This window comes from Ruminococcus sp. (assembly GCF_024691275.1).
Classification (GTDB): domain Bacteria; phylum Bacillota; class Clostridia; order Oscillospirales; family Ruminococcaceae; genus Ruminococcus.
Genome location: NZ_JAILNU010000023.1, coordinates 1 through 82457 on the forward strand (window position 1 = coordinate 1; position 82457 = coordinate 82457).

At 45.5% G+C, this 82457-nt stretch carries 59 protein-coding genes, 1 other RNA gene, 1 pseudogene, 1 CRISPR repeat array and 1 riboswitch; of the genes and pseudogenes, 34 read left to right on the forward strand and 27 right to left on the reverse strand.

The window, feature by feature from the left end; genetic code table 11:
* The 3 genes from ssrA to smpB all read right to left on the reverse strand — a co-directional run.
* Positions 1 to 170, reverse strand: a transfer-messenger RNA (tmRNA) gene (gene ssrA / locus K6G33_RS02510); the annotation flags it as partial.
* A 174-nt stretch (positions 171 to 344) separates the two neighbouring features.
* Entirely contained in the window at positions 345 to 791 is a 447-nt protein-coding gene (locus K6G33_RS02515; RefSeq protein WP_296775887.1) for a GNAT family N-acetyltransferase, read from the reverse strand.
* Positions 792 to 801: 10 nt separating this feature from the next.
* Positions 802 to 1266 (reverse strand): SsrA-binding protein SmpB, encoded by a 465-nt coding sequence (gene smpB, locus K6G33_RS02520; RefSeq protein ID WP_173449191.1) that lies wholly within the window; start codon positions 1264 to 1266, stop codon positions 802 to 804.
* A gap of 170 nt (positions 1267 to 1436) precedes the next feature.
* Here smpB and K6G33_RS02525 point away from each other — a divergent pair, with 170 nt between their 5' ends.
* Positions 1437 to 1736, forward strand: coding sequence for a hypothetical protein (locus K6G33_RS02525; protein ID WP_296775892.1), 300 nt, complete (start codon positions 1437 to 1439; stop codon positions 1734 to 1736).
* A 35-nt stretch (positions 1737 to 1771) separates the two neighbouring features.
* On the opposite strand, the gene K6G33_RS02530 is transcribed toward K6G33_RS02525, so the two are convergent.
* Both K6G33_RS02530 and K6G33_RS02535 read right to left on the reverse strand, forming a co-directional pair.
* Positions 1772 to 2983: a cell wall metabolism sensor histidine kinase WalK gene (locus K6G33_RS02530; protein WP_296775894.1), complete on the reverse strand. Its 1212-nt coding sequence runs from the start codon at positions 2981 to 2983 to the stop codon at positions 1772 to 1774.
* Between the two features lie 2 nt (positions 2984 to 2985).
* Entirely contained in the window at positions 2986 to 3654 is a 669-nt protein-coding gene (locus tag K6G33_RS02535; protein WP_296775897.1) for a response regulator transcription factor, read from the reverse strand.
* Between the two features lie 245 nt (positions 3655 to 3899).
* Here K6G33_RS02535 and K6G33_RS02540 point away from each other — a divergent pair, with 245 nt between their 5' ends.
* The 3 genes from K6G33_RS02540 to K6G33_RS02550 are packed head-to-tail and all read left to right on the forward strand — an operon-like array spanning position 3900 to position 7597.
* Complete coding sequence (locus K6G33_RS02540) at positions 3900 to 4568, forward strand: polyphosphate polymerase domain-containing protein (protein ID WP_296775899.1); 669 nt, start codon at positions 3900 to 3902, stop codon at positions 4566 to 4568.
* A gap of 20 nt (positions 4569 to 4588) precedes the next feature.
* A complete protein-coding gene (locus K6G33_RS02545; protein WP_173449186.1) occupies positions 4589 to 5260 on the forward strand; it encodes a DUF4956 domain-containing protein in 672 nt (223 codons plus the stop codon).
* A 12-nt stretch (positions 5261 to 5272) separates the two neighbouring features.
* Positions 5273 to 7597, forward strand: a complete 2325-nt coding sequence (locus K6G33_RS02550) for a CotH kinase family protein (protein ID WP_296775902.1) — start codon at positions 5273 to 5275, stop codon at positions 7595 to 7597.
* Between the two features lie 68 nt (positions 7598 to 7665).
* On the opposite strand, the gene K6G33_RS02555 is transcribed toward K6G33_RS02550, so the two are convergent.
* Complete coding sequence (locus K6G33_RS02555; RefSeq protein ID WP_296775904.1) at positions 7666 to 9936, reverse strand: hypothetical protein; 2271 nt, start codon at positions 9934 to 9936, stop codon at positions 7666 to 7668.
* 408 nt (positions 9937 to 10344) lie between these two features.
* Between K6G33_RS02555 and K6G33_RS02560 the strand changes: the two genes are divergently transcribed.
* Positions 10345 to 13593 (forward strand): family 43 glycosylhydrolase, encoded by a 3249-nt coding sequence (locus K6G33_RS02560; RefSeq protein WP_296775906.1) that lies wholly within the window; start codon positions 10345 to 10347, stop codon positions 13591 to 13593.
* A gap of 87 nt (positions 13594 to 13680) precedes the next feature.
* Here the strand turns inward: K6G33_RS02560 and K6G33_RS02565 are convergent, their stop codons facing one another.
* Positions 13681 to 15078, reverse strand: coding sequence for an MATE family efflux transporter (locus K6G33_RS02565; protein ID WP_296775908.1), 1398 nt, complete (start codon positions 15076 to 15078; stop codon positions 13681 to 13683).
* Between the two features lie 256 nt (positions 15079 to 15334).
* Between K6G33_RS02565 and K6G33_RS02570 the strand changes: the two genes are divergently transcribed.
* The 6 genes from K6G33_RS02570 (at position 15335) to K6G33_RS02595 (ending at position 25296) form a co-directional block, all read left to right on the forward strand.
* Positions 15335 to 18181, forward strand: coding sequence for a carbohydrate-binding protein (locus tag K6G33_RS02570; RefSeq protein ID WP_296775911.1), 2847 nt, complete (start codon positions 15335 to 15337; stop codon positions 18179 to 18181).
* A gap of 126 nt (positions 18182 to 18307) precedes the next feature.
* The gene (locus K6G33_RS02575; RefSeq protein WP_296775914.1) at positions 18308 to 18763 is read left to right on the forward strand and encodes a GNAT family N-acetyltransferase; all 456 of its coding nucleotides are present in this window, start codon (positions 18308 to 18310) and stop codon (positions 18761 to 18763) included.
* Positions 18760 to 19872, forward strand: a complete 1113-nt coding sequence (locus tag K6G33_RS02580) for an SLC13 family permease (protein WP_296775917.1) — start codon at positions 18760 to 18762, stop codon at positions 19870 to 19872. Before K6G33_RS02575 ends, K6G33_RS02580 begins: the two co-directional genes overlap by 4 nt.
* 239 nt (positions 19873 to 20111) lie before the next feature.
* Positions 20112 to 22127 (forward strand): M13 family metallopeptidase, encoded by a 2016-nt coding sequence (locus tag K6G33_RS02585; RefSeq protein WP_296775920.1) that lies wholly within the window; start codon positions 20112 to 20114, stop codon positions 22125 to 22127.
* A 3-nt stretch (positions 22128 to 22130) separates the two neighbouring features.
* Complete coding sequence (locus K6G33_RS02590) at positions 22131 to 24593, forward strand: FtsX-like permease family protein (RefSeq protein ID WP_296775922.1); 2463 nt, start codon at positions 22131 to 22133, stop codon at positions 24591 to 24593.
* Positions 24594 to 24606: 13 nt separating this feature from the next.
* Positions 24607 to 25296, forward strand: coding sequence for an ABC transporter ATP-binding protein (locus K6G33_RS02595; RefSeq protein WP_296775924.1), 690 nt, complete (start codon positions 24607 to 24609; stop codon positions 25294 to 25296).
* A 62-nt stretch (positions 25297 to 25358) separates the two neighbouring features.
* Here K6G33_RS02595 and K6G33_RS02600 read toward each other — a convergent pair whose 3' ends face one another.
* Positions 25359 to 25922 (reverse strand): TetR/AcrR family transcriptional regulator, encoded by a 564-nt coding sequence (locus K6G33_RS02600; protein ID WP_296776017.1) that lies wholly within the window; start codon positions 25920 to 25922, stop codon positions 25359 to 25361.
* Between the two features lie 128 nt (positions 25923 to 26050).
* Here K6G33_RS02600 and K6G33_RS02605 point away from each other — a divergent pair, with 128 nt between their 5' ends.
* On the forward strand, positions 26051 to 26251 hold the full coding sequence (locus K6G33_RS02605; RefSeq protein WP_109725356.1) for a DUF1858 domain-containing protein: 201 nt from the start codon (positions 26051 to 26053) through the stop codon (positions 26249 to 26251).
* Between the two features lie 72 nt (positions 26252 to 26323).
* On the opposite strand, the gene K6G33_RS02610 is transcribed toward K6G33_RS02605, so the two are convergent.
* From K6G33_RS02610 to thiD, 5 genes are all read right to left on the reverse strand, one after another.
* Positions 26324 to 28237, reverse strand: coding sequence for a hypothetical protein (locus K6G33_RS02610; protein WP_296775926.1), 1914 nt, complete (start codon positions 28235 to 28237; stop codon positions 26324 to 26326).
* 49 nt (positions 28238 to 28286) lie between these two features.
* Positions 28287 to 28769, reverse strand: a complete 483-nt coding sequence (locus K6G33_RS02615; protein ID WP_296775928.1) for a GtrA family protein — start codon at positions 28767 to 28769, stop codon at positions 28287 to 28289.
* Entirely contained in the window at positions 28769 to 30328 is a 1560-nt protein-coding gene (locus K6G33_RS02620; RefSeq protein WP_296775929.1) for an NAD(P)/FAD-dependent oxidoreductase, read from the reverse strand. The genes K6G33_RS02615 and K6G33_RS02620 overlap by 1 nt, the downstream gene beginning before the upstream one ends.
* A 507-nt stretch (positions 30329 to 30835) precedes the next feature.
* Complete coding sequence (gene thiC / locus K6G33_RS02625; protein WP_173450093.1) at positions 30836 to 32149, reverse strand: phosphomethylpyrimidine synthase ThiC; 1314 nt, start codon at positions 32147 to 32149, stop codon at positions 30836 to 30838.
* A 49-nt stretch (positions 32150 to 32198) separates the two neighbouring features.
* Complete coding sequence (thiD, locus tag K6G33_RS02630) at positions 32199 to 33005, reverse strand: bifunctional hydroxymethylpyrimidine kinase/phosphomethylpyrimidine kinase (protein ID WP_296775934.1); 807 nt, start codon at positions 33003 to 33005, stop codon at positions 32199 to 32201.
* Positions 33006 to 33265: 260 nt separating this feature from the next.
* Positions 33266 to 33369: riboswitch (TPP riboswitch) on the reverse strand.
* A gap of 190 nt (positions 33370 to 33559) precedes the next feature.
* Between thiD and K6G33_RS02635 the strand changes: the two genes are divergently transcribed.
* The 4 genes from K6G33_RS02635 to K6G33_RS02650 all read left to right on the forward strand — a co-directional run bounded on the left by K6G33_RS02635 (position 33560) and on the right by K6G33_RS02650 (position 36972).
* Entirely contained in the window at positions 33560 to 33949 is a 390-nt protein-coding gene (locus tag K6G33_RS02635; RefSeq protein WP_296775936.1) for a DUF3592 domain-containing protein, read from the forward strand.
* 124 nt (positions 33950 to 34073) lie between these two features.
* Positions 34074 to 35405, forward strand: a complete 1332-nt coding sequence (rbr, locus tag K6G33_RS02640; RefSeq protein WP_296775938.1) for a rubrerythrin — start codon at positions 34074 to 34076, stop codon at positions 35403 to 35405.
* 53 nt (positions 35406 to 35458) lie between these two features.
* Positions 35459 to 36211, forward strand: a complete 753-nt coding sequence (locus K6G33_RS02645; protein ID WP_296775941.1) for an EFR1 family ferrodoxin — start codon at positions 35459 to 35461, stop codon at positions 36209 to 36211.
* Positions 36208 to 36972, forward strand: coding sequence for a TraX family protein (locus K6G33_RS02650; RefSeq protein ID WP_296775943.1), 765 nt, complete (start codon positions 36208 to 36210; stop codon positions 36970 to 36972). Before K6G33_RS02645 ends, K6G33_RS02650 begins: the two co-directional genes overlap by 4 nt.
* Before the next feature lie 201 nt (positions 36973 to 37173).
* Here K6G33_RS02650 and K6G33_RS02655 read toward each other — a convergent pair whose 3' ends face one another.
* On the reverse strand, positions 37174 to 39768 hold the full coding sequence (locus K6G33_RS02655) for a discoidin domain-containing protein (RefSeq protein ID WP_296775945.1): 2595 nt from the start codon (positions 39766 to 39768) through the stop codon (positions 37174 to 37176).
* A gap of 241 nt (positions 39769 to 40009) precedes the next feature.
* On the opposite strand from K6G33_RS02655, the gene K6G33_RS02660 reads away from it, so the two are divergent.
* From K6G33_RS02660 to K6G33_RS02670, 3 genes are all read left to right on the forward strand, one after another.
* Positions 40010 to 40714, forward strand: coding sequence for an ABC transporter ATP-binding protein (locus tag K6G33_RS02660; protein ID WP_173450099.1), 705 nt, complete (start codon positions 40010 to 40012; stop codon positions 40712 to 40714).
* Between the two features lie 4 nt (positions 40715 to 40718).
* Entirely contained in the window at positions 40719 to 43448 is a 2730-nt protein-coding gene (locus K6G33_RS02665) for an FtsX-like permease family protein (protein ID WP_296775948.1), read from the forward strand.
* Positions 43449 to 43714: 266 nt separating this feature from the next.
* Positions 43715 to 44173, forward strand: a complete 459-nt coding sequence (locus K6G33_RS02670) for a leucine-rich repeat domain-containing protein (protein WP_296775950.1) — start codon at positions 43715 to 43717, stop codon at positions 44171 to 44173.
* A 92-nt stretch (positions 44174 to 44265) separates the two neighbouring features.
* Here K6G33_RS02670 and nadE read toward each other — a convergent pair whose 3' ends face one another.
* Positions 44266 to 45015 (reverse strand): NAD(+) synthase, encoded by a 750-nt coding sequence (gene nadE, locus K6G33_RS02675; protein ID WP_296775952.1) that lies wholly within the window; start codon positions 45013 to 45015, stop codon positions 44266 to 44268.
* A 40-nt stretch (positions 45016 to 45055) separates the two neighbouring features.
* Complete coding sequence (gene thrH, locus K6G33_RS02680; protein WP_296775954.1) at positions 45056 to 45661, reverse strand: bifunctional phosphoserine phosphatase/homoserine phosphotransferase ThrH; 606 nt, start codon at positions 45659 to 45661, stop codon at positions 45056 to 45058.
* A gap of 256 nt (positions 45662 to 45917) precedes the next feature.
* On the opposite strand from thrH, the gene K6G33_RS02685 reads away from it, so the two are divergent.
* The 7 genes from K6G33_RS02685 to K6G33_RS02715 all read left to right on the forward strand — a co-directional run bounded on the left by K6G33_RS02685 (position 45918) and on the right by K6G33_RS02715 (position 51445).
* Positions 45918 to 47366 (forward strand): penicillin-binding transpeptidase domain-containing protein, encoded by a 1449-nt coding sequence (locus K6G33_RS02685; RefSeq protein ID WP_296775957.1) that lies wholly within the window; start codon positions 45918 to 45920, stop codon positions 47364 to 47366.
* 180 nt (positions 47367 to 47546) lie between these two features.
* Positions 47547 to 49028, forward strand: a complete 1482-nt coding sequence (locus tag K6G33_RS02690; protein ID WP_296775960.1) for a penicillin-binding transpeptidase domain-containing protein — start codon at positions 47547 to 47549, stop codon at positions 49026 to 49028.
* Between the two features lie 160 nt (positions 49029 to 49188).
* A complete protein-coding gene (locus K6G33_RS02695) occupies positions 49189 to 49662 on the forward strand; it encodes a small multi-drug export protein (protein ID WP_296775963.1) in 474 nt (157 codons plus the stop codon).
* A 24-nt stretch (positions 49663 to 49686) separates the two neighbouring features.
* Entirely contained in the window at positions 49687 to 50208 is a 522-nt protein-coding gene (locus K6G33_RS02700) for a hypothetical protein (RefSeq protein WP_296775966.1), read from the forward strand.
* A 122-nt stretch (positions 50209 to 50330) separates the two neighbouring features.
* Positions 50331 to 50582: a spore coat associated protein CotJA gene (locus K6G33_RS02705; protein WP_296775968.1), complete on the forward strand. Its 252-nt coding sequence runs from the start codon at positions 50331 to 50333 to the stop codon at positions 50580 to 50582.
* A complete protein-coding gene (locus tag K6G33_RS02710) occupies positions 50579 to 50827 on the forward strand; it encodes a spore coat protein CotJB (protein WP_296775970.1) in 249 nt (82 codons plus the stop codon). Before K6G33_RS02705 ends, K6G33_RS02710 begins: the two co-directional genes overlap by 4 nt.
* Before the next feature lie 3 nt (positions 50828 to 50830).
* Positions 50831 to 51445: a manganese catalase family protein gene (locus K6G33_RS02715; protein WP_296775972.1), complete on the forward strand. Its 615-nt coding sequence runs from the start codon at positions 50831 to 50833 to the stop codon at positions 51443 to 51445.
* 642 nt (positions 51446 to 52087) lie between these two features.
* Here the strand turns inward: K6G33_RS02715 and K6G33_RS02720 are convergent.
* The 8 genes from K6G33_RS02720 to cas3 all read right to left on the reverse strand — a co-directional run bounded on the left by K6G33_RS02720 (position 52088) and on the right by cas3 (position 65394).
* Entirely contained in the window at positions 52088 to 53242 is a 1155-nt protein-coding gene (locus tag K6G33_RS02720) for a leucine-rich repeat protein (RefSeq protein ID WP_296775973.1), read from the reverse strand.
* 240 nt (positions 53243 to 53482) lie between these two features.
* A CRISPR array of direct repeats spans positions 53483 to 57223; the repeat unit is 33 nt; unit sequence ATTTCAATCCACGCTCCCAATGAAGGGAGCGAC.
* A gap of 161 nt (positions 57224 to 57384) precedes the next feature.
* Entirely contained in the window at positions 57385 to 57675 is a 291-nt protein-coding gene (cas2, locus tag K6G33_RS02725; protein ID WP_296775976.1) for a CRISPR-associated endonuclease Cas2, read from the reverse strand.
* A gap of 4 nt (positions 57676 to 57679) precedes the next feature.
* Positions 57680 to 58711, reverse strand: coding sequence for a type I-C CRISPR-associated endonuclease Cas1c (cas1c, locus tag K6G33_RS02730; RefSeq protein ID WP_296775978.1), 1032 nt, complete (start codon positions 58709 to 58711; stop codon positions 57680 to 57682).
* Position 58712: 1 nt separating this feature from the next.
* The gene (gene cas4 / locus K6G33_RS02735) at positions 58713 to 59369 is read right to left on the reverse strand and encodes a CRISPR-associated protein Cas4 (RefSeq protein WP_296775981.1); all 657 of its coding nucleotides are present in this window, start codon (positions 59367 to 59369) and stop codon (positions 58713 to 58715) included.
* Between the two features lies 1 nt (position 59370).
* Entirely contained in the window at positions 59371 to 60228 is an 858-nt protein-coding gene (gene cas7c, locus K6G33_RS02740) for a type I-C CRISPR-associated protein Cas7/Csd2 (protein ID WP_296775984.1), read from the reverse strand.
* 3 nt (positions 60229 to 60231) lie between these two features.
* Positions 60232 to 62076, reverse strand: a complete 1845-nt coding sequence (gene cas8c, locus K6G33_RS02745; protein ID WP_296775985.1) for a type I-C CRISPR-associated protein Cas8c/Csd1 — start codon at positions 62074 to 62076, stop codon at positions 60232 to 60234.
* Positions 62060 to 62809, reverse strand: coding sequence for a type I-C CRISPR-associated protein Cas5c (cas5c, locus tag K6G33_RS02750; protein ID WP_296775988.1), 750 nt, complete (start codon positions 62807 to 62809; stop codon positions 62060 to 62062). The genes cas8c and cas5c overlap by 17 nt, the downstream gene beginning before the upstream one ends.
* Before the next feature lie 254 nt (positions 62810 to 63063).
* Positions 63064 to 65394: a CRISPR-associated helicase Cas3' gene (gene cas3, locus K6G33_RS02755; RefSeq protein ID WP_296775990.1), complete on the reverse strand. Its 2331-nt coding sequence runs from the start codon at positions 65392 to 65394 to the stop codon at positions 63064 to 63066.
* Between the two features lie 283 nt (positions 65395 to 65677).
* Here cas3 and K6G33_RS02760 point away from each other — a divergent pair, with 283 nt between their 5' ends.
* Entirely contained in the window at positions 65678 to 67042 is a 1365-nt protein-coding gene (locus K6G33_RS02760; RefSeq protein ID WP_296775993.1) for an O-antigen ligase family protein, read from the forward strand.
* 39 nt (positions 67043 to 67081) lie between these two features.
* Here K6G33_RS02760 and K6G33_RS02765 read toward each other — a convergent pair whose 3' ends face one another.
* Genes K6G33_RS02765 through K6G33_RS02775 form a run of 3 tightly spaced genes read right to left on the reverse strand, consistent with a single transcriptional unit; the run spans position 67082 to position 68728 of the window.
* The gene (locus tag K6G33_RS02765) at positions 67082 to 67957 is read right to left on the reverse strand and encodes a class C sortase (RefSeq protein ID WP_296775995.1); all 876 of its coding nucleotides are present in this window, start codon (positions 67955 to 67957) and stop codon (positions 67082 to 67084) included.
* A complete protein-coding gene (lepB, locus tag K6G33_RS02770; RefSeq protein WP_296775997.1) occupies positions 67954 to 68547 on the reverse strand; it encodes a signal peptidase I in 594 nt (197 codons plus the stop codon). Before lepB (K6G33_RS02770) ends, K6G33_RS02765 begins: the two co-directional genes overlap by 4 nt.
* Positions 68540 to 68728 carry a hypothetical protein gene (locus K6G33_RS02775; RefSeq protein WP_296775999.1) on the reverse strand — a complete coding sequence of 63 codons (189 nt, stop codon included), beginning with the start codon at positions 68726 to 68728 and terminating at the stop codon, positions 68540 to 68542. The genes lepB (K6G33_RS02770) and K6G33_RS02775 overlap by 8 nt, the downstream gene beginning before the upstream one ends.
* 536 nt (positions 68729 to 69264) lie before the next feature.
* Between K6G33_RS02775 and K6G33_RS02780 the strand changes: the two genes are divergently transcribed.
* The 7 genes and pseudogenes from K6G33_RS02780 to K6G33_RS02810 form a co-directional block, all read left to right on the forward strand.
* Positions 69265 to 69609, forward strand: coding sequence for a hypothetical protein (locus tag K6G33_RS02780; protein ID WP_296776001.1), 345 nt, complete (start codon positions 69265 to 69267; stop codon positions 69607 to 69609).
* 27 nt (positions 69610 to 69636) lie between these two features.
* On the forward strand, positions 69637 to 70182 hold the full coding sequence (gene lepB, locus K6G33_RS02785) for a signal peptidase I (protein ID WP_296776004.1): 546 nt from the start codon (positions 69637 to 69639) through the stop codon (positions 70180 to 70182).
* A gap of 291 nt (positions 70183 to 70473) precedes the next feature.
* Entirely contained in the window at positions 70474 to 70689 is a 216-nt protein-coding gene (locus K6G33_RS02790) for a hypothetical protein (RefSeq protein ID WP_296776006.1), read from the forward strand.
* 40 nt (positions 70690 to 70729) lie between these two features.
* Positions 70730 to 71341 carry a signal peptidase I gene (gene lepB / locus K6G33_RS02795; protein ID WP_296776009.1) on the forward strand — a complete coding sequence of 204 codons (612 nt, stop codon included), beginning with the start codon at positions 70730 to 70732 and terminating at the stop codon, positions 71339 to 71341.
* A gap of 66 nt (positions 71342 to 71407) precedes the next feature.
* Positions 71408 to 80083 carry a Cna B-type domain-containing protein gene (locus K6G33_RS02800; RefSeq protein ID WP_296776012.1) on the forward strand — a complete coding sequence of 2892 codons (8676 nt, stop codon included), beginning with the start codon at positions 71408 to 71410 and terminating at the stop codon, positions 80081 to 80083.
* A 127-nt stretch (positions 80084 to 80210) separates the two neighbouring features.
* Positions 80211 to 82022 (forward strand): isopeptide-forming domain-containing fimbrial protein, encoded by a 1812-nt coding sequence (locus K6G33_RS02805; protein ID WP_296776014.1) that lies wholly within the window; start codon positions 80211 to 80213, stop codon positions 82020 to 82022.
* A gap of 120 nt (positions 82023 to 82142) precedes the next feature.
* Positions 82143 to 82457: pseudogene (locus tag K6G33_RS02810) on the forward strand (class C sortase); the annotation flags it as partial.

The following is an 82457-nucleotide window of genomic DNA, read 5'->3' on the forward strand; positions in this document are numbered from 1 at the left end:
CTCCCGGTGGACAGAAGCTGACTTAAGCAGCTACCAGTACTCTATCGTTTGTAGATACTGTAATGTTATTTCTTGCGTTTATATTTAAACGTGGCGCAGGTTATGGAGATCACGCCATTCTCCGCTCGCTTATCACACTTCAAGACCCCCGTCGAAACCTTTACGCCCCCAAAATTATGAGGGGACAGGTTAGGGAGCTTTAAGTGCTCCGAATAATATTATACAATGTTTCTGAGAATTTGTCAACAGCAAACATTGTCACAAGCTGACGTTTTAAACAAAAGCTGTCGAAAACTTTGCGGAGCGCCGAAGGCGGCGTTCCTTGATATGGTGCGATACAGCATTTAATGAATGTCGATGAGCCACTGAACAAAACCTTTTTTGTCATTCGGATCATAGCCTGCTTTTTCGTACATATCAAGTGTTGATTTTTCTTTAGAGCCTGTCATCAGCATCAATCTTGTACAGTTCTCACTTAGAGCAATATCCTTTGCGAAGTTGAGACAAGCTGTAGCAAGGCCCTTGCCGCGGAAGTCAGGGTGAGTGACTACATTTTCCACAAGGGCAAAGGGACGCTGACCGCGTGTGAGGTTTGGAATTATCAAGCACACGCAGGTAGAGACTATCATTCCGTCCTCTTCTGCGACGATTATGTGGTGGTTTTTGTCATTAATAATGCTTTCCCATACTCCCTGTATACGGCAGTCGAGCTCGGGGAACGGGTTATCGTGCAGGTACATATACAGTTTGAGCAGACCGCAGAGGTCGTTTTCATTTATTTCTCTTATCATAGCGGACATCTTACCGATTCCTTATTTTCATATTGCGGTCGATCTCGCGGTTAGCGTCACGTTTAGCGATATCGGCACGTTTGTCGTAGAGCTTCTTACCTTTGCAGAGTCCCACCTGCATTTTAACTCTTGAGTCCTTAAAATAGAGGCTAAGAGGGATAAGTGACAGACCCTCCTGCTTGAGAGTTCCGTAGAGTTTATTTATCTCTCGTTTATGCATGAGGAGTTTTCTCACTCTCATGGGGTCGCGGTTAAAGATGTTGCCTTTTTCATATGGAGATATGTGCATACCGCGGACGAAGAGTTCACCCTTATCAATAGAGCACCATGAATCTTTAAGGTTTACACCGCCCTGACGGATAGATTTGACCTCTGTTCCGACGAGCTCGATGCCTGCTTCATATGATTCAAGTACGAAATAGTCATGCCTTGCCTTGCGGTTTTCGGCAATGGTCTTAGTGCCTTTTGAGCGCATAATATCATCTCCTGTTCATGTTAAAATTATACACTATGCCGTCGGAATTGTCAACAGTCTGCTGTGGGACAAAATAAAGAAAAATATTGCATTTCCGTGAAAAATGTGATATAATGTTATTACAGATCAAAGGGTGGTCTGAGTGGTATAGTAAACGAAAGGGGTATACTATGAGAGGAAATTACGGATTATTGGATCTCCTTCTTAGGGGAGTGAATGCAACTGCAAAATATATCGCCGACGAAAGGCGTGAAGCACGGGGCGAGCGGCAGCAGAATAATGAATATCTCGGAGATATAAGCGGAACAAGGGGGCTTGAGTTCGCAGAGCTGCTTCGCAGGGACATGGAAAATGAAAAAGCAATGCGCGAGCAGACCGAGAATCAGCAGCGTGAGAAGTACAACTTCAGTGACAGAAATGCTGGTATGGACGATCTGTATTCAATAGACAGCGACAAAGATAACAGATAATAAAACGGGACGGTATAAGCCGTCCCGTTTATATTTTATACGGGAAGTGAAACGAAGAAGGTATTGAGACCGTTCTCACTTTCAGCCCATATCCTGCCGTTGTGTTCATTTATGATGCTCATTGCAATGGAAAGTCCGAGCCCGTAGCTCTGACCGTCATTTCTGGACTTATCCATCCGATAGAACCTTTTGAATATATTGATGCGGTCTTCTTTTGTGAGGGGCGCTCCTGCACCCGATACGGAAAGGAGACAGTTTGAAGTCTGATGTTTCAGTGAAACGCAGACCTTTTCGGCAGGTTCGCAGTATTTCAGAGCATTGTCCAGCAGAATGCTTACGACCTGTCCCAATTTTTCCTTGTCACCTCTGACGGTAATATTATCCTCGATATCGGCTGCGAGGATAAGACCGCTCTCGAAGAAAAGAGGCTCAAATGGCAGTATACTATTATTTATGAGCTTGCTCAGATCAACGCTGTCAAACTGCATCAGCGACCTGTTATTATCGAGCCTTGCAAGCTCCAGAAGGCTTTCGACCAATCCTCTCATGCGCTTAGACGTTGAGAGGATATTTTTTGTGAAGGCGGCTCTGTCATTTTCCGTGTAGCTTTTGTCTGTCATCATTTCTGCATTTGTCATTATGACAGTCAGCGGCGTTTTCAGTTCGTGTGAAGCATCTGCAATGAACTGCTTTTGCTCGTTCCATGTCTTTTCCACAGGCTTTGTGACCCATTTTGCGAGGATAAGGCTTATGGCGAACAATATGATGTATGCCATAAGACCAATGATGGCAGAATTGCGTATAAGACCGTTTATCATGGCTTTTTCGCTGGAGATATCTGCAAATACGATAGCTTTCATGCGCCCGTTGTCATTTTTCAGGTAACGCAGGTCGTATTCAGGCAGTATCCCCGTTTCCTTTGAACTTGCGTCAGCAGCGTTCACGAGCTTCTGAAGCAGCTCCTTATCGGTCAGATCAAAATAATCGCCGCCGAAAGCCGTGAGCTCTCCGTCGCTGCCGATTGTCACGGTGAAGAATGGCAGTCTTATGTTGTCGGGCATATTATCGGGTTTATGCATAGTTGAAGATGCAGGCGGACGAAATGCCATCGTGCGCAGCATCTGAACGCTTTCACGTTCGATATTCCGCTTTGTGAGGTGCATAACAAGTCCGAAAATTGCTATGAACAGTACAGTTACGATAGACATTATGACAAGGACGAATTTCAGCCTCAGACGTTTCAGCATTATTATTCACACTCCAGATGATAGCCTAATCTGCGCACAGCCTCGATACGAACGTCGGAACCGATGCTGACCAGTTTTTTTCTCAGGAATCCCACGTACACCTCCACATGGTTCTCGACTGCATTGGAATCGAACCCCCAAACTTTTGTGAGCAGTGTCTCCTTGGAAACGTGGTTGGTTCCCGATGCCATGAGTATGCGCATGACCTCGTATTCTCTTGCTGAGAGCCTTACGCTGTTCTCATCGCATACAAGCGAAGCCGATTCCATATCAAGGCGGGTATTGCCGAATACAAGCTCGTTGACCTGTGAGCCCTGACGGCGCAGAAGAGCATTCACACAAGCGAGAAGCTCCCTTGCGTCGAAGGGCTTGGTCAGGTAGTAGTCCGCACCTGAGTTCAGCCCCTGCACCTTGTCTTCGATATCCGACTTTGCAGTGAGCATGAGTATGGGAGTGGAATTGCGCTTTTCGCGGATATCCTTTGCCACTTTATAGCCGTTCTGCTTGGGCAGCATGATGTCAAGGATAATGAGATCATAGATATTAAGCATTGCGTACTGCTCACCGCTCTCGCCGTCGTATACAGCATCAGCCTCGAAGCCCTTTGATGCCAGCATGAGCTTCAGTGAATCTGCAAGTACCTTTTCGTCCTCGATTATGAGTATCTTCATGTACATTCCCCCTTAAATGTTTTATATTATTATAATACATTATGTAACTGAATTCAACCTGAAAAAACAGTATCCTGTAATTGTTTCACATAACTTTCACCTTTGTTTTACTTTGTCTTCACCCGCTTTCAGCGTCAATTCAGCGACCTAATGTATAATAACATCATAGGCAGAAACACACACGGACTTCTGTCCCGCTAATTTGGTCTGTGTGTGTGCCTATAACAAAGAAAAGAGGTGATACTATGGATTTCAGACATGAGATCAAGCATGAGATCAATTATTCCGATATGATGACCATAAGGCACAGACTCAGTACAGTCGCTTATTCAGATCCCCATACCATAGACGGAAAGTACTATATCCGAAGCCTTTACTTCGATAACCTTGCGGATAAGGCACTTATGGAGAAGGTCAACGGTATGAGCCGAAGGGAGAAATTCCGTATCCGTTACTATAACGGTGATACTTCAGTGATACACCTTGAAAAGAAAAGCAAGATAGATCATCTTGGCAACAAGCAGAGTGCTCCGCTGACAGCTCAGCAGGCACAGAGTATCGTGGACGGCGATGTACAGTGGATGCTTGGTTCGGAATATCCGCTTGTCAGGGAGCTTTACTCAAAGATGCAGACGCAGGGGATAGCTCCTAAGACCATCGTGGACTACACAAGAGAGCCTTTTATATATCCTGCAGGCAATGTGCGCATAACGCTGGACTATAATATCAGGAGCGGAATGAGATGCACGGATTTCCTTGACACCGACTGCGTGACCGTACCTGTTTCGGATTCCATAATACTTGAGGTGAAATGGGACGGATTCCTGCCCGATATCATCAGAGATGCGGTAGCCCTTGCAGACAGGCGCGAGGGAGCTTTTTCAAAATATGCAGCCTGTCGAATTTACGGCTAAAGCCAAAAGGAGTAATTACAATGAGTTTCAATGATATTTTTAAATCCAATTTCCTTGAGAACGTGACAAGCGTCAGTATTCTTGATATGTTGATAGCGCTTGTACTTGCATTTGGTCTGGGAATCTTCATCTTCCTTGTTTACAAGAAGACATATTCGGGAGTTATGTACTCGTCGAGCTTTGGTACTACTCTCGTAGCACTTACAATGATAACCACAGTAGTTATCCTCGCAGTCACAAGTAACGTAGTTCTTTCACTCGGCATGGTTGGCGCACTTTCTATCGTCCGTTTCCGTACAGCCATAAAGGAACCTCTCGATATCGCGTTCCTGTTCTGGTCGATAGCAGTAGGTATCGTACTTGCAGCAGGCATGATACCGCTTGCAGTAGTCGGCAGCATCGTTATCGGAGTTATCCTGCTGGTATTCGTTAACCGCAAGGCACACAAGAATCCGTATATCGTTGTTATCCGCTGCGACGGCCACGACAGCGAGACAAAGGCAAAGTCCTTCCTCGAAGGCAAGACAGAGAGATGCGTTGTCAAGAGCAAGACTGCTCAGAAGGGCTTTGTTGAGCTGAATATGGAGATACGCCTGAAGGACGACAACACCGACTTCGTAAACACTCTTGCAGATATGGAAGGTGTTCAGAGCGCAGTTCTTGTCAGCTACAACGGTGATTATATGGGATAAGGATGTGATACGATGTCAGCACATAAGAGGATAGATAAAATATGCGTATCTATCGTTGCATTGACCGTAGCGATAGCAATGATCTTCTGCTGCGGAAGATACTTCGGCATTGAGACCACAGCCCGCGCGATCGGATATGAAAACAGGATATTCGACCGTTCAAAGGTGCATACCTTTGACATTGTTATCGACGATTGGGACGCTTTCCTTGAGACCTGCGAAAGTGAAGTCTATACTAACTGCAATGTTATCATCGACGGCGAAGCAGTAAGGAATGTAGGAATACGCGGCAAGGGCAATACCTCCCTCAGCTCGGTAAAAAATATGGACAGCAGCCGTTACAGCTTCAAAATAGAATTCGACCAGTATGACAGCACCAAAAGCTACCATGGACTCGATAAGCTCTGCCTGAACAATATCATTCAGGATAATACCTACATGAAGGATTATCTCGCTTATACCCTTATGTACGACTTCGGTGTTGACGCTCCTCTTTGCAGTTTCGTGTATATCACGGTCAACGGCGAGGACTGGGGACTGTATCTTGCTGTAGAGGCTATAGAGGAATCCTTCCTTGAGCGCAATTACGGAAGCAATTTCGGTGACCTCTATAAACCTGACAGTATGAGCTTTGGCGGCGGCGGTCCGGGCAAGGGCAAAGACTTCAGTATGGGGAATTTTTTTAATAAAGACAATACAGATAAAGAAGAAGGAAATGCTGCTCCGCCGAACGGTTTCGGAGGCGAAATGCCTGATTTTGGCGGAGAAATGCCCGATTTTAGCGGAGAGATGCCTGAAGGCTTCGACCCCAACAACTTTGACCCATCTGAGATGTTCGGCGAAAACAGCGGAAAGATGCCTGATTTCGGCGGCAAGGGCGGCGGATTCGGCATGGGCAGCGATGATGTCAAGCTGAATTACACAGACGACGATATCGACAGCTACTCAAATATTTTCAATAACGCAAAGACCAATGTTAATACTGCTGATAAAAAGCGTCTTATCAGATCTCTGAAAGCGCTGAAGGAGCAGTCTGATATTGAAAATACAGTAGATGTTGATGAGGTTATACGCTACTTTGTAGTTCATGATTTTCTTGTCAACGGCGACAGCTACACAGGTCAGATGATACATAATTACTACCTTTACGAGAAGGACGGACAGCTCTCCATGATACCGTGGGACTATAATCTTGCTTACGGCTCGTTCATGGGCGGTCAGGCTTCTTCTTCCGTAAATGCAGCTATCGACACACCTGTATCAAACGGCATGAGCGATCGTCCGATGGTATCATGGATATTCGATAATGAAGAATATACCGAGAAATACCATGAGCTTTTCGGTGAGTTTTTAAGCTCAGTCGATTTTGAAGAGCTTGTTTCGGAAACAGCAGCTCTCATTGATGAGTACGTTGAAAAAGATCCCACTAAATTCTGTACATATGAGGAATTTCACAAGGGCGTTGAGGCAATAAGCCGTTTCTGTACACTTCGCGCCGAAAGCGTTATCGGCCAGCTCGACGGCACTATCCCATCGACGACAGAAGGTCAGAAGGCTGACAGTTCTTCACTTGTTGATACAGACGACCTTAACATTTCTGATATGGGCAGCATGGCAAGCGGCGGCGGATTTGGCGGCGGCGAAAAGAAGGGCGGTTTAAGCAAGTCTGACAGATCTGAAAAGTCTGATACTTCAAAGCAGTTTGGCGGTGAAGTAAAGCAGACCTCTGATACTTCCGATTTTTCGGTAACTATGCTTAGCAATATCAAGCTGTTGACAAACGAGAAAAGCTTTGCTTCCGACGACAAGAAATCGAAGCGCAGCAGCGGTGACAAGTCAGGTTTCGGCGGACAGCCTCCGCAGGGCTTTGGCGGTAACTTTGACCCGAACAATATGCCCGAGGGATTTGACCCTGATAATATGCCTGATTTCGGCGGCGGAATGTCCGGCGACTTTGATCCCGACAATATGCCTGAAGGCTTTGATCCTGAAAATATGCCCGATGACTTCGACCCGAGCAATATGCCTGACGGTTTCTCAGGCGGCAGATCAAAGTCTGACAGCAGCGAGACAGAGGAAAAAACTTCCGACAGCAAGTCAGAAACAGATGACGAGCAGAAAGAAGCTCCCGATGAAAGAGCAAAGTCAGGCGATGAACAGGAAAAAGCTCCTTCCGATAAACCTGACAGATCAGGTGAGGGAAGACCTCAGATGGGCAGCTTCTCACCTATGGACGGCGGCGGAGACAAAGATAATACAGTTCCGTATGTTTTGCTTGGAGTATCAGCAATAGTGCTTCTTGCAGGTCTGGTATTCGCTGTAAAGTTCAAAAGATAAAACGTGATCCCATAAAAATAACAGGCAGATGCTTCTGATGTGAAGTATCTGCCTGTTTTGTTATAAGCTTACCATTCCGGATCATTTTCAGTTGAAGACAGTGAGTAGTAACGAAGTATCCTTGAAGCGTCGGAGCTGTCTATCTTGCAGCCATCGCCTATGCACATATTGACAGTTTCGGTGTCGATATCCGCTGCGAGGTAGGAAAGACGTTCGTCAAGCTCATCGCCGCTGTTCGTGAATGACCAGCTCTCACCTACAGAGAGCTTCGCATAGCAAGCGAGAACGATGCTTGCATCGACGGAATCGACTTTGCCGTCCATATTTACGTCGCCTTTCAGTACAGATGCGACAGCAGGAGAAGCCAGCAGTTCGCTGCCTAAGTAAATATTTATAAGGCAGGTGAAGGTCTTTCCATCGCTTACGAATTCGAGCTGTGGAATATCTGAATCGCCGAAGCTGAGCTCTTCGGGAGATACGGCAGCTCCGTCCTTTGATGCCGCAGATATTATATCTTTCGGAGTAATACCCTTTCGATACATCAGTTTACGTGCATCTTCTTTCAGGGAGACTGCGCAGGAGGTTGAAGATGGCGGTATAACAGAAGTTGCCGCAGTTGTAGTCGTGGTAGTGGTAGAAGTAGTCGTGGTAGTGGTGGAAGTAGTCGTGGTAGTGGTGGAAGTAGTCGTGGTGGTAGAAGTAGTCGTGGTGGTAGAAGTAGTCGTGGTAGTGGTAGAAGTAGTCGTGGTGGTGGTAGAAGTGGTCGTATTGACATCACGAACCAACTCGTCAGCAAACGGAATGACTACATATGTATTGTACAATGCACAGCCGTAGATGGGATTTACGCTGTTTTTCTGGTTGTCAAAAATGTGATCTCCGAGGGTAGGACCTGACTGCCACCACTGATCGGTGTAGCCGTTTCCAGTGTAAATACCGATATGATGAAAATCCGAGAGCAGCCGCAGACCATTCAGACCTGTTCCGCAGTTTCTGTCAACGCACCAGATTATATCGCCTTTTCGCAGAGCTCCCGAGCCGAGCATTTCGGCTTTTGTGGAAAATTCGTAGTATCTTATGTTATAAGTTTCGAGATAATCGAGCCAGCCGCTGTAAGTACCGCTCCACGACTGCCTCGTGAACATATAGTTGAAGTCGTCATTGAACGGGACATATCGACTGACTGCCGCGATGGAAGTCCCGTTATTTACGGCAAGTCCGTTAGAGATAGCGTGCCATACGAAAGCCATACAGTTAAGACCGCCGTCAGTAGGAGAGCCGCCGGAGTTGATGATGGTGTCCTTGCAGCCTTCATAGTACTGCCACAGGTCACCGCGGGGACATGAAGCGTAGAGCCACTCGGAGTAGGGAGTGCCTATATAATAATCATTGGAAGTATACTGGTCGATGAAGCTCTGCCACTGAGAGAGCGACATTGATATACTGCCGCCGCTGGCAGCGGTAAAGGCGTGATTGAAGTAGTAGCCTTCGGGATTTTTCAGTCCATAAGTGACAGTTCTTGTGCTGTGCTCATAGCCCGTCGTCGGGGGCTGATCGGTATGGACGCCGTCCCATGGAAGAACGATATATGTGCTGTAATATGCACAGCCGTAAATCGGATTAATGCTGTTGTACTGGGCGGAGGTGTTGCCGTCGCCGTAGACAGGACCTGTCTGCCACCATACATCATCTGAGCCGTTTCCCATGTATATTCCGACGTGGTGATTGTCGGCAGGAATGCTCAGGCCGTTCATCAGACTGCCGACAGCGCCGTCCACGCACCAGATTATGTCGCCTTTTCCGAGCACTCCGCTTGCGAGCATATCGGATTTGGTGTAGAATTCATAGTATTTTACGTTGTACTGGTTGATGAAGTCGTACCAGCGGTTGTTTCCGCCCTGCCAGCACGAACGTGAAAAGCCCTGATAATTGAAGCCGTTCAGATTGGGGACCCATCTTCCTGTCACAGAGATATCGAGCCCCGAAGCTTCGGAGAGACTTTTGGCAATGGTATGCCAGATAAAGCCTGTGCTGTTGAGGCCGCCAAGTTCAGCTGAACCGCCGCCGCTCGTTATGCTGTAAGAGTATCCTTCATCGAGCTGCCACCTGTCACCGCGCGGAGAAGCCGAATAGAGCCAGTCGTCAAATGGAGTGCCGAGGTAATAGTCGTTTGCCGAATATTTATCAAGAAACTTTATCCACTGTGAGCGGGGCTGGTTGTAAAGATTCCCGCCTGCAATATTTAAGGCTTCACAGAGATAAACTCCGTTCGGGTTACATAGTGATGCAGTTTCGGCTCGCAGAAGCGGAGTCGGGAAGATACCGCAGGTCAGTATCAAAAGAAATGATACAAATAGAGAAAGCACTTTAGTTAAATGTTTACAATTAGCGGTCATGAATGATCGCCCCTTTCGTCATAAATGCCTAAGCTCATAATATCATATAAGGTATAAAATGTCAATATTTCTCTGAGTAATAAAAAAATAATGATATAAATCGCAAAATAGCGCTGTAAAGGCTTCATTTTATCCACCAAATCTTCGTTTTTTCGGTTGATATGCAATTGGCACAATGATAAAATAAGCGTGAACAGGCAAATAAAAATTCGTTAATATGTTACATATAATGCACAGAAATATGTGGACATTTTTTTCATCAGTGGATCATGATATTATTGCCGTTGATGTGAGGAGGCAAGAAGACGGTAAATAATATGAACGGGATATTACAATAAGGAGGAATTATTTATGAAACATTTTCAGGCAAGGAAGGCGGCACTGTCATTTATTCTCGCAGCAGTCGTAGCGCTTCCTTTGGTCACGGCTTCATCAAGCCCGTCAGCAAAGACTACCGCAGCAGCAACGATCAACAACCCTATAATCTGGTCTGACGTTCCCGATGAAGACGTTATCAGAGTGGGGGATACCTATTATATGGTAAGCACCACTATGTATTTCAGTCCGGGTGCGCCGATAATGAAATCGAAAGACCTTGCAAACTGGGAGATATGCGGATATGTCTACGACAGGCTCGCTGAAGGCGACGGCGAGAACCTGAAAAACGGCAAGCATGACTATTCTAAAGGACAGTGGGCTGCAAGTCTCCGATACAACGAAAAAACAGGCAAGTTCTATGTATTTTTCGGAAGCTACAGCACCAACAAGTCTTACATTTATTCAACAGATGATATAGAGAACGGCGAGTGGTCAAAGGTAGAACTCAACGGTATGTACCACGACGCTTCGATACTCTTCGATGACGACGGCAGAAATTATCTGGTCTACGGCGGCGGAGAGATCAAGATAAAGGAATTCAACTCCGATATGACAGGCTTCAAGCAGGGCGGAGTTGACAAGACCCTCTTCAAGACAAATATTACGGGATATGTTGCCGGTGAAGGCTCCCATATCCAGAAGATAGGCGATTACTATTACATATTTATTATCGCATGGCCAAGCGGTACAGGACGTGTTGAGATATGCTTCAGAAGCAAGGATCTCCTCGGAAATTACGAGAGAAAGACCGTTCTCGATTCCAACTTAGGTTCATACAACAGCGGCTGCGCACAGGGAGGTATTGTCCAGACTCCCGACGGAAAATGGTACGGACTTCTTTTCCAGGATCACGGTTCGGTAGGACGTATCCCTGTCCTCGTACCTGTTACATGGCAGAATGACTGGCCTATGATGGGCGTAAACGGAAAAGCTCCTCTCACGCTTGATCTCGGAACGAGCACGGGAACGGATCTTGCAGGCGACGACAGCTTTGATTATTCCACGAATGATCTTGCTCTTGAATGGCAGTGGAACCACAACCCTGATAACAGCGCATGGTCTGTTACAGAGCGTTCCGGCTGGCTGAGACTGAAAAACAAGACTCTCGCTTCAAATCTGCTCAATGCGCGCAATACCCTCACAATGCGTACTGAAGGCCCTTCATGCAGCAGCTATATCAAGCTCGATGCTTCAAACATGAAAGCAGGCGACTATGCAGGTCTTTCGGCATTCCAGCTCAAATACGGCTGTATCGGCGTATATGTTACCGACAGCGGTCAGAAGAAGGTATATATGTCAGTCAACGGAGGCAACGATATCGGAAACAGCTCCAACAAGATCGTTGCCGAGCAGAATATGAGCGGCGACGAGGTATACCTCAAGGTGGATTTCAAGTTTGCAACAGTCAATAATGACGGAAGCTCGTCAAATAACATTGACAAGGCGAATTTCTACTACTCATATGACGGTCAGAACTGGAACAAGCTGGGACAGGAACTCTCGATGTCCTACGACCTGAAGCTATTTACAGGCTACCGCAGCGGTATCTACAGCTATGCTACAAAGACTACAGGCGGATATGCTGATATCGACTTCTTCGAGTACGAACGTCAGATGTGGAACGGCTGCAACGGCAGCAAGGTCCTCAGCGGCTCACCTGTGGTTATCGAGCCTGATGAGAACGGTTTCTACTTCCATAACACGTTCGAGAGCGGTACGGATTCATGGACAGGCAGAGGCTCGGCAAAAGTTGAAAACAGCAGCAGCCAGCATTATGCAGGCAGCGGTTCCCTTTACTGCTCAGGCAGAGAGGCTAACTGGAACGGCGCTACACGTACGCTTTCATCGGCTGTGTTCAAGGCAGGCGAGGAGTACAGCTTCAGCGCAGATGTAATGTATACAGAGGGTCCTGCTACACAGAAATTCTATCTCACACTTCAGTACGAAAACGGTACAGACGAGACACAGTACGATAAGATCGCTATTGTTGACGCTGTTCCGAAGGGAGAGTGGGTACAGCTTTATAACCCGAACTATAAGATCCCCGAAAACGCAACTAATATGCAGTTCTACGTTGAGACTGCCGACGACGAATACAGCTTCTATGTTGACGAAGCTGCGGGCGGTATCGCAGGACTTGCCATCGACGGTCCTAAGGCTGCAAAGGTGATACCTGCTGATATCAACGGCGATGAAGTTGTAAACAGCCTTGATATGGTAGCTGCAAGAAAGGCACTCACAGGCAAGGAGTTCGCTTCCGCAGCAGCTAAAAAGGCGGCAGATGTTAACGGTGACGGTGAGTTCAATGTTGCAGATGCACTTCTCATTCAGCAGTATATCCTCGGCAAGATAAGCGAGTTCCCAAAGGCTGAGCCTGTAAAGTCTGTTGAGGAGGAGAAGGCTTCAAATAACTACACAATGGCAGAGTATACAAAGCTCGTGGAGACAAAGCTCGCAAACAAGGAGCCTGATTCATCACATCAGGAAAAGTCGGGCGTTAAGTACGGCACAGTAAAGAGCGGTACATATTATTCTACGACCTGCAAGCGCGAAAAGCCGTACAATATCCTTCTCCCTGCAAACTACGACAGCAGCAAGAAATATCCTGTTCTGTACGTTATGCACGGTTACTGGGAGAATCAGGACAGAATGATAATAAAGGGCAACAACACTATGTATACCCGTCAGATAATCGGCAATGCAATTGCAAGCGGCGAAGCTGAGGATATGATCGTTGTCTTCCCTTACATTTATTCAAGCGCTACTCAGAAGGACTGCTCGGCAATGGACGACAACAACAACCGCGCTTATGACAACTTCATAAACGATCTCACAAAGGATCTCATGCCTCATATCGAAAAGACCTACAGCGTCAAGACAGGCAGAGAGAATACAGCTATCACAGGCTTCTCAATGGGCGGACGTGAGTCTCTCCTCATCGGTATGCAGCGCCCCGACCTTTTCGGCTATGTGGGAGCTATTTGTCCTGCACCGGGTGTTACTGGCAGCTTCAACTGGAAGAGCGGCGAAGAACCACATCTCCTGTTCATCACAGCAGGAAGCAATGATGAGGTAGTATATACTACTCCAAGCGGCTATCATGACAGCTTCACAAAGAACGGAGTACCTCATGTATGGCACTATGTGAACGGCGGATATCATGGTGATAATTCAATACACGCTCACCTTTACAATTTTGTCCGCGCAGTGTTCAAAGCATAATAAACTTATTCGATACATTTAAACTTCCTCAGAAAGAGAAATACCGCAGTTCCGTTTTGGAACTGCGGCGTTTCGCTATATATAGTTTTAAATATCATCAACGATATTGTTTATCCATATATTGCTGCGAACCATGAAATATCCGATTGCGACCTTGATTACCTCGGAGAGCGTGACAACTGCAAAGACAATGCGGATATCCAGATGAGTGCAGTACGACAGGACAGCTGCAAGAGGTATCATTATCAGCCATGTAAAGCCAAAATCGAAGAGGAACGTGATGCCTGTTTTGCCGCCGCTTCTCAGTGTGAAGTAGCAGGCGTTGGTATAGCTCCACATGGGCATTGCCGCAGCCTGTATCATTATCATATATGCTGCGAGGTCACGTATGTTGTCCTCGGTGTTGTAAAACTGTGGAAAAAGCGGCGCAAGGGGCAGAGTGACAAGTCCCACGGCAGCAGCAGAGACCACTGCGAAGAAAAGCAGCTTGTTATCGAGGTCACGGGCTTCTTTGAGCTTGTTAGCTCCGAGACGCGCACCGACGATTATAGCGATACACGCTCCCATCTGAACGTATATCGAGCTGAAAAGATTCGTCATGGTGCTGGATATATTTCGTGCTGCGACAACATCAGTGCTCCTGACAGAATAGCACTGCATGACCACAGACATTCCCAGTGACCACAGGAATTCGTTTACGAGCATGAGTATACCCTTTTTCGTGATGTCTGCAATAAGCCGTGAAGGAATGTGGAAACCGCGGAAAAGTCCTATGATATACTTGTTTCGATCATGGTGGGTGTGTGCCCAGACGATGACCACAAGAGCCTCAAAGGTCTTTGCGATGACAGTTGCCCATGCTGCGCCCCTGACACCTAATTCGGGCATACCGAGCTTTCCGAATATGAGACCGTAATCAAGGAGCACGTTTATGCCAATGGCGGACATAGCGCCTATCATTGGGATCTTTGTTTCGCCGCACTCGCGGATAACGCTGGAGTAAGCCTGACCAATGCCAAAGGGGATAAGTCCGATAATGATTATCCTAAGGTATTCGGAACCGCATTTCAGTATCGCGGAAGCCTGTTCGGGTTCGCTCTCCTTACTTATGAAAAGGGAGATAAGCGGTGAGCCGAAAAGACTGAAAACGGCAGCAGCTATGGTGATGATCGCAGCACATACGATCAGGCGGAAACGAAAGGTGTACTTCTGACCTTCGTGGTCGCCCTTGCCGAAAAACTGCGCGCCGAATATGCTGGGACCTGCTACTGCACCGAAAATGGTCACGTTGAATACGAATATGAACTGATTGACGACGGAAACTCCGCTCATAGGTTCAGTGCCAAGTCTTCCGACCATGATATTGTCGATCAGACTTACCAGATTTGTTATCATCATCTGAAGTATCATAGGCACGACCATAGTCAGTATCATTTTGTAAAAGGCTTTATCGCCTATAAATTTTTTTCTGAAATGTGAAAACATATACTCCTCCTGTGTAATAGGATTAATTATATCATAGCACAGGTTAAAAATCAAGTTCGGTAGGTATAAAAATTACCAAAAATGTAATAATAGTTGTATTATTGTATAGGTTGCTGCATTATAATTAATGCATAGAAATAAAAACGGCTATCATGCACAAATTAAGTGAAGATGATAGGGGAATTAAAAATAGTATTTCTGCACGGAGCTTAAAAATACTAACGCTTCGTGTGAAATATAAAAAGGAGGATTATTTATGAGTAAAATCAAAAGAGCAGCGGCTATTGCAGTCAGTCTTTCGTCGATGTTTTCAGCTGTGAACTTCACGACCCTCTCGGAAGTCACAACTGCGGCGGGAATACAGGCTGTGTTCTATGTAGCCCCTGACGGAAGTGACAGCGGCGACGGTTCTATAGGCTCACCGTTTGCTACGCTGGAAAAAGCCCGTGATGCAGTGCGGAAGATCAACGGCAGCATGAGCGGCGATATCGTAGTGTATCTCCGCGGCGGTGATTACCGCATCACCAAGCCTTTTGAGTTTGACACAAGGGACTCAGGAAGCGGCGGATATACCGTAAGATACGAGGCGTATGAAGGCGAGACTCCCGTTATCAACGGTGCTCAGAAGGTAACAGGCTGGAAGAAGTACAACGACAAGCTGTGGGCGGCTCCTCTCGACCGCGACATCAAGCTGCGAAATCTGTATGTAAACGACCGCCGTGCCAATATGGGCAGCGTTCAGGTGCAGGCAAAAGGCGGATACGGTGACTACTACATTCAGGCAGGTCAGGCGGACTGGGCTTGGGATTCGGGCAAAAAGAGCGACGGTATCGTCTATGATGCAGGCTCAATACCGCGAATAACTTCAAACTTCGACGATCTCGAAGTTGTCAACGGCACAACATGGAACGAGAATATCGTATGCTCCCGTGATATCAAGTACGACGGCGGCAGCATGATACTTCTGCTTCAGCAGCCCTATGGCGCTATTGCTCAGACTCCCGGTTGGGGAGCAGGCTTCACAACAAACGGCACTCATACAATATATAATGCCTTCTCGTTCGTGGACAGCGAAGGCGAGTTCTTCTTCGACAAGACTGCCAAAACTCTGTATTACTATCCGAGAAGCGGCGAGGATATGACTTCTGCCGATGTTGAAGCTCCTGTAGCTGACGGACTTATAAAAATAGCGGGCAATTCTACAAGCGACAGGGTTGAAAATATAAGCTTCAGCGGGATAACCTTCGCAAATACGGATTATCAGCTCACAGATGTGGCAGGCTCGCACGGTAAGACTACCTGTCAGGCAGCTCAGACCTATACGGCTTTTGCCGATTCAAACTGGCATTCCAAGAACTACGAAATGGTAGATACTCTGCCTGCGGCTATACATATCACCAGCAGTGATAACATAAATCTCACAGGCAATGTTGTAAAGCATACAGGTGCAGACGGTATCTCCATGACAAATGATGTTATCAATTCCGAGGTGCGCGGCAACTTCGTTACCGATATCACTTCCAGCGGTATCACAGTCGGTCACCCGCAGCACATCTATATAGGCGATAAGACGAACAGTAACCGAGAGAAGTTCCCAAAGGGCGTTGAGGGCATATGCAAAAACGACCTCATCACCGAGAACCTTCTCTATGACATAAGTGTCGTACACGGTTTCGGCGGCTGTGCAGCAATAACAGCATACTTCGTTGACTCTGTGAAGATACTGAGCAATACAATTGAAAAGACCGCATATAACGGCATACATCTCGGCTGGGGCTGGTGCAACTTCAAGGACAGCACCACCTGCCGCGACAATCAGATATGCTACAACAGAGTTATCAACTCGCTGAATCGTCTCCATGACAGCGGAGGAATCTATACTATCGGTCAGATGCCGGGAACTATAATCAACGAGAACTACGTTCAGGGAATACCTGCGGGAGGTCCGGGCTGGCCGACATACGGTCTTCACAATGATGAGGGCACGACCTATATCGAGGAGAACGACAACGTTCTTGAAATAAGCCCTAATGTTACATACACTATCAACTGCGAGGAGTACGGCGACAAGCACCACCTCACTATCAAGCGTACATATGCTACAGTAAATAAAATGGGCAAGAACCCGCCGTACAGCGATATCGACACTCCTATAGTCGTTTCCGATAACGTATGGCCGTTTGCACAGTATAAGATATGCCTCAACTCTGGTATATCCGATACTTACCGCGGAATGATGCCTTCATGGCTCAAATCCGCAGCAGATTATGCTTTCCCTGCAAGCTGCGCAACTACCTGCGGCAGCAAGCTTCCTGTCAGAAAGGTCGATGGTACTGTATGGATAGCTCCCGACGGCACAACAAGCTTCAAGGCAGGAGCAGATATGACCAAGGCTAACGGCGGAGCAGGTACCATAAAAACTCCTTCAAAGGAAGGCGATTACAAGATATACGTCCTTGATGCGAGCGGTAAGGTGCTAAGCAAGTCGGGACATATCCTCCGTGTAAGCGGCAGCGGTGATGCAGGTGACGTGATCGAGGCTGAGAGCTGCTATTACAAGTCAGGCATCGACACCGAGAACTGTTCAGAGGGCGGAAGCGATGTTGCTTACATCGAAAACGGCGACTACATTGGCTTCAAGGACATTGACCTTACAAGCGCAACAGATATCGACTTCCGCATTGGTTCAAACGGCGCTGCAGCTGCACTTGAAGTACGCCTTGATGCTCCCGACGGCAAGCTCATTGGAAAAATGGACATCAAGAGCACAGGCGGCTGGCAGAAATGGACAACTCAGAACTGCAAGATAGATGCAACTTCGGGCAAGCATGATGTTTACTTCGTATTCACAGGCGGCGAGGGCTATCTCTATAACGTGAACTGGTGGAGACTCAACAAACCTGCGGAGGAATACATACTCGGCGATCTTAACGGCGATGAGATCGTGGATATCTATGACCTGACACAGATGCGCAGAGTTGCTGTTGAGGGCGATGCAGAGCGTTTCGGAGCAGCTGATATCAACGGCGATGATACTATTGACGAAGCTGACCTGATACTTCTGAAGAAGTTCATCATGGGCGAGATAAAATCATTTGACTGAATATAATTCTAAGGGAACGTCTTTGCGGCGTTCCTTTTTTTGTATCGGGCATTTTTCTGCTGATTTGACGGCATCGAAAAAAAGTGGTATAATCTATTTTGCAGATAATGCGAAAGGAAAGATTATATGGAAAAGAATATCAATATACGTCAAATGAAAGCTGATGACCGCGATGAAGTCATTGCTATGATGAGAGTTTTTTACGATTCACCTGCGGTCATTCACAAGTCATCGGACGAGATACTTATGCGCGATTTTGATGACTGTGTCGGAGATACGCCGTTTCTCCGCGGTTTTATGCTGGAATTTGACGGCGATGCCGCAGGCTATGCCATGGTATCGCTGGGGTATACCACAGAGTACGGCGGAGTTTGTGTATGGCTCGAGGATCTCTATATAAAGCCTGAATACCGCCGTTTTGGGATTGCCTCAGAACTGCTGGCATACATTGAAAGGGAATTCCCCGATGCTGTCCGCTTCAAGCTTGAAGTAGAACAGGAGAACGAGCCTGCATACGCCTGCTATTTCCGCGGCGGCTACAGAATGTCGGATTACGGGCTTATGACAAAGGAGAACGTATGAAGCAGGTTACGAAATTTTTCAGATCGCAGCCCGTACTTGCTATAGCTTTCGTTCTTGCAGTCATTACCATGTTCATTATACCTCCTGATAAGAAGTATATTGGCTACTGCAACAGAACTGTACTGATAGAGCTTTTTGCACTCATGGCGGCAGTTGCAGGACTTCGCAGCATAGGCATATTTGATTCAGTGACAGGAGTGCTTCTCCGTAAGACGGGAACTGTGCGGCGATTGGGAGCATTTCTGACGCTGATAACCTTTTTCAGTGCCATGGTGGTTACCAATGATGTGGCACTGATAACATTTGTCCCATTGACGCTGCTTATCTACGGAAGTATTAAAGACAGCCGAAGCCTTATAATAACAGTCGTTCTTGAGACCGCAGCCGCTAATCTCGGCAGTATGATGACACCTGTGGGAAATCCTCAGAATCTCTACCTGTACGATGAATTCGGACTGACCGCAATGACCTTCCTGAGAACGATGCTTCCTGTAGGAACTGTGGGACTTGCTGTTGTTATGCTGCTCTCGTTGCTGCTTCCAAATGATAAGTGCGAAGCTCCCAAGCCTGAGAAGATCAAAGTCCTGAAGCTGAAGGCGGCAGTATACACAGGTTTGTTTTTGTTGTGTATCGCGGCTGTGTTCAGAGTAATACCTGATTGGGTGTGTCTTGTTGCAGCAGTTCTGGCAGCCGTTGTGTGCGATATAAAGCTGCTTACAAAGGTGGACTATGCTCTGCTTGCAACTTTTGTGTGCTTTTTCGTTTTTGTGGGAAATATCGCACGTATCGAAACAGTCAGCAGTTTTTTCAGAGATATCCTGTCAGGCAGGGAGCTCATAGTCGGAGCGCTCTTGTCACAGGTCATAAGCAACGTTCCTGCGGCAGTAATGCTTGCAGGCTTTACCAAAAACGGAACGCAGCTTCTTCTCGGAGTGGATATCGGCGGCTTTGGAACGCTCATAGCTTCATTGGCGAGTCTTATATCCTTCCAGCTCTATCGCAAGTCCGAGATGGCGCAAGCAGGCAGATATATGGTGGTATTTTCAGCAGTAAATTTTGGACTTCTCGGTCTTATCCTCGGAGTGCAGCTGATTATTTCTAGCTTATAAAGAATATTAAATGCGGCGGTAAACTGCCGCATTTTTTTTGCGTAATAATCCTTAAATATAGTTATTGAATTATTAAATCTTTCTTAATTCTATTGACATTATATGCAATTGTGAATATAATTTTAATATACAATTCATTTAAGGCATATAGATAAAATATAATAGTATTTATAATTGCCGCATGAATTAAGGTTTGTGCGGCTTTTTTATGCCATGATAATAAGAATCGGAGGATAAAAATGCGAAATTTCAAGAAGCTTCTTGCGCTCCTGCTGACTTGTTCGTTATCATTGGGAACTTTCGGCTGCGTGGAGAAGTCAGATGCTGAAAAATCTGACGGTGATACCGCAGTCAGCAGCGAAGGAAATGACATATCAGCCAAAAAGGCGGAAAAGCCGCGTCTTCAGGACGATTTCTATGACTATGTGAATTACGATACACTGATGGATATGGAGATACCTTACGGTGAAGATTCGGTGGCTCTTTTCAGCTTTAATGATTCGATCGACCAGGCGAAGGAAATGATAAAGGAGATCGGCACAAGCAAGGAAAAATTCACGGCTGGAAGCAATGAGCAGCTCGTTCATGATGCATATTGTCAGTTCCTGGAGTACAAGGACGACGGCTATGCCGAAAAGATAATCATGGACAACTGTGACCGCATACGTGCTGCTGAAAATATACAGGAGCTCTTTGAGGTCTGGGGCGACCTTGCACGGAATTACGGAGCAGACTCCATTATTCAACTGAGTGTCCGCAGGGACTACAAGGACGGTTCGAGATATTCCCTTTACAATTCACCTGTAAACAATTTCTTTGATTCTTCGATAAAAAAGCTCCATGAGGAAAGCCAGGAGGCAAGTAAGGCGAATGCTATTGCGCGTGATATGCTCCGAGCTCTGGGTGACGACTATGAGACTGCCAATGAAAAGGGCAGACAGATGGCTTATCTGGGAATATATATTGCCGATGCCACAGATGTTGATCTGAAAATGGATCTCGATCTCGCAATAAGTCTGGAGCGCATAAGCTTCAGCGAGTTTGACAGCATCTTGTCAAACCTTGACGGCTCGGCAGTTGAGATGTTTTTCGGAGATGCCGAAAAGTACACGGACGGTATCTATGTCGCTGACAAGGGACAGCTCGAAAAGATCAACGAGCTCATAACAGATGATAACCTTGAAAGATGGCGTACATACCTCCTCTCAAGCTATCTTTACTCCTTCTGTGAGTACATACGCAGCAGCAATGAAATATTTGCCGAATATGCTCCTGAAAGCAAGAAAGAGCAGGACGAACAAGCTGCGGGCTTCGTAATGGATCTTTGTGCCGATCAGTTGAGCGAGCTGTATGCGGAGAAGTACTATACTCCCGAGCTCGATGAAGCTATCCACGGTCTCTTTGATGACATTATATCAAGTTATGACGAACTTATCACGAAGGCTGACTGGCTCTCTGAGGAAGCGCGTACTCTCCTGAAAAAGAAGCTCCATAACATTATACTTATCACTACACCTGTGATGCATAAGACAGCCCCTGCCGATGCAAAGCTTATCGGCAGAAATAAATTTGAGACTGTTATAAATTTCCAAAAGGAGTTCATCAGGAAGTCACTGGAAAAACTGCCCAAAAAAGTGGACAGGGACGTGCCTGATATGCTTTCCATGGATTACAACGCGCAGTATCTCCCATGCAACTCAATAAATATAACAGTTGCTATCATGCAGAAGCCGATGTTTGATGTCAACGGCAACCGCGCAGAAAATCTTGGCGGACTGGGCTTCGTCGTAGGTCACGAGATAGGTCATGCTTTTGATTCCACACTCATGCAGTACAATGCAGACGGAGACTATGATCCCGAATGGCTGCCCGAGACTGACCGAAAGGCTCTCAAAGAAAGAGCAGATGCTCTTACCGAGTACTACAGCAAGTACACTATCATGGAGGTCTACCACGTTGACGGAGAGCTTACAAACGGCGAGAACTACGCGGATATCGGAAGCATGGAGTGTATAACGAATCTCCTTGATGACAAGGCTGATCTTGAGAGAATGTTCAAGCGCTATGCTGAGAGCTGGTGTAGTCTTGCTGTGGATAAATCGGGTATAGATCAGGTACTGACCGATGAGCACAGCCCTGAAAAGATACGTGTAAATGCTGTCCTTTCTTCAAACAGCAAATTCAACGAGGTGTTCGGACTGAAAGAGGGCGACGGAATGTACACAGCTCCCGAGGAAAGGGTAAGCAGGTGGTAAGCGATGAGACTGATACTTAAACATACATTCAAAAATATACTTGCACACAAGCTCAGGACGCTGCTGCTCCTTATATGTATAACTGTATGCAGCTTTACGGCAATGATGTGTCTTGATATGAGCGGCTCGCTCAAGATCATAATCAGGGGAATGTTCACATCTTTTGCAGGCGATGCCGATATGCAGGTAAGGACAAAATCACCTATCGGCGACGATTTTGCAGATGGAGCTCCTGACTGTACGGTACTTAAAATATCAGGTGTGAGCTGTTATTTTGACAGACATCTTGATATTGACCTTTCTTATGTGAGACGTGAAAATATGGACGTTATAGGTCTTGAGCCTGATATTGCGTCAGAAATGCACCTTGTGCGAGACGGTATAGAAATAGGCGGAAAAAAAGTTGCTATCACCAAGCAGTTTTCAAAGGAATTCGGCTATGAGGTCGGCGATAAGATAATCCTTCACGGCGAAAGAGATATCCCTGTGGAGTTTACAGTCGGCTGCGTGGAGAAAAAGCAGGGATTTTTTGATACTTCGACCAATATGGTAATATCAATGGAGGATCTGAAGGAGCTTATACTGGCTGATGAACCTGAATGCGATCAGGCGTTTATTGATGTACATGATGATAGCAGGATCACCGAGGCTGAGAAATTCTTCAAGAAGAAATATCCTTCAGCCGATGTTAACAACTTCATGGAAAGCAAGGAGATGCGCGAACAGATACAAAGCATCACAAATCTCTTCTTTGTGCTCTTTGCGCTGTGTATGCTGCTTGTTGTATTTGTGACCATATCCGTGAGCGAGAGAATGATAATCGAAAAGATGTCAGTGGTAGGAACCTTCCGAAGTCTCGGCATTTCCTCTAAGCTTACAACAACAGCTATGCTTATGGAGAATGCGCTGTACGGCTTGATAGGAGGAATCATAGGAGTGGTGCTTTATGCCTTTGTCAAAGAGCCGTTCTTCTATTCCGTGTTCACTTTCAGTGCCAACGGAGATGACAACATAAAGCCTGATATACCGTCTGCAAGCGTAACTGTTATGCTTATCGTAGTGGCGTGTGCGATACTTATAGAGTGCCTTTGCCCGATCAAGGAGGTCGTCAAGGCAGTAAAGACATCTATCCGCGATATCATTTTCGATACGAAGGATACAGAATACCGTCCGAGCAGAACAGCTACTGTTTTAGGTATCATTCTTTTTGCAGTATCGGCAGTTACATTCTTCTTTAAGGACAGCTTTGTCATGAACATGATATGCTTTGTGACATTTTTCGGAGCTCTTTCGCTGCTGTTCAATTATGTACATCGTTTCATAGCACGTCTGCTGGAAAAGCTTTTTGAAAAGCTGAACTTCCCTATAGCTCACCTTGCGGCAGTGGAAGCGGGAGCGAAGAAATGCACGGTCGGAAGCTCTGTGCTCTGCGTAACAGCGGCTTCTGTAGCAATGGTAATATACATATTTGCGAATTCTCTTTCGATGCTTTACAGCTATCCTGTATACAAAACTGATGTTATAGCATCATTGAATGATGTTCAGATGAAGTATCTTTCCTATGTTGAGCAGATAGACGGCGTTGATGATGTTGAGTTCATATATATTCGCAGTAATAAGGTAAAACTCAACGGAAAGAAAGTTGATATCATTGCATACGGCTGGAAAGACGGCGGATATGATATGTTCAATGCGTTTGATGGAGTTCCCGATACTATTGCCGATGACGAGGTAGTACTCGACAAGTTCCTTATGAAAAAGTACGGCATAAAAACAGGCGATGAGGTTGAGATAGTATTCAACTGTGAAGGCTATATGCCTATTGAAAAAAAATTAAAAGTTGCAGGCAGGATAGAGAATGACTACAATGCAGCATCAGGAATATCGCTGGTAATATCAGAAAACAGCTACAAGAGCTTATTCAACGACCAACCGACTGATCTTCTTGTCAGCGGAAGCAATCCGGAAGCTCTCAAAAAGAGTATAACCGACCATTCGGGCGATTATGTTTATGACGTAAAAACCATAGATGAGTACAATGCGGATATGAAGCAGGAAAGAGCATCTTTAACTGCTATTATAACTATGCTCATAATCATTGGCGTGGGACTTACCTTTATTGGTATCGTCAGCAACCAACTCATCGGACTTGAAGGCAGAAAGCGTGAATGTGCGGTAATGACATCGGTAGCTATGCCAAGGAAGAAGCTCTCACGAATGTTCCTGCTGGAGAATTTCTTTGCTTCGGCAATATCTTTAGCAGTATCCCTGCCTACAGCCTTCTTTATGTCGAAGGTCTTCCTGCGTATAATGGAAGCACTGCAAATATATGTACCGCTTGATATAGAGGCAGGCAGATGTGCAGGCTGTGCGGCACTCCTGTGTCTGATATTCACACTGGTATCGCTGTTCCCGATAAGGGCATTGAAAAAAATGGATATCGTTACACAGCTGAAATACGAATAAAGGAGAGAGAACAATGGCAAAGGTTATTGAAGTCAATAATGTATATAAATCATTCGGAAAAGGCGAGTCTATAACAAATGTGCTGTCAGGAGCTTCACTTTCGGTGGAGAATGGCGAGTTCGTGTCACTTATGGGCGCGTCGGGAAGCGGCAAATCCACGCTTCTGTATCTCATTGGCGGACTTGACAGGAACTTCGAGGGCAATATCTCTATATGCGGAAGTGATATCGGCAAGATGAAGGAGAAGGCTCTTTCAGCGCTCAGACTGGAAAAGATAGGCTTTATCTTTCAGTTCTACAATCTTGTGCAGAACCTGAACGTCGAGGACAATATCCTGCTTCCGTCCAGCGTCAAAGGAAAGTCAAAGGCTGAGATGAAGGCAAAGCTCGACGAGATACTCAAGATAACAGGACTTACCGAAAAGCGCAAGGCAAAGCCTGCACAGCTCTCAGGCGGACAGCAGCAGAGAGTTGCCATTGCAAGAGCAGTTATCGGCGATCCGGAGATAATACTTGCAGATGAGCCGACGGGAAACCTTGATTCCAACGCAGGAGCTGAGATAATGAATCTCTTCTCGGAGATAAACAAGAAAAAGGGGATAACTATTTTACAGGTAACACACTCCGACAAGTGTGCTGCTTACGGTGACAGAGTTATCGAGCTCGTGAACGGAAAGACCGACATACATTCCGAAAACAGCTGAATACAATAAAAATGCCCGAAAACAGCGGAAAAAAGCTGGTTTCGGGCAATATTATTTGTGTATTATTGGTCGTCGCCGCTGAAGTTCCTGAAGTAAAGTCCGCCAAAAAGGCTGAACATGAGCTTTTTGAGGAAACCGATGTCAGCGTTGCCACCTGTGAGAATGTAGTTCTTGGCAATGCTGTTCATTCCGCTGGCAATGAAGTCAACGATGAACACTCGTTTTTCGTCGGAAACGTCACTTATGAAGTATTTGCAGTTCATCAGCGAGTTGTACTGCACGTCATAGAGAAAGTGTATCATATTGTTTCTGACCAGAAGGCTTATGATGTGGCGCTTTTCTATGATATAGCGGCTGAAGCCTTCGCAGAAGCTTCGGAACATGGCTGAATGGCAGGAAACATCACATTCCTCGGGCAGAAAGCAGCAGTTGTGGCTCAGTTCGTACCTCACCACGTTCTCCTTAGTACCGAACATAGAATAGAAGGTCTGGCGTGAGACCTGAGCTTCACGGCAGAGGTCGCTGACACTTATGTCATTGAAGGACTTTCCTTCGAGCAGTCGCAGCATAGCATCGGAAATGAGCTTCTGTGAGAGCAGAGCGGATTTGTTGCTGCCTTGATACATGGACAAAATACCTCACTTTGTAAAAGTTTGCAAAAGCTCCTTGACAAATGTCAAAGGCTATGATAATATTATAACAAGGGAGCAGACAGTTGTCAAGTCCCTTTAACTCAAAAAACGGAGGTCAAAAAATGGCACAGGTTACAAAGGAAACAAAGATCGGCGAGCTCCTTCAGCTCGATAAGGACGTATCACCAATTCTTTTCAGCATTGGAATGCACTGTCTCGGATGTCCTGCATCACAGGGAGAGACAATTGAGGAAGCTGCAATGGTTCACGGCGTAAACGCAGATGAACTCGTAAATGCTATCAACCAGAAGCTTGCTGAATGATCTGAACTGAAATATATCATAACAAGCAAAAGGACACCTTTATGGTGTCCTTTTTTGTACGTGGTATCATTTTTAATCCAAAACGAAGTTATGATCGTAAATCATAAGAGTATAGGTAAAGCTGTTGACATTAACGGATTCTGAACGTATAGGCTTGTCCTTCTGGTACTGTTCTGAGGATCTGAAATTGTCACATTCTGACTCGCTAAGCAGCAGGAAGTATTCTTTGCGCTCGGGAGAGTCCTTGTACCATCTGTCTGCGGACTGGTATCTGCGATGATGAATGCCGTCTGCTTCGACAGAGACATCTCTTATTTTTATTCTGCCGTCAGTAAGCAGGGTAATGGAGTTTGCGTTCCAGAATGTGGAGTAGCCATACTCAACTCCCTGTTTTTCGAGAAAATCCACGAGGATATACTGATTGTTGGTCTTATAGCCGTCTTTAGGCATCTTCATGATAGTTACGCAGTTCAGATAACCTGCGATGAAAATGGGGACAACAAGCAGTGTTGATATCCTTGCGACGCTCTCGTTTCCTGTAACAGCCCAGAACACAAAGAGTATGCTCAGTATGATAGATGTGCCGATCATCGGTGTGAGGCGCCAGTCAGCAGTTGCGAGTATGCCGCATATATAGCCCATGAGTACAACAGCTGTCACAGCCCAGTGTATCCAAACCCATATGCGCATCATTCTGCCTTTTTTGTCGCTGCCGTACTTTTTGTAGCAGAGAGTAGCTACGATAGGAAGCGCAGCGAGCAGCAGCGAAGCCATGATGCTGCTGATATTGTATATGCCTTCATTTGTGGTGAACATAACGTCGGGAAGGTTTTTTACTCCCAGAAGTCTCATCCACGCCATAGGAAGCATATGGAGATGCTCTATCCATGAATTTATTTCCGAGAACTCTGAATACGAATCGGCGTAGGTCTGGACAAGACCGCCGAGGAGCCGTGTGTTAAATTTGTTTCCGGCGAAAGCGAAAAACAGGAATACCAGTGCGCGGCAGATGACCGCAGTTGTTTTTGTGCTGAAAAGCTTATATTTGGTGTTAAGGAACTGTTCTGCGAATATAGCTCCCACCAAAGGAATAACGAACAGAGTAATGCCTGAGATGCCGTCCATGCCTGTCAGGAAGAGAAATACGCAAAGGCAGATGAATACGAAGATCCTGTGTATGAAGATGCCTTTAGTTTCCGCACCCTCCTTGCGGCGGCGGATCTGTTTGCTGTTCAGGGACAGCAGACGTGCATAGAGATACGCGCCGATGACGAGGAAAAGTATTCCCAGGGAGTAGTAAATGGTGTGTCCCCAGAATATCTCACGCATCTTCGGTGTAGCATGAGTAATGGCAAGTAACAGGGAAGTGCCGCATAGTGCAGCGTTGAAGCTTTCTGTGATCTCACGTATCATGAGTATCATGAACAGCGTGAGAAGGATGAAGAAGCCTATCATGCCGAGGGTATGAGCTGTCATGCCAAAGCCGAATATCTTTATGAGCGGAATCATGAGAGTGCTTGTGCTGAAAGGCAGGAAGCAGGCGTAAGAGAAGTCTCTGTCATAGAGGTGACCGCTCTCGATGGAGGCGTTTGCCCACATGATAGTGTCTGTGCAGTCGGCGTGAAACTCAGTCTTGCTTATGCAGAGAATATAGTACATTGTAGTGGTGACAGTTCCGATGAATAATACAAGTGAGGTGACGAAAAGAATGATCTTGCTGAGCATCTTACCGTTCAATCCGCTTTTTTCGGGCGGCATATCCAGCGGAAAAGCCGGAGCTTCATTTTCTCCTGCCGCAGTCTCGGGAGAGTCCGCCCCGATTTCGGGAGAGCCTTCTGCGGTATCGGCAGTTTCCTGCACCGCAGAAGCGGTATCATCTGTGAGTTCTTCTTCAGTATTCGGTACAGTGGAGGCTTCTGTTTCTGTTATGTCGGTGTTTTCCTGAGTATCTGTACCGGCGAGGGGAGTATCTTTTTTTGTATCCATAATATATCCTCATAATACGGGAACGGGCAGCGCTTTGCTGCCCGAACTTTTATTTTGAATCTTTTTTTGTGTACAGCAGTATTTTTCTTGCGAAGAAGTTCCACAGGAAGGATACCGCAGTAGATACGATCTTGGCGATGACCTGGAAAAGACTGGTAGTATCAGCCAGCCAGATCTCAAAGAGTTTCGTAATGCCGATGGTTATGAGAAGTCCCACAACGCCGATAGCGGCAAAGCTGAGGAATTCTACCAGCTTGTTCTCGACCTTTGAGTTCTTGAATATCCAGAAGGTGCTGATGATGTAATTCACAGCCAGACCTGCAACGAATGAGAGGGAATTGGCTACCCAGCCGAATTCCTTCTGCTCATTGAAGGCAAATCTGAACAGTATATACGACAGAGCGAAGTCCACCACGAATGCCAGACCGCCGACGAAAAGGTAACGGAAGAACTGTATCAGTGTATTATCCGTATCTCCGACGAACAGCTTCTTGAACTGCTTGTCGCGGAATATCTGCTTGATCTCGTCCATTACTTCTGCTTCTCCTCGTGGTATTCCTTTTCAGTATTAACGTTCCAGATAGCGGACTTGTCAGTGCTGCCGCTCTTGATAGCCTTAACAGCCTCGAAGGAAGTAACCATAGAGTGGTCGATATTGTTGTATCTGTGCTGACCGTTACGTCCTACACAGAAGAGATTCGGGATAGTATCGAGGTAGCTGATGAGCTTGTCCATTTCCTCGTAGGTGTCGAAGTAAGCAGGATAAGCCTTCTTTACCTTTTCCATATGTGTGTCGATAACCTCGTCTGCGCTGTCGATAAGACCGAGCTTTACCATTTCCTTTACGCAGAAGTCGGAGAACTGCTGTTCTGTCATGTTCCAGAACTTGTCGCCCTCTGATACGAAGTATTCAAGACCCACCCATACTGTATGACCGAGATCCTTTACCATGTAAGGAGACCAGTTGTTGTAGATCTGGAAACGGCCCATCTTAACACGTCTGTCCTGAACGTATACCCAGCAGTCGGGCACGATATTGCCGACTGTCTTCATAGTGGTCTTGTTCTTGAGCTTGAGCTTAGGAACGAGAACGCCGAGTGTCATATAGTCACGGTAAGGAAGACCTGCTGCGATACGTGCAGCCTCGGCAGGAACGTCGTTCATGCCTGCAACGAGGTCCTTGACAGGCATTGATGAGATAACGCAGTCGCCGTCGAGAGTAACTTCCTGACCGTCTTTGATATAGGTAACGCCTGTGAGAACGTTGTCGCTGTTCTTGTGGAGCTTCTTTACAGCAGCCTCCATGATGATGTGGCCGCCAAGCTTCTTTACTTCATCGGCAGTTACTTCCCAGAGCTGACCGGGGCCGAGCTTAGGGTACTTGAACTCCTCGATAAGAGAAGTATTTACCTTACGGTTCTTGACCTTGAAGAGCTTTCCGAAGAAGTCCTTGATGATGCCCACGATAGACAGACCCTTTGTACGCTGAGCGCCCCATGAAGCGTCGATCTCGCTGGGGTGTCTGCCCCAGAGGTTCTCGGTGTAGTACTCGAAGAACATAGAGTAGAGTTCCTTGCCGAAGCAATTGATGTAGAAGTTTTCAAGGTTGGTCTCGGGACGCTTATGGAGAGCAGCACCGAGATAGCTGAAGCCCACCTTCATAGTGGTGAAGAAGCCGAAGTTCTTGATAGTTTCGGGCTTGAGCGAAACAGGATAATCATAGAACTTATCATTGAAGAGGATACGAGAAACTCTGTGTCTCTTGAGCATTACGCGGTCAACGTGCTTAGGGTCGGGACCGCCCGGCTCAACGTTTACGTGTCTGTTGAGATACTTGTCGTCCTTGGAAGGAACGCCCTGCATAGGGAGCATCTCGCTCCACCACTTGTTGACCTCGGGGATCTTTGAGAAGAAGCGGTGACCGCCCATATCCATACGGTTGCCCTTGTAGTTTACAGTTTTTGAAATACCGCCTATAGCAGTAGTCTCCTCGAGTACAGTTACGTCGTACTCGCCTGAGCCGTCTCTGAGCAGCTCATAAGCAGCGGTAAGACCTGCCGGTCCTGCACCGATGATTATAATTTTTTTCATGATGTTTATTCCTTTCCGCGGAGCATTACAGCTCCGAAATATGCCTACATATTATTAGACGAATAATAAGACGATATCTCTCACATATAAAAAGTGAGATATCACAACTATAACCTCTATTATAGCATATACTTATAAAATAATCAAGAGCAGAAGGGGCAAAACTTTACATTGCAGTGCAATTTGTACAACTTGCCGAATTTTAGCCCATAGGCAGGGCAACGCTGTAACCTGTCAACGGTGGTGCTTGTGCCGCGCACTCACTCTGCATATAATAGTTGATCTGCTTTCACTTACGGCATAATACGTAAAATGCAACATGAAATCATTATTTTTCATACAGCAGCCATAAAAATACCGAGTCTGTTAAGCGGAGTACTCATATAGAAACTTTACACGAAATTATCGGGGGAAACCCTTTTTCAAAAGGGTTCCCTCAATATCTCACGTAAAAACTTCTGTATAAGTACCTCGCTTATTACGGACCCGGTAATATTTATATAAGCCTTATTTTTCTGTACAGAACTCGACCTTTTCGCCGTTGAGGATCATATTTGTAGTTCTTACAGCGCACATCTTGCCGCACATTGAGCAGGTGTGTCTGTCAGCAGGAGGAGTGCTCTCGAAGTAAGCGCGAGCCTTTTCACCGTCAACAGCGATCTCGAACATCTTCTCCCAGTCAACTTCGTGACGAGCCTCAGCCATAGCGTTATCGCGGTCGGTAGCGTGTGGAACACCCTTTGCGATATCAGCAGCATGAGCGGCTATACGGCTTGCGATGATACCTTCCTTAACGTCGTTTGCATCAGGAAGTCTCAGGTGCTCTGCGGGAGTAACATAGCAGAGGAAGTCAGCACCGCTTGCAGCAGCGATAGCTCCGCCGATAGCAGAAGTGATGTGGTCGTAGCCGGGGAAGATATCGGTTACGAGAGGTCCGAGTACGTAGAACGGAGCATTATGGCAGATGCGCTTCTGGAGTTTCATATTAGCAGCTATCTCGTTCATTGCCATATGTCCGGGACCTTCTACCATTACCTGAACGTCCTTAGCCCATGCTCTTTCAGTGAGAGCTCCGAGCTCGATAAGCTCAGCTATCTGACCGCCGTCGGTCGAATCGTCGATACAGCCTGGACGGAGAGCGTCACCGAGGGAAATAGTACAGTCGTACTCGCGGAGGATATCGAGGACCTCGTCATAGTGCTCGTAGAATGGGTTCTCGTTGCCTGTCATCATCATCCATGCAAAGAGGAGAGAGCCGCCGCGTGAAACAATGTTCATCTTACGCTTGTCTCTGCGGAAAGCCTCTACAGCACGGCGGTTGATGCCTGCGTGTATAGTCATGAAGTCAACGCCCTCTTCTGCGTGAGCGCGAACGACTCTGAGGAAGTCCTCGGCAGTAATTTCGAGAAGATCCTTTTCGAGGTAGCCGATAGCGTCGTACATAGGAACAGTACCTATCATAGCAGGAGACTTCTCGATGAGAGCCTTGCGGAAGGTATTGGTCTTGCCGTAGTTAGAGAGGTCCATGATAGCCTCAGCGCCGAATTTAAGTGCCATGTCCACCTTTTCCATCTCGATGTCATAGTTCTTGGCATCGCCTGAGATACCGAGGTTCACGTTGATCTTTGTGCGCATCTTAGTGCCGATGCCCTCAGGAGATATGGACTTGTGGTTGACGTTGCAGGGGATACAAACCTCGCCCTTGGCAACAAGCTCGCGGAGAGCCTCAGCGTCGATATATTCCTTTTCAGCAACTATCTTCATTTCGGGAGTGATGATACCCTTTTTAGCTGCTTCCATCTGTGTGTAATAATTCTTCATTTTAAATTCCTCCGATAAAAAATTCTTTGTGTGAGCTTATTGAAGCTTATTATTCAGCTGTTCCGGCGAACTCGCCCGTAAGTGCGAAGGCGTGGTTCATGGGGCCGCTGCCCTTGCCGAGGTCGAGCGTGGCTGAAAGTGCGCCCGAGATGTAATCCTTGGCGCGTTCCACTGACTTTTCAAGTGAGAAGCCCTTTGCAAGGTTTGAAGCAATGGCGCTTGAAAGAGTACAGCCTGTACCGTGGGTATTGGGGTTGTCGATACGTCTTCCCCTGAACCATGTACAATTGCCCTTGTTCCAGAGCAGGTCGTTTGCATCATTGAGACTGTGACCGCCCTTGCATAGTACCGCGCAGCCGTACTTCTCGCCGATGACCTGAGCAGCTTTCAACATATCTTCCTGTGAAGTTATCTTCATATCCGCGAGTATCTCAGCTTCGGGAATATTGGGAGTAACAACGGTAGCGAGTGGGAGAAGCTCTGACTTCAGGGTTTCAACAGCTTCGTCTGCAATGAGCTTAGCGCCGCTGGTAGCTACCATAACGGGATCGACTGTGATGTTCTCAGCCTTGTATTGTCTGAGTTTTTCCGCGATAGTGCGGATAAGCTTATCGGAGGAGACCATGCCTGTCTTTACTGCGTCGGGACGAATATCCGTGAACACAGCATCGAGCTGCATAGCCAGAAATTCAGGCGTTACCTCCATAATACCTGTTACGCCGGTCGTGTTCTGCGCGGTGAGAGCGGTTATAGCGCTCATGGCAAAAACACCATTCATGGTCATGGTTTTCATGTCCGCCTGAATACCGGCGCCTCCGCAGGAATCGCTCCCTGCGATCGTTAATGCTGTTCTCATTTGCATTTCTCCTTTTCGGCAGATTCGGGCATGATGCCCCAGCATTAATTTTGTATAGCGAGACAAGGTGGTGCCCCCGATGTCCCGCTTTAAAGCTGTCACGTTCATTCCGCGGAACGCCGAGGACGGTATTCCCTGAAAATGTGCTGTAAGCGATGTACGATTATCGTTTTTGATAATTGCAGCGAGTTTACGAGCGATAACGTGACAAGGGTGCAGCATTGCGCTGCAAAAAAGGTGTGCCTGCAAAGAGACACACCTATGTTACATAAGTATTTCCCTACGTTGGCATTATCCAAATCAGGTAAGGTCGGAGTTTGAAACTCCCTCTCAGCCTGTCACACAAGCTCCCTTTTGTATTATTATACCACTTTTGCGTGAATTGTCAAGCCTTTAGCATATAGGTTGAATTGATCGCGGGACAGTTAGCGTATGCTCTCCGATTATAACTTGTCCGAGCTGTTATCCCTTTGACTTTGCGGGAAAGATGTGGTATAATGAGTAAAATACTGATAATTGTTTTCGCTGATACATAACTAATGGAGGTGCGGAAAATGAGACATTTGTTCATAGTTTTTATAGTGATATGCGTTCTTGTTATCCTGTATAAGCTCATCGAAACTATCAGGATATATAAAAAATGCAGCGAAAAGGTCGATGCGGTAGTGGTCGATATGGAGCTCAGAGAAGACGTTGACAAAGATACACTGTATGCTCCTGTGTACCAGTTTCACTATAATTTCAGGGAGTACCGCGTGAAAAACAAGGAGCTCAGCGAGACAAAGTGCAAGAAGATGATGCAGCGGCACTTCAAGCTGAGGATAGACCCGAATAACCCGACAAAGGTATTTGACGTGAATGCACAGATAAAGAGCGCAGTGGTTTTTATAATGATCCCGCTGGTGTTTATTATCATGATGCTGGTCATAAAATTCTGTCGTTGAAACAGATACAAGAGAATTAACAAAATGTACTTGAATTGATGCTGATATTTTGGTAAAATTAGTATAAGATGTGGTCAGCTGTTAAATGCTCACTGCAAATATTACCAAACGGAGGTATCTATTTATGGACAAAAATGCGATCTACAAAATAAGCTACGGTCTTTTCGTTGTAACTGCCAATTGTGACGGCAGGGATAACGGCTGCATAACCAATACCCTTGCACAGGTCACTTCTTCGCCTAACAGAGTTACGCTTACAGTTGCCAAAAGCAATCTTACCCATGATATGATAATGGCTACAGGAAGGTTCACGGCTTCCGTTATTGGTACTGATGCGGATTTTGAGCTTTTCAGGCACTTTGGCTTCCAGTCGGGGCGTGAAGTGAACAAGTTTGCGGAGTTTACTGAGTGCAAGCGCGCCGAAAACGGCACACTCATCATAACCAAAGGAACGAATGCCTATATTTCGGGTATGGTATTCCATACTATCGACCTGGGCACACATACTCTCTTCATTGCTGATGTAACGGAAATGGAGATGCTCAGCGATACTCCTTCGGCTACATATGAGTTCTATCAGAAAAATATCAAGCCAAAGCCACAGGCTGTGGGAACAGCATCTGACGGGCAAACTATCTGGAGATGTGTTATATGCGGCTATGAGTACGTTGGCGAGGAGCTCCCCGAGGGCTTTGAATGTCCTATATGCAAGCACGGTGCTGCTGATTTCGAGAAGGTAACGGGGGGAAGCGTCCCTGTGGGCAGGACTGCTGACGGTCAGATCATATGGAGATGTACGGTTTGCGGCTATGAGTATATCGGTGATGAGCTCCCCGATGATTTTGAATGTCCTATATGCAGCGTGGGCAAGGATCAGTTTGAACTGATAAACCGCGATGTTGAAGACGTGCCGAATGCTGTGAACAAGTACGCGGGCACAAAGACGGAAAAGAACCTGCTTGAGGCGTTTGCAGGCGAATCTCAGGCAAGAAATAAATATACCTACTATGCATCTGTTGCCAGAAAGAACGGCTATGAACAGATAGCGGCGCTGTTCCTTCAGACTGCCGAGAACGAAAAGGAACACGCGAAGCTCTGGTTCAAGGCTCTGGGCGGTATCGGTACGACCTCCGAGAATCTGCTCCATGCGGCTGAGGGCGAGAACTTCGAGTGGACGGATATGTATGAGAGAATGGCAAGAGAGGCTGAGGAAGAGGGCTTCTACAGTATCGCTGCTCAGTTCCGCGGTGTTGCGGCTATCGAAAAGCATCATGAGGAGCGCTACCGTGCACTGCTGCATAATGTCGAGGCGATGGAGGTCTTCAAAAAGAGCGGCGTAACTATGTGGGAGTGCCGCAACTGCGGTCATATCGTTATCGGTACGGAAGCTCCGCAGGTATGTCCCGTATGCCACCACCCGCAGAGCTATTTTGAGGTGCGCAGCGAAAATTATTGATATATCGGTCACCGACCTGCATAGGCTGATGCCGTAAAGGAGATAAATGTATTATGATAGTATATTTTTCAGCTACGGGAAACAGTAAGTACGCAGCGGAAAGGATAGCTGCTGCCATAAATGACAGGGCTGTATCCATTGAGGACGACTGCTATGATATCGTTCTCGGAGATGGAGAATGTCTCGGTATAGTGATGCCGACACACTTCTGGGCTCTGCCTGTTCCGATGAAGGATTATCTGCAAAAGATGAAGCTCCGCAGACAGGGAAGACACTATATATTTTCTGTATCGACTTATGGCACGACGGCCGGATGCAGCGGCGAGGAGGCAAGACATCTCCTGAGAGACAATAATATAAGGCTGAGTGCGGCTTTTCAGATAAAAATGCCAGATAACTGGACTGTTGCCTTTGACTTGTCCGACAAGGAAAAGGTCGCGGAGCAGAACAGAAAGGCTGAAAAGAATATCGACAGGGTCATCGCCATGATCCTTGACAGAAAAAAGGGAAACTTTACTCATCTGAGAACACCTTATATGGTTTACCCTATTACTTCAAAGCTCTTTGACAAGGTAAGAGTAACGAAGAATCTCACTGTTGAGGACAGTTGCATAGGCTGCGGACTTTGTGCGCAGAAATGTCCTGTCAGGGCGATAGAGATGCAGGACGGAAAGCCTGTATGGGTAAAGGAGCGCTGTGCGCTTTGCTTCCGATGCCTGCATCACTGTCCGAAGTTCGCAATACAGTTCGGAAAAGGTGCAACAAAGAAACACGGTCAGTACACAAATCCGAACGTTAAGATATGAATAAAGACAAACTGAAGATATTTGACCGCGATATGATGAAATGCCTTGCGCTGTTCATCATGTTCTGGGGACATCTTGCGGGGTGGGTCACACTCTACAAGCACGGAGATATCAAAGCTTACTATTCACTGCCAATGTGGGAATACGTGCTGATATACACTTCTCTTTTCTGTCCGCCTGTGATGTTCTTTTTTGTGGCAGACGGCTACAAGTACACCCGTGACCGTAAGAAATACGCAAAGAGGCTTTTCGTATTCGCCTGTATAACACAGCCCCTCAACTGGCTGCTGATGCGCAAGATGTTCGGCTGGTGGAATTCAAACGTAATATTCACACTTTTTTTCGGATTGCTGGCAATAATGGCGTGGGAGAGCAGGTTCAAGCTCTGGCAGAGGATAGTTCTTATCATACTTTGCTGCGGAGCTACGGCACTTATACAGTCGGACTGGATCGTTTTCGGAGTGCTTTTCATACTGTTCCTGCATATTTTCCGTGATAAGCCGAAGCATCGGTTCATAGCTTACATGAGCCTTACGATGCTGTATTTTCTGCCGAATCTGTTCAGTCTGGGGAAAGTTCCCACAGACAGGCTGCTGATACAGATAGCAGTCATGATGCTGATGTTCGTGTTGGCGTATTTGTGCATGACAGTGTTCTACAACGGCAAGAAGGGAAAGTATCCGATTTTTGCAAAGTGGTTTTTCTACGGATTTTATCCGCTGCACTACCTGATAATATGGATAGTGGCAGTTAATTCTTAATAAAAACTGAAAGGCACTCATAAGCGGTGTACTCATATAGAAACTATACACGAAATTATCGTGGGAAACCTTTCTGAGGAAAGGTTTCCCCCAATATCTCACGTAAAAACTTCTGTATAAGTATCGTGCTTACGAGTGCCTTTTTTAGCCGTTAGCTATTGTTGGGCGGATATTATCCGCCCGCAATTTGCCGGTCAATGATCAAATGCTGCTTGCTAACACGAGTTTTCTGAGAGCTATCATATCGAAAACATTTATGCTGCCGTCACCGTTGACATCGCCGTTCTCAGGAGCTGTCAGCTTTCCTGAACCGAGCAGATGCTTCTGAAGCATCACAAGGTCTGCAACAGATACTTCCTTGTCTCCGTTCACGTCGCCGAGTGCTGTGCCCTCTGTGCCGTAGACTGCTATCTCAGCCACATTGCAGAGGAAAACATCGTCAGTGCTGAGAGGACTTGTGGGAGCTCCCGTGGGGACTTCATAGCGTACATATCGCGCTTTTATGTTATCGAAATCGTCGGTGTAGTTCATCTTGAATAAAGGCTTGTTCTCGACAGTATAGATCTTCGTCCAGTTTTTACCGTCAAGTGAAACGCTGAAGTATCCGCCTATCATACGTGTTTCGTAGCCGCTTCTCGGACAGTATGCGATGTTGCCTATGGTGCATACCTTACCGAGGTCTAGCTGAACATATCCGCCCTCAAGTCCGTCGAAGAAAGTGCTGCTGCCGTCGTAAGCCTTTTCAAAGGTAGTATCGGCGTTGTCCTTCCACGAACGGCTGCCCTTGCCCGAAACTACTTCCAGCTTGTTGTATTTGGGACGCTGGCTCTGGCTGTGAGGAGTTCCGAAAAGCGCTATCTCGGCGATATTTGCGCAGTATGAGCTGTCTTTATTGTACTCGTTCTTAGGAGCGCCGGCAGGAACTTCATAGCGGATATAACGTGCTGTTGTATCGCCTGAGAAAGAAGTAATGTAGTGCATACCCGAGGTGGGCTTACCGTTTACGGTATAGAGCGTTGACCAGTTCTGACCGTCGGTGGAGATAAGGAACTTTCCATCGACCATACGGTATTCGTAGCCGCTTCTGGGAGCGTATCCAAGAGCTGAGATGTCGTATTCTTCGTCAAGGTCAGCCTGTACCCAGCCGTCGGCAACACCGTCGAAGAATGTTCCTGTACTGCCGTCAAAAGCCTTGTGGTAAGAAGTGGAGGAGTCGCTCTTCCACGAATCGGAGCCGCTGAGCTTAGCAGTGGAGAGGTCGATCTTGTCGGTAAGAGCTGTTCCGCCCTTAACGCCGTTGATTATGTAAGTGGTAACGGACTGCTTTGCAAGAGTTGCAGAAAGAGCGCCGCCTGAAACAGATATATTTCCAACGTCCTTCCAGTTCTCGGAATTGCTTGTTCGTATCACCTGAGCGCTTTTGCCCACAGAACTGAAACCTGAAAGGTCGAATGTGAGCTGCTTGTCGGACGAGCCTTCATTTGTTGCAACGATAACCAGTCTGCCGCCCTTTTCGTCAAATGCGGCAACGCAGTTGTTGCTGCACTTGAGCATGGTCATGCCGGGACGGATATAGCGTGAGAACTGTCCCATTGAGTAGTATTTCTTAGTAAGGATGATCTTGTTGTTGTCATGGTCGGCAACTGCAAGACCCCAGTAGCCGCCCTGAGTATTGACCATACCTTTGTCCTTGTTGCCGTTCATGCCGACAGACGAGATATGGTTGTCGATGACCTGCCAGAGTATCCATGCTGATGAATTAAGTTCGTTGAGGTCAACGGTTATTCGGTTTGCGAGCCAAAGACCTGCGCCCATTTCGCCTGCACTGTTGCCTGACACAGCACCGCCGTCAACTTCGCTCATCCAGAGGTTCCTGCCTGCGCTTACAGCTGTATTTTTCAGCTCTGCACGCTGACTTCCGCCGTATGTATGAGTGTCTATGCGACCTATGAGTGCCTTTGTATCGGCAGACATCTTGTTCCATGAGCTTATCTGCGTATCTATGACAGACTCGTCGTTGGCGCTGATAATGATATCGTTCAGACCACGCTTTTTCAGTGACTTGGCAAGTTCCTGATAGATCTTGTCCATGGAAGCTCCCTGATCGAAGTGGCAGCCCTCCTGCTTGTTGCTGTAAGCTCCCCAGTAGTTGGTATAAGGCTCATTCATCGGGGTAATACTCTGAACGTGTATGCCCCATTCGTTTTCATAGTGAGCTGTTACCTCTGCGAGGTATTCGGCAAAGTCGGGATACTTGTCGTCGCGGAGATTATTCTTGCCCGAGTCGATAGCACCGGAGCTGCAACCGCTGTTGGTCATATAGTACGGGGGCGAGTTGGAGAACATCTCCACGATCATATCATCGCCTGCTGCCTTTATACATCTTCGGAGCACATTTCGCTGGTTGTAGTCGGCATTCCAGTCGTATGTAACAATGCCGTTGTTATATTTTGTATAACCCGGCATATTTGAGTCGGTACGTGTTATATGAGTATGGGACGGATCGTCACCGCCGCCGATGTTGAAGCGGGCGATATTAAGTCCCAGACCGTCGGTGCTGAAAAAGGTGTCAGCAGCCTGCTGAGCGAGGGTATCGGAATAGCCCACGCGGTTAGCCCACCAGCAGAGTGAAGTGCCCCAACCCTCGAATTTTCCGCCGTTTATCTCGTATACATCATATGGCGATACCGTAACTATAGTTGCCGCGAAAGAGTCATCTTTCGGCATGACGCTGAATACAGCGGCAAACACGGTGAGAGCAGCTGCTGCCGAGCATATACGTTTTAAAAGTTTCATAGCAATTCTCCTTTTATAATATATTTGAGAGGTTTTTATTATATTATACAACGTGTTTTATAAGATGTAAACATAAATTATGAGGAATATAGAAAAATAATGCAGCAATATTTTTTGACTTTGACATTTTGCCGTCGGAAAAAGTTGCGCGTTACTCCGCCGATTTGCTTTATTATAGAGTTTATGATATAATCATAATGCAAGATTAATTGCTGAAACTTTTACTATGGAAAGGATAATTATGAGCGCTTACGTTGAATTTAAAAATGTTAAAAAGACATATAAGACGGGCGAGGTGGAGATACACGCCCTGACCGACGTAAATTTCGAGATAAACAAGGGAGAGTTCTGCGTTATCGTGGGAGCTTCAGGAGCAGGCAAGACGACTATCCTCAATATTCTCGGCGGCATGGATACCCTCACTTCTGGCAGCGTATTCCTTGACGGCACGGAGATATCTGCTCTTAACAAGAAAAAGCTCACTGCGTACAGACGGTATGATGTGGGCTTCGTATTTCAGTTCTACAACCTTGTACAGAACCTGACAGCTCTTGAGAATGTGGAGCTTGCTGCACAGATATGCCGTGATCCTCTTGATGCGGAGACTGTACTGAAGCAGGTAGGGCTGTCCGAACGTACAAAGAATTTCCCTGCACAGCTTTCGGGCGGCGAGCAGCAGCGTGTAGCCATTGCCCGCGCCCTTGCAAAGAACCCGAAGCTTCTGCTCTGCGATGAGCCTACAGGAGCTCTGGACTATGAAACTGGCAAGGCTGTACTCAGACTGCTTCAGGACACCTGCCGCAAGAACGGCATGACAGTGGTGGTCATAACACATAACCAGGCGATAACTCCGATGGCTGACCGAATAATCACAGTCAGGAACGGAACGGTATCAAAGGTGAAAATGAACGACAATATCGTTGATATTGCAGATATAGAGTGGTGACGCTATGGGATTAGCTGTAAGAAAAACTGCGCTGCGTGAGATACGCGGCACATTCGGAAGATTTTTTGCCATAATGGCGATAATCGCACTTGGTGTCGGATTTTTCACCGGAGTAAGGATAACCACTCCTGCAATGGTGAACACTGTGAACAGCTTCTTCAGCGAGAAGCAGTTCTATGACTACAGGCTGCTGTCCACATTCGGCTGGAATGAGGAGGATATTGAGGACTTCCGCAGCCGTCCCGATGTGCGGTACGCAGAGGGAGCGTATTCCCTTGATGTTCTCACTGAGGGCAACTACCAGTACGTACTGCGCACACATTCTCTCACGGAAAATGTAAACGGTTTAAGACTCATTGAGGGCAGAATGCCGCAGTTACCTGATGAATGCCTGTCGGACAGCAAAAAATTTGAGATCGGCAAGGTTTTCGTAGTCTCCGATGAGAACTCGGAAAGGGTGAAGAACGCTCTTCCGAACAGGAAGTATACAGTGGTGGGAACAGTGGATTCTTCGCTGTATATCAACTTTGAGAGAGGCACGTCATCTGTCGGTAACGGTTCGGTCGATGCTTTTGTATATCTCCCGAAGGAAGCCTACGACCTTGATGTATATACGGAAGCATATGTCCGTTTCGATCAGGATCATACGATATATTCTGATGAGTACGATAATTATATGGACGGCAGGGAAGAACAGTGGAAGGAAATTGCACAGTCCCGTGCCGATATGAGGTTCGATGAGCTATACAGTGAAGCTGAGAGCAAGCTTGCGGACAGCAGGAACGAGTTCGAACAGAAGCGCAGCGACGGACAGCAGGAGCTGGACGATGCAAAGGTAGAGCTGGACAGCGCGGAAAATACCCTTGCCGAGCAGCTCGCTCAGCTGGAACAGATAAAAGATATCGCTCCGCAGCAGTATGCCGAGGGTATGGAGCAGTATAATGCGGCTTATGCCGATTATGAAAGCGGACTTGCGGAGTATGAGAGCTCCCGTGCTGACTTTGAGCAGCAGATCGCCGATGCCGAAAATGAGCTCAGCGACGGTGAGAAGCAGCTTGCGGATATGAAGCACCCCGATGTGTATATCCTTGACAGGAACACCAACATCGGTTACGCCTGTTTTGAGAACGATTCCGAGATAGTTGCGCAGGTTGCGAGGGTATTCCCTGTATTCTTCATACTCGTTGCAGCTCTGGTATGCATGACGACCATGAGCCGCATGGTCGAGGAGCAGCGTACACAGATAGGAGTATTCAAGGCGCTTGGCTACTCGGGCAGAACTGTCATGGGAAAGTTCATGTTCTATTCGGGATCGGCAGCTGTAACAGGCTGCATCATCGGCTTTGCGGGAGGAACGTATCTTTTCCCGAAGATAATATGGAAGACCTACGTTCTCATGTATATCGACCTTGATATACCGTATATATTTGACAAGACGCTGGCGGTCATCGCACTGGCAGTATCGCTCCTGTGCTCTGTCGGTACAACATGGCTGAGCTGCCGCATAGAGCTTTCTGAGACCGCTGCAAGTCTTATGCGTCCGAAAGCTCCGAAGGCGGGCAAAAGGGTATTCCTTGAGCGCGTCGGATTCATCTGGAAAAAGCTGAAATTCCTGCACAAGGTGTCGATAAGAAATATCTTCAGGTACAAAAAGCGTTTCTTTATGATGATACTCGGCATAGGCGGCTGTACGGCACTGCTGGTAACGGGCTTCGGTATAAAGGACTCCATCGCAGGCTTTGCAGACACACAGTACGGAGAGATACAGGTGGCTGATGCTTCGGTTTCACTGAGAAATACCGACAGCGGTATCCCGCAGGAGCTGACTGATGTTCTCGCAGATAATACTTCTGACTATAAGCTGCTTTATACGGGATCATGGGATCTTATCAGCGGCAAAAAAGTGAAAAGCGTGACTGTGAATGCAGCCGACAGCTTCGATGATATGGGCAGGTACTTTATATTCCGTGATATCAACGGGAATGAGCTGCCTGCGCCTGCTGAGGGAGAGGCTCTCGTAAGCCACAGTATATCCGAGCGCTACGGAATTAAAACAGGCGACACCATGAAGCTGCGCGACGAGGATATGCGCGAGCTTAATGTGAAGGTGTCGGGAGTGTTCGAGAATCACGTCTACGATGTTGTGTTCCTCGGCACACAGACCATGGAGCAGCAGCTCGGCGAGAGCGTTCCTGAAAACTACGCTTTTATTAATCTCCGCGAAGGCGCAGATGCCTATGCAGCGTCAGCGGATATCTCCAAAAACAGTAATGTTACGGCAGTTCTTGTGTTCAGTGATCTGAAGGTGCGTCTCGGAAAAATGATGAGCAGCCTTGATTATATCGTGCTGATAGTTATTATCTGCGCGGCAGCTCTTGCGTTTATCGTGCTGTATAATCTGACAAATATCAATATCACAGAACGTGTCCGTGAGATAGCGACCATAAAGGTACTGGGCTTTTTCAGGCGTGAGACATCTTCTTATGTCCTGCGGGAGAACGTAGCACTGACGGCTTTCGGCACAGCCTTTGGACTGGCGGCAGGAGTTATGCTGCACCGCTTCATTATGACTCAGATAAGAGTAGACATGGTGGATTTCGGTGTCAGCATACTGCCGGCGAGCTTTCTTTGGAGCGTTGTTCTGACGTTTTTATTTAACTTTATTATAGATCTGTTCATGGAACTTAAATTAGACAAGATAAATATGGCTGAATCACTTAAATCAATTGAGTGACGAGGCTGAAAATGCACTGCAAAAAGCTTAAATAAATACTTTTTAAAATTAAATCAATAGGTATATTCACTTAATTTAATGGTTGAAATTCACTCTCCCTGCAATTGGCAGAAGAATATTTTGTACAACACTTACGAATATAAGTGTTGATAGATGTTAAACATTGACTTTCTATCGTTGCTGTGATATAATAATGTTGAACAAAATATTAAGAAAAAACGTTCGCTGTCAGATTCAATTATTGGTAGAAAACAAGGAGTAATTAAATGAATTATAAGATCAAACGTGGTGTACTGAAAAAGTATAAGGACGAAAAAGGCGTTACCGAGATCTTCATTCCCGATAGCGTCGGGATCATCGACCAGGGAGCTTTCAGCGGCTGTACTAATCTTGTAAGGATACTTGTTCCTGATTCGGTGCAGATAATATCGGATACCGCATTCAGCGGCTGCGAGAATCTTCAGAGCATCGCATTGCCCGAGAGTACTGTAAGGCTCGGCTGGTATGCATTTCGCGGCTGCCGCAGTCTCAGTGACCTGACGATACCGTCATCGCTTCGGGAGATAGGCAAGTTTGCATTTGCGGGCTGTGACCACCTTGCAGCAGTGAAAGTAGTGCATGATGATAAGATATACAGATTCGTTCTCCGCGGAGAGCTTGACAATGATAGATGGCAGAAGATAAGAAATACTGTCATTAATCATGAACAGGATATTGCATCATAATTGTGTCCCTGTCCGTAATGGACGGGGACTTTTTTTGCTTCTCGGACATAAAGAAAAGGGCACACACTGTGCGCCCTTATTTCTATGAAAAATTACTTGTTAAGTTCGTACTTCGGCATGAGCTGGAGCTTGTGGAGATTAGCCCTGTGAAGACGGTCTATCTTTTCTTTTATCTCGGGAACAGAGCTGAGATCGTCCTCGCCACGGATATACTTGTCGAGCATAGCGTATGTAAAGCCGAGGTTCTCCTCGTCAGTCTTTCCGCAAAGTCCGTCGGTAGGTGTTTTGTGAACAAGCTCCTTTGGAAGTCCAAGATACTCGCCTATCTGCAATACTTCGGTAACGGTAAGATCGGAGAGAGGGGAGAAGTCGCCTGCAGCATCGCCGTATTTCGTTGAGTAGCCTACCCAGTCCTCAGAGAGGTTGCAGGTGTTCACAACTCTGCCGTTGTGGCAGGCTGCGATCGCATAAAGGGTAGTCATGCGAATTCTTGCAGGAGTATTCACAATAGCCTGATTTGAAGGCTCAACGTGTTTTTTCAGTTCGTTCATGAATGAGCTTACCGTGTCGCCGATATTTACCACATAGTGAGCGATACCGAGAGTATCGACCAGAAGGTGGCTGTAGGAGATATCCGACTGCTCACCCTGCGGCATGAGAACGCCGATAACTCTGTCTTTGCCCAGTGCCTTTACGCATATCGCTGCTGCTACGGAGCTGTCCTTGCCGCCTGATATGCCGATGACTGCCTTAGTAGTCGGGGAAGCTGTTTTCTCGAAGAGGTCACGTACCCACTCGACTACTTCCTGTGTAACTTTCTCTGCATTGAAGCTGTAGCTCATAACTTTTCCTCCGCTCTTAATTGCTTTATATCAGCAGAAATCAGTCTGCCATTGCCTTTTTGATCGCTTCGAGAAGCTCGTCATATGTCTCATATGCCGGGAGCTCGGGGTGATCATTTTTGATCTGCTCAGTGCTTCTGAAAAGGAAGCCTGCCTTGCTTGCCTCGATCATGCCGAGGTCATTGTAGCTGTCGCCGCTTGCGATAGTGTCGTAACCTATGGACTGGAGAGCCTTTACAGTGGTGAGCTTTGATTTCTCGCAGCGCATCTTGAAGCCTGTTATCTCGCCGTTTTCGGCTACTTCGAGACTGTTGCAGAAGATAGTTGGGTATCCCAGCTTCTTCATGAGAGGAGCTGCGAACTGAGTGAATGTATCGCTGATGATGATGACCTGTCCGAGCTCGCGCAGAGAATCAAGGAACTCCTTAGCGCCGGGCATAGGATCAATCTTAGCGATAGTGTCCTGTATCTCCTTGAGACCGAGACCGTGCTCCTTGAGAACGCCAAGTCTCCATGTCATGAGCTTATCGTAATCAGGCTCATCGCGGGTGGTCTTTTTAAGCTCCGGGATACCGCTTGCCTCTGCAAAAGCGATCCATATCTCAGGAACGAGAACACCTTCAAGGTCAAGACAAGTTATATACATATGAATTCCTCCATTAATTAAAATCTTACCCTACTATTATACTACGATTTATTTCATTTGTAAAGAGGGCAGGGAACAAGTCATTAGTTAGTAGTTGAGAGTGTTGGTGTCGGCTGTTGCGGGCGGATCAAAATATATGCAAAACGAGCCAACAGGTGATGGCTGACAGCTGAAGCAGGCTTGACGAAACGGTGATTTTGGTATATAATTGAAGCTGGTCATATATTTTGAACTATTTTTATGAGGAATATGAAAAATGAAGATAAAAAGATTTGCAGCTTTTGCTGCTTCACTGGCTTTACTTGCAGGTACGGCTTCATGCTCGTCATCTGTGGGACAGGCAAATACAGACGATACTCCTTCGGCAGCAACTTCCGCGACAACAGTTCCTGCTGAGACCACAACTGCTCAGGTGACCACCGTTCCTGCGGAGACAAAGCCTGCTGCAAACGTGAGAAAGGGCAGTATATTCGATGCCAAGGGAAAGCTCCTCGTTTCTGCGGGAGAGGACGGCAAGCGCAGAGTATTTGCGGATAATTATGCAGTTTCGTTTGCAAATATCATTGCGCCCATGTCTGAGGGCTTCGACCTTACCTTCGATAAACAGCTGACAACTCCCATGGCTTCGGACAGTTCTCTGGGACAGTCCATTAAGCTCACCCTCGACGGCGACGTTCAGAACGAGATATACAGCTATATGGAGAGCAACAATATCGTGGGAACAGTAGTCGTTCTGAGAACTGACGGCTCAATAATGGCACAGGTCAACTACCCGTCCTACGACCCGAATACCGTTGCGGACCAGTCCCCGAACGATGACCTTGCATGGGGAGATACGGGCAACAAGGCATTCAGCAACTACGAACCAGGTTCATGCTTCAAGATAATGTCCGAGGTCATTGCCGACAAGCACGGCGTATACTCGGTACACGACGATGGAACATGGGAAGTAGGCGGTTTCCCTATAGTCAACTGGGATCACGAGACAAATAAGGGCAGCTATCCTATTGAGCGTTCGCTCAGCTCGGCATTTGTCAACTCCAGCAATATCTTTTTCGCCAAGGCATTCGACCAGATAGGTGCTGATGCCGTCCTTGCAGACCTTAGTTCGATATTCCATTTCGGTGCTGATGATAATATCAAGTGCGATTTCGGTGAGCTTAACAATAATATCGAGATATACTGCGATGACGACCTGCGCAGGAGCGCATTCGGTCAGTCATACGTGCTCACCTGTCCGATATATCTTGCAGCTCTCGGCAGAGAAGCTGCTTTCGGAGACATGGTTACGCCTTTCGTTGTCAAGGACATCGTGGACACCAATGACAGCTCGGTGAAGATAGGAAGCGGCTCGGCAGACAATGAGGTCATAGCTTCTATACCCGTGGATTACCGCCAGAATCTCCTTAACGGTATGTCTGCTGTAGGCTCGGATATCGGAGTTTATGTTCCCGGCGGATACAGCTTCTATGCAAAAACAGGTACAGCTGAGGGCTGGAAGGGGGATTTCCTCTATATCACAGGCTGCGCAAGGAATAATAATGACAGCGGTTCTTCACATTGGGACAGTTATGACAGCTACGGTGAAACAGGTTCGTATGTCATGGTAATGGAGATACAGAATCCTGTTGCACACGGTTTTGAGTTCGCTTCTCAATCAGCAGGAATTTATAGCAGCATATTGAACATAGTCATCGGAAGATGATACTCTGTTTTTGTATAAAACTCCCTTTTGCAAATGCAGAAGGGAGTTTTATTATTTTATTTTTTAAAACGTATTGACGAATAAAGAAAAAGAATGTATAATATAATCATGAACGTTTTCTGCGCTGTTTTATGCGGCGCAGTCCAGTTGATAAATAAATAACAAGGGCGGTATTCATTAATGAAAATCTGGGGAAGAAGGCTCGTGCCGCTGCTCGTTGCAGCAGCTGCGGTACTGTCGTTTCCGTCCTGTTCAGCAGAAGTTGGACAAGTAAGTTTCCACGGCGAAAAAAACAATAATTCGGCAAAGAAAAAGAAGTCCGAACCACAGACCACTGCAACAACAGAAGAAACGACAACTTCAACAACTACTACGACCACTGCGTTGGTCTACAGGGGAAATATCTACGACACCAACTATAAACTCGTTACATACGGCACTTATGCAGGGGAGAATGATGACCAGCGTTTGTACGGTGAGGGGTGCGGTTACTCATTCGGCAATATCATCAGCGACGCTTCGGCAGGCTTCGACGATACCTTCGGCGACCTCATGCGCGTGAAGAATCCTTCACCTGTTGGCGACAACAACATGGTAGGTCAGTCTATTCGGCTCACCTTAGATGCCGATGTACAGTCGGCACTGTCAAATTATATGGCGGAAATGGGCATGGCAGGCTCTATTGTAGTGCTTCGTACAGACGGCTCTGTACTGGCTGAGGTGTCATATCCTAATTACGATCCCGAGCAGTTCTATGCTGATCCGGGCTACAGGGATAACCTCTGGGAGGGAACTGTGGCGAACAAGGCTTTCCAGAATGCGACTCCCGGTTCATGCTTCAAGATAATGTCTGAGGTCATAGCAGATAAAAACGGCATAACTACACTCTATGATGACGGTACATGGGTGGACAGCGGTGCTACTATAGTCAACTGGGATCATGATACAGGAGCTTATCCTGTTCCCGAAAGAAGCCTTTATTCGGCTTTTGTAAATTCCAGCAATATCTACTTTGCGAAGGTGTTCGACACCCTCGGCACCGAGACCGTTCTCGCAGACCTTAATAATATGTTCCACTTCTGCGACACTATCCAGTGTGACTTCGGTCCCATAACCAATAATATCGAGATCTACTGCCGCGATGATCTGCGCAGGAGTGCTTTCGGACAGGCTTATGTTCGTACCTGCCCGATATATCTTGCAGCTCTCGGCAGAGAAGCCGTGTTTGGCGATATGGTCAAGCCATTCGTGCTTCAGCAGGTAGTGGATACAAATGACCCGTATACTCAGCTCGTTGGCGGAAGTAAGCCATATGAGGTCATCGGAAGTATCCCCGAGGAGTGCCGCGAGAATATCCGCGAGGGTATGCGCGGAGTAGCAAATAATCTCGGGCTTTACATTCCTGACGGCTACGAGTTCTTTGCCAAGACAGGTACTGCTGAAACAGGCAGCGGAGATATCCTTTATATCACAGGCTGTCTGCGAAATCTCTGTGACCGCACTGCTGAGAACATCACCTACAGCGATTACAACGATTACAAGTCGGGCGGCTCGTATATCATCGTTATGCAGCTTCAGAATCCTGCTGCCTTCGGTTTTGATTTTGCCAGCCAGACAGGAAGCCTTTATCAGGGCATAATAAATACGGTGCTTGCATATTGAGCATAAGTTAGGAAAGTCGGAGATGTATTTCTCCGACTTTTTTGTAAAATTGGTTGAATTTCAGCAAATAACCACAGGATATGGCATAAAACGCTTGACATATATAACAATATATGAGATAATAAATTGTATATGATTTTTTAGGAAAGAGAGTTGTGGTATGAAAAAGTACATCATTACATTTCTTATCTCTATGGTTCCTATATTGGAGCTAAGAGGCGCTATCCCGATAGGTGTCACCATGGGAGTAAAATGGCAGTACGCAGTTCTCCTGTGTATGATAGGCAATATGCTGCCTGTTCCGTTCATCTATTTCTTTGCGCGGAAAGTCCTTGAATGGGGAGCGGACAAGCCTGTTATCGGAAAGTTCTTCACATGGTGCCTGACCAAAGGAAAACGCGGCGGCGAACAGCTTAAAGAGAAAGCAGGCAAGGGGCTGTTCTGGGCACTCCTGTTTTTCGTTGGTATCCCTATCCCTGGCACGGGGGCTTGGGTAGGAACTCTTGCGGCGAGTATGCTTGAACTTGATTTTAAAAAGAGCGTATTGGCTGTTGCACTTGGAGTTATCCTTGCAGCAGCAATAATGACAACAGCAACCCTTCTTGGTGTTCAGGCATTTATCGCAGTCAAGTAAGAAAAAAGGACGGGGATATAGTTAATGTTCTTCAGAAGGAAAAGACCGAGGGAGTTTTTGTGCAAGCAGGCAAAGGAACTGAAGGGCGCAGAATTGCGCAGTTTTTTTGACAGCCTGAAGACTAATGAGATGACTCAGCTTGTGAATGATCTTTCCCCTGATGAGATAGGGGAGATGTTTATAAAGCTCGCTTCTGCCAACAGCGGAAAAGACGAGATAACTCCTGATATGATAAAGGAGTTCGATTACAGTAAGCTTAAACCTGTAAGGAGCGAGGTGGCTCCGGATAAGCTGTTCCACGCACCTGTGAGCTTTGATGATGTGTGTACCGAAAACGGCGAAAGGTACTGTATATCCGATTGCAATGGAAAGAAAGAGACACTGAATGTTGTGTCATACTGTAATATCATGCGCCTTATCTATGACGATGGAGAAGTTACAGGCGTGTTTCAGGGGCAGGATTCTGAGGAGGATATAATCCTTGCCGTAGAAAACAAACTGTATCGTTTTACCCTTAAAGGGTGCAGTATCGAAATAATCGAATGATGATAAAAGGTCTGAGTATGCTGCTCAGACCTTTTTTGTGTCAGTATGCGTATTATGTTCATATTATAAAATGTGCGGAAGAACTTCGCACAGTTTCTCCGCACGAGAAAGGAGGACTCGTTATGAATCTCGATCTTTTTGACGATGTTGAAGGCGTTATCCTTCACGAAAGAGAAGCGTCACTGAGCCGAATGAATATGGCTATGAATAATGGAAACGATACAGTATCAAGATTCCCTCAAAATACACCGCCTGCAATGGCATATGTTCCGTTTCAGCAATGGGGAGAATTATATGATGACGAGAAGGCATTTTCAAGAGGAACTCTGTTTCCCGAGCTTGATCTGCCGTTTTCAGGAGGTGGTTCCCAATGAATGAACGCAAGATGCTTCTGAACAAAATAAAAAAATATGATTTTGCACTGAAGGAACTGGTACTTTTTCTTGATACCCACACCGAATGCAGATCAGCACTTGCAATGTTCAAAAAGTATAAGGAGCTCCGCAGCTCGGCTGTTGAGGAATACAGCCGTAAATTCGGCCCGCTTACTCCTGAACAGAACAATGATATGCGCCACTGGAGCTGGACAGACGATCCGTGGCCGTGGGAAAGGAGATAATCTATGTGGCAGTATGAAAAAAAACTACAATATCCCGTAAATATCAAGACCCCCAACGCAAAGCTTGCAAAGGTCATCGTATCACAGCTCGGCGGACCCGACGGTGAGCTCGCCGCATCACTTCGATACCTCAATCAGCGTTATGCCATGCCTTATGCTCAGGTAAAGGGACTTCTTACAGATATAGGCACTGAAGAGCTTGCACACGTTGAGATGATATCGGCTATACTCTATCAGCTCACGAAAGATCTCTCAATTGAGGAGATAAAAGCAAGCGGTTTTGACACTTATTTTGTTGATCATACCACAGGAATATACCCTGTTGCAGCATCAGGAGCACCGTTTACAGCGGCATATTTCCAGTCAAAGGGCGATATACTGACTGATCTCACAGAAAATATGGCTGCTGAGCAGAAAGCCCGCACAACCTATGACAATATCCTGCGCCTTGCAGATGATCCGGATGTTCGTGATCCGATCAGATTCCTGCGTGAACGCGAAATAGTCCATTTCCAGAGGTTTGGAGAAGCACTTCGTATTGCTCAGGATAATCTTGATTCTAAAAACTTCTACGCCTGCAATCCGGCATTTGATAAGAACTGCGGCAGACGCAGGTAAGAAGCAGCGGGTTCCGATATTTCGGGAGTCGTTTTCTATATGCTTCAACAGAGCTGATGAAAGTGTTGATTAATACTTTCATTTTGGAGCTAAAAGTGGACGGAGCTGCCGTCAAGCAGTTCTGCATCAACACCAAAAGCCTTATTTCAATCCACGCTTTCCATGAAGGAAGCGAACTCGGCAACACGTTGAAAGCCTGTATATTCGCTGTTTCGATCCATGCCCCTGTGGCAGGGCGACTTGGGCTAAGTCGAGTATATGGCTTAAAACAGCCTTTTGCAAGTATATTATATCATGTATTCTTTGTTTGTCAAGAGCAAAATATTCACAGGTATCTCTTATGGAGGATTTTTATTCATTCCTTTGTGTAAATTCAGGCGCTTATCTGCAAAGGAGCAATGATACACGGTGATCTACAGATACCAGATGATATACTCGAAAGATTGAAACGTTAAAAATTCAGGATCTGCCCGAAATTATAATGCTGAGTCTTGGTCTTGCCATGTTTGGATCGCTCTGAATTTTCAATTTCTAATGAGCATGATTTATGAATTGAAATAAAATAATAAAGCGGCGAGAGGTTGACTCTCGCCGCTTTCGCATATGATACCATTTTAAGGTTGGTTTTATAGGTAATGATAATTATTTTTTTATAATAGCTTTTCTCATGAGGACAAGATCAAATACATCAAGAACTTCATCTTTTGTATAATCAGCAGCCTTCCAGTTTTTAAGTTCTGCATTTTTATCGCCAAGCAGCCACTTCTGAAGTAATAAAAAGTCGGCAACGTTGAATTCGCCGTCCATATTCAGATCGCCTGCAATTTCTTCATTAGGATCGCTGTGGTTTTCATCAAATATCATTTTGGCATTTTTCAGGAATGGATCATCGTTTGGTTTATTGATCTTTTCCCATGTTTCTTTGCTGCCGTAAAATGTTATTGTAGCATTTGATTTGATATCTGAAAAAGCTCTTTCGTCAATGTCGGTAAGTTTCCCCGAAAGTTTAAGGTCAGTCAGCTTTTCGCAGCCGCAGAAAGCCATACTGCCAATAAGCGTTGCGCCGTTAAGCTCAACTGAGGTAAGATTTGTGCAATAGAAGAATACATTATCGCAAAGCTTTGTGACGCTTGAAGGAACAACAACAGAAGTAATATCCATATTACGTTGGAATGCACCTGATGCGATATACTTTATATCAGATGTCAGCTTTACCTCTCCCTTGCACTTGTCTCCGTCCAGCAGTGCGCCATTTACGATGACAAGAGGAGATTTTTCGCGCTGTGATGATATCCACGGAGTTCCCTCGAATACTTTTGTATTCCACTCGATAATATGATCAGGAAATTCTATTTTTTCCAGAGATGAACAATTTTCAAATGCACGGATACCCACTTTTTCAACGCTGTCTGGAATAGTTATTGATGTAAGATTCGAGCAGCTGTTAAAAGCATAGTGTCCGATTTCTTTAACTGAATTCGGGATAGTTACGCTTTGTATTTTGCTAATCTGGAAAGCATATATACCGATCACTGTAACCGGCAAGCCTTCAATGCTCTCAGGTATCTCAACAGATGTTGCCGACAACTCACAGTGGCTTATCTCTACATGGTCAGAATATTTCCTGTAAGTCAATAATCCCGATTTTCCTTCTGTATAGCTTTCATTATCTGCTGCATAAACTGTGATCGGAGCAGATTCCCAAACACCTCTCTGCGCTGACAGCGGAATACCTGTTGTAAGCGTAACAGCAGCGAGAATTACAGCTGTCTTTAATGCTTTTACCCTGTTCTTCATTAATACCCCTCCAGTTATTATATCAATATGATCCTGCCTAAAATTCAGGCTGAAAAATATTGTTTGATGAAATATTTTCTATATTTTAACATATTAAAACAGAATTGTCAAGATATATGTAAATGAAGAAATAATTCCTAAAAGATACTGATGAATACGAAGTGCATCATTTACAGTAAGACCGTCCGAGTCAGAAAATTCACACCCCTTTTTACATTTTGTACAACAGGCGAATTGTGAATTTAAAACCACGCTCCCAATGAAGGGAGCGACTGATATATTCAAGGCTGGTGCTTCCTGCTACTACTATTTCAATCCACGCTCCCAATGAAGGGAGCGACTTCCTTGAACGTTAGCCCAGCCGTCAGCTTCACGAATTTCAATCCACGCTCCCAATGAAGGGAGCGACCTCAGGAGTTACGTGCTGGGAACCATACCAATGCATTTCAATCCACGCTCCCAATGAAGGGAGCGACAAGTTATATTCCTTCTCGTCCCCATATACAAGCATTTCAATCCACGCTCCCAATGAAGGGAGCGACTCTGTTCCGCTTTCCGTACTCCATTCGTAAGCAGATTTCAATCCACGCTCCCAATGAAGGGAGCGACAATAAGGCTGTGGCTGTCTCTTGTGAACGCTAAGAATTTCAATCCACGCTCCCAATGAAGGGAGCGACCGTAGGGCGATAATACAAGCGTTTCTGACGTGGTCATTTCAATCCACGCTCCCAATGAAGGGAGCGACCGAGCAGGGATTGGAAAAAGCCAATACCGAAAATATTTCAATCCACGCTCCCAATGAAGGGAGCGACAATAAGGCTGTGGCTGTCTCTTGTGAACGCTAAGAATTTCAATCCACGCTCCCAATGAAGGGAGCGACGCTGATCGAGTGTTGCTTTTTGGATACCACTCACCGATTTCAATCCACGCTCCCAATGAAGGGAGCGACACAACTCAGACTACTATCCGTTTGCAGACTATTGATTTCAATCCACGCTCCCAATGAAGGGAGCGACTTCTGGACGTGACGACGCAAGTGTAGAAATATTTTTATTTCAATCCACGCTCCCAATGAAGGGAGCGACCACATTTTTGTATCCATATGTTATAATTTGTAGATTTCAATCCACGCTCCCAATGAAGGGAGCGACCCTTTTAATATTAAATTTTGTGGTTGTCTTTTGAATTTCAATCCACGCTCCCAATGAAGGGAGCGACGATTACCATAGTCAACAGGAACAAAAGAGGAAAATTTCAATCCACGCTCCCAATGAAGGGAGCGACCTGATAATGATTTTAATTTTGTTTGGTGGTCTGATATTTCAATCCACGCTCCCAATGAAGGGAGCGACCAAGCGATATCATATGCCTTCTGATTTATCCGAAGATTTCAATCCACGCTCCCAATGAAGGGAGCGACAGCTTGCGAGCCTTGCAAAGCTCTGTAAAGAATTTATTTCAATCCACGCTCCCAATGAAGGGAGCGACGTTTTCCTTCCTCGACGCTCACATTTGCAGAATGCAATTTCAATCCACGCTCCCAATGAAGGGAGCGACAGGATTTAAAAACAGAAACGGTTATGATTGATGGTATTTCAATCCACGCTCCCAATGAAGGGAGCGACGTTTTCCTTCCTCGACGCTCACATTTGCAGAATGCAATTTCAATCCACGCTCCCAATGAAGGGAGCGACAATACGAACGTCGTTCTATTGCACGCGCTAAAAGATTTCAATCCACGCTCCCAATGAAGGGAGCGACAGGCTAAAGATATGTTGACTTTGGTCGATATCAAGATTTCAATCCACGCTCCCAATGAAGGGAGCGACTGGACTGCGGCAAAAAATTAAATTAGGTGCTTATATTTCAATCCACGCTCCCAATGAAGGGAGCGACATGAAATTGAAAAGCCCATAGAAACAAAAACGGTTATTTCAATCCACGCTCCCAATGAAGGGAGCGACGAGAGACAGTCGCCGCTTCGTACATAGTAGGTCTGATTTCAATCCACGCTCCCAATGAAGGGAGCGACTATATTTTGATTTCTCCGTTTTCAAGCTTATGAAGATTTCAATCCACGCTCCCAATGAAGGGAGCGACGTAGCCTGAGAAGCTCCTGAAGCTTAAACTCTCCTCGATTTCAATCCACGCTCCCAATGAAGGGAGCGACCAGGTCTGCTATTCTTATTTTTGCCAGTATATCATTTCAATCCACGCTCCCAATGAAGGGAGCGACCAAAATGGAGCAGTATCAAGCAAAGATGAATTAATTTCAATCCACGCTCCCAATGAAGGGAGCGACTTCTTGCTTATGCCATTTTCCAATATCAATAAAATTTCAATCCACGCTCCCAATGAAGGGAGCGACCAGCCTAACGGCGTATGCCGATTACCGTACACGATTTCAATCCACGCTCCCAATGAAGGGAGCGACAACATTACAATATTGGATTGACACATGCAAGTGTATTTCAATCCACGCTCCCAATGAAGGGAGCGACCGATGTTGCACGTACACTAACACCTGAGATGATAATTTCAATCCACGCTCCCAATGAAGGGAGCGACTCAAGTATCCTGTTGATGTAATACCGTCGATAGGTATTTCAATCCACGCTCCCAATGAAGGGAGCGACAGTTACAGCCCCTCATTGCTGAGAGGCTGTTGTATTTCAATCCACGCTCCCAATGAAGGGAGCGACTATTGTATTGTTAATACTCATCTGCATAGCTGAGAATTTCAATCCACGCTCCCAATGAAGGGAGCGACTGACAGCATTTAATTACCCTGTAGGGCGTTTTTATATTTCAATCCACGCTCCCAATGAAGGGAGCGACACCCCTCTCTCATATAGAGAGGGGTATTATTTAAGATTTCAATCCACGCTCCCAATGAAGGGAGCGACATTTCGTTCTGCTTCTGTAAGATTAAACGTATACATTTCAATCCACGCTCCCAATGAAGGGAGCGACACGGCTATCAGATCAGCAGGAAAGTCCGAACGCAGATTTCAATCCACGCTCCCAATGAAGGGAGCGACCGAGCGTTCTTCCCTATTCCAAAGAGTGCCAGCAAATTTCAATCCACGCTCCCAATGAAGGGAGCGACGGCGCAAGAAGCAGCAAACAAAAGCAATTGAACCTATTTCAATCCACGCTCCCAATGAAGGGAGCGACAAAACGAGGGCATTAACGCAGCCATAGTCGGCGATATTTCAATCCACGCTCCCAATGAAGGGAGCGACTAAACGGCTCGACTGTGTATTCATCATCAACGAATTTCAATCCACGCTCCCAATGAAGGGAGCGACGATATTGGTTCGCTTCTCCGCCGTAATGATATTGATTTCAATCCACGCTCCCAATGAAGGGAGCGACAATAATGTACTTTTTTCCTTCAATCTCGATTTGAATTTCAATCCACGCTCCCAATGAAGGGAGCGACCTATCGATAAAAGTTTGAGCTTTTGCGGCATGGACATTTCAATCCACGCTCCCAATGAAGGGAGCGACTTTAATCAGACGTTACCGCGATGATATAGTAACAATTTCAATCCACGCTCCCAATGAAGGGAGCGACTTAAATGAATTGCAGTCAAATATTCAGTTCAATGGTATTTCAATCCACGCTCCCAATGAAGGGAGCGACAATGTCAAAATTAACGCTTTTAACCGAATAACAATTTCAATCCACGCTCCCAATGAAGGGAGCGACAGTATACGCTAAAACAGTTGGTTTTGCTTGTCTATTTCAATCCACGCTCCCAATGAAGGGAGCGACTCTGTATGCCTTCTCATATGCGCCCGGAATAGTATTTCAATCCACGCTCCCAATGAAGGGAGCGACTATTGAACGATTTTCGCATAAATGGCTGTTTTGGATTTCAATCCACGCTCCCAATGAAGGGAGCGACACCTTCTTGATGATCTTGTTTGCGATAGTTGTAGATTTCAATCCACGCTCCCAATGAAGGGAGCGACAGCAAAAATGCACATATAACGCTGATTTTAATCGTATACAATGCACATTTTTGCGAACATAAAAAGCTTCTGAGCAACAGAATAAACACTTTGTTACTGAAAAAAGCCTTTTATTATTGGTGCGAATGATAGGGAGTTTTTATGTGAACTTATCATTCGCATCAGAAAATAAGTGGTTCGTCCACTTTTATAGTCTGTTTAGCACCGATATGTTCTATCTTTGCTTTTTTACTGTCGCCAAGATAATAAAAACGCAGACTATCCCGTTCGTTATCTATTTCTTCTGTCAGTTTTTGTTTGAGCAAACGGCACTGTGCAGGATCGAGCTCGCATTCAAACACTGAATTCTGAACTCTTATTCCGTAGTTGACGCATTGTTTTGCAACGTGCCTGAGTCGTTTTTTTCCTGCGCCGTCTGATGTATTCACATCATATGTTATCAATACGAGCATACATTCACTTCCACATAAAAGGCGGGTACGAATCAAGGTCGCCCCTGATATATCTTGCGAGTAACAATGCCTGAGAATATGGCAGCATTCCCCATTCCAGCTTTTCGTCAAGGAACGGGTGCTTCAGTTCATCGCTCTTGCGTTTTTGCCATGAGGATATGAAGGTCTTTCTTCCGCTTTCCGTAAGAAGCACAGCACCGTCCTCCCGTTTTTCAAAATCGGAAGGGGAGATGATACGTTTATTTATCATTGTTATTACGAACCTGTCACACAGCGGAGCACGGAATTCTTCAACAAGGTCAAGAGCCAGCGATCTTCTTCCGGGGCGGTCTGTATGCATAAATCCCACATAAGGATCAAGTCCCACGGCGGCAAGAGAAGAGGTACACATACTTGTAGCGAGTGAATATGCGAAAGAGAGCATTGCATTTACGAAGTCTCTTGGGGGACGCTTATTTCTGACGGTAAAGCAAAAATCGTCTTTCTGCTGTAGTATCATGTCATTGAATACCGAAAAATAGACCTGTGCGCCTTCGCCCTCGATACCTCTCAGGGTATCCATATCAGCAGCTTCCAGAGCGTTTTTTGATGAGCTTTTCAGAAGTTCTGAGCAGTGTGCAAATTTTTCGGTATCAATTCTCAGCGAGTGATCTCTGAGTGTGCGCTCGACGGTCCAGCGGCTGTTGAAAAGCTTGGCGCATATGATATTTCTTGCTATTTCGAGTGATTTTTCGGTATCGTCTGCAAAACGATATTGCTGTCGTCTTAAAAGCACATTTCCGCTTACTTCTCCCTCAACACGGGCAAGGAAGCGTCCGCTGCCGCTCATAAATATCAGTTCGATGCCGTCATTGGCGCATTTCCCCATGAGAGCAGGACTTGCTCCCGTATAGCCAAAAGTCATTATCCTTTCCAGGTTATGCAGGGGAACTCTTCCTATCTCTTTTCCATCGCTCAGTATGACCACGGTTTCTCCGTCAAGGGAAAGATACCTGTCAGGAGAAGTGATATATAAAGTATTCAGCAGCTTTTTCATATCATTTATCCTCCAGCATTGACGCTATATGAGCTTTTGCACTTTTATCCGAACACAGTGCGGGCAGGCAGATATTTTTCAGCGAACAGGCATTGCAGGCTTTGCTGCGTTTTACCTTTGGGGTATACTGCCTGCGGTACATTTCGTGCATTTCTTTCAGTGCTTTTTCTGTTTTTTCACGAAGCTCGTCGGTGAGATCGACTTTTGTACGCCTTCTGGTCTCTCCGTAATAGAGAAAGCCTGTTTTAATTTCGCAGCAGAGCATTTCCTCCAGACACATGGCCTGAGCTGCAAGCTGCATAATATCGCTGTCGTTTTCTTTTGGCTGTCCCCGTTTGTATTCCACAGGAGTTACGGAGTATCTGCCTTCAAGCCCGAAAATCTCTATACCCGAGCTGTTCCGTGTGAACTCGACAACATCGCATTCGCCGCTTATGCCGAGCCTTGCGGAGGCTACTGCCATTGCGCGGGATATGATAACATTTCCGCGTTTTTCGTGAAAATCCGCATCATGAACATTGCGGTGCATTACTCTTCCGTCAGCTGTGCGGAAATTTTCTTCCCACTGCTGTTCTATATGTATCAAAGCCCATTGCCGACGGCAGAAAACGAAGTGCTGTATCCCTGACAGCAGCAGATACTCGTCCTCGCTGTACATATCAGCCTTCAAATACTTCAGGTGTCAGTCCTTCGATAGAATCGAGCCTTATGTCGTAATCCTCGAAGCAGCGCGGTCTGTCAACTTTTTCCTTCAGGCTTACATTGAGCAGGCGGTGTACCTTAGCCGATGAGAATATAGGAGTTTTGCTGTCGTGCTTGTACCAGTAAACACGTCTTACCTCCATGCTGCCCTCGGGTCTTGCAGATGAACAGTCATTCTCGAACAGTGTTTCGAGAGCGAGCTTTATCTTTTCGGCATCTTCTTCTGTGAAGCCTGTCTTTTCAGCAAGCTGGCAGTTGATGCTGCCGTGGAAAACGTAGAGAGCGAAATCAATTTTGTGCTTTGTTCCCATAGTATCCGAAGCCTTGCCGTCCTTGCCGCTTTCGCCGTTAACGCTTTTTGTTATCTGCATACTCACGATATCCACAGGGGAGACACTTTCAGCCTGTTGGATAGTAACAGGACCTCTTACTCCTACAGAAACTGAATCGCCCTTGAAAGCGAATACCTGACCGAAGCTGCGGACATCTATCCATTCCTCACAGGCAGCTTTAGCGTATTCATCTCTGTCGGTATTCTTGGCTTTGCTGAGCTTGGCAAGTGTTTCACAGGCTTTTGCACGGTCGTGAAGACTTTTCTGACCGTCGTCGCATCTTTCGTCGGACTGAACGAAGATTTTCTCACCCATATCCTGCAAGCGGTTGCGGATCTTACGCTTTATGCATACGTCGCTTATCTCACCGAGGCCGTCGTAATTCTCACGAGGACGGTTGCCGTTGAGAGGGTCGCCGTTGGGGTTAGCATTTTTAGCTGTGATTATCACTGAAAAATCTATTTTATTCTGAAGTACGCTCATTTTTTATTCCTCCTCGTTATTCCTGTCAGATGAACTGCTGTTCCAGAGCAGTGCATTGTAATGGTGGAAGCCTATAAGATACATTGGTGAGAGCTTGCTGTTATCGGCAAAATCCTCGGGTGACATCTTTGACATTATCTCATTGATGTGCTTGGTGTATTTAGTCATTACCCACTGTTCTTTTTCGAGGTATGGTTCAAGTCTTTCCTCGATGATTTTCCATGTCTGGTAAGGTCTTGACGAAAAGGTGTTCCAGAATCTTCTTGCGTTTGTTACACGTCTTTCGTCCCTGTCGTATGTATCGCTTTCAGCCTTGTCAGCAATTGCGAGCAGACAGCCGAAAAGATAGCTTCTGTCGGTGCAGGTGGGATCATATGCCATTTTTATCTCTCCTTTATAATAAAGTTTGTTATCATGGTCGGTATGCTCTTTTTTTATAAGGGCACAAGTATTTTCGATGACTTTGCGGTGGCTGGATTCGTGTTCATATAAAAGGGGTGATGATGCTTTTTCGCAGAGTATCATTACCACATCGTGTGGGAGCATCTTTCCCTCTGTAACACACGGCAGCAGTCTTAGTATAACATCTCCCATGAGCTTCTTGTCACACGCAAGGAAACCGCTTTGTTCCGAGCCGTACAGACAGTTGGCTATCTGGGGCAGGCTGCATGAATCGTCAATTGACTTTTCGAGCTTGCTGTTGTATCTTCTCCATACAGTGCCGTTATGCCATTTTTCAAGGTTATTATAGAAATCTGATTCTGCGAGCTCGGTATAGAGGGCTATGGAAAGTCTTCCTGTGGTAGCGGCATCGAGACCCATTATCATTACCTTGCTGTCGGGAGATATTTTCATCTTATTACCTAACAGAGATTTGTTGAGCAATTCTGAGAATTTCGGCACAGTATCGTAGTCCTCGGCATCGTCGTCGAAAAGTTCAAAAGCACTTTTTGTGACGCTTGGAACGAATCCGAGGGCACTGCTCCATGTTACTAGAGTCAGTGTGTCGTAGGAACGGCTCTGTCTGCTGATGAGCCATTTCAGAGAATTGTGCATTTTCTGGGAGTAGTCGTAGCTTACAGCTATAGCTTCCTCTTTATTTGAAAAACGTCCGCGGAAGGTATAATTTGCACTGTCATTGGCAGAGATCAGCTTTGCCTTGTCGCCGCTGTTGCGTATTTTTGCGGGGTGCTTATAGGTCACAGCGCCAATTTTGCCGTCGGCGTAGCTCAGTCCGCAGCTGTCAAGAGTTGACTCATAGTACTTTCGGAAAAGATCATGGAGTTCGGTATCGAGCCATGTATAGCACAGACCGTTTTTGCCGCTGACGATGAAACGAACGAAGGAATCTTCTTGAGAAATGTTATTGTACTTTTTATCCGAGAACTTTCCGTTTGTTTCGTTGAGTTCGATAACTCCCATTTTTACGAGGTCGCTTATCAGCTGTCTCTTTTCGAGGTAAGCATATATAGCAGTTATGGCAAAGTGAGAGTATTCGCTTTTGCACCATTTGCCGAGCTGCTCCATATAAGCACTGAAATAATCGGAATTATCTGCGCGTTTGCCCTCGGCATACTGACTGTAGTCGCCTGCGATATATACAAGTTTGTCCGCAAGGGGCATGGGATTTATTCCACTGCCTCGGGCAGCTGAATCCTCGGTGACAGGGATTATTGTCACAGCATTTTCCTTTTCGACAGCCGAAGCACTGATAGCTTCACCTTCATCGGAAATAGTGATCTCTATCTGAGCATTTGCCGTGGAGTGGGAGATAGGCAGCATAGTTTTTCCGTCATCTGTGTTCAAAGCGCGTTCGTAGACCATGTAAAGCTCATTCGTCCAGCTCATCAGATTCACCTCCCTCGAACTCGCAAAGACCGCTGAAGTTGTCAAGGTCTTTGCCGAACTTCTTGATCTCCATTTTCTTGATGTGACGTTTGTGCTCTGACGGTATATCCGAAGGACGCACGAACTCAATGATGCCGTTTTTCATTTCGGGCTTGAAGAAGCAAACGGTCATGAAGTCCTTATCTTCGTCCTTTTCGGCTTCGTCGGGATAGATCATAGCGTAGTACATGAATGCAAGGTCCATATCAACTCCGTCGTATGCGCCCTTGCCCTCACCGAAGATGCAAGGCTCAACGTAACCCTGACATTCCCGTGTGCCGAGAAAAATATCACGTCTGCCGCCGCGTTCTATCATACGTCTGGCGATATTATGATGCTTGTGTTCGTTCCTGTCCTGTTCGAGCTCAGGGCGGTTAAGGTTCCATTCAAAATGAGCTCTTACCTGATAGCGAACATTTTCAAGGTAGTTATAGTATGCCAGATCGTTTCCGCCGTCGTATTTTATGGGACGAATACCTTTTCGCACTGTTTTGATGGGGTTCATGATCCTTACAGCGTCTATATACCACGTAATTGTCGGTTTCCAGTAAACGCTCTGGAGACAGCCCTTCAGTGCTTCATATGTGGGGATACTGTAGCTGAATTTTTCACCGCCCACTCGAGTAAGCACATCTGAGAACAAAGCGTTTTTGCCGTATACGCAGAACTCAACTGTATTTCTGTGTTTTTGCATCTGAGCACCTCCTTTTTTATCTTCTATACAAATTATATTAATTTCAAACACGCTTGTCAAGTCTTTTTCTAAAAAAATTTATAGAAAATCAAATTTAAGAGAATCTGTTGCTATTTATTGAGTTTTATGTTATAATAAACCGTCGCATATTAATATGCGTGGATTGAAAATATACAAATTATATTATCGTTTTTACGAGTCGGCACACCGCATGGGAGCATATCCTGTGCGGTGTGTTGATCTATCTGCAATGATCAGTATATGAGTACTTCTTGTTCAGCGCCTTCCAAGGTCACTCCGAACTCATTATTATAAAAGCTGCGGTCTTTCAGGTAAAAAATTCCGCTTTGGTTCATGCTCAATGCACCTTTTTCGATGAGCTTTTTTTCTGCTGAGGCATAAACGCTGACAGTATATTTCTGAGCTTTTCTCAGCAGCTCAACAGCCTCAGAAGGGGAGATATCGCTTTCCAGCTCAGCGATTATAGCTTTAGCTTTTTTGTTATACGGAACGATAATACTCTTTGTTCTGCTGTCGATGACTTCAAAGAGAGTGCCTGCTGTCATGAAAGCCTGTGAAAGGAACTTCTCGGTGCTCTTTTTTACTTTCCAGCGGTCTTTATCAGTGGAAAGGAGCTCAAGCAAAGTTGTGTCGTTATCGCCGTCTTTGACCTTATAGGAGAGCTCATCTTTATAACGCTGAAACAGCATATTGAAGTATTTTGTCTGGATATCCACTGATAAAAGGTCTGCGTCGGTATTGCTGATAATATTTTGCGAGATGATCTGCGCAGACTTTATCTCTTCAAGGTGTCTTAGCTCCTCAGCCTTGAAGTTGATGATATATACAGGACATATCCTGCCGAATTCGTCGCTGCGGTTGCATCTTCCTGCTGCCTGAGCAGCATTGTCAAGTCCTGCGATTGCACGTATCACGCAGCTGAATGATATATCTACACCTGCTTCGATAAGCTGCGTTGTAACACATACAACAGGCATTTTTCTCCTGAGGAATCTTTTCAGCGTACCTATGCGTTTTTTTCTGTGTACAGGACACATATTGGTACTGAGGTGTATGAGGCAGGCTTCATTTCCGAGGCGCTCTTTAAGTTCGGCATACATCTTCTTTGCCTGAGCCTTTGTATTAACTATCAGCAGAAGATCGCCGTTTTCTCTGAATTTTTCGCAGCAGAAGTCAGCAGATTCACCGATCTCGTAACCGTACTGTTTAAGCTCGGGAATGATCGCTGTCCGCTTGAACACTTCAAAGTCCTTTGAATAGTCTCCCGTCATGTCGCTTTGTTCATCGAGTATCAGTTTATGTTTTTCAAAGGGCGGCTGAGTTGCCGAACATAGCACTGCCGAAGCGCCGCATTGTTTTACAAGGAAGTTTACGGCGAGACTGAATAGGTCGGTACATCTTATGGGAACGGACTGGACCTCATCAATAATGATGACTGAATCGCATAGCCTGTGCATTCGTCTTACGGACGAGGTTTTTGCTGAGAAGAGCGTATTCAGGAACTGCACCATTGTAGTGGCTATAACAGGTTTGTCCCAGCGTTCTGTGAAGAGTTGATAATTGTCGAGCTCAACTTTATTATCTATTCCCGACATCATATTTGAATGGTGTTCAAGGAAGTTTTCTGTTCCTGCAAACTCTGAGATGACATCGCTGTTCTGTTCAAGAATGGACATGAACGGGGCGACGTATACTATTTTTTTAAGACCGTATTTTTTGCACTGTTTGACCGCAAATCTAAGGGAGGAAAGAGTTTTTCCTCCGCCTGTGGGTACGATGAGCCTGCAAGCTCCTGTTCTGTGCTGTGCAAATTCCGCACATCTGTCGGAAATACTCCTGCGCTGTCGGGAAATACTATCGGTAAGCTCCGAAAAAGCGGCAAGCTTCTCGTTCATACGCTCGTCCATTGTCTCCCACAGTGCGGAATAATCGGGCTCTGACTGAGTTTCACGTCCTGACATAAAATCAGAGGTATCGGTTCTGTCCGCATCAATTAGAGCGGATTGAATGAGTCTTTCAAGCATTCCGATATAAAAAGCTGCCTCTGTTTTGTCTTTGCTGATAGAATTTAAGCTTTTGACTGCATTGATCCATTCAGCCGTGGCTTTTTCAAGCATAGGGGCTGCATCTTTTTCGGGAAAAACCTCGGAGATATTGGAGAGGACCTCGTCGTAATCATCGTTTTTGGAGGTACGGCGGGCATATTCGTCGCAGCCGTCCGCGTCGAGCCAGTCACTTATGCCGTGATGAGACAGGATAGTATGGGCGATACCGTCGGCAGCAGCCTTCGTCATCGGGTCTGTGTCAGCAGCCAGCTCTTTAAGGTATCTTGCGCCTGCGTAGCTGTGATCTATACTTCCGCGCTTCATATTGTTCCGCTTGTTAATGTAGTCATCAAATACTTTTCTCAGCTTTCCCGCGTCGTGCAGGAGTCCTGCAAGCCTTCCGACCTCTGACAGGGAAGCTGTGCGCAGGAATTCTGCTGCAAGAACAGAAACGCTTCGGCTGTGCTCTCTTACCGACTGGACTTTCTTGTCATTTTCGCGTATGTGAGCTGTAAACATATTTATTCACCTCTGTCGTTGGAGAGTATTTTGTAAATCTGCTAAGAAGTATTATACCACATCGCTTATATGATTTCAATATAAATTCATATATTTTTATCAATAATTAATGTAAAAACTCACAATGATACCACGTTTCGACATATTTCGACAAGATACTACGGTGAATATTTTACACATATTTCAGCTTGTAATGAATCTTACGTACAGAATAAGTATGTATTGATTTTTATACATTAAAATGATATAATATTTTCATGTATTAATTTTTAGGAGGTTTGGTATGCAGGAATTAAAAAGTCGTTTTTCTCGGGTGATCGAGTTAATGACATCGGAGCGATTTTTCTTTTATTATATTGTTTCGGTCATGATATCTCTTCCTGTATTTGAATTCTTTGATGAAAGGCATTCAAATACATTCGCAAGTCAGCCTATTATTGTGGAAATAGCGGGATATATAGGTATATTCGTTTTCATGGCACATTTTCTGAAGCACAAAGACATAAAGTATTATCTGTCTGATGCGCTTTACTTTTTGCTGTTTGCATTTGCGGTGCTTTCGGCAGTGTTTACTCAGAACAAGGACGCGACATGGCACGGTTTTGACTATGATGAATGGCTGTTCAATTTTGTGGCGTATTTCAGCCTTATGCTCGCAGGAACTATGATATGCGACAAGCAGCTTAGAAAGAATATACTGAAAGCCTTTGTCTTTGTGACCTGTTTGCAGTCTGTTGTAGCAGCTCTGCAAACGGCAGGCATATACAGCGTTGAATGCTATTATGCTACCGAGATGATAATGGAAGGCAAAATGAGCTACGGTCTTACGCAGAACTCGAACTGGTACGGAGGACTGAGCGTTTTGCTTTTTGCCTGTACATCGGGAATTTTCCTTTATACGAAGAATAAGATGACAAGGAACGTGATGTTTGGAGTGTCAGTGCTTTGCTTCTATACGCTCATCTCTTCGGAGGCAAGACTTGCGTGGGCTGGTGCGGGAGCATACATATTTTTCCTTGTGGTATCCATGCTCGTAATGAAGAAAAAGGGCTTGGAGAAGGAGAGAATGTCTGTCATATTCAGGCGTTTTATCGTGCTTATTATGGGTATGGCAGCTGTTACTGCCTTTGCGATAATCGTCTGCGGCAAGGTAACGGGCAAGCTCAACAGGATAAAGTACGAAATGAACAGCGAACTTGATGATTTTGGTTCGGGAAGAATGTACATATGGAAGCACGGACTGAAAGCATTCCCCGATCACTGGGCGTTCGGTATAGGACTTGATAATTATGAAGATGTCTTCTTGAAGAGCCATGATTATGTTGCAGGTGGATACAAGCAGGCTAAGGCGCATAATGAATACCTGCACTATCTTGTTACACAGGGAGTTTTCCAACTCATAACATATCTGACGCTTCTTGTTTATGCAGCTATTACAGGTATAAGGAATGTCATCAGGAACGATGATGAGGAGGAAAGATACATCAACTGGATACTGCTTGGAATGTTCTTCGGATACGCAGCACAGGCCATGTTCAACAGCAGTGTAGTAAATATCGCACCATATTTCTGGATAACCATAGGATTGTGTCTTTCACATAAGAATCAGCACTGGCTGGGTTACTCAAAAAACAAAAAGGCAGCGTGACGCTGCAACGACTCCCAATATCGGGAGTCGTTTTTTTGCTTATTTATCTTTTTTCAGCGGGATATCGTATATGGAATCCTTTGTGACCGACCTGCATTTCAGGAGATGCTCTGACACTATCCAGAAAATCAGCAGAATTATCAGGACGGCTGCTGCGATGACGGTGTATACCGTCATATCATCTGCCATTATACCGTCGGCAGGGACCTTCACGCAATGAGGAGATGCCGTGTCGATCCTGTGAGCTCTTACAAGCATTCTATGTGTATTGATACCGTAAGGAGTACAAGTCATGAGGGTAACGCAGTCCATATTCGGGACTATCGCAAGCTTGTTGGTCTCGTAAGGCAGTATGACTTCTGTTTGATCCACCTCATAGGTAAGTACTTCATCAAGTACAGTTATCGTAAAGGTGTCGTCCTCGATAAGCTGGTCGATGTTGGTGAAGAGCTTTGCCGAGGGCAGACCCCTGTGCGCCGATATGACAGAATGGCAGCCTATGCCGCCTATGGGCAGTGATGAGCCCTGCATATGTCCGACTGCGATATTCAGGACTTCATCGCTTGTACCGTGATATATGGGAAGAAATAAATTTATCTTAGGGATATCAATATATCCCATTACGCCTGTGCCTGTTATATCGAGTATATCGTCATATCCTGAGATGCTGTCGTATTCGGTGAAAGGATCACTCAGCTCAGCAAGTCTGAGGTTATATTCCTCGGCTTTGATAAGCAACTCTTTTTTTGTGGAATCGTCCATTTCGGCAACGGTCTTTTCGTAGTTGGAAATTGCCTTCGACTGTCGTTTTGAGTTCCACCAATTACTGAATGAAGGATATAGCATCAGGAAAAGACCCATGAGCAGCATCAGAATTAAAAATAACGTAGTGATTATATTTTTCTTTTTGCTCATTTTTCTCCTCCGAGGCTGCCGCTGTCGCTGAGAGGGAGTATTATCCTGCTGATCTTGCCGATGATATTTTCTTCGGCGATGCAGCCAACTTCTGACGAGCGGCTGTCAACAGATGCAGAGCGGTCGTCGCCCATAACAAAATAGCGGCTGTCGGGGACTTTATACGGGAATGAAATATCACATTCGCCGTTTGCTGACAGCAGGGCATAGCTCTCGTTCAGCGTCTGACCATTTACGGAAACAATTCCGTTCTCGTCGATCTCGACTGTATCGCCGCTTTCGGCTATAACTCTTTTGATGAGTATTTTTTTATTATGGTAAAAGGCGATGATGTCGCCTTTTTTTATGTCGCTGCAGCTGCTGCACAGGACGACCTGCTCTTTTTTCAGAGTAGGAGCCATGCTGTTTCCCGTAACCTTGATAACGGGGAACACAAATGCCGATATAAGGACAAATGCGGCGGCAGCAACTATAACGGCTCCGATGGTATTGAGCAGAGTGCGGATATATTTTTGCTTATACCTGCGGCGATCGAGTTCCTTTTTGAACTGTTCAGCTGTTGGGATATCCATTTTTTTCTCGTCATTCATGGTCAGCATCGTCCGTTCCCGAGTTATTATTTTTGACGCTGAGAGCTTCTGAAACGAGCTCACCGAGCTGTTTATGCAGCAAAGAGTTTTCTTCCTGCACTTTATCCAGCTCCTTTCTCATATAGTAAAGCATTTCCAGCAGCTCAGTTTTTTTTGCTTTGCGGAGCTGTTTATCGGTCATAGTAATCACCTCATAATATACTAAATGTAATATTTACTTTTAATTGCAAGATATAATTTTATGCGGGAATGTGCCGCGAAAATAGTTGATCTTATATGTGAAATAAACTTGCGGAAAGATTAAGGATCACTGTTTAATACATTATACTTTATTTCGTATGCATTAGTCAATGATAAAATCCACGAAACAGGAACAGTGGTTTAAATTTGTGAATTGCAACAAGCTTGTTGAATTATTTTGTTTAAACTGTTGATAACTGTGTTGAATTGCAGTATAATTGCAGTAGGTATTGCAGCTTGTAGTTTTTTGTTTTAAGTTTACAAACTGCAAATGCAGAACTTTGTGGAACTGCGCGGATAATTGTTGCGATGTGTACATGATAAGAGTAAATTTTTTGTTAAATGCTACGAACAGACAGTCATTTTGTTAAAAAACAATGATTCTCGTTGACATTTTTGCTAAACAGATGGTATAATTGATTTGTAAAAATAATATACACCAATAAAGAAAATATATCATATATTACGGAGTGAATTATGACTGATAAGGAATTCAAAAAGCTAAAACGAAGTGATCTGATATCCATAATATATGAGTATCAGAAACGGCAGGAAGAATTGCTTGCAGAGATCGACAGCATGAGAACTGAACTTGAAGAAAAGAGAATTAAGATCAGTAATGCGGGATCGGTCGCCGAAGCGGTGGTCGGTCTCAATCGTCTTTTTGAGACCGCTCAGCAGACAGCCGATGATTATCTTGCACAGATAAAGGCATCTGTTGAGGAAGCTGAAAAAAAGGCGGCGGAGATCGTTGCAGAGGCAGAGAAAAAAGCAGCCGTTATACTTGAAGGAGCTAACAGAGTATCTGATGAGAAACAATGAGATGTAACAGAGAAAGAAGTTTTGGCAATGTCTGATGAGAGCAAAAAAGAGGTCGTCCTTCCTTCGATGGAACAGGTCGAGACCGAGCTTGATAAAATAAAATATAAGAGGAGATTCAGGAAAACTCTGCTTAGTACGGTCTCGATACTTATTGTTGTAGCAGCTGTGGCAGTGCTTGTTTCAACTTTGTTTTTCCCCGTTGTTCAGGTCGCAGGAAACAGTATGGCTCCGACTCTGAAAAACGGTGATATACTTTTGCTGATAAAGTCCGAAAAGGTCTCATACGGAGATCTGTGCTGCGTTTCATGGCAGAACAAGACGCTTCTGAAACGTGTTATCGGTCTTTCAGGGGATAAAATAGACATAGATCAGCAGGGGAACGTATACGTAAATGATGTGCTGATCGACGAGCCGTATGTCAGCGATAAATGCCTTGGCATATGTGAGATCGAGTTCCCGTATCATGTGCCGGACAATAAGGTATTCATACTGGGCGATATTGACCGTCCTAACTTGATACAAAATAACGAATATCGAGCCACCTCGAAAATGCCGATTCTACGCAGATTTTGAAAAACGGCTATTTCGAGAGAATGGGCAGTTATCCGCCAAAACAGCGGCGTTGATACAAAATAGTGAGCCAGCGGCTTGTACATTTTAACGAACTGCCGTACAATTTAACGATTACAAGGCGATGCCGAGTGTAATAATTAAATTGTACGCGAGTGGAGGACAGTTAATGATCTACTCTTATTCTGTTGGAATTGTACTTTAATGAATACAGTTGTACATCACACGAATACAGATATGATTTAACGAACACAACTGTATATCACACGAACACAATGGAGGGTGTTAAAGGTTATGACCGATAAAGAAGTACAGCACCTATCTAAGGTGCAGCTCATCGAAATTTTATATATGCTTAGTCAAGAAAACGACTCCTTAAGAGAGGAAAATGCGCAGTTGAAAGCAAGGCTGGACGCGATCGTAGATAAGATGGTTGAGGAGAGGTCGAGCGAGCCTGTGGGGACATCCGCGGAGGCGAGTCCTTCCAAGTCCAAGAAGAAACGAAAATAAGGCTGTGGGCATCCACAGATAACAATATTGAGAGTTTGAGATGGAAGAAGAGAAGAAGATTGTATCAGAAGAAGCTGAAGAGAAACGATTAGATATCCCAACCACAGCGCAGTTTGAAGCGGAGTTAAAACGGCTGCGGTATCGGCATAACTTCATAAAGTCATTGTGGAGTACAGTGAGTTCCTTGATTGTAGTGGCAGCAATCGCAATTATCATTTCAACGATGATCCTGCCGGTGCTGCGCGTTACCGGCACCAGCATGAATCCTACACTGAAAAACGATGAGGTGCTGCTCTGCAACAAATTAGCTGATATCAAACAGGGCGACATCATCGCTTTCTACTATAACAATAAGGTGCTGATTAAGCGTGTGATTGGACTCCCCGGCGATGTAATCGACATTGCAGAGGACGGAACGATCTATGTGAACGGCGAGGCACTTGATGAGCCGTATGTTTCAGAGCTGGCGCTGGGTGAGTGCGATATTCAGCTGCCGTATCAGGTGCCGGAATCTCGTTTTTTTGTCTGTGGCGACAACCGCGGAATTTCAATTGACAGTCGATCAACGAGTATTGGCTGCATCGCAGAGGAGAATATCATCGGTGTGGTATTTTTCAGAGTTTTGCCGATCAAGAGTATCGGCTTCTTTTAGAACTTCGGTGTATGGGTTTTATATGAAAGCTATATAAAACTATCTCAGGAAAGGAGAGTGCAGGAGTTGAAAGATCTACAGAACAGAATTCAGCAGTTGCTGAACGAGGAGAAGAATCACAACAGGGCTGTGGCGCTCATCACTGCACTGTCCCTTTTGATGATGTTTATTGTGCCGTATGTTGGGGTAATGCCGGGTGCGGCGATGACTGAGAATACAGTAGAGTATGAGCTTATTTGTGGCATAGAAGAACATACCCACACTGATGAATGCTATACGCTTATCTGTGAGGATGATTCTGAGGAGCATGAACATACAGAAGAATGCTATGAACTGATATGTGGGATGGAAGAGCATCAGCATGATGATGGGTGCTATGCTGAAATTGAATCCTTCGATTATAATAATAGCTACTTAAAAATGTCAGCACTTGGAAATACCAATATACTTGCTGCAGCAGGTTCTTCTGGGTTTGACGGACAAAGAAGTTCTAAAAGCAAGCCTGAAACAAGAGAAGATAATAATAATAATCTTATTAGTGCAACAGGCGGAAGTAGCTATTTCACGTCTCCAGTTACTGAAGTAGGTCCTAATACGAAGGAAGTTGAAGATAGCGAGATCCAAAATATCACAGTGTCAATCGGTGGTAATGATTACTCTGCTCCTGATCAAGATGGAAATGGAGTAACAGTACTGCTTGATGAGATGAGCTCTGATCCTATTGATGCAAGTTTTTCGATTAGATATTTAATTGAAAAGGACGGAGATAACTATCCCGTCAACGTTGATTCCCCTTGTATTTATTATCAGCTCCCTGATGGTGTTACAATTCCGGATGAGTACTTTGGAAGAACAAGATATGTTAGTGACCCGAATTATAACGGCCCTGACGGACATATTTCTGGATATTTTTCAATTAATGAAAATGGTCTTATTGTAATTCAGTTTACAGAGGATTATATCAGAAACAAGATTTATCAGTCTGATTACTTTGAAGGAAGCATTAACTTTGACGGAAAGATCAATCGTGCAAAGACTCAAAGTGGCGACAGAGAAATCATGATTGGTGGACTGATCCTTCAAATCCCATTTACAAATCAGGATAGTCAACTTGACAAGACTAATAGTGTAGTAAACACTGAAACCGGTATTGATATTAATTGGGCGATTACAGTTACTAATGTAGCGAACCCGGCAGAGTTGTCCGGATGCATACTTGATGACCCGATGTTCCAGAATGCAAGTGTAACGGTTGTGCCTTCTGATGCAGGATCATTTGTTAATGGACAGTTTGTGTTTGCCGATGCTGCGAATTATGCATCAGAAATCACATTTACTTATACGGAAAGTCTTGATGCAGATGACATCAATGATCGGATGCTTGCAGACAATAATCCTTATTCAAATCAGTTCGTTCTGGATAATAATACAGCAACACTGTATGCAAGTGATGGGACAACTGAATTAAAGCACAAAGATAGCACGGCATATAGTAACAAGCCTAGGATCGAGAAATCCGGTGAGGAGTCATATAAAAACGGTCGATGGATCAAGAGTACAATTTATTGGACAATTGATGTGACCGCTCCGCAAGGTGGAAATCTGAATGGGTATTATATCACAGATGATGTTCTGAACCAAACGCTTTCACAGGATAATAAGCTGAAAACGGATGGACTGACAGATGATAATGGTCATAAGAATTCAGTGGTTGTCATGAATGGCGATACGGAATTAACAGAAGGAACTCACTACACATACGATTCGAGCACAGGTAAAATTACATTCAACGGTGATTATGAATCGGTATCAATACTTTATGTTACAAATTGCCATGATGTTGAAAAGGACAGTGAAAACAAGCGAAATGTAAATAATACTGTTAGCTTGTATCATCCTGATAAAGACGATACGCCGCTTGGAACTGATAGTGCGTATGTGCCTTTTGATAATTCCACTTTCAGCTATGGTAAATATGCTTCCTATAATTATGATGATAACCTGATTACATGGGAAGTAAGCGGTACGGTTCTTAATCCAGCTAATGCTAATATCTACCTGAACGATCCGAATGTCCAGTTTTATTTGAAAGATGAGTCGTTCAAAACAATTGGATTAGACGAGCTGGCGCTTAAGTCGGCAAACTGGAATAATTCAATTTATGACTTTGTATTGGATACTACTCATGCTAATGACAGTACACCTTATCTTCTCATAAAGAGTGGTGACAGTGTCTATGGTAAGGTTCAGTATAAGTCTGGAACAGATGATACGCTGGAAATTGTTGACTATGAAGAAAACACACCATACCACCTGTCGGCGGTTGCATTCAATTATACGATTGATGTTAGCGGAACTGACGCAAAACCTGCAAACGGAACCTCAGTTACGAAAGATGGTATGACGATAACAGCCAATGAAGATGGTTCTATCATTACCTATGAGAACAGTTTGGGAAACGGTCTTTCGGGCGATGATTATAAGGGCGTAATTGGCGAGTTTAACAAGACGGTAAGAAGTACTATCGGCAAGAGCATGACAAGCGTGACTGGTGAGAGCAGTGTGCTTGGGCGAGATACTGGATGGTATTATACTGATCCGGAAAATCACAATGAACCTGTTTATAAGCAGCTTTCTTGGACAGTAAATCTTGTTCAGGATGAGGGCTTTGCGAAAGATTCTGTTTTTACAGATACGCTGAAGAGCGCGGACAGCAGCGTGCAGCATGTTTTTGATGCCGACATGCTTGACTTACAGATTACCCTCAAAACCAAAGAAAATGGGGGCACTGTGATAACCGGCTCCAATGTGTCGTACACACCCTCAATAAGTGGCACTACACTAACGGTAACGTTTGACGCGGATTATAGTGCTTATAAGTATGCAACAATAACCTATAATTCTAAGGCAATAGTATCTCAGATCAAAGGAAGTGGTGATGACTGGTCAACTGCTGATAACCGTTTCTATAATGAAGCTGAGTACGCAGATCATACCGCATCCAGCAGCTACTCTTATCAGAATAAGAACCCAGAGTATATCGAAAAGTTCAATTTGTCGCTCGATAAAAAGTGGTCTGATTCTGATACTACGAAACGTCCTGATAGCATTCAGTTCCGACTGCTGCGAAAGAGTGGCTCTGCATCTGCGACAGATGAGGAGAAAAAATGGAAGTATCTTTCTTATGATGCTGCAACAGGAAACTGGATAGAGCATGAAGAGGAAGGAACTTTGACAGATGATTCGCTCTATCTGTTCTCTGCTTATAGAACCAAAAACTATGCTTACTCCTTTGCAAATTTGCCAAAGGACACAACCGCACATGATGGCGATTATGAGTATAAGATCGTGGAGCTTCCGGTTGAGGCTTATGCAACTTCCTATCAAACTGGATATGCAGGCTTTTCTGGAAATCATTCTTATACGATCACAAATACCCGTGAGAATTCGATCGAGAAATATGTGCTGGATAAAGATGGAAACCGGCTCACCAATGAAATGATTGCTTTGGATAACCTTGAATTGGTTACGCTGAATGAAGACCATTACGCAGAGGCCAATGAGGCAGGTGCTAAGGTGAATCATAGCGGACAGTATTATCTTATCAGCTATGAGATCGACGTTGATATACTTGATGACTACGAGTATTTGCTTACAGATGTGATTCCAAGCGGAACTATATTTGTACATAATGTTACAGAATCAGGCAGCTATGAGTATCAGCCTTCTATAGATGATATTAAGCAGGCGATACACTTTGGATATGTCCACAGTTTTACTGGCGGAGGCGGCTATAATAATATCCATGTAGAAGTATCTGATGCGAGCAATGAAGTTAAGTTCACAAAATTAACTAAGAACAATCATCGTATTATGTACTATTTGGCAGTTTCTAAAGAAGAACTCGAAACATATGTTGATGGAACAGTATCCCTGACAAAACAGTATGATAATACTGCAACGCTTTCAGGAATGCAGCCGGTGACGAGCAGTGTGATTATTACTAAACAGAAAACCGATCACGAAGATAACACACTTATATCAAAGGATGTAGCAAATAGTACAGCTACAGATGATACTACAGGAGAATCATTCTATCAGGCTACAGAACAGGAACTGCGATATAGAATTCTCGTAAATCCTGAAGGCAAAAAACTCGCAGCCACAAATAAGTCTACTTATGATATTAACGATATTCTTAAAATTAATCCAAAGGATGTTGGTGTTGATATTGTGAGTGTGACGGTAAAGGAGGTTAAAATTACATCACCGCTTGCTACTGATGCAAATGGAAGGTATATCATTGATCCGTCAAAATATACTGTTACAGACGATGAGGAACCAATTACTTACTCCTATGTATCGGGTGATGATTCTGTTACAGAGTCGGATGTTTCAGGTGAGTATCTTTTCCTGAAAAAAGAAAATACAAACGACCATGTGGATTATTATGAAACAGAGCGTCATGTCACGATCCCAGATAATGAAGTCGTTTATTTAACAATAAAGGGAAAGATGAGAGACGAGTATAAAGGTAGCATTGATAGTTCCTACTCTCCCATTAACATTATATATCAACAGTATTTCACATATGGCAATCAACCAGTGGGTGAAACACTTAAGCCAACAGCAACAAGTGATTATGTGAAATCCTATGAGTATGATCCTGAAACTGGTGATTATACATTGCTCGTAAAACTGAGTAATATGCCAGCTAATACTTCAGATATCAAGATTGAACGCTCTGATTACAGAGGCGCAGGTATCACTTCAGTCACTGTTGAAAGTGCTACTCGCTATAAAACCAACGACCAAGGCGAACTTGTTATCACAGTTCCTGATTCAAAAGCATTGTTGATTGAGTATACTTACAAGGTTGATGTAAAATCCGGTCATATCAATGTTACAAATGAAGCCTCTATTGACACAGGAAGTGTGAGCGCATGGGATAAGGAAGACGGTACAGAATTTGAAGTATCTCAGGCTACTGCGTTCTCTGGTGCATCGAATGAAGTGAAGCTTGTCAAGCGTGATATCAATGATTACAATCTTAAAATCGATGCTGATTTCTATGTTGCCTATTATGATGCCGCAAGTGGAAAATGGTTTTTCAGCAGCAATACAACAAATTCCACGCAAGGAAGTGGAGCTACCGCATATACTGTCAACAGCTTTACATTTGATAAGGAAGCAGATGGCAATTCCATACCGAGCGGAGCTGCGAAGGTTTCTGTGCATGGAATCAATCACATCATACTCGACAGACAGAATGCTGTTTATAAATTCATTGAGGTTCCGACAACTCCCGGATATTTGGGAACAAATATTGCTTTCCCGGTATCTTATAACGGGATGACATTCAATACCTTCGATGAGCTTGTGAACGATTATCTGACAAATGAAGCAGAACGTTCCGCAGACAGAAATTATCCGTTCAGAACATTCTTCCAGACATATGTTCCGGTGCATTACTTCTCGTATGGCACGGGGACAATCACAAAACCGCCTGGTGTGGACAGTGATTTGATCAAAAATGTTTCGGTTGGTGATAATCTTAATATCGACAATACGAAGCTTCTTGGCGTTAAGGCTGAAAAGAACTGGAATGGCGGCACATGGCCGAATGGTGCGACTGCACTTTTGAAGCTCTACTATTCTGAAAAGAAGATTACAGACGGTTCTTTCCCTGAGTCTTTAAAGGAAGCCTCGATGGATGCGCTCGGTATTCAGGACAGCAACTTTAAGGCTACTGTATCTCTTAATTCCGGAATGCAGAGCTACACTTGGACGAATCTTCCGACATCTATCAACGATAAACGCATTTACTATTATGTGCGCGAGGAATCATATACGATCGATGGTGTTAACTACCGGTTGCAAGATGATGGGAGTTACACGGACGGCATGGAAAAAGGGCTGTATGCACCAAACTATGACGGAAATGGTATCTCTCGTTCTGACAGTGATTCTTCTGCTGTAGTTACCATCAGCAACACAAGCGGCTTGTTCCTGAAAAAGATCTGGCTCGACTACTACGGCGGCGAGATCGACGGAAGCTCCGAAGAGCTGCCACAAACGATCAAGGTGGAGCTAAAGGGCAAAAGAGCGACAACAGGTGCAGAGGAAAAACTGTATATCGTGGGTTCCGATGCAGTGGATGCTGAGGGCATTATCACATTGAGTGCGCCGGATTTCATGATGGAGCTGGACGGTAATGTCAGACTTCGGAATGCTCCTGCGGATTCGAGTGAGGATGAAGAAACAGCAAAATCGCATACCGTTAAGATCTCTGATTACAGTTTCTTTACTCTGACAGAAAAGGACAGTGACACAGCGATCTGCTGGGATACCAGTGTAACGCCAACGAATACAGCAGCAAAGGTCAGCGAAGTTTACCGTGCATCCTCGCTTTCAAGCGTGGTGAACGGAAAGGGTCAGATCGCAGTTGCGAATCAGAAAATGAAACCCACACCGATCTCCATCACAGCGAATAAGGAATGGGTAGGCGGAGTTCCTGAAGGAAGTCCACAGATTCAGCTCATTCTTTACAAGACGATGGATTCTACGGTGACAGAGGAAAATTTCGAGACAAAGCTGACATCCAGCGATCAGGTAGGAGAGGCTATTACTCTGCCGTATAATGGAAAATGGTCGTATACATGGTCAGGTCTTGAAAAGAAGGATGCGACATCCAAGCAGGATTACCGTTATTTCGTAAAAGAAGTAAAGACGGGACTGACCGGATATCAGGCACCAACCTACGACAATCAGGGCAGAACCGGCGGCGGTTCAATGACGGTATACAATACACCTGTTCCAAAAGCGCAGCTTGAAGTGATAAAGCAGTGGACTGACAAGGACAGCTCCAAGAGACCTGCGCAGGTTTATGTTGATCTGTACCGCATAGCTGAAACACCTGTAAATGCAGGAGACAGCGGCGGTGAACCGCAGGCACAGACACAGAGTTTCAAGGGGACAAAGGAAAACCGTCTCCTGAGTATGTCGGCTGTTCGCAGAGCGTTAGCACCGGAATCACCAGCACCGATGCAGCTACCGAGATTGAGTGCGATCGGTATTGCGACTTTGGCAACGGCTAGTGAGTTAACAGATTCGGAAGGTAGAACATACTACACTGACGAAATAGGTAATTATTATTTATTTACAATTGGTCAATGGGGACAGTGGGCTTCTTTTAATCTACCTGTTTTAGACAGTACAATGAGTTATTCTAAAATAAAAGTAGAAGGTGCTGTCGGAGATGGAACGATGTATTGGGGCGTTCCTAAATACTCTTGGGGCGGAGGTCAAGATACTGCAAATGCACTTCATACTTTTAGCACAAGTGCCGGTACTTATGATGTTAGCAATTACCAAATTGATGCTTCATATGATCAATTGGTGTTCTCTCCAGTTGCACAAATTACAGATGCTGGCGGTGTTAGCATAAAGGTGTACTTCGCCTCTTCCTTCCAAATCACCCTAGAATCCAATCTGACATTCGATGTTGACCCGAGTAATGCAGTCAAAATTGGTTCGAGTACAGTTGAATGTGATGCTGTGCCGCATATTGCCGGCGTAGATGATTCTAATGTAAGCGAATATGTGACAGTAACACAAAATGCTGACAAGGAATTCATGATGACTGTATTGAAGAATCCTCCCGGAAAAATCAGCGTGACCATAACAGACAAGTCAAATTCCGAGAATACTGGTTCGATTGACAACATCACGATCACCCCCATGCAAATCACCCCCACAAATGTATCTGCGCTTTCCACAAGTACAGACCTCATTACCATTCCGGTCACACACACGGCAGGAAATGCACCGCAGATTTCAGGCGGAGATGCTACCGTTGCTAGTTGTGTATATGATAACGGAAACCTTGTTATCACACCTGCAGGCAACGCATCTTCCCCGACAGCGGTCAGCTCAACATGGACAGTATCCTATGGCGGTGTTGAGATTCCGGTAACATTTACAGCAAACCCTGCACAGTTGACTGCTGAGATCACAGACGGTAAGACGCAATTTAACATTGGTGAAGAGTTCCATGTCAGAACCAACAAACCTGCCGGATTCCATCTGCAAAAATCAGAAACGGATTCAAACCCAGTTGATGGTTTGGTTCAGGTTGGAACACCGGCACAGGGCGATGATGGCTATTATACCTATACATTCAAGGTGAATGGACGTGAGGATATTGATGCTGCATATTTAGTAGCAGAAAACACGGACGACAGTAACCAGAATGTGGGTATGCCGGTTAGCTTCAAAATGGTGTATACAAAGCAAAACGTAGATGCCATTGAGAATATGACTGGTGAACAGCAAAATAACGCCCGAATCATCAATAACATTCCGCTTGTGCAGGATCCAAACAATCCTGACCGGTATATTTGCACGGATACAGCAACGCTTGCAAGGCTCGCCGCTCTTCCAATAACAGATGATAATGGTAATGCATATCATTATTACATTGTTGAGGATGAAACTGGATTAAATGGCTATGTTCCGTGGGATTACTCAGGTAACAACGGAAGCACACTGGGGGCAAACGGAAAGGTGACCTACACCGTCTATAACGGACGAAATGATGAGGACTCACCCTCCACCACCCTCCCCGAATCCGGCAGCACCGGCACCCGCATCTACTACACACTCGGTGCAATGCTCCTGCTCTTAGCGGCAGCCGGATACTGGGCCTACTCGATCAAGCGCCGGAGGTGGTACGATGAATGAGTAACCTCACACGGCACATGATACAGAAGTTACAAGCACAAACCACAAGAAGCCCCGTTCGAGGGTAGTGTGTGAAAGCCTGCCCTCTGGACACAACCCAAAATACTTATTATAAAGGAGTATTATCATGAAAAAGACAAGAAAGATCGCTGCTATGATCGCAGCAATGGCACTGACGGCGGCAATGTGCGTGCCGACAGCTATGATGAGCGCGAGTGCGGAAGCTACTCCGAATACAGTTACTATCACAAATGCAAGCGGCGCAAGTGATACGGCTACGCATGTCTACAATGCTTACAAGATTTTCAAGGGTACTGCCGGCTCAGGAAGCACTATTGAAGGCATCGATTGGGAATCCGCAGCGATTCAGACAGCTGTTATTACAGCTTACAATAGCGTTGATGGTCTTACTGATCTGGCAGCAGGAACTTCGGCTCTTGATGCTGCAAATGCTCTCAACGTTTTGAATGCTACGCAGCTGAAGGCAGTTGCTAAGGCTTTGGCAAAGAGTACAACTTCGCTTGGTACTGCAATTGCTTTGGAAGGAACAGCAATTACAGAAGCAAATATGGGCGATGGCTATTATCTGATTGTGGATACTGCTACTGCAGCTGATGCCAATAATGAGAACTATTCAACATCGTTCCCAATGCTTACAGTTTATGATGCAAGTGAGGGCCTTGAAATCACCACAAAGGGCACATTCCCGACGGTAGAAAAGAAGATTCAGGAAGATGACAAGACCGGAACATGGCAGAATGATGCTGTTTATGGCACACGATACAACGATACCGCTGACTTCTGTATCGGTGACACCGTTCCCTTCAAGCTGATTGGTACGATCCCAGATGAAACCACTCTCGGCTACTATCAGACGTACAAGTACATTTTCCACGATACTCTTGGTAAAGAATTTACACTTCTCGACAAGGACAATGCAGAAGTTGCAACAACTAATTATGCATCAGGTTTCGATGCAGATGATGTTGTGGTTACGATTGGCAATACAACTATTACAAGTGGCTATACTGTTACAGCATCGACATCTGGAACGGGCGATTCTCTGAAAACGGAAATTACTATCGAGTTTGCTGATTTGAAGTCTGTTACGCCTGCATTGACTGATGCACAGCTTGCGACTGCCGGAAAGGTAACGGTCACCTACAATGCAAAGCTGAATGCAAACGCTGTAATTGGTCAGCCCGGTCAGACAAATGAGGTTTATCTCGAATACTCAAACAATCCTACAAACAGCGCAAGTGGTGACACGGGTAACACTGGCAATTCCCCGAAGGATAAGGTTATTGCATTTACCTATCAGCTCGATGTGACCAAGAAGGATGCAGCAACAAATGCGACTATCAATGGTGCAAAGTTCGTTCTTAAGAATAGTGCTGGTGCATATGCAGTTGTTGCTGATGGTAAGATGACAGGTTGGATCACTCCTGATGCTGAAGCAACTATCAGCTATGACTCTACAGGTGATAAGATGATTTCTACACCTACTGAGGGTGAGGCAACTGATTTTGGAGCAACGATCTTTACAACTGCATCAGGTGGTGTATTCAGTGTAGTTGGTCTTGATGACGGTAACTATACTCTCGTCGAGGTTAAGCAGCCTGACGGCTATAAAATGCCTGATAACCCGAATACCACGTTTACAATTACCGCCGATACAGGCAATAGTCAGACAGATAATGAGATCGATGGCACTGAACTGGCTACGCTCACGATTACCGTTGGTACTGCATCGTCTGTAAACGGTACAGTGGCAGATGGTGACGTTGACATGGATGTATTCAATACAAATGGCGCAACCCTCCCCATCACCGGCGGCATGGGCACCACGCTCTTCATCCTCGGCGGCGGCGTGACCGCAGCGGCAGCGGGCATCTACCTCGTTTCCAAGAAGCGTGCAAAGGAAGAGGATGCACAGTAATCTCCCGCAACTATATAACAGACAGAAACACAGAATAGAAACCTAACATAAAACCTGCGCCTCCGTGGGGTGTCCTGCGGAGGCGGTCAGGGAGAAATCCACAAGGAGAAGATGATCGAAATGCAGTCGAAAAAGAAACGCGATATCATAATGACTGTGGTTTTCGGCTTCATCTTTCTTGCGGGTCTCTCCGTGATGCTTTATCCGACTTTTTCCAACTGGTGGAATCAGCGCCACCAGACACGCGCCGTGGCAAACTACAAAGAAGCCGTTGCGGAGATGGACAATGACGATACGGAACAGATACTCGCCGAAGCCCATGCTTACAACGAACAGCTTGCACAGCTTTACGCACCGTTCACCAATTTTGATGCTATTCCCGGCTATGACGATATCCTGAATATCTCCGGCACGGGCGTTATGGGCTACGTTTCT

What these genes read in the sequence shown, in the direction of transcription:
- thiD (WP_296775934.1), bottom strand. Translation starts at nt 33,005, where the DNA reads ATGAGAACAGCATTAACGATCGCAGGGAGCGATTCCTGCGGAGGCGCC.
- K6G33_RS02635 (WP_296775936.1), top strand. Translation starts at nt 33,560, where the DNA reads ATGAGACATTTGTTCATAGTTTTTATAGTGATATGCGTTCTTGTTATC.
- K6G33_RS02550 (WP_296775902.1), top strand. Translation starts at nt 5,273, where the DNA reads ATGTCAGCACATAAGAGGATAGATAAAATATGCGTATCTATCGTTGCA.
- cas4 (WP_296775981.1), bottom strand. Translation starts at nt 59,369, where the DNA reads ATGTACAGCGAGGACGAGTATCTGCTGCTGTCAGGGATACAGCACTTC.
- K6G33_RS02570 (WP_296775911.1), top strand. Translation starts at nt 15,335, where the DNA reads ATGAGTAAAATCAAAAGAGCAGCGGCTATTGCAGTCAGTCTTTCGTCG.
- nadE (WP_296775952.1), bottom strand. Translation starts at nt 45,015, where the DNA reads ATGAGCTACAGCTTCAATGCAGAGAAAGTTACACAGGAAGTAGTCGAG.
- K6G33_RS02600 (WP_296776017.1), bottom strand. Translation starts at nt 25,922, where the DNA reads ATGTATCAAGGCAGCAACAAATCCGCTCTGCTCTCACAGAAGCTCATT.
- K6G33_RS02650 (WP_296775943.1), top strand. Translation starts at nt 36,208, where the DNA reads ATGAATAAAGACAAACTGAAGATATTTGACCGCGATATGATGAAATGC.
- K6G33_RS02660 (WP_173450099.1), top strand. Translation starts at nt 40,010, where the DNA reads ATGAGCGCTTACGTTGAATTTAAAAATGTTAAAAAGACATATAAGACG.
- K6G33_RS02580 (WP_296775917.1), top strand. Translation starts at nt 18,760, where the DNA reads ATGAAGCAGGTTACGAAATTTTTCAGATCGCAGCCCGTACTTGCTATA.
- K6G33_RS02700 (WP_296775966.1), top strand. Translation starts at nt 49,687, where the DNA reads ATGTTCTTCAGAAGGAAAAGACCGAGGGAGTTTTTGTGCAAGCAGGCA.
- K6G33_RS02575 (WP_296775914.1), top strand. Translation starts at nt 18,308, where the DNA reads ATGGAAAAGAATATCAATATACGTCAAATGAAAGCTGATGACCGCGAT.
- cas7c (WP_296775984.1), bottom strand. Translation starts at nt 60,228, where the DNA reads ATGAGCGTACTTCAGAATAAAATAGATTTTTCAGTGATAATCACAGCT.
- K6G33_RS02655 (WP_296775945.1), bottom strand. Translation starts at nt 39,768, where the DNA reads ATGAAACTTTTAAAACGTATATGCTCGGCAGCAGCTGCTCTCACCGTG.
- smpB (WP_173449191.1), bottom strand. Translation starts at nt 1,266, where the DNA reads ATGCGCTCAAAAGGCACTAAGACCATTGCCGAAAACCGCAAGGCAAGG.
- K6G33_RS02535 (WP_296775897.1), bottom strand. Translation starts at nt 3,654, where the DNA reads ATGAAGATACTCATAATCGAGGACGAAAAGGTACTTGCAGATTCACTG.
- K6G33_RS02590 (WP_296775922.1), top strand. Translation starts at nt 22,131, where the DNA reads ATGAGACTGATACTTAAACATACATTCAAAAATATACTTGCACACAAG.
- K6G33_RS02620 (WP_296775929.1), bottom strand. Translation starts at nt 30,328, where the DNA reads ATGAAAAAAATTATAATCATCGGTGCAGGACCGGCAGGTCTTACCGCT.
- K6G33_RS02685 (WP_296775957.1), top strand. Translation starts at nt 45,918, where the DNA reads ATGAAGATAAAAAGATTTGCAGCTTTTGCTGCTTCACTGGCTTTACTT.
- K6G33_RS02525 (WP_296775892.1), top strand. Translation starts at nt 1,437, where the DNA reads ATGAGAGGAAATTACGGATTATTGGATCTCCTTCTTAGGGGAGTGAAT.
- rbr (WP_296775938.1), top strand. Translation starts at nt 34,074, where the DNA reads ATGGACAAAAATGCGATCTACAAAATAAGCTACGGTCTTTTCGTTGTA.
- K6G33_RS02530 (WP_296775894.1), bottom strand. Translation starts at nt 2,983, where the DNA reads ATGCTGAAACGTCTGAGGCTGAAATTCGTCCTTGTCATAATGTCTATC.
- K6G33_RS02765 (WP_296775995.1), bottom strand. Translation starts at nt 67,957, where the DNA reads ATGAGCAAAAAGAAAAATATAATCACTACGTTATTTTTAATTCTGATG.
- K6G33_RS02615 (WP_296775928.1), bottom strand. Translation starts at nt 28,769, where the DNA reads ATGGACGAGATCAAGCAGATATTCCGCGACAAGCAGTTCAAGAAGCTG.
- K6G33_RS02710 (WP_296775970.1), top strand. Translation starts at nt 50,579, where the DNA reads ATGAATGAACGCAAGATGCTTCTGAACAAAATAAAAAAATATGATTTT.
- cas3 (WP_296775990.1), bottom strand. Translation starts at nt 65,394, where the DNA reads ATGTTTACAGCTCACATACGCGAAAATGACAAGAAAGTCCAGTCGGTA.
- K6G33_RS02775 (WP_296775999.1), bottom strand. Translation starts at nt 68,728, where the DNA reads ATGACCGATAAACAGCTCCGCAAAGCAAAAAAAACTGAGCTGCTGGAA.
- K6G33_RS02605 (WP_109725356.1), top strand. Translation starts at nt 26,051, where the DNA reads ATGGCACAGGTTACAAAGGAAACAAAGATCGGCGAGCTCCTTCAGCTC.
- K6G33_RS02705 (WP_296775968.1), top strand. Translation starts at nt 50,331, where the DNA reads ATGAATCTCGATCTTTTTGACGATGTTGAAGGCGTTATCCTTCACGAA.
- K6G33_RS02585 (WP_296775920.1), top strand. Translation starts at nt 20,112, where the DNA reads ATGCGAAATTTCAAGAAGCTTCTTGCGCTCCTGCTGACTTGTTCGTTA.
- K6G33_RS02545 (WP_173449186.1), top strand. Translation starts at nt 4,589, where the DNA reads ATGAGTTTCAATGATATTTTTAAATCCAATTTCCTTGAGAACGTGACA.
- cas2 (WP_296775976.1), bottom strand. Translation starts at nt 57,675, where the DNA reads ATGCTCGTATTGATAACATATGATGTGAATACATCAGACGGCGCAGGA.
- K6G33_RS02610 (WP_296775926.1), bottom strand. Translation starts at nt 28,237, where the DNA reads ATGGATACAAAAAAAGATACTCCCCTCGCCGGTACAGATACTCAGGAA.
- K6G33_RS02715 (WP_296775972.1), top strand. Translation starts at nt 50,831, where the DNA reads ATGTGGCAGTATGAAAAAAAACTACAATATCCCGTAAATATCAAGACC.
- K6G33_RS02720 (WP_296775973.1), bottom strand. Translation starts at nt 53,242, where the DNA reads ATGAAGAACAGGGTAAAAGCATTAAAGACAGCTGTAATTCTCGCTGCT.
- lepB (WP_296775997.1), bottom strand. Translation starts at nt 68,547, where the DNA reads ATGAATGACGAGAAAAAAATGGATATCCCAACAGCTGAACAGTTCAAA.
- K6G33_RS02560 (WP_296775906.1), top strand. Translation starts at nt 10,345, where the DNA reads ATGAAACATTTTCAGGCAAGGAAGGCGGCACTGTCATTTATTCTCGCA.
- K6G33_RS02645 (WP_296775941.1), top strand. Translation starts at nt 35,459, where the DNA reads ATGATAGTATATTTTTCAGCTACGGGAAACAGTAAGTACGCAGCGGAA.
- K6G33_RS02595 (WP_296775924.1), top strand. Translation starts at nt 24,607, where the DNA reads ATGGCAAAGGTTATTGAAGTCAATAATGTATATAAATCATTCGGAAAA.
- K6G33_RS02695 (WP_296775963.1), top strand. Translation starts at nt 49,189, where the DNA reads ATGAAAAAGTACATCATTACATTTCTTATCTCTATGGTTCCTATATTG.
- lepB (WP_296776004.1), top strand. Translation starts at nt 69,637, where the DNA reads ATGTCTGATGAGAGCAAAAAAGAGGTCGTCCTTCCTTCGATGGAACAG.
- K6G33_RS02780 (WP_296776001.1), top strand. Translation starts at nt 69,265, where the DNA reads ATGACTGATAAGGAATTCAAAAAGCTAAAACGAAGTGATCTGATATCC.
- K6G33_RS02805 (WP_296776014.1), top strand. Translation starts at nt 80,211, where the DNA reads ATGAAAAAGACAAGAAAGATCGCTGCTATGATCGCAGCAATGGCACTG.
- K6G33_RS02565 (WP_296775908.1), bottom strand. Translation starts at nt 15,078, where the DNA reads ATGTTTTCACATTTCAGAAAAAAATTTATAGGCGATAAAGCCTTTTAC.
- K6G33_RS02515 (WP_296775887.1), bottom strand. Translation starts at nt 791, where the DNA reads ATGATAAGAGAAATAAATGAAAACGACCTCTGCGGTCTGCTCAAACTG.
- lepB (WP_296776009.1), top strand. Translation starts at nt 70,730, where the DNA reads ATGGAAGAAGAGAAGAAGATTGTATCAGAAGAAGCTGAAGAGAAACGA.
- K6G33_RS02540 (WP_296775899.1), top strand. Translation starts at nt 3,900, where the DNA reads ATGGATTTCAGACATGAGATCAAGCATGAGATCAATTATTCCGATATG.
- cas1c (WP_296775978.1), bottom strand. Translation starts at nt 58,711, where the DNA reads ATGAAAAAGCTGCTGAATACTTTATATATCACTTCTCCTGACAGGTAT.
- cas8c (WP_296775985.1), bottom strand. Translation starts at nt 62,076, where the DNA reads ATGAGCTGGACGAATGAGCTTTACATGGTCTACGAACGCGCTTTGAAC.
- K6G33_RS02665 (WP_296775948.1), top strand. Translation starts at nt 40,719, where the DNA reads ATGGGATTAGCTGTAAGAAAAACTGCGCTGCGTGAGATACGCGGCACA.
- thiC (WP_173450093.1), bottom strand. Translation starts at nt 32,149, where the DNA reads ATGAAGAATTATTACACACAGATGGAAGCAGCTAAAAAGGGTATCATC.
- K6G33_RS02790 (WP_296776006.1), top strand. Translation starts at nt 70,474, where the DNA reads ATGACCGATAAAGAAGTACAGCACCTATCTAAGGTGCAGCTCATCGAA.
- K6G33_RS02670 (WP_296775950.1), top strand. Translation starts at nt 43,715, where the DNA reads ATGAATTATAAGATCAAACGTGGTGTACTGAAAAAGTATAAGGACGAA.
- K6G33_RS02690 (WP_296775960.1), top strand. Translation starts at nt 47,547, where the DNA reads ATGAAAATCTGGGGAAGAAGGCTCGTGCCGCTGCTCGTTGCAGCAGCT.
- cas5c (WP_296775988.1), bottom strand. Translation starts at nt 62,809, where the DNA reads ATGCAAAAACACAGAAATACAGTTGAGTTCTGCGTATACGGCAAAAAC.
- thrH (WP_296775954.1), bottom strand. Translation starts at nt 45,661, where the DNA reads ATGTATATAACTTGTCTTGACCTTGAAGGTGTTCTCGTTCCTGAGATA.
- K6G33_RS02760 (WP_296775993.1), top strand. Translation starts at nt 65,678, where the DNA reads ATGCAGGAATTAAAAAGTCGTTTTTCTCGGGTGATCGAGTTAATGACA.